General features: G+C 64.8%; 106 protein-coding genes and 1 pseudogene (1 of these 107 cut by a window edge). 63 read left to right on the plus strand and 44 right to left on the minus strand.

The features are described from left to right. Positions 1-78: 78 nt before the first annotated feature. The 4 genes from FDY95_RS21020 to FDY95_RS21035 all read right to left on the minus strand — a co-directional run bounded on the left by FDY95_RS21020 (position 79) and on the right by FDY95_RS21035 (position 4,284). Entirely contained in the window at positions 79-327 is a 249-nt protein-coding gene (locus FDY95_RS21020; protein WP_138080679.1) for a hypothetical protein, read from the minus strand. A gap of 150 nt (positions 328-477) precedes the next feature. After that, positions 478-750 (minus strand): hypothetical protein, encoded by a 273-nt coding sequence (locus FDY95_RS21025; RefSeq protein WP_171025777.1) that lies wholly within the window; start codon positions 748-750, stop codon positions 478-480. 286 nt (positions 751-1,036) lie between these two features. Further along, entirely contained in the window at positions 1,037-2,545 is a 1,509-nt protein-coding gene (locus FDY95_RS21030) for a hypothetical protein (RefSeq protein WP_138080683.1), read from the minus strand. 29 nt (positions 2,546-2,574) lie between these two features. Next, positions 2,575-4,284 carry a hypothetical protein gene (locus tag FDY95_RS21035; protein WP_138080685.1) on the minus strand — a complete coding sequence of 570 codons (1,710 nt, stop codon included), beginning with the start codon at positions 4,282-4,284 and terminating at the stop codon, positions 2,575-2,577. A gap of 244 nt (positions 4,285-4,528) precedes the next feature. Here FDY95_RS21035 and egtB point away from each other — a divergent pair, with 244 nt between their 5' ends. Both egtB and egtD read left to right on the plus strand, forming a co-directional pair. Beyond that, positions 4,529-5,842, plus strand: coding sequence for an ergothioneine biosynthesis protein EgtB (gene egtB / locus FDY95_RS21040; protein WP_138080687.1), 1,314 nt, complete (start codon positions 4,529-4,531; stop codon positions 5,840-5,842). A 76-nt stretch (positions 5,843-5,918) separates the two neighbouring features. Next, on the plus strand, positions 5,919-6,965 hold the full coding sequence (egtD, locus tag FDY95_RS21045; protein ID WP_138080689.1) for an L-histidine N(alpha)-methyltransferase: 1,047 nt from the start codon (positions 5,919-5,921) through the stop codon (positions 6,963-6,965). A gap of 81 nt (positions 6,966-7,046) precedes the next feature. Here the strand turns inward: egtD and FDY95_RS21050 are convergent, their stop codons facing one another. Continuing rightward, positions 7,047-7,646, minus strand: coding sequence for a hypothetical protein (locus FDY95_RS21050; RefSeq protein WP_138080690.1), 600 nt, complete (start codon positions 7,644-7,646; stop codon positions 7,047-7,049). A 454-nt stretch (positions 7,647-8,100) separates the two neighbouring features. Here FDY95_RS21050 and FDY95_RS21055 point away from each other — a divergent pair, with 454 nt between their 5' ends. From FDY95_RS21055 to FDY95_RS21065, 3 genes are read left to right on the plus strand one after another with little or no spacing between them, the layout of a single operon-like run. Further along, on the plus strand, positions 8,101-9,474 hold the full coding sequence (locus FDY95_RS21055) for an MATE family efflux transporter (RefSeq protein ID WP_138080692.1): 1,374 nt from the start codon (positions 8,101-8,103) through the stop codon (positions 9,472-9,474). 50 nt (positions 9,475-9,524) lie between these two features. Then, complete coding sequence (locus tag FDY95_RS21060) at positions 9,525-10,154, plus strand: DUF922 domain-containing protein (RefSeq protein WP_138080694.1); 630 nt, start codon at positions 9,525-9,527, stop codon at positions 10,152-10,154. 39 nt (positions 10,155-10,193) lie between these two features. Continuing rightward, positions 10,194-10,544 (plus strand): tRNA-binding protein, encoded by a 351-nt coding sequence (locus tag FDY95_RS21065; RefSeq protein WP_138080696.1) that lies wholly within the window; start codon positions 10,194-10,196, stop codon positions 10,542-10,544. A 64-nt stretch (positions 10,545-10,608) separates the two neighbouring features. Here FDY95_RS21065 and FDY95_RS21070 read toward each other — a convergent pair whose 3' ends face one another. Then, the gene (locus tag FDY95_RS21070; protein ID WP_138080698.1) at positions 10,609-10,977 is read right to left on the minus strand and encodes a DUF4296 domain-containing protein; all 369 of its coding nucleotides are present in this window, start codon (positions 10,975-10,977) and stop codon (positions 10,609-10,611) included. A gap of 50 nt (positions 10,978-11,027) precedes the next feature. Between FDY95_RS21070 and FDY95_RS21075 the strand changes: the two genes are divergently transcribed. The 5 genes from FDY95_RS21075 to FDY95_RS21095 all read left to right on the plus strand — a co-directional run bounded on the left by FDY95_RS21075 (position 11,028) and on the right by FDY95_RS21095 (position 15,930). Further along, positions 11,028-11,948 (plus strand): DUF58 domain-containing protein, encoded by a 921-nt coding sequence (locus FDY95_RS21075; protein WP_138080700.1) that lies wholly within the window; start codon positions 11,028-11,030, stop codon positions 11,946-11,948. Continuing rightward, a complete protein-coding gene (locus FDY95_RS21080) occupies positions 11,945-12,913 on the plus strand; it encodes a hypothetical protein (protein ID WP_138080702.1) in 969 nt (322 codons plus the stop codon). The genes FDY95_RS21075 and FDY95_RS21080 overlap by 4 nt, the downstream gene beginning before the upstream one ends. Before the next feature lie 518 nt (positions 12,914-13,431). Then, positions 13,432-14,481, plus strand: coding sequence for a VWA domain-containing protein (locus tag FDY95_RS21085; RefSeq protein WP_171025778.1), 1,050 nt, complete (start codon positions 13,432-13,434; stop codon positions 14,479-14,481). A gap of 251 nt (positions 14,482-14,732) precedes the next feature. Next, the gene (locus FDY95_RS21090) at positions 14,733-15,428 is read left to right on the plus strand and encodes a YggS family pyridoxal phosphate-dependent enzyme (protein WP_138080704.1); all 696 of its coding nucleotides are present in this window, start codon (positions 14,733-14,735) and stop codon (positions 15,426-15,428) included. Positions 15,429-15,528: 100 nt separating this feature from the next. Beyond that, on the plus strand, positions 15,529-15,930 hold the full coding sequence (locus FDY95_RS21095; RefSeq protein ID WP_138080706.1) for a DUF423 domain-containing protein: 402 nt from the start codon (positions 15,529-15,531) through the stop codon (positions 15,928-15,930). Between the two features lie 94 nt (positions 15,931-16,024). On the opposite strand, the gene FDY95_RS21100 is transcribed toward FDY95_RS21095, so the two are convergent. From FDY95_RS21100 to FDY95_RS21110, 3 genes are all read right to left on the minus strand, one after another. Further along, positions 16,025-16,537 (minus strand): DUF1573 domain-containing protein, encoded by a 513-nt coding sequence (locus FDY95_RS21100; protein WP_138080708.1) that lies wholly within the window; start codon positions 16,535-16,537, stop codon positions 16,025-16,027. Positions 16,538-16,634: 97 nt separating this feature from the next. After that, positions 16,635-16,907, minus strand: a complete 273-nt coding sequence (locus FDY95_RS21105) for a hypothetical protein (protein WP_138080710.1) — start codon at positions 16,905-16,907, stop codon at positions 16,635-16,637. A gap of 55 nt (positions 16,908-16,962) precedes the next feature. Then, complete coding sequence (locus tag FDY95_RS21110; protein WP_138080712.1) at positions 16,963-18,408, minus strand: ATP-dependent DNA helicase; 1,446 nt, start codon at positions 18,406-18,408, stop codon at positions 16,963-16,965. Between the two features lie 400 nt (positions 18,409-18,808). Here FDY95_RS21110 and galB point away from each other — a divergent pair, with 400 nt between their 5' ends. Next, positions 18,809-21,286: a beta-galactosidase GalB gene (gene galB / locus FDY95_RS21115; RefSeq protein ID WP_138080714.1), complete on the plus strand. Its 2,478-nt coding sequence runs from the start codon at positions 18,809-18,811 to the stop codon at positions 21,284-21,286. Positions 21,287-21,407: 121 nt separating this feature from the next. Here the strand turns inward: galB and FDY95_RS21120 are convergent, their stop codons facing one another. Beyond that, the gene (locus tag FDY95_RS21120; RefSeq protein WP_138080716.1) at positions 21,408-21,863 is read right to left on the minus strand and encodes a PaaI family thioesterase; all 456 of its coding nucleotides are present in this window, start codon (positions 21,861-21,863) and stop codon (positions 21,408-21,410) included. A gap of 280 nt (positions 21,864-22,143) precedes the next feature. On the opposite strand from FDY95_RS21120, the gene FDY95_RS21125 reads away from it, so the two are divergent. Both FDY95_RS21125 and FDY95_RS21130 read left to right on the plus strand, forming a co-directional pair. Further along, entirely contained in the window at positions 22,144-22,761 is a 618-nt protein-coding gene (locus FDY95_RS21125) for a DUF4126 domain-containing protein (protein ID WP_138080718.1), read from the plus strand. Between the two features lie 46 nt (positions 22,762-22,807). Next, positions 22,808-23,308: an NUDIX domain-containing protein gene (locus tag FDY95_RS21130; protein ID WP_138080720.1), complete on the plus strand. Its 501-nt coding sequence runs from the start codon at positions 22,808-22,810 to the stop codon at positions 23,306-23,308. Positions 23,309-23,393: 85 nt separating this feature from the next. Here FDY95_RS21130 and FDY95_RS21135 read toward each other — a convergent pair whose 3' ends face one another. The 4 genes and pseudogenes from FDY95_RS21135 to FDY95_RS21150 form a co-directional block, all read right to left on the minus strand. Beyond that, positions 23,394-24,098 (minus strand): TolB family protein, encoded by a 705-nt coding sequence (locus tag FDY95_RS21135; protein ID WP_171025779.1) that lies wholly within the window; start codon positions 24,096-24,098, stop codon positions 23,394-23,396. 309 nt (positions 24,099-24,407) lie between these two features. Further along, on the minus strand, positions 24,408-25,265 hold the full coding sequence (locus FDY95_RS21140; protein ID WP_262710209.1) for a T9SS type A sorting domain-containing protein: 858 nt from the start codon (positions 25,263-25,265) through the stop codon (positions 24,408-24,410). Continuing rightward, positions 25,251-26,615 (minus strand): annotated as a pseudogene (locus FDY95_RS26855) (S8 family peptidase); the annotation flags it as partial. The gene FDY95_RS21140 and the pseudogene FDY95_RS26855, both read right to left, overlap by 15 nt. Positions 26,616-26,757: 142 nt before the next feature. After that, positions 26,758-28,092 carry a hypothetical protein gene (locus FDY95_RS21150; RefSeq protein ID WP_138080728.1) on the minus strand — a complete coding sequence of 445 codons (1,335 nt, stop codon included), beginning with the start codon at positions 28,090-28,092 and terminating at the stop codon, positions 26,758-26,760. Between the two features lie 196 nt (positions 28,093-28,288). On the opposite strand from FDY95_RS21150, the gene FDY95_RS21155 reads away from it, so the two are divergent. Continuing rightward, on the plus strand, positions 28,289-29,176 hold the full coding sequence (locus FDY95_RS21155) for a DUF3822 family protein (RefSeq protein WP_171025780.1): 888 nt from the start codon (positions 28,289-28,291) through the stop codon (positions 29,174-29,176). A 112-nt stretch (positions 29,177-29,288) separates the two neighbouring features. Then, positions 29,289-29,753 (plus strand): pantetheine-phosphate adenylyltransferase, encoded by a 465-nt coding sequence (gene coaD, locus FDY95_RS21160; RefSeq protein WP_138080732.1) that lies wholly within the window; start codon positions 29,289-29,291, stop codon positions 29,751-29,753. A gap of 80 nt (positions 29,754-29,833) precedes the next feature. Here the strand turns inward: coaD and FDY95_RS21165 are convergent, their stop codons facing one another. Further along, on the minus strand, positions 29,834-30,307 hold the full coding sequence (locus FDY95_RS21165) for a hypothetical protein (protein WP_171025781.1): 474 nt from the start codon (positions 30,305-30,307) through the stop codon (positions 29,834-29,836). 52 nt (positions 30,308-30,359) lie between these two features. Further along, positions 30,360-31,058, minus strand: coding sequence for an NUDIX hydrolase (locus tag FDY95_RS21170; RefSeq protein WP_138080736.1), 699 nt, complete (start codon positions 31,056-31,058; stop codon positions 30,360-30,362). A gap of 246 nt (positions 31,059-31,304) precedes the next feature. On the opposite strand from FDY95_RS21170, the gene FDY95_RS21175 reads away from it, so the two are divergent. After that, positions 31,305-31,799: a metallophosphoesterase family protein gene (locus FDY95_RS21175; protein ID WP_138080738.1), complete on the plus strand. Its 495-nt coding sequence runs from the start codon at positions 31,305-31,307 to the stop codon at positions 31,797-31,799. 296 nt (positions 31,800-32,095) lie between these two features. Here FDY95_RS21175 and FDY95_RS26430 read toward each other — a convergent pair whose 3' ends face one another. Then, entirely contained in the window at positions 32,096-32,254 is a 159-nt protein-coding gene (locus FDY95_RS26430) for a hypothetical protein (protein WP_162910472.1), read from the minus strand. Between the two features lie 184 nt (positions 32,255-32,438). Between FDY95_RS26430 and FDY95_RS21180 the strand changes: the two genes are divergently transcribed. From FDY95_RS21180 to FDY95_RS21190, 3 genes are read left to right on the plus strand one after another with little or no spacing between them, the layout of a single operon-like run. Beyond that, entirely contained in the window at positions 32,439-33,458 is a 1,020-nt protein-coding gene (locus tag FDY95_RS21180; RefSeq protein WP_138080740.1) for a threonine aldolase family protein, read from the plus strand. A gap of 13 nt (positions 33,459-33,471) precedes the next feature. Next, positions 33,472-33,969: a GNAT family N-acetyltransferase gene (locus FDY95_RS21185; protein WP_138080742.1), complete on the plus strand. Its 498-nt coding sequence runs from the start codon at positions 33,472-33,474 to the stop codon at positions 33,967-33,969. A 9-nt stretch (positions 33,970-33,978) separates the two neighbouring features. Then, complete coding sequence (locus FDY95_RS21190) at positions 33,979-34,620, plus strand: DNA-3-methyladenine glycosylase family protein (protein ID WP_138080744.1); 642 nt, start codon at positions 33,979-33,981, stop codon at positions 34,618-34,620. A 204-nt stretch (positions 34,621-34,824) separates the two neighbouring features. On the opposite strand, the gene FDY95_RS21195 is transcribed toward FDY95_RS21190, so the two are convergent. Both FDY95_RS21195 and FDY95_RS21200 read right to left on the minus strand, forming a co-directional pair. Further along, on the minus strand, positions 34,825-35,022 hold the full coding sequence (locus FDY95_RS21195; RefSeq protein WP_138080746.1) for a hypothetical protein: 198 nt from the start codon (positions 35,020-35,022) through the stop codon (positions 34,825-34,827). Between the two features lie 24 nt (positions 35,023-35,046). Continuing rightward, complete coding sequence (locus FDY95_RS21200; protein ID WP_138080748.1) at positions 35,047-35,973, minus strand: DUF58 domain-containing protein; 927 nt, start codon at positions 35,971-35,973, stop codon at positions 35,047-35,049. Between the two features lie 263 nt (positions 35,974-36,236). Here FDY95_RS21200 and FDY95_RS21205 point away from each other — a divergent pair, with 263 nt between their 5' ends. The 5 genes from FDY95_RS21205 (at position 36,237) to FDY95_RS21225 (ending at position 40,436) form a co-directional block, all read left to right on the plus strand. Further along, positions 36,237-36,617: a DUF3276 family protein gene (locus FDY95_RS21205; protein ID WP_138080750.1), complete on the plus strand. Its 381-nt coding sequence runs from the start codon at positions 36,237-36,239 to the stop codon at positions 36,615-36,617. Between the two features lie 97 nt (positions 36,618-36,714). Further along, the gene (locus FDY95_RS21210) at positions 36,715-37,284 is read left to right on the plus strand and encodes a YdcF family protein (protein ID WP_138080752.1); all 570 of its coding nucleotides are present in this window, start codon (positions 36,715-36,717) and stop codon (positions 37,282-37,284) included. 194 nt (positions 37,285-37,478) lie between these two features. After that, entirely contained in the window at positions 37,479-38,579 is a 1,101-nt protein-coding gene (ychF, locus tag FDY95_RS21215) for a redox-regulated ATPase YchF (RefSeq protein WP_138080754.1), read from the plus strand. A gap of 85 nt (positions 38,580-38,664) precedes the next feature. Continuing rightward, the gene (locus FDY95_RS21220) at positions 38,665-38,874 is read left to right on the plus strand and encodes a zinc ribbon domain-containing protein YjdM (RefSeq protein WP_138080756.1); all 210 of its coding nucleotides are present in this window, start codon (positions 38,665-38,667) and stop codon (positions 38,872-38,874) included. A 362-nt stretch (positions 38,875-39,236) separates the two neighbouring features. Next, positions 39,237-40,436: a hypothetical protein gene (locus FDY95_RS21225; protein WP_138080758.1), complete on the plus strand. Its 1,200-nt coding sequence runs from the start codon at positions 39,237-39,239 to the stop codon at positions 40,434-40,436. An 82-nt stretch (positions 40,437-40,518) separates the two neighbouring features. On the opposite strand, the gene FDY95_RS21230 is transcribed toward FDY95_RS21225, so the two are convergent. Then, on the minus strand, positions 40,519-41,955 hold the full coding sequence (locus tag FDY95_RS21230; protein ID WP_138080760.1) for a M48 family metalloprotease: 1,437 nt from the start codon (positions 41,953-41,955) through the stop codon (positions 40,519-40,521). A gap of 64 nt (positions 41,956-42,019) precedes the next feature. Then, the gene (locus tag FDY95_RS21235; RefSeq protein WP_138080762.1) at positions 42,020-43,336 is read right to left on the minus strand and encodes a cation:proton antiporter; all 1,317 of its coding nucleotides are present in this window, start codon (positions 43,334-43,336) and stop codon (positions 42,020-42,022) included. Between the two features lie 612 nt (positions 43,337-43,948). Between FDY95_RS21235 and FDY95_RS21240 the strand changes: the two genes are divergently transcribed. From FDY95_RS21240 to FDY95_RS21255, 4 genes are all read left to right on the plus strand, one after another. Then, entirely contained in the window at positions 43,949-49,081 is a 5,133-nt protein-coding gene (locus tag FDY95_RS21240) for a carbohydrate-binding protein (RefSeq protein WP_138080764.1), read from the plus strand. A 68-nt stretch (positions 49,082-49,149) separates the two neighbouring features. Then, positions 49,150-49,371, plus strand: coding sequence for a hypothetical protein (locus FDY95_RS21245; RefSeq protein ID WP_138080766.1), 222 nt, complete (start codon positions 49,150-49,152; stop codon positions 49,369-49,371). A 75-nt stretch (positions 49,372-49,446) separates the two neighbouring features. Continuing rightward, on the plus strand, positions 49,447-49,992 hold the full coding sequence (locus FDY95_RS21250) for a hypothetical protein (RefSeq protein ID WP_138080768.1): 546 nt from the start codon (positions 49,447-49,449) through the stop codon (positions 49,990-49,992). A 131-nt stretch (positions 49,993-50,123) separates the two neighbouring features. Next, complete coding sequence (locus FDY95_RS21255) at positions 50,124-50,939, plus strand: hypothetical protein (protein WP_138080770.1); 816 nt, start codon at positions 50,124-50,126, stop codon at positions 50,937-50,939. Between the two features lie 74 nt (positions 50,940-51,013). On the opposite strand, the gene FDY95_RS21260 is transcribed toward FDY95_RS21255, so the two are convergent. Further along, entirely contained in the window at positions 51,014-52,387 is a 1,374-nt protein-coding gene (locus FDY95_RS21260; RefSeq protein WP_138080772.1) for a type IX secretion system plug protein, read from the minus strand. 220 nt (positions 52,388-52,607) lie between these two features. On the opposite strand from FDY95_RS21260, the gene FDY95_RS21265 reads away from it, so the two are divergent. Further along, positions 52,608-53,834 (plus strand): hypothetical protein, encoded by a 1,227-nt coding sequence (locus FDY95_RS21265; RefSeq protein ID WP_138080774.1) that lies wholly within the window; start codon positions 52,608-52,610, stop codon positions 53,832-53,834. 192 nt (positions 53,835-54,026) lie between these two features. Here the strand turns inward: FDY95_RS21265 and FDY95_RS21270 are convergent, their stop codons facing one another. Further along, entirely contained in the window at positions 54,027-55,964 is a 1,938-nt protein-coding gene (locus tag FDY95_RS21270; RefSeq protein ID WP_138080776.1) for an ABC-F family ATP-binding cassette domain-containing protein, read from the minus strand. A 109-nt stretch (positions 55,965-56,073) separates the two neighbouring features. Here FDY95_RS21270 and FDY95_RS21275 point away from each other — a divergent pair, with 109 nt between their 5' ends. The 5 genes from FDY95_RS21275 (at position 56,074) to FDY95_RS26435 (ending at position 58,306) form a co-directional block, all read left to right on the plus strand. After that, on the plus strand, positions 56,074-56,739 hold the full coding sequence (locus tag FDY95_RS21275) for a DUF4279 domain-containing protein (RefSeq protein WP_138080778.1): 666 nt from the start codon (positions 56,074-56,076) through the stop codon (positions 56,737-56,739). Between the two features lie 70 nt (positions 56,740-56,809). After that, positions 56,810-57,394, plus strand: coding sequence for an NIF family HAD-type phosphatase (locus tag FDY95_RS21280; protein ID WP_212744940.1), 585 nt, complete (start codon positions 56,810-56,812; stop codon positions 57,392-57,394). A gap of 58 nt (positions 57,395-57,452) precedes the next feature. Continuing rightward, positions 57,453-57,899, plus strand: a complete 447-nt coding sequence (locus FDY95_RS21285) for a hypothetical protein (RefSeq protein ID WP_138080782.1) — start codon at positions 57,453-57,455, stop codon at positions 57,897-57,899. Between the two features lie 26 nt (positions 57,900-57,925). Further along, positions 57,926-58,111, plus strand: coding sequence for a hypothetical protein (locus FDY95_RS21290; RefSeq protein ID WP_138080784.1), 186 nt, complete (start codon positions 57,926-57,928; stop codon positions 58,109-58,111). A gap of 36 nt (positions 58,112-58,147) precedes the next feature. Then, the gene (locus tag FDY95_RS26435; RefSeq protein ID WP_171025782.1) at positions 58,148-58,306 is read left to right on the plus strand and encodes a hypothetical protein; all 159 of its coding nucleotides are present in this window, start codon (positions 58,148-58,150) and stop codon (positions 58,304-58,306) included. Positions 58,307-58,634: 328 nt separating this feature from the next. On the opposite strand, the gene FDY95_RS21295 is transcribed toward FDY95_RS26435, so the two are convergent. Continuing rightward, on the minus strand, positions 58,635-59,660 hold the full coding sequence (locus FDY95_RS21295; protein ID WP_138080786.1) for an aldo/keto reductase: 1,026 nt from the start codon (positions 59,658-59,660) through the stop codon (positions 58,635-58,637). A 410-nt stretch (positions 59,661-60,070) separates the two neighbouring features. Here FDY95_RS21295 and FDY95_RS21300 point away from each other — a divergent pair, with 410 nt between their 5' ends. After that, positions 60,071-60,490, plus strand: a complete 420-nt coding sequence (locus FDY95_RS21300) for a hypothetical protein (RefSeq protein ID WP_138080788.1) — start codon at positions 60,071-60,073, stop codon at positions 60,488-60,490. A gap of 14 nt (positions 60,491-60,504) precedes the next feature. Here the strand turns inward: FDY95_RS21300 and FDY95_RS21305 are convergent, their stop codons facing one another. The 6 genes from FDY95_RS21305 to FDY95_RS21330 all read right to left on the minus strand — a co-directional run bounded on the left by FDY95_RS21305 (position 60,505) and on the right by FDY95_RS21330 (position 68,133). Further along, the gene (locus FDY95_RS21305; RefSeq protein WP_138080790.1) at positions 60,505-61,599 is read right to left on the minus strand and encodes a LacI family DNA-binding transcriptional regulator; all 1,095 of its coding nucleotides are present in this window, start codon (positions 61,597-61,599) and stop codon (positions 60,505-60,507) included. A gap of 233 nt (positions 61,600-61,832) precedes the next feature. Next, a complete protein-coding gene (gene araA, locus FDY95_RS21310; RefSeq protein WP_138080792.1) occupies positions 61,833-63,323 on the minus strand; it encodes an L-arabinose isomerase in 1,491 nt (496 codons plus the stop codon). A gap of 242 nt (positions 63,324-63,565) precedes the next feature. After that, positions 63,566-64,258 carry an L-ribulose-5-phosphate 4-epimerase gene (locus FDY95_RS21315; RefSeq protein WP_138080794.1) on the minus strand — a complete coding sequence of 231 codons (693 nt, stop codon included), beginning with the start codon at positions 64,256-64,258 and terminating at the stop codon, positions 63,566-63,568. An 80-nt stretch (positions 64,259-64,338) separates the two neighbouring features. Beyond that, the gene (locus FDY95_RS21320) at positions 64,339-66,009 is read right to left on the minus strand and encodes a ribulokinase (protein WP_138080796.1); all 1,671 of its coding nucleotides are present in this window, start codon (positions 66,007-66,009) and stop codon (positions 64,339-64,341) included. A gap of 111 nt (positions 66,010-66,120) precedes the next feature. Then, the gene (locus tag FDY95_RS21325) at positions 66,121-67,335 is read right to left on the minus strand and encodes an aldose epimerase family protein (protein ID WP_138080798.1); all 1,215 of its coding nucleotides are present in this window, start codon (positions 67,333-67,335) and stop codon (positions 66,121-66,123) included. A gap of 225 nt (positions 67,336-67,560) precedes the next feature. Further along, positions 67,561-68,133, minus strand: a complete 573-nt coding sequence (locus FDY95_RS21330; protein WP_138080800.1) for a hypothetical protein — start codon at positions 68,131-68,133, stop codon at positions 67,561-67,563. A gap of 129 nt (positions 68,134-68,262) precedes the next feature. Here FDY95_RS21330 and FDY95_RS21335 point away from each other — a divergent pair, with 129 nt between their 5' ends. Together FDY95_RS21335 and FDY95_RS21340 are read left to right on the plus strand one after the other, a co-directional pair. Continuing rightward, positions 68,263-69,375, plus strand: a complete 1,113-nt coding sequence (locus FDY95_RS21335; RefSeq protein WP_138080802.1) for a PAS domain-containing sensor histidine kinase — start codon at positions 68,263-68,265, stop codon at positions 69,373-69,375. A 99-nt stretch (positions 69,376-69,474) separates the two neighbouring features. Then, the gene (locus tag FDY95_RS21340) at positions 69,475-70,236 is read left to right on the plus strand and encodes a DUF6252 family protein (protein ID WP_138080804.1); all 762 of its coding nucleotides are present in this window, start codon (positions 69,475-69,477) and stop codon (positions 70,234-70,236) included. 67 nt (positions 70,237-70,303) lie between these two features. Here FDY95_RS21340 and FDY95_RS21345 read toward each other — a convergent pair whose 3' ends face one another. Then, complete coding sequence (locus FDY95_RS21345) at positions 70,304-72,496, minus strand: AsmA family protein (RefSeq protein ID WP_138080806.1); 2,193 nt, start codon at positions 72,494-72,496, stop codon at positions 70,304-70,306. Between the two features lie 112 nt (positions 72,497-72,608). On the opposite strand from FDY95_RS21345, the gene FDY95_RS21350 reads away from it, so the two are divergent. The 4 genes from FDY95_RS21350 (at position 72,609) to FDY95_RS21365 (ending at position 75,445) form a co-directional block, all read left to right on the plus strand. Continuing rightward, a complete protein-coding gene (locus FDY95_RS21350) occupies positions 72,609-73,205 on the plus strand; it encodes a DUF1572 family protein (RefSeq protein WP_138080808.1) in 597 nt (198 codons plus the stop codon). Between the two features lie 9 nt (positions 73,206-73,214). Further along, positions 73,215-73,760, plus strand: coding sequence for a 2'-5' RNA ligase family protein (locus FDY95_RS21355; RefSeq protein ID WP_138080810.1), 546 nt, complete (start codon positions 73,215-73,217; stop codon positions 73,758-73,760). Positions 73,761-73,932: 172 nt separating this feature from the next. Continuing rightward, a complete protein-coding gene (locus tag FDY95_RS21360) occupies positions 73,933-74,394 on the plus strand; it encodes a hypothetical protein (protein ID WP_138080812.1) in 462 nt (153 codons plus the stop codon). Between the two features lie 163 nt (positions 74,395-74,557). Beyond that, a complete protein-coding gene (locus tag FDY95_RS21365) occupies positions 74,558-75,445 on the plus strand; it encodes a DUF3667 domain-containing protein (protein ID WP_138080814.1) in 888 nt (295 codons plus the stop codon). Positions 75,446-75,524: 79 nt separating this feature from the next. Here the strand turns inward: FDY95_RS21365 and FDY95_RS21370 are convergent, their stop codons facing one another. Next, the gene (locus FDY95_RS21370; RefSeq protein WP_138080816.1) at positions 75,525-76,289 is read right to left on the minus strand and encodes an SDR family NAD(P)-dependent oxidoreductase; all 765 of its coding nucleotides are present in this window, start codon (positions 76,287-76,289) and stop codon (positions 75,525-75,527) included. A gap of 78 nt (positions 76,290-76,367) precedes the next feature. After that, positions 76,368-76,781 (minus strand): helix-turn-helix transcriptional regulator, encoded by a 414-nt coding sequence (locus FDY95_RS21375; RefSeq protein WP_138080818.1) that lies wholly within the window; start codon positions 76,779-76,781, stop codon positions 76,368-76,370. Positions 76,782-76,969: 188 nt separating this feature from the next. Here FDY95_RS21375 and FDY95_RS21380 point away from each other — a divergent pair, with 188 nt between their 5' ends. From FDY95_RS21380 to FDY95_RS21390, 3 genes are all read left to right on the plus strand, one after another. Then, on the plus strand, positions 76,970-77,872 hold the full coding sequence (locus FDY95_RS21380) for a helix-turn-helix domain-containing protein (protein ID WP_138080820.1): 903 nt from the start codon (positions 76,970-76,972) through the stop codon (positions 77,870-77,872). A gap of 82 nt (positions 77,873-77,954) precedes the next feature. Next, entirely contained in the window at positions 77,955-78,794 is an 840-nt protein-coding gene (locus tag FDY95_RS21385) for an SDR family NAD(P)-dependent oxidoreductase (protein ID WP_138080822.1), read from the plus strand. A gap of 122 nt (positions 78,795-78,916) precedes the next feature. Then, on the plus strand, positions 78,917-79,765 hold the full coding sequence (locus FDY95_RS21390; protein WP_138080824.1) for an SDR family oxidoreductase: 849 nt from the start codon (positions 78,917-78,919) through the stop codon (positions 79,763-79,765). Positions 79,766-79,839: 74 nt separating this feature from the next. On the opposite strand, the gene FDY95_RS21395 is transcribed toward FDY95_RS21390, so the two are convergent. Beyond that, positions 79,840-81,321 (minus strand): gliding motility-associated C-terminal domain-containing protein, encoded by a 1,482-nt coding sequence (locus FDY95_RS21395; protein ID WP_138080826.1) that lies wholly within the window; start codon positions 81,319-81,321, stop codon positions 79,840-79,842. Between the two features lie 820 nt (positions 81,322-82,141). On the opposite strand from FDY95_RS21395, the gene FDY95_RS21400 reads away from it, so the two are divergent. Then, a complete protein-coding gene (locus tag FDY95_RS21400; protein WP_138080828.1) occupies positions 82,142-82,522 on the plus strand; it encodes a PH domain-containing protein in 381 nt (126 codons plus the stop codon). A 426-nt stretch (positions 82,523-82,948) separates the two neighbouring features. After that, a complete protein-coding gene (locus FDY95_RS21405; RefSeq protein WP_138080830.1) occupies positions 82,949-83,863 on the plus strand; it encodes a hypothetical protein in 915 nt (304 codons plus the stop codon). 85 nt (positions 83,864-83,948) lie between these two features. Here the strand turns inward: FDY95_RS21405 and FDY95_RS21410 are convergent, their stop codons facing one another. Together FDY95_RS21410 and hslV are read right to left on the minus strand one after the other, a co-directional pair. Further along, positions 83,949-84,920 carry a deoxyhypusine synthase family protein gene (locus tag FDY95_RS21410; protein WP_138080832.1) on the minus strand — a complete coding sequence of 324 codons (972 nt, stop codon included), beginning with the start codon at positions 84,918-84,920 and terminating at the stop codon, positions 83,949-83,951. 146 nt (positions 84,921-85,066) lie between these two features. Continuing rightward, entirely contained in the window at positions 85,067-85,606 is a 540-nt protein-coding gene (hslV, locus tag FDY95_RS21415; RefSeq protein ID WP_138080834.1) for an ATP-dependent protease subunit HslV, read from the minus strand. 200 nt (positions 85,607-85,806) lie between these two features. On the opposite strand from hslV, the gene FDY95_RS21420 reads away from it, so the two are divergent. Next, positions 85,807-86,397: a hypothetical protein gene (locus tag FDY95_RS21420; protein WP_138080836.1), complete on the plus strand. Its 591-nt coding sequence runs from the start codon at positions 85,807-85,809 to the stop codon at positions 86,395-86,397. Positions 86,398-86,472: 75 nt separating this feature from the next. Here FDY95_RS21420 and FDY95_RS21425 read toward each other — a convergent pair whose 3' ends face one another. Beyond that, a complete protein-coding gene (locus FDY95_RS21425) occupies positions 86,473-88,227 on the minus strand; it encodes a pyruvate dehydrogenase complex dihydrolipoamide acetyltransferase (protein ID WP_138080838.1) in 1,755 nt (584 codons plus the stop codon). A 175-nt stretch (positions 88,228-88,402) separates the two neighbouring features. Next, the gene (locus FDY95_RS21430) at positions 88,403-89,017 is read right to left on the minus strand and encodes a histidine phosphatase family protein (RefSeq protein ID WP_138080840.1); all 615 of its coding nucleotides are present in this window, start codon (positions 89,015-89,017) and stop codon (positions 88,403-88,405) included. Positions 89,018-89,102: 85 nt separating this feature from the next. Between FDY95_RS21430 and FDY95_RS21435 the strand changes: the two genes are divergently transcribed. The 5 genes from FDY95_RS21435 (at position 89,103) to FDY95_RS21455 (ending at position 96,409) form a co-directional block, all read left to right on the plus strand. Continuing rightward, positions 89,103-89,558, plus strand: a complete 456-nt coding sequence (locus tag FDY95_RS21435) for a hotdog fold thioesterase (protein WP_138080842.1) — start codon at positions 89,103-89,105, stop codon at positions 89,556-89,558. After that, a complete protein-coding gene (locus FDY95_RS21440) occupies positions 89,559-90,764 on the plus strand; it encodes a chorismate-binding protein (RefSeq protein WP_138080844.1) in 1,206 nt (401 codons plus the stop codon). Positions 90,765-91,069: 305 nt separating this feature from the next. Then, positions 91,070-92,974: a 2-succinyl-5-enolpyruvyl-6-hydroxy-3-cyclohexene-1-carboxylic-acid synthase gene (menD, locus tag FDY95_RS21445; protein WP_246074096.1), complete on the plus strand. Its 1,905-nt coding sequence runs from the start codon at positions 91,070-91,072 to the stop codon at positions 92,972-92,974. Positions 92,975-93,131: 157 nt separating this feature from the next. Next, a complete protein-coding gene (gene menB, locus FDY95_RS21450) occupies positions 93,132-93,956 on the plus strand; it encodes a 1,4-dihydroxy-2-naphthoyl-CoA synthase (RefSeq protein WP_138080848.1) in 825 nt (274 codons plus the stop codon). Positions 93,957-94,159: 203 nt separating this feature from the next. Then, complete coding sequence (locus tag FDY95_RS21455) at positions 94,160-96,409, plus strand: N-acetylmuramoyl-L-alanine amidase (RefSeq protein WP_138080850.1); 2,250 nt, start codon at positions 94,160-94,162, stop codon at positions 96,407-96,409. A gap of 311 nt (positions 96,410-96,720) precedes the next feature. On the opposite strand, the gene FDY95_RS21460 is transcribed toward FDY95_RS21455, so the two are convergent. Continuing rightward, positions 96,721-97,317 (minus strand): hypothetical protein, encoded by a 597-nt coding sequence (locus FDY95_RS21460; protein WP_138080852.1) that lies wholly within the window; start codon positions 97,315-97,317, stop codon positions 96,721-96,723. 367 nt (positions 97,318-97,684) lie between these two features. Between FDY95_RS21460 and FDY95_RS21465 the strand changes: the two genes are divergently transcribed. After that, positions 97,685-98,140, plus strand: a complete 456-nt coding sequence (locus tag FDY95_RS21465; protein WP_138080854.1) for a hypothetical protein — start codon at positions 97,685-97,687, stop codon at positions 98,138-98,140. Here FDY95_RS21465 and FDY95_RS21470 read toward each other — a convergent pair. Then, complete coding sequence (locus FDY95_RS21470) at positions 98,137-98,355, minus strand: hypothetical protein (RefSeq protein WP_138080856.1); 219 nt, start codon at positions 98,353-98,355, stop codon at positions 98,137-98,139. The genes FDY95_RS21465 and FDY95_RS21470 overlap by 4 nt on opposite strands. A 204-nt stretch (positions 98,356-98,559) precedes the next feature. Between FDY95_RS21470 and FDY95_RS21475 the strand changes: the two genes are divergently transcribed. The 3 genes from FDY95_RS21475 (at position 98,560) to FDY95_RS21485 (ending at position 102,571) form a co-directional block, all read left to right on the plus strand. Further along, the gene (locus tag FDY95_RS21475; RefSeq protein WP_138080858.1) at positions 98,560-99,681 is read left to right on the plus strand and encodes an AMP-binding protein; all 1,122 of its coding nucleotides are present in this window, start codon (positions 98,560-98,562) and stop codon (positions 99,679-99,681) included. A 110-nt stretch (positions 99,682-99,791) separates the two neighbouring features. Then, on the plus strand, positions 99,792-101,972 hold the full coding sequence (locus tag FDY95_RS21480) for a dipeptidyl-peptidase 3 family protein (protein ID WP_246074097.1): 2,181 nt from the start codon (positions 99,792-99,794) through the stop codon (positions 101,970-101,972). 200 nt (positions 101,973-102,172) lie between these two features. Continuing rightward, a complete protein-coding gene (locus FDY95_RS21485) occupies positions 102,173-102,571 on the plus strand; it encodes a hypothetical protein (RefSeq protein ID WP_138080860.1) in 399 nt (132 codons plus the stop codon). Between the two features lie 128 nt (positions 102,572-102,699). On the opposite strand, the gene FDY95_RS21490 is transcribed toward FDY95_RS21485, so the two are convergent. Beyond that, entirely contained in the window at positions 102,700-103,404 is a 705-nt protein-coding gene (locus FDY95_RS21490; RefSeq protein ID WP_138080862.1) for a hypothetical protein, read from the minus strand. A 179-nt stretch (positions 103,405-103,583) separates the two neighbouring features. On the opposite strand from FDY95_RS21490, the gene FDY95_RS21495 reads away from it, so the two are divergent. From FDY95_RS21495 to FDY95_RS21520, 6 genes are all read left to right on the plus strand, one after another. Continuing rightward, a complete protein-coding gene (locus tag FDY95_RS21495) occupies positions 103,584-104,045 on the plus strand; it encodes an ABA4-like family protein (RefSeq protein WP_138080864.1) in 462 nt (153 codons plus the stop codon). A 42-nt stretch (positions 104,046-104,087) separates the two neighbouring features. After that, a complete protein-coding gene (locus FDY95_RS21500) occupies positions 104,088-104,933 on the plus strand; it encodes a hypothetical protein (protein ID WP_138080866.1) in 846 nt (281 codons plus the stop codon). Between the two features lie 143 nt (positions 104,934-105,076). Next, the gene (locus FDY95_RS21505; protein WP_138080868.1) at positions 105,077-105,499 is read left to right on the plus strand and encodes a hypothetical protein; all 423 of its coding nucleotides are present in this window, start codon (positions 105,077-105,079) and stop codon (positions 105,497-105,499) included. A gap of 37 nt (positions 105,500-105,536) precedes the next feature. Then, positions 105,537-106,559: a sensor histidine kinase gene (locus tag FDY95_RS21510; RefSeq protein WP_138080870.1), complete on the plus strand. Its 1,023-nt coding sequence runs from the start codon at positions 105,537-105,539 to the stop codon at positions 106,557-106,559. Positions 106,560-106,719: 160 nt separating this feature from the next. Further along, positions 106,720-107,499 (plus strand): LytR/AlgR family response regulator transcription factor, encoded by a 780-nt coding sequence (locus FDY95_RS21515; protein ID WP_138080872.1) that lies wholly within the window; start codon positions 106,720-106,722, stop codon positions 107,497-107,499. 74 nt (positions 107,500-107,573) lie between these two features. Then, entirely contained in the window at positions 107,574-108,989 is a 1,416-nt protein-coding gene (locus FDY95_RS21520) for a T9SS type A sorting domain-containing protein (RefSeq protein WP_138080874.1), read from the plus strand. A 76-nt stretch (positions 108,990-109,065) separates the two neighbouring features. Here the strand turns inward: FDY95_RS21520 and FDY95_RS21525 are convergent, their stop codons facing one another. After that, complete coding sequence (locus tag FDY95_RS21525) at positions 109,066-109,782, minus strand: HAD family hydrolase (RefSeq protein ID WP_138080876.1); 717 nt, start codon at positions 109,780-109,782, stop codon at positions 109,066-109,068. A 245-nt stretch (positions 109,783-110,027) separates the two neighbouring features. Here FDY95_RS21525 and FDY95_RS21530 point away from each other — a divergent pair, with 245 nt between their 5' ends. Beyond that, positions 110,028-110,684 (plus strand): chloramphenicol acetyltransferase, encoded by a 657-nt coding sequence (locus FDY95_RS21530; RefSeq protein WP_138080878.1) that lies wholly within the window; start codon positions 110,028-110,030, stop codon positions 110,682-110,684. Here the strand turns inward: FDY95_RS21530 and FDY95_RS21535 are convergent. Further along, positions 110,676-111,272: a hypothetical protein gene (locus tag FDY95_RS21535; RefSeq protein WP_138080880.1), complete on the minus strand. Its 597-nt coding sequence runs from the start codon at positions 111,270-111,272 to the stop codon at positions 110,676-110,678. The genes FDY95_RS21530 and FDY95_RS21535 overlap by 9 nt on opposite strands. A gap of 64 nt (positions 111,273-111,336) precedes the next feature. Continuing rightward, positions 111,337-111,556 carry the 3' portion of a LytR/AlgR family response regulator transcription factor gene (locus FDY95_RS21540; RefSeq protein WP_138080882.1) on the minus strand. Its footprint extends 569 nt past the window's final position, so the window shows 220 of its 789 coding nt (coding positions 570-789); the start codon falls outside the window, past its right edge; it ends in the stop codon at positions 111,337-111,339.

A 111,556-nucleotide genomic window follows, 5' to 3' on the forward strand; every position in this document is an offset into this window, starting at 1 on the left:
GCCGTGGAGTATTTGTCCCATAGGGCCGTGCGGTAAGTAGCGTCAAAAGGTACACCACGACACCCTGGGACTATACAGCTAGTCCTGCACCGGGCCGGTACTGGCTTCGGGGCTGCGGCCGATGGGCGAGCCCACGGAACTCTTCAGGGTTTCTTCGGTAATGTCGAGCGGCTCGCCGCGCTGCTTTTTGTCGCGCTCCAGCGCGTCCACCAGCGCATCGTCGATGCGGTTGCTCATGCCGCTGCTGCTCTGGCTGCCGGGCTCGTTGGCGCGGTTGATTTCGGCGTCGGGCCGGGGTTGGTCGGCGGAATTCGGGTGCTCAGTCATGGCGGCAAAAGGGTTTGGGTGAGAGGACATGGAACTTGCCCCGCATACGCCAAAGGCGGGGGCATCGGTTGCGACGCCGCCCCGGCTTGCGCGGCAAACCGGGGCGGTAAAACCAGGTTGCGGTCAGCGAATTAGCTGGTGGCCGCCGCCTTATTCGTCGCTGGCGTCGGATTGCACACGGCTCTTGCCGTGCTTGTCGGTGGGCGCCGTGCCGGGTCCTTGGGCTTGGTCGCGGTTCAGGGCGGCGGTGCTGCTGTCCTCGGCTTCGTGGCGCTGGCTCGGAATGCCCGACACCCCGCTGTGCACCGAGCGGTTGCCCTCGATGGAGCCGACGTGCTGGGCTTTGTCCGACGATTGATTGCTTTGCTGCTGGCCCTGGTTCTGCGACGCCTTTGGGTCGTTTTGGCTGCGCTGATTCGACATGAGTGAGAAGGTGTTTTGGGTGAGAAAAAGGCGCCACACGGGAAAACTTCACCAGGCGCCCATCGGCTGAGTGTACGCCCTGGCTGAAAGCGGGGTTGATGCAGGCTAGTAATTTTCCAGCCGCCGCTCTGGCTGTAGTGACCTGACAATCAACCAATGTCCCTGGCGGCTGCTCCCTTGCCGCAGCTCGGCTTCGCAGCCGATTTCACGCCCATTCGTAGACCTAAAAAAGCCCCATCCAGCGGCGGATGGGGCTTTGGGGGGTCAGGGTTCGGCGAGAGGCCAGCTACCCGCGGGGCACCCGGGCAGGACGCACCTGGGGCTGGCGAGTCTTGATTTTCGGCGGGGCAGACTTTGGCACGCTCATTTTTTGGGCCAACCCGAACACAAAGCTGTAGTCGGAGGCCAGGGTTTTGCCGGTGCTGGACTTGGCCAGGCTGTTGCCGTACTGGTGGCAAGACATGCACCCCTGCTGCAGCGCGTAGGTTTCGGACGCCAAGTTGCCCAGCACCGTCGGCTTGATGCCGCCCGTTGGCAGGGGCGTAGGGCGCGGGGCGGCCCCCGTAGGGTCGCTGGCCGGCGACGAGGGCCACTGGGTGCTCACCAGCCGGTAGTACTGAAACACCGACGCGGGATTGGCCGCCTTGATTTTTTGCTGGTAGCTCTGGTTGACGGCGGCCACTGCGTTGTCATCCGGAATGCCCGTCTTGCAGCGCAGGGCTTGCACGGGCGTCGTCAGCGAGTCCACGCCGGGCTGGGGACTCTGGTTGGCCAAGCAACCCTTGGGGTTGTTGACCCCGCACTGGTTGGGGCAGTTTTTATTGAAGAGCAGGTAATTGGTTTGCGGGTCTACGGGCTGGCCTTCCGTCGGGGCCAGGTCCACGTGCTCGAAGGTGGCCCAGGTAAACTGCGGGAAGTTAGGCGTCTTGCGAATGATGTGCAGCCCCACCAGCCCCAGGTAGGCCGGCTGGTAGTCGCCAAAAGTGGTTTTGCTGGCCGTCACCACCACTTGCTGCGGAATCAGGCCCTTGACGATTTTGTAACGCCCTTGGTACTGGGCCAGCTGCGCCGTCGGAATAACCCGCCAGGCGGCTTTCACTTCCACCGCGCCCGAAGGCCCGTACTGGTTGGTGCCGTCGGGCAGCCAGATGCCCTGCTTCTGCGCGAAGGCCACCTGCGCGTCGGCATCGTAGAGCTTGTTGGTGGTGATGTACTTGAACTCGTCCTCGTTCAGGCGCACCTCGTACCAGATCAGATTTCCGAGCTGGTCGGTCAGCCAGTTGCCCTGCGCCTGGATGATTTCTTCCTGGGCCTTGTCCGCGGCCGAAAGATTAGCCGACCGCAGCAAGCCGGCCCGGCTGCCCGGCTGCAGGCGTTTATCTACCTTGGAAATCATGCTGAAGCGCTTGGTCACGTTCTGGCTGGCCAGTTTTTGCAGGCCGGCTTGCCAGGGCCCGGGGGGCGTGCTGGCAAATACCTCGCTCACGTCCTTGTAAGTACCCCACACGCCCGGGCCGAAGTCGCCCGGCGTGCCGAACGAGCTGAACTGCTGCGTGGTATCGGGGCGCCCCGGATACGATGAGGCCGCCCAGTTCAGGGCAATAAACTCCTGCCAGGCAAAGGCATCGACGGAGCCCTGGTTGGCGACGAAATTATCCGATGGCAGCTGGTAAGGGGACGGTGCGGCACTGACTGGCGCGCTGGCTTGGGCGGGTGCGGCGGGCCGCATCTGGCTGGCAACCAGGGCGGCCACGCCCGCAAAAGCGCCCCCGATGAGATAAGGAGTAATTTTCATGGCGGTAAAGCGGTGGCTGAAGCCCGGGTTTAGAAGCGGCTAAGACGGTGTTGGGCTCGGGCGGCTACGGGCGCAGCGGCCGGGGCCGGCACAATCTGCAGGTAGCCGGGCGCGGGCACGCCCTGCTGCCCGGAGGCGCCGAGCAACAGCGCCCGTTCGCCCACCGCCGCATCGGGGGCCACGCTGATGGTGAGCGTGAACAGCTGCGCCGCGTCGTCGAAGGCGGTAACCGTAGCGGTGACCCCGTCGCCAAACGAGAGGGTGGTTTGCGCATCGACGTTGCTGGCCGCCAGGGACACGTTGGTGCGCGTCTGGCCCTGGGCCAGGGTCAGAATCTGGGGCGTGAGGTTGGCAAAGCGGTCCAGCTGATTGGCCAGGCTAGCCTGGTACACGCCCATGTCCATGAGGAACGAGGGCACCGGCAGCGTCGCGGCTGCCGGGGCGTCCTGCACGCACTGCAGGTTTTGAACCGGTGCGGTGGCGGGCAACCCGATGGCCGCCAGTTGCACCTGCAGAAACTCGACCAACTGCGCCCCGTATCGCACCGGCCCGGTGTAAGCCTCCCCGTAAGCGCTGGTGTACTGCATCGTCAGGTCACTGACGGTAAAGCCCCAATCCTCGGGAATGGCGAAGACCAAGTGCAGCGCCGCGTTGTTAGGGTAGCCGGCGTACTGCGCCGTGCCGCGCGTCACCGTCCAGCAGTCCATCAGGGTTTTGCCGGCGGGCAGCGCCTTTGGGGCGCTGAATGCGGCCGTAAAAGTCCCGGCGTCGGGCAACTGCAGGTACAGCCCGACCGGGTCGAGCAGCGTAACCTGGTTGGGCTGGCCGCCACCATTGAACACCACTTGGTTGACGCTCTGGCCGATGTGCGGGTCGCTGTTGCGGTTGGGCTGCCCGTACTGCGCGCAGCAGATCAGCTTATCGGCCACGGTAATGTGAGAAGCGCCGTTGTAGCGCTGAATGGTGGCGGCGCCGGCCAGGTAGATTTCGGCGCCCAGCGAGTTGGGCGGGCTCGTCAGGTGCATGGCCCCGCCCTGCGAGCCGGCGCCTTGGTCGTAGGCGGCCTTGGTGCCGCTGTTCCACTTGTTGATGGGGTTGTAGGCCGGGCGCTGGGTTTGCGGGTCGATAACCGGCTGCCCGGCGGCGTCGCGCAGGTACAGGTCGGCGGCCTGCACTTCTTTGGTGCCCAGCGTCTGCTGGTACAGCGTCACGACCAGGTCGGGGCTCACGTTCCAGAGCAGAAACCAGTATTCGGGGTTTTCGCAGGTGAACATCACCGAGGTAATGTTGCCGGCGGCATTGCGCGTGACGGCCCACTCGCAGTACTCGTCTTGCCACCCGCGCGGCCCGTAGGGCTTGAACGCCACGTAGGTCGGCGTGGCGGAGCAGGGGTTCTGCGGGCATTGCAGGCCCGCGACGCCCTCATCGGCAAACTTCCAGCGGTCCGTCAGCCCGTACTGCGCCTGCAGATAAGCATTCAGGCGGTTGGGGAAGGCGTTCCACTGCACTGGGGCCGGCGCCAGCGCCGCCTCGTCGATGTCCATGCCCAGGGGATTGAAGTACAAGGCGCGGGGCGAGTCGTTGACGGCCGTCCAGGGGTTGCCGAGCTGGGACGTTTCGACGGAACGGTTGACGAAAGCGCTCCAGCTTTGCTCAAACGCCGCGCGCAGCTCTGGTTGCTGCTGAAAGTCGCGGACGGCTTGGCCGGCTGGGGTAGAGAACTGCGTAAAAACGGGCATAAGTGGTAAAGGCTGGGGTGAACACCACAAAGCAACCCGAACCAGGCGCTTGCCCTGCGGGTAGATGTACCCGTTTTCGGGGCACCGCTGCGCCCGTAGAAATACTCACTTACCGTCGAGCTACCGCCGGACCAGAGGGGCATTTTGCCACCGGAAAGCCGTTTTTTTTGCTAGTTACCTGGCCGATCAAGGCCGCCGCCGGTTACTATTTCGTACACGCTGTTCAGCCGCTTTCCCGCACTGTATGCCCGAGCTTACCCTCTCCCCGCCCCTGGCCGCCCGCGCCACTTTCGCCGCCCGCTACACCGCCGTGCGGGCCCAGACCGCGGCCCTCTGCCGCCCCCTGCTGCCCGAGGATACCGTGGTGCAGCCCGTCATCGACGTGAGCCCGCCCAAGTGGCACCTGGCGCACACCACCTGGTTTTTCGAAACCTTCCTGCTGCAGGAGCACCTGCCCGGCTACGAGCGGTTTCACCCCCAGTACGCCTACCTGTTCAACTCCTACTACAACTCCCTCGGCTCGCGCGTGAACCGGGCCGACCGCGGCACCATCTCGCGCCCGGCCCTTGCCGACGTGTACCGCTACCGCGCCTACGTCGACGAGCACATGCAGCGCCTGCTGACGGACGGCGACGAAGCCCGCTTCGCCGAAGTGCTGGAGCTGGGGCTGCAGCACGAGCAGCAGCACCAGGAGCTGCTGGTCACCGACATCAAGTACATCCTGAGTACCAACCCGTTGGCGCCGTCTTATTTCGGACCGGAGCACGCGGCCCCGGCTCCGCAGCCTGCCCTGCCCGCCGCTAGCTGGCTGCCCGTGCCCGGCGGTGTGGGCCGCATCGGCTTTCAGCCCGAAGCCGGCGACGCACCGGGTTTCTGCTTCGACAACGAGCTGGACGCGCACCCGGTGTACGTGGCCCCGTTTGAGCTGCAGAACCGCCTGGTGACCAACGCCGAGTACCTGGCCTTCGTGGAGGCCGGCGGCTACCAGGATTTCCGCTACTGGCTGGGGGAAGGCTGGGACCGGGTGCAGACCGAGGGCTGGCAGGCCCCGCTGTACTGGGTGCGCCCCGAGGCGGCGGGCGGGGCGTGGCAGCGCTTCACCCACCACGGCCTGCAGCCCCTGGACCCGGCCGCGCCCGTCACCCACATCAGCTTCTACGAGGCCGACGCCTACGCCCACTGGGCCGGCGCCCGCCTGCCCACCGAGCCCGAATGGGAGCTGGCGGCCCGGCACTTCGGGGCCGATGCGGCCGGCGGCAACTTCGTGGAAAGCCAGCGCTACGACCCCAGGCCGCTGCCCGCCGACGCCGACCCGGCCCGCTGCCACCAGCTGCTCGGCGACTGTTGGGAGTGGACGTACTCGGCCTACCACCCCTACCCCGGCTACCGCAAGGCCGCCGGCGCCCTGGGCGAGTACAACGGCAAGTTCATGATCAACCAGCTGGTGCTGCGCGGCGGCTCCTGCGCCACGCCCGAAAGCCACATTCGCCTGAGCTACCGCAACTTCTTCCACGCCGACAAGCGCTGGCAGTACACCGGCATCCGCCTGGCGCGGTAAGCGCGTTTTTCGTTTTTTGTTGTTCGTTTTTCGGCGCTGGCCTCTCTCACTGGCGCCGGCATTCTTTTCCTGCCTTATGGCCCTTTCCCTCCCCGACCAAACCACTACCTCGCAGCCCGCATTTCCGTCCGAATCCAACGAATCGGAACCGAACAACGAACAACGAAAAACCAACAACGAAGAACTAGCGGCGCACGTTTTGGCGGGCCTCACGCGGCAGCCGCGCGCCCTCTCGTCGATGTACTTCTACGACGCGGTGGGCAGCGAGCTGTTTCAGCAGATCATGGCCCTGCCGGAGTACTACCCCACCCGCACCGAATTCGGCCTGCTCACCCGGCACCGCGCCGCCATGGCAGCGGCCCTGACCTCCGCCGACGGGCAGCCCCTGCACCTGCTGGAGCTGGGCGCCGGCGACGGGCTCAAAACCAAAATCCTGCTGCGCGAGCTGCTGGCCGCCGGCACCGATTTCACCTACGCCCCCGTCGATATTTCGCCCACGGCGGTGGAAGGCCTGGCCGAAAGCCTGCGCACCGAGCTGCCGACGCTGCGCGTGCAGCCGCTGGTGGCCGAGTACACCGCCGCGCTGGCTGGTCTGCGCGGGCAGCCGGGGCGCAAGGCCGTGCTCTTCCTTGGCTCCAACATCGGCAACTTCCCGCCCGAGGCCCGGCAGCAGTTCCTCGCCGCCCTGGCTGCCCAGCTCGGGCCCGACGACCGGCTGCTGTTCGGCTTCGACCTGCGCAAGGACCCGCGCCAGATCCGGGCGGCCTACGACGACGCGCAGGGCGTGACGGCAGCCTTCAACCTGAACCTGCTCACCCGCCTCAACCGCGAGCTGCAGGCCGATTTCGACCTCGCGGCCTGGGAGCATTTCGCCGATTACGACCCGCTGACCGGGGCCATGCGCTCCTTCCTGGTCAGCCGCCGGGCCCAGCAGGTGCGCATCGGCGCCCTCGGCCGCAGCTTCGACTTCGCGGCCTGGGAAGCCATTCACACCGAAAACTCCTACAAGTTCACCCTGCCGCAGATCGAGCAACTGGCCGCCGCCGCCGGGCTGCGGGTGCTCACCGCTTTCCAGGATGAGCAGCAGTGGTTTGCCGACGTGATGCTGGCGCCGGTGCCCTAAACGCACGGGCGCCGGCCGCGTAGCGGATACGCGGCCGGCGCCCGTAGCGGGCCGACCTGACTTGCGGCCAGCGGCTCGCCTCTAATACCGCCCGACGGTGGAGGAAATCGTGTTGTAATACTGGCACAGCAGAGCGTAACCGGCCGTGGTCAGGTCGCCCGAGCCGGGTACCACGTACTTCAGAGTCCCGTCCGTATTCTGCTCGGTCCACAGCTGGCTGATGCTCGTCAGATAGCCGCTTATCTGGTTGAATTTACGGGTATCGGCGTTTATCACGACCTCATAATAGTTGTCCAGTACCACCGCCTTGCCGCCGCCCCGGCCTACCAGCGAGGGATAGAAGGAAAAGGTGTCGGACGTGTGTTGCAGGGTCCGCACGTCGAAGGTGAACGAGGTGGCCTGCAGAAAAGCGACATCTGTCCGGCTCAGTCCGCCGCCTACTTGGTCGAGCACCGCGGTGGCCTTCAGGGTTCCATCGATAAAAAAGGTATTCACCCGCAGCGTGGCCGTAAACGGCTTGGCGTCATAGGTCCCGGTCACACGGGCTTCAATCCCGCGGTCCTTGCTCACGCCGTCCTGAACTGAGCTGATGCTCTGCTCCGGCAGCACTGTTGCCTTGTCACACCCGGTGGCAAAAAACAAACTCCCAATGACCAGCATGATGTACGGTATTTTTTTCATGACTGCGAGGGATTTAGTGGTTGAATCGCCAGTTCAAATTCCACTTTTTTATTAATAAAATTAAATAAAATGAACATGTATTTTATCAGATCTGCAATCAAAATTGATTATTTATATATTTGATAATCAATAATTTAACCTCAAAAATAACCTTGAGCACAAATTAATCGAAGGCAATATTCTCTGCATTATCCAACTCCTTATTCCGACAATAATTATCTCATCCTGAAATCCTTACAGTAATCTGCTCAACTCGTTCAACAACTTCGATTGTTCTAGTAACTGATGGCATCCTGCTCCGCTGCTATCAACCAGCCCGGGTACAATGATTATACTTTGAATTTCAGCTGTTTATCTCAATAGCAGACCTGCGAGAACAGCCGTGCCGGCTTGGCGCCGCTTCGGGGCACCCGGGGTAGTTCCGCTACCTTTGCGCCCCTTTACTGCTCCGCTTATGGCCCTGGCCGACCTCCGCCCGCATTTCCGTCCTACCATCCTGCTGGCTTACCCGGTGGTGCTCAGCCAGCTTGGCCACGTGATGGTCAACGTGGTGGACAGCGTGGTGGTGGGCCACACCGGCACCGTGCCGCTGGCGGCCGTGTCGCTGGGCGTGAGCGTGGTGACGGTGCTGATGGTGCTGGGCCTGGGCCTCTCGATGGGCATCACCCCGCTGGTGGCCGCCGCCGATGGGCAGCGCGACGTGCCGCGCATCGGGCAGTTGCTGGTGGGCGGGGTGCTGCAGTGCGCCGCCGCTGGCCTGCTGCTGACGGCCGCGGGCTGGGCGCTGGTGCCCCTACTGCGCTACCTGAATCAGCCGCCGGCCGTGGTGGCCCTGGCCGCGCCCTGGATTCGGGTGATGCTGCTCTCGCTGATTCCGCTGATGGTGTTTCAGGGCTTCCGGCAGTTTGCCGAGGGGCTGGGCCTCACCCGGCAGGCCATGCAGCTCTCCATTCTGGCCAACGTGGTCAACGCCGTGCTCTGCTACGCCCTGGTCTACGGCAAGCTGGGCGCCCCGCACCTGGGCATGATGGGCGCCGCCTGGGCCACGCTCACGGCCCGCGCGCTGATGGCCCTGCTGATGGCCACCTACGTGCTGCGCGCCCCGCGCCTGCAGCCCTACCGCGACGCCATCGGCCGCTGGCGCCTCGATGCGCCCACCCAGCGCCGCCTGCTCGACCTGGGCCTGCCCATCGGCGCGCAGATGGTGTTCGAGGTCGGGGCCTTCAGCGTGTCGGCCATCATGGCCGGCTGGCTGGGGGCCACCGTGCAGGCCGCCCACCAGATTGCCATCAACGTGGCCTCCGTCACCTACATGGCGGCCAGCGGCATCAGCACGGCCGCCACCATCCGGGTGGGTCGGCAGCGCGGCCTCGGCGACGCGGCGGGTGCCCGGCGGGCGGGCTTCGCAGCCTACGTGCTCACCTTCGGCTTCATGGCCAGCATGGGCCTGCTGCTGGTGCTCGGCCGGCATTTCATCCCGCAGCTCTACAACACCGACCCGGCCGTAGTGGCCCAGGCGGCCACGCTGCTGCTCATCGCGGCCCTTTTCCAGGTATCCGACGGCTTGCAGGTGGTGGGGCTCGGCGCTTTGCGCGGGCTCGAAGACGTAAAAATTCCGTCCTTGGTGGCGCTGCTGGCCTATTGGGTGCTGGCGCTGCCGCTGAGCTACGCGCTGGGTTTCGGCCTGGGCTGGGGCGCGGGCGGCGTCTGGCTGGGGCTGCTGGCGGGCCTGTCGGCCGTGGCGCTAGTGCTGCTGCGGCGGTTTGAGCGCGAAACCCACGGCCCGGGGCTGCCGGGGCCCGAGCAATTGAACGAAACCGCCGGGTAGCGGCGTTGAAGCGAGAGGCTACGTAGTTTTGCTTTTTCTGGTTGCGCTTTATGCTCGATTTTCTGCTCCTGCCCTTGTTTCTGCGCGTGTTGCCCGCGTCCGCTCCGGCGGCGCCCACCCCGCGCCCGGTCGCTGCCGTCGTTCGACAAACTCCCGCCCCCGCCAAGGAGCTGCTGACGTGGTCGGCCAGCCGGCCGCTGACCTGGGCCGACTTCAAGGGCCGCCCCAACACCGGCGACCCGCTGCACGCGCTGACCACGGCCAACATCGGGGCGCAGATCGGCTGCCAGGATTACGTGTTTTCGGCCACCGTGCAGGCCACCTTCACCCCCACTGAGTCGTGGGTGAAGTCGCCGCACACCGAGTCGGTGGCCCTGCTGCACCACGAGCAGGTGCACTTCGACCTGACCGAGGTGCACGCCCGGCAGCTGCGCCAGAAGCTCAAGACGCTCAAGTTCGACTGCGAGCATCTGCAGCCGGCCTTCAACAACGTGATGAAAGTGGCCATTGCCAACTGGCAGCGCGAGCAGCAGCGCTACGACGTGGACACCAACCACGGCCTGAACCTGATCAAGCAAAAAACCTGGGACGACCAGGTGCTGCAGCGCCTCGCCGCCCTGCAGGCCTACGCCGCCCCGGCACCCACCGCGGCCGGCACGGCTTCGTCGTCGGGGCAGTAAATTCGCCGGCAGCCGGAGAACCGCGCGTACCTTGCGCGCATGTCTGAATCTGCTGCCCTTATCACCTGGGCCGACTTTGAGCGCGTGGATATGCGCGTGGGCACCATCGTCGATGCCCAGCCCTTTCCCGAAGCCCGCAAGCCGGCCATCCGCCTCGTCATCGACCTGGGCCCCGAGCTGGGCCTGAAGAAATCCAGCGCCCAGGTTACGGCCCTCTACACCCCCGAAACCCTGCTGGGCCGCCAGGTTCTGTGCGTGGTCAATTTTCCGCCCCGCCAGATCGGGCCTATGCGCTCCGAAGTGCTGGTGACCGGCGCTGCCGACGCCGAAGGGCGCATCGTGCTGGCCACGTTTGCCAGCCCGCTGCCCAACGGCAGTCGGCTGATGTAAAGCCGGGCGCGCCCGCAGGCAGCGGAGCGCTACGACCCGGTTTTTCCGCTTCCTGCGGGAGGCGTCACCACTGTTTCACGGGCGTGCCGCCGTTTTGCCGGGCCTGAATGCTGTCGACCACGGTGGCGTAGATTTCCTCCAAGTCTTTGCCGTGCGTGGCGTAGTAGCGCATGTTTTCCCGGAAAGTAGCCTCATCGGTTTCGTGGCGCCAGTATACGGCTTTGGCCTGCTCCCGAAACAGCACCCGTGCCGAATCATGGGGCAGGCGCGACGCCTCCACGCGGGCTTCCGTTATGTGCATGTCCACCAGCAAGCTCACCATCTGCTCGCGGGGCAGCAGCTTGACGGGCGGCACTTGTTCTTCGGGCCGGTCGCATTGACTCAGCAGCACGGGCGCCAAGGCCAGCAGGGCGGTACGCAGCAGGTTCTTCACCCCGCAAAAATAGCACTTGCCGGCCGTACCGTTATTTTAGCCGCCCCGCCATGTCCACTCCCGCTCCCGACACCTCGCTGCAGGCCATTCTGCGCCGCCTGCGCCAGCTCGAAATCCGCATCCGCAAGGTGGTCGACGCCCAGCTGCAGGGCGACTTCCACTCCGTGTTCAAGGGCACCGGGCTGGAGTTCGACGACGTGCGCCAGTACCAGTACGGCGACGAAGTGCGGGCCATCGACTGGGCCGTGTCGGCCAAGGGCCACGGCACCTTCGTCAAGACCTATAAGGAGGAGCGGGAGCAGTCGGTGGTGCTGCTGCTCGACGTGAGCCGCTCCCAGCAGGTGGGCGCCGAAGGCCGCCGCAAGCTCGACGTGGCCCGCGAAATCTGCGGCATCCTGGCGTTGTCGGCCGCCCGGCAGGACGCCCAGCTCGGCGTGCTGGCGTTTTCTGATCAAAAGGAGCTGTTTCTGCCCGCCGGCAAGGGCATCCGCCACGCCTACGCCCTCATCAAGGCCATTTTCGGGCTGCAGCCCCAGAGCCCGGGCACCAACGTGGCCGCCGGCATCCGGCAGGCGCTGGGCTTGCTCAAGCGCCGCAGCCTGGTGCTGCTGCTCTCCGACTTCATCGATACCGATTACGAGCGGGAGCTGACCATGCTGGCCCGCAAGCACGACCTGATCGTGGTGCAGCTCTTGGACCGCCGCGAGCAGGAGTTTCCGCCCCTGGGCATCGTGCCGCTGCGCGACCAGGAAACCGGCCGCACCGTGTGGGTAAATACCTCCTCCAAGGCCTGGCGCGACCGGTACCGCGCCACCTACGAGCAGAACCGGGAGCAGATCGGCCAGATCTGCCGCCGCCACCGCACCTCCTTCCTCAGCATCGCCACCGACGTGGACTACCTGCCCCAGCTGGTGAGCTTGTTCCGCCTGCGCCAGCGCCGCGGCCCCACCCCCCAAGCCCCCGCCGCGTGAGCCAGTTGCCGCTTCGTTTGCGCTGGCTGGGGCTGCTGGCCGCGCTCTGGCTGAGCTGCCCGGCCCAGGCGGGCACCGAACAAGCCCCCGCGCCCGCCGTGCGGCCGAGCCCGGCCACGCCCGACTCGGTGCCGGTGGGCCGCTTCGTGACGCCCGCCGTGCGCGTGGGCGAGCTGGTGGAGTACGAGCTGACCTTCCGCCACGCGCCGGGCCTGAACGTCATCTTCCCCGATTCCACTGCCCCGTTCAAGCCCTTCGAGTACGTGCGCCGCCGCTACTGGCCCACCCGCACCCGCCAGGGCCTCAGCCTCGACCGCTGCCGCTACGTGCTGCGCACCTTCGCCCTCGATTCGGTGCAGCAGTTGCGCCTGCCCGTCACGGTGCTGCGCGGCCGCGACTCGGTGGTGGTCTACGGCACCACGGCCGCCGTGCGGCTGGTGCGCACCGCTCCCGCGCTTCCGGCCGAGGCCGAGCTGCCCCCGCTGCGCCAGGATACCGCCCTGCTGCCGCTGGAAGCCCGCTTCAACTACCCCTACTGGCTGGCCGCCGCCGCCGCCGTGCTCGTGCTGGCCGCGGTGGTCTGGTGGACGTTCGGGCGCAACCTGCGCCAGCGCTACCGCCGCTACCGCACCGCCCGCAACCACGTCTACTTCCTCGCCCAGTACGCCCGCCACCTCGAGCGTTTCCAGCTCAGCCGCTCCCTGGCCAACATGGAGCGCGCCATCACGCTCTGGAAAAATTACCTGGCCCGCCTCGAAGACAACTCCCTGAACACGCTTACCACCAAGGAAATCGTGGCCCTCTACGGCGGCGACGCCGACGTGGCCACCGCCCTGCGCCTGGCCGACCGCGTCATCTACGGCAACCAGCTGCCCGACGAAGCCGCCGAGCAAACCGACCACGCCCTCGACGCCCTGCGCCGCTTCGCCGACCGCCGCTACGCCCTGATGCGCACGGCCCGGTAACCCCAGTCGTTTTCCGGCATGTAGAGACGCGACCCATCGCGTCTCGTCGTTGCTGACGTTGTGCAAGGCCATTCAATAGGATCATTCAACGCAAACCACCTAACGCCAAGACGCGACGGGTCGCGTCTCTACATCCCCTTCCTTAATTAATCCAAAAACAACCATCTATTCCCCACCTCAAAACTGGCTTTATCCTACCCAAGCCTGGCCCGGCCAGTCTACAGCCCAGTCCTGCCCACCCAAAAAGCGCCCTGCCTCCTATAAAGCCATTCCCGCCTGCTTAAAAGCCTTTACCGGCGCAATCTAAAGGCTTTTTGCCCCTTTCGAAGCCCTTTCCGCCGCGCCCGAAATCATTCCTAGCGCGCCCGAAACGGCTCCTAAACCGCCCGAAATCGTTCCTATCTCGCCCGAAACGGTTCCTAAACGCTACCCGATTCGTTCATTTCCGCCGCTTGTAACCAGCAGCGGCGGCGCGGCCCATCCAAGCTGCCATGATGTTGCCGTACCTTTCAGGCCGCATGAATCAATTCTGGCAGCAGTTCCTGGCTCCGCTCGTCGATGGGCTCCGCTACAGCACCCTGGCGGGCTACACCTGGGCCCACCCGCGGCTGCTGTTGCTGCTGCCGGCCGTGGTGCTGCTGTTTCTGCTGCGCGAGGGCCTGGCCCAGCGCCGCCGCGCCAAGCTGGGCGTGGCCTTCGTGCGCGGGCAGGCCCGCACCCACTGGAGCGCCCTGCTGCGCTTCGTGCCCGACGTGGTGCTGGCCCTGAGCCTGATGATGGGCGTGCTGGCCCTGGCCCGCCCCCAGCGCACCGACGAGCGGGTGGAGCAATCGGGCCGCGGCATCGACATCGTGCTGGCCGTCGACGTGTCGGCCTCCATGGAGCTGCAGGATTTGCAGCCCAACCGCCTCGAAGCCGCCAAGCGCGTGGCCCAGGCCTTCGTACAGGGCCGCCGCGGCGACCGAATCGGCCTCGTGGCCTTCGCTGGCGACGCCTATTCCGTGCTGCCCCTCACCACCGACTACGAGCTGCTGCAGGAGGAGCTGAAGAACCTTCGCCTGGGCCTGATTCCGACCGACGGCACGGCCATCGGCACGGCGCTGGGCGTGGCCACTAACCGCCTGCGCACCGCCCCCGGCCGCTCCCGCGTGTGCATCCTGCTCTCCGACGGCGAAAACACCGCCGGCGCCCTCGACCCGCTCACCGCCGCCCAGCTGGCCCACAGCTTTGGCCTGAAGCTCTACACCATCGGCCTGGGCCGCGACGGGCGCGTGCCCTACGGCAAAGACGAGCTGGGCCGCCCCCGCTACGTGGAAACCCGCCTCGACGAGACGACCATGCGCCAGATTGCCAGCGCCGGCGAAGGCCAGTTCTTCCGCGCCACCGACAACTCGGCCCTGCGCGGCATATTCGCCCGCATCAACCGCCTGGAGCAGTCCGAAATCAAGCTGACGCGCTACCGCAACACCCACGACTACTACCGCTACTACCTCTACTGGTGCCTCGGCCTCTGGCTGCTCTGGCTGGCCCTGAAAAACACCTTCCTGACGAATGCCCTGGAAGACTGACCACGGATTCGACGGATTGTTCGGATTGCACGGATTTCGGGGACGATTCGGCGCCCGGCAGTGCCGCAACTCCGGGTTGAAGCGTGGATGATATTATCGGGGAACCGTCGTTGCGCCTCCGGCAGTACCGCAACTTCGGGTTGAAGTCCCAGTAATTTCAGGCCTCTTTTGAGCCCGCGCCGTAGTTTTGCCGATGCGCTGTCCCGGGCAACCCGAGCCGTCGGCGTTTTCCTTAATCGTCCCCGAAATCCGTGCAATCCGAACAATCCGTCGAATCCGTGGTCCGCAACTTCCAGCAGGAGCTGAGCGGCACCAACTGCCGGCTGGTGGCCGTATCGAAAACCCACCCCGTGGAGCTGATTCAGCAGGCCTACGACGCGGGGCAACGCCTGTTCGGCGAAAACCGCGTGCAGGAGCTGACCGCCAAGCAGCCCGCGCTGCCGGCCGACATCGAGTGGCACCTCATCGGGCACCTGCAAACCAACAAGGTGAAGTTCGTGGCGCCCTTCGTGCACACCATTCAGAGCATCGACAGCCTGAAGCTGCTGCTGGAAATCGAGCGGCAGGCGGCCCGGGCCGGGCGCGTCATCCAGGGCCTGCTGCAGTTCCACATTGCCGACGAGGAAACCAAGTTCGGCCTTTCCCTGCCCGAAGCCGAGGCTCTGCTGCAAGAAGCCCTGCCGCAGCTGCAGCACGTGCGCCTGGCCGGCGTGATGGGCATTGCCACCAACACCGACGACGAGTCGCAGCTGCGGCAGGAGTTTCGGACGCTGCGCGGCTACTTCGAGCAACTGAAAGCTAGCTACTTCGCCGACGACACCGGCTTCCGCGAAATTTCCATGGGCATGAGCAGCGACTACCGCCTGGCCATCGAGGAAGGCAGCACGCTCATCCGCGTGGGCAGCGCCATCTTCGGGCACCGCGCCTACCCCACTCCGACGGCCTGACGCGAGTTTTAGCCCGCAGAGGACGCTGAGGGTTGCGCAGAAGGCGCTGAGCCGTTCACCGGTCAATTCACCATTTCACCATCTCACCAGTTCACCGCACATGACCGCCCGACTCATTTTGCTGGCCGCCAGCCTGTTTGGCACCCTGGGCGTAGCCCTCGGCGCTTTCGGCGCCCACGGCTACAAGCGCTACCTCGAAGCCGCCATGAGCGCGGCCGACGCCGCCACCCGCCTGGGTACCTACGAAACGGCCGTGCGCTACCAGTTTTACCACGCCCTGGCCCTGCTGGCCGTGGCGGTATTGCGGCTGCTACGCCCCGAGCTGCCTTGGCTGGGCACGGTGGCCTGGCTGTTCGTGGGCGGCATCGTGCTCTTCAGCGGCTCGCTCTACCTGCTCAGCTTCACCGGTATCCGCTGGTTCGGGCCCATCACGCCCATCGGCGGGGTGCTTTTCCTGGCCGGCTGGGTGCTGCTATTCGTGGCCGCCCTGCGCCTGCCGTAACGGGCGTCCTGCCCTGCTTAGACCACAAAAAAACCGGCCCGGTCAGCAAGTGCTGGCCGGGCCGGTTTGCGTTTATCAGCGCCGAAGCGGCCGCTTAGGACTTCTTGCCTTTGGCCTTCACTTTCACGTCGCTGTCCTTGGCTTTCACCTTAACGTCGGCAGCGGCTTCGGAGGCAGCGGGGGCCGCGGCCGGATCGAGCACTTCGCCCACCAGCGACACCATGGCGTTGCCGCCGGTAGCGTTCGATTCGATGGTCAGCACTTTGTTCTGCATGCCCATTTTACCGGCCGAGTTGAATTTGGCGGTAATGGTACCCGATTTGCCGGGGGCAATGGGCTCCTTGCTCCAGTCCGGGGTGGTGCAGCCGCAGCTCACGCCGATGTTGGAAATAATCAGCGGGGCGGTGCCGGTATTCTTGAACTTGAACACGTGCTCGACGATGTCGCCCTGCTTGATTTTGCCGAAGTCAAACTTCGATTCGGCGAAGCTGAAGGCGGGGCCCTCTACCTTTTGTTTGGCGTTGGCGGGCTGCACCGACGAGGTTTGGGCCTGAGCGGCGAAACCGGCCAGCGTGAGCGACAGCGCCAGTACAAGTGCTTTTTTCATGATTGCGGATGAAGTGTGAGAGGTGGTTAGCAAATTTAAGCGTTTCGCGCCGCCGGCCAAGAATCGGGCCAAGTGCATGAAGACTAAGTGAACCAAGCTACCAAATTCGCACGAGTTTTTTGGTGCGGGCCTTGGGGCCGTAGCGGCGCGGGTCAGGGCAGTTCTCGTAGGCCTGCCGGTCCTGCCGGGAAAGCGGCAGGGGCGTAACCGCCGCGGGCGCGGGCTGGTTTCGCAGCACCGAGGGCTGCGTGGCCCGCGACGGCGCCATGGGCACACCCAGGCGGTGCGGGCGCATGGGCAGCGTCTGGGCCCATGAGGCCGCCGGAAGTGCCAGCAGCAGGCTCAGCAGCAAAAGGCGCGGCAGGGGCATCAAGCGAGTGAGGATGTCGGGTAGTTTCAGTGCCTCAACAGCGCGGTCAGCAGAATCATTCCGCCTCGCCGTCGACCAATTTGGCGTTGAAATTCAGCAGAAAGAGCTTTTCGGAGGCGCGGGTGACGGCCGTGTAGAGCCAGCGGGTGAATTCGGCGTTGATCATGTCTTCCTTCAGGAAGCCGTGGTCGACGAATACCGCCGGCCACTGGCCGCCCTGGGCTTTGTGGCAGGTCAGGGCGTAGGCGAATTTCACCTGGAGGGCGTTCAGGTAGGGGTCGGCGCGCAGGGCGGCCATCTTCTCGCGCTTGGTGGTCAGGTGCTCGTAATCGGCCGCCACGGCGTTGTAGAGGGCTTTGTTGCGGTCGGCGGGGAAGGCGGGACTTTCGGTGTGCAGGGTGTCGAGCAGCAGGCGGGCCTCCAGCTCCGGCTCGTCGGGGTAGTCGACGAGGCGCAGGCGGGCGTCGGCGAAGCGGCAGCCGAACTCCTCGATGCGGCGCACGATTTTGGTGACTTCCACGAAGTCTCCGTTGGCCAGAAAGCCCGCTTCCGACTCGGCGGGCAGCCAGGTGTAGTTGTTGCGCACCACCATCAGGTAGTCGCCGGCCTCGATTTCGTCCTCAGCGTCGAACAGGGTGCGCCGGATCATCTGGTTGTACTGGTTGGCGTTCTTGTTGGAGCGGCAGATGATGGTGGTGTTTTCGTGGCCGAAGTGCTTGTAGGCCCAGCGCAGGCCGTCTTCGAGCTTGTCGCCGCCCATCTTATAGAGGTCGGGGTAGCCCTTGGTCACGAAGTTGATGTGCGGGGTGGCGTCGGGCGAGCCGGGCGTGGCGTCCTGGGCATGGCGCAGCTCTTCGCGCAGCTGGGTGGCGTTCATCAGGATGCCCGAGGCCTCGGCCTGGCGCATCACCTGGCGCAGCTCGGCGTCCTGCACATAGCAGCGGTATGAGGAGGCCAGCACGCCGGCATCCAGCGCCGGGCTCAGGCTCTGGCCCACCGGCGGCAGCTGGGCCGTGTCGCCGATGAGCAGCAGACGGTTGGTGGTTTTCTCGAACACGTAGCCGAGCAAATCATCGAGCAGAGCGCTTTCGCCGAAGGACTTCTCGTTGGAAATCATCGAAGCCTCGTCGACGATGAAGAGGGTTTCGCCCGAGCGGTTGGGCTGGCGGGTGAAGGCCATGCTGTCGGAGCCGCCCGACTTGCGGTAGATGCGCTTGTGGATGGTGCTGGCGGGCACGCCCGCGTACTGGGCCATGACTTTGGCGGCGCGGCCGGTGGGGGCCATCAGCACGTACTTGCGGCCCATCTTGTCGAGCCACTTCACCAGGGCGCTGACCACGGTGGTTTTGCCGGTGCCGGCGTAGCCGCGCAGCAGAAACACCTTGCGCCCGGGCAGCTGGTCTTTCAGAAAGCCGTCGAGCTGCCCGAAGAGGCTGGACTGGTCTTCGGTGGGGTCGAAGGGGAAGTAGTGGCGGACGGAGGGTATGCGGGTGGTTATCATTCGGGGCGCTGAGCTCAGCTCTTGAAACAGCAAATTAGGCAGTCGGATTCGGTGCGGGGTAAACATATTTCGCCCAGAGCCGGAAACCCTGCCGCAGCACGCGGCGCAGGGTGGTGCGCCCTTTCTCCAAGGTTGGCCTGCCGGGTCTGCGCAGGTGAGACATGCCGGAAGGCAAGCTTGCCGGCGGTGCGCGGCACTGCCGGCAACAATACCGGTGGGGCTGAGGCCGGCTGTCAGCGGCAAAGGTACCCCGGTCAGCCGGCAAGTTGAGTGGCAGCGGCCCGGGCAGCGTTCTGAATCTGCTAAGCGAAGCCGCTGCATCTTTGCAGCCCCGCCGCCGGGTTCCGGGAACCCTTGTCCTACCCGCAGTCAGCGGACTTTTCTTGCTTTGCTATCAATCATGAACGACTTCATCACGCGAACGACCTTGCGGGGCACGTTGGCGAGCCTGCTGCTGCTGCCCGCCGGGGCCGCCTGGGCCCAGCAGACGCGCCAGGAAGTGCTGCTGACCACCGACTGGAAATTCACCAAGGGCGACGTGCCCGCCGCGGCGCAGCCCGCCTTCAAGGACGCCAAGTGGCAGACGGTGCAGGTGCCCCACGACTGGGCCATCTACGGCCCGTTCAGCCCGCAAAACGACCTGCAGACGGTCAAAATCGAGCAGAACAACGAGAAGGAGGCCAAAACCAAGGCCGGGCGCACCGGCGGGCTGCCCTTCATCGGCACGGGCTGGTACCGGCGCAAATTGGCGGTGCCCGGTTTCGCTACCGGCAAGCGGGCGGTGCTGCTCTTCGACGGGGCCATGAGCGACGCGCACGTGTTCGTGAACGGCCGGGAAATGGGCGCTTGGCCCTACGGCTACAACTCCTTCGCCGTCGACATCACCGACGCGGTGCGGCCCGGCGGCCAGGATAACGTGCTGGCCGTGCGCCTGCAGAATTTGCCGGAACAGTCGCGCTGGTACCCCGGCGCCGGGCTGTACCGCAACGTGCACCTGCTCATCACCAACGACGTGCACATCCCGGTGTGGGGCACGTACCTGACCACGCCCACCGTCACCGCCGACTACGCTAAGGTGAAGCTGCGCACCAAGGTCGAGACGCCGGGCAACGCGTTCCAGGCCCTGCGCCTCGACACCGACATCCGCGACGCGGCGGGCAAGGTGGTGGCCACCGTCAGCACCCCGCTCACGGCCACCGACGGGCTGGAGTTCGAGCAGAACCTGGTGGTGCCCCGGCCGCAGCTTTGGTCGCCCGAAACGCCCACGCTCTACTCGGCCACCTCGAAATTGTATGCTGGGGACGTGCTCAAGGACGAGTATCAGACCAGCTTCGGCATCCGCAGCATCGGTGTGGAGGCGGGCCGGGGCTTCGTGCTGAACGGGCAGCCGCGCAAGTTCCGGGGCGTGTGCAACCACCACGACCTGGGCCCGCTGGGCGCGGCCGTGAATACCGCCGCCCTGCGCCGACAGCTGGTGCTGCTCAAGGATCTGGGCTGCGACGCCATCCGGACCACCCACAACATGCCCGCCCCCGAGCTGGTGCAGCTATGCGACGAAATGGGCTTTATGCTCATGGTGGAGCCCTTCGACGAGTGGAAAACGCCCAAGGTCAAGAACGGCTACAGCCGGCTGTTTGATGAATGGGCCGAGAAGGACATCGTCAGCATGGTGCGCCACTACCGCAACAACCCCTCGGTGGTGATGTGGAGCATCGGCAATGAGGTGCCCGACCAGTGGGCGCCGGGCGGCTCGAAGCTGGCCAAGCGCCTGCAGGATATCGTGCACCGCGAAGACCCGACCCGCCCCGTGACGGCCGGCATGGACCAGTTCGACGCGGCGGTGAACAACGGCTTCGCGGCCCTGCTCGACGTGCCGGGCTTCAACTACAAGCCCCACCGCTACCCCGAAGCCTACACCAAGCTGCCGCAGGGAATGATCCTGGGCACCGAAACGGCCTCGACGGTGAGTAGCCGCGGGGTGTATAAATTCCCGGTGGAAAAGGCCAAGGACAAGCGCTACCCCGACAACCAGTCCTCATCGTACGATCTGGAGGCCAGCAACTGGTCGCAGACGCCGGACGAGGAATTCGCTGCCCAGGACGACCTGCCCTATACCCTCGGCGAGTTCGTGTGGACCGGCTTCGACTACCTCGGGGAGCCGTGGCCCTACGACGAAAGCTGGCCCTCGCACAGCTCCTACTTCGGCATTCTGGACTTGGCCGGGCTGCCCAAAGACCGCTTTTACCTCTACCGTGCCCGCTGGAACCCCGCCCAGCCCACCCTGCACCTGCTGCCGCACTGGACCTGGCCCGGCCGCGAAGGCCAGACCACGCCCGTGTTTGCCTACACGAATTACCCATCGGCCGAGCTGTTCGTCAACGGCGTGAGCCAGGGCCGGCAGACCAAGGGGACATCCGACCAGCCCCAGACGCGCTACCGCCTGATGTGGAACGACGTGAAGTACCAGCCCGGCAGCCTCAAGGTGGTGGCGTATGACGCGGCCGGCAAGGCCGTGGCCGAGGAGGAAGTACGCACCGCCGGTCAGCCCCACCACCTCAAGCTGGTGGCCGACCGCACCAAACTCGCGGCCGACGGGCAGGACCTGGCTTTCGTGACCGTGCGGGTGGAAGACGCGCAGGGCAACCTCTGCCCCGATGCCACCCCCGAGTTGCAGTTCCAGGTGAAGGGGGCGGGCCGCTTCCGGGCCGCGGCCAACGGCGACCCGACCAACCTGGAGCCGTTTCACCAACCGCGCATGCACGCCTTCCACGGGCAGCTGGTGGCCGTGGTGCAGGCCCACGACAAGGCCGGCAATGTGCAGCTGCAGGTAAGCAGCAAGGGCCTGCCGGGGGCCACGCTCCAGCTGCAAACGCAATAAAAACGAACCCTAACCCACTAGCCGAACCGGCACCGTTCCGCTTGCGCGGGGCGGTGCCGGTTTGTTTAGGCTACAGCTGATTGCCGCAGGCACCCATTCCCCGCGGCATCGGTGGCGGCGGTTATTTGGCGCTGGGCTCCACCACGGCCATCGTGGCCGAGGCTTTGGCAATCAGCAGGCCCTCGGCCGGGTTCGGGCCGCCGAAGGCCCGCACCTCCGCCTCGCAGAAGTGCAGGCGGCGGCCGGCTTTCAGCACCCAGCCGGTAGCCACGAGCTTGTCGCCCAGGCCGGGGTGCAGGTAGCTCACCCGCAGGTCGGCCGTGACCATGCCGTGGTCGTCGGGCAGCAGGGTGGTGCCGGCGAAACCGGCGGCCAGGTCGCAGAGGGTGGCTACGAGGCCGCCGTGGGCGAAGCCGCGCTGCTGCTGGTGCTGCTGGCCCAGGTCGAGGGTGGCCTCCACGCGGCCGGGCTCGATGCGCGTCAGGTCGGCGCCGATGAGGTGCATGAAGTGCTGGCGCTCCAGCTTGCGGCGGATGCGCGTGGTGAGGTCGGGGGCGGTTTCGAGAACTTCGGACATGGGCCGCAAAGGTAGCGTGCCGCCGGTGCTGCGCGGGGCAGGAGCCGCCGGAGGTTGGGCGTAGGTCAGGAAGTGTTTTGCTTTACTCGGGAGGTGTTTTGACGAAGTCGGGGGGTATTTCGGCTTGCTCGGGAGGTGTTTTCGGTTAGTCAGGAGGTGTTTTCGATTGGTCGGGGAGTGTTTCGACGTGCCCGGAAGGTGTTGCAGCGCGGCGGGGTGGCCGGGGTGCCGTTGTTGGTCGGATCGTGTAGCTTGGTAGCAGGTTCTACTACTCTTGCCGATGACTCCCACAGACTACCTCCTTTCCGGCGCCTTGGGGCTGGCGCTGGCCGCGTGCAGCGGCTTTCGGGTGTTTGTGCCGCTGCTGGCGGCCAGCATTGCCTACCGCACCGGCTACCTGGCCCCGTCGCCCGGCTTTGCGTGGCTGGGCAGCTGGGCAGCGCTGGGGGTGCTGGGCGTGGCTACGGTGGTCGAAATGCTCGGCTACTACTTCCCGGTGGTCGACAACTTTCTCGACACGCTCACCACGCCCGCGTCGTTTATTGCCGGCACCCTGCTGATGACCTCGGCCCTGCCCGAGCTGAACCCGGTGCTGCGCTGGGGCCTGGGCGTGCTGGTGGGCGGGGGCGCGGCGGGCGTGGTGCAGTCGGGCACGGCGCTGCTGCGGGCAGGCAGCACGGCGGCCACCGGCGGACTGGCCAACCCGCTCTTCGCCACCCTCGAAAACGTGCTGGCCGTGGTAGGTGCGGTGCTGGGCCTGCTGCTGCCGCTGCTGATGGCGGGGCTGGCCGTCGGGCTTATCGGGTTCGTGCTGAGCCGGCTGCGGCGCTGGCGGGCGCGGCGGCGCCAGACCGCGGCCGGACTTTCGGGCGGGCCGGCGCGGCCAAATCGGGCGTAGCGGCGTACACTTGCACCTTCGACCCTTCCCCTCCTACCCCACGCCTATGCCCACTTCTTCGGCCCCCGATTCCCTGCTGCACGCCTACGCCGAGCGCGCCCGGGTGCGCGTCTGCGGCCTGCTCGTGCACCAGGGCGCGCTGCTGCTCACCGCCCACCGCGGCCTGCTGCCCGACGAGCAGCCGTTCTGGTCGCCGCCCGGCGGGGGCTGGCACTTCGGCGAGACGCTGCGCGAGGGTGTGGCCCGGGAGTTTCGGGAAGAAACCGCGCTGGCAGTGAAAGTAGGGCGGTTTCTGCACCTGCACGAGTACCACGGCAACGCGCTTCAGGCCGTGGAGCTGTTCTTCGAAGTCACCGCCCTTGACGCCACGGCCCTGCCCCGCCTCGGCCACGACCCGGAGCACGCCCCCGACCGACAGCTGCTCACCGAGGTGGCCTGGCGCACGCCCCAGGAGCTGGTGCGCCTGCCGCCGCAGCAGGTACACCCCATCCTGCGCGACCTGATCAGCCCCGACGACGCCTATATTCCGCAGCTGCGCCTGCGCTGAGCGGGCGGGGCGGATGGCGGGCAAACAAAACCCCGCCGCCCCGACAGAAGCGGGGCGGCGGGGCGGCAGGCGTAGCGGGCCGGTCTCAGAACGGTACCTTCCGGACGTGCTGACCTTCGAGGTCGGTGGTTTCCCAGGTGGCGGTGCGAAAGACTTCGGTGGTGGTAGCGCTAGCCAGCGCATCAAAGCGGGTCATCAGCAGCCGCTGCCCATCGGGCGTGGGGCACACAAAATTGAAGAACCGACTGCCGCCTGGGCACAGGGCCCGCACAAGCCGGGTCTGCTGGGTAGCTTCATCGATGATGAGCACACCACGGCCATCAGACCACACGATTTCCCGCCCGTTGGGCAACCAGTGCATAGCAGCTTGATAACTATACTGGGACAGGGGCGTGAGTTGGGTCAGGATGCTACGGTCCAGGTCGTAGGTACTCAGCGCGGGCTGATCGACCGGTAGATTCAGTCTGCTCACCAGCGCCAGCCGCCGGCCGTCGAGCGACCAAGCCATGGGGCCGACGGCGCGTACCTGCGCGTCGGGAATAAGGCGTACCACCGTGCCGTCGGCCCGGCAGATGACGACTCCACTCAGCGCGGGGTTATCGGCCACTCGCTGGTAGGCAATCAATTGTCCGTCCGGGCTCCACGTCGGCGACGTATTGACGTAACGGCTGGTGAGTCGGCTCAGGCTGTCGCCGGTGCTTTTGATTTTGTACAGCTGCCCGTCTGGCCGGGTCGTCAGCACCCAGCCCGTCCGGCTCCAGTCGGGCGTGTTTGAGCTGGATCTAAGCACGTCCGTAAGCAAGCGCCGCTCCTGCCCGGTACCCAGGTCGCGCACTCATAGGTGCAATCGGGGCCGTCCATGATCTATCGTATCCATCACGAAAGCCACTTCCCGCACGTCGCGTGGATTGTAAACCGCAGCGTACCGATAAGGATAGGCGTAAACCGACACGTTTCCTTCCGGAGGCGGAGGCAGCAACGGGGGGGGGGCAAGGGTCGGCCTGCTCTTCCTGGGGCTGAGGATTGTCCTCGGTGTGGTGGCGGCAGCCGCCAAGCAGCACTACGGCCAGCAGCAGGATTTGTAGGGGTGTTTTCATGGCTAGTCGGCTTTGGTGAATTTGCCCTGTAACACGCCCGTAGGCGTCTGCACACGGTAGAAGTACAGGCCGGGCCGCAGCGAGGCTACGGGCACGCGCAGCAGCTGCTCGCCGCGCAGCGCTTTGGCCTCGTGGCGCAGACGCTGTCCGGCGAGGCTCAGCAGCTCCACGGTGGCCGCGCCGGTTTCGGCCTGGGGTAGTTGAATGATCAGCTCTTCCCGCGCCGGATTAGGATATGCGCTGAGCTGGGGGGTGCCGTTAACCGAGCGCTGACCGATGAGGCTCGTATAGCCGAGGTGGTTGGTGTACGCAATGCGCCCCTGCTCCCCCGTCACCCGTGGGTCGAACGGAAACCACGTATCGATTGCCTGCGTGGCACCACTTTCGATGTCCTGCTTCCCGATGATGTGGTACACATAGCCCTTGAACCGTACGCTGGCCTTGCCCGCCAGTCCGATGAATACGGCCCCGTTCTCATCCTTTATCGAGGCCTGGGAGGTGACGGTAGAGCCGTTGCTTTTGGTAATGGTGACGGGCGGCCCCAGCGGGCCACGCAGGTTGGTGGAACTGGTCCGTACCCAGCGGCCTTTCGTTACCACGTCGGGCGAATAGTCCGACGGCCCGGTGCCGGTTATTTCGTACACCTCCACGTCGTAAAGCGCGGTAGGCTGAAAGCGGATACCGCCACTGATGCACACGCCCGTCCGCGTGCTGACTAATACCGCGTCAGCCGGGCCGGTAAGAATATTCCGTCGCGAGATGATGTTGCTGTTCTTGTCCAGATTGGCGAGGGTCTTGCTGGCATTGATTAGGCCCCGCCCGGTGTAGTCGTCTTCCCCGGGGCTGGAATACTGGCCCACTTTATCGGTCGCGCTGTTCTGCATGATATTTTCCACGTCTTCCGGGGTCAGGTCGTTGTGCGGGGCGTTGGGGTCGTTCCAGTAGCTCAGCATCAGGGCCGCCAAGCCTGCCGCGTGCGGGGCCGCCGCCGAGGTGCCGCTAAAGCCGCCGTAGCCGCCCGTGCGCGTGGTGGTCCGAACCAGCGTAGTCGTGCCAGGGGCCGCCACATCCACGTTGTCGTTGGGCGTAGACCATTCGTCGCTGAAAAGGTTGCCGGTTGGATCCTGCTTCCATTCGCCATCTTCCCCGGTGCCGGCTACGGTCAGAATCCAGGGGTCGTAGGTGTGGGCGGGTAGATTAGTTTGGCCAAGCTTGTTGCCGGACGCGGCTACCGTCACAATTTTCGCCGCGTGTACCCGGCGCATCACGTTGTCGAAAAGAAAATAGTCGGCTGTCGCGGCCGTGCCTACGCTGGTTACCAGCCGGGGAATGCTTCAGCTATGGTTCATGATGTGCATGCCATCGGTGATGCCATCCTGAAGAGCGTTGGCAACTTCAGCCAACGTGGCGCCGCAGTTTTGGCAGCCGTCGCCGATGGTTTTGTAGCTGTATAGCCGTACTCCCGGCTTGCCGGCCGCCGCGTCGCCGCCCGCAATACCGGCTATGCCGATTCCGTTGTTGCGGACCGCCGCGATAATCCCGGCCACCGACGTGCCGTGTCCAAGTACATCATCGTCGTATGGGGTTGGCCGGGTCATATCGTAACGGTGTCCGCCAGCCACTACGCCCACCAGATCGGGGTGGGTGGCTTTGATGCCGCTGTCGTACACGCCTATCTTAATGCCAGGACGGCCCGTAGTCAGGTCCCAGGCCCCTTCCACGTTGATATGGCCATCGGGATAAGCGGCAGTGTAATGCAAGGACCTCTGGTTGCCGGCGTATTCGGTATCGTTGGGCACGCTGGCAGGCCGCGCCACTGGGTTCAAATGGGCATACACCACCGGCACCCCCATATGAGGCAATTGGTTGCACACCGCTACCTCGTCCGTCCCCAGCGGCAATTGCAGCAGCAGCACCGCCCAAAGCTTTTCATCGGGGATGGTTTCGCCCATGCGGTTGAGCTGCATGGAATCGGCAATGGTCAGATTAGGGAATATCTTGCCCACCGCTACCGAAGCCATATTAAAACCTGCCGCAGTCGACATGGCCGACAGGGCGCCGGGCGTCAGGAACTCGTATAAGTAACCTTGCTGCTTGCCCAAATTATTAATTGCGCTGCTTTTCAAAGCCTCAGGCTCGAAGCGCACGATGATTTCGCGGGCCGCCCGGACCGCTACGCCGTCCTGGTATACGAAGGTGCGCGGGTCCATCTACGCGTGGGCTGATGTACTGCCAAAGGCCAGCAGCCCAGCCGCGCATAGCCTGGTGATACGGGAATACAATTGCTTCATTTAAGGGGTAAAGTGAAGGGGTGGAAAGAAAACACGACTGCCAGATTAGGCAGCCAACGATTCATGGAATAATTAACCGCGCTACGGATGCCGGGCGACCGGGCATCAGCAGGCGGCAGAGGTACAGGCCGGCCGGCCAGCCGCGTATGTCCAGCTCAGTGCGAACGGACGCGGAGCGCCCCAAGGCGAAACGCTTCATGTGGCGGCCCAGGCAATCGGACACCTCTATTATGGCATCGTTTGTAGCACCCGCAGCCGTCAGCAGCACGAGCGGCCCGGTGGCCGGGTTGGGGTAAGCATAGAGTGTAGCCTCAACCGCCACCGGCCGGGCCGTCCCGGCGGCCAGGGGCAGCCCGGTTACCTTCCGAATCCGGTGGTTGCTGGCATCGGCCACGTACAGGGACTGCTCGGCTTCGGCCCAGTACAAGCCTTGTGGCCGGTTAAACAAAGCCACATTGCCCGCGCCATTGGCGTAGCCAGCCGTGCCCGTGCCCGCCACGGTGCTGACCACGCCGGTTGCCAGGTCGAGGCGGCGCAGGCGGTGGCCTTCGCGCTCTGAAATATAGAGGCCCGTGCGGCCGTCGTAAGCCAGTCCCACGGGGCCGTTGAACTGCGCGGTAGTCGCCGTACCGTCGGCGTAGCCGGAAGTGCCGGTACCGGCCACGGTGCTGACGATACCAGTCGGGGTAAGCCGCCGAATGCGGTGGACCGAGCGGTCGGCGATGTAGAGGTTGCCGGCCGCGTCGCGGGCAATGCCGTGCGGCTCCCGAAAGCGGGCCGTCGCCGCCGGGCCATCCACCATGCCCGCCACGCCGCTGCCGGCCAGCGTGGTAGCCAGCCCCGTGGTGTCTACCTGCCGGATGCGGTAATCGTCCGTGTCGCAGAGGTAGAGCGTGCGCTGCCCGTCATAGGTCAACCCCAATGGACTAGTGAAGCGGGCCACCGGCCCGGGGCCGTCCTGGTACCCGCCCGTGCCATTGCCCGCCAGCGTAGCCGTGGCGGCCGAGGGCAGCAGCTGGCGGATGCTGCCGTTGCCGGTATCGGCGATGTAGAGCACGCCCCGCGCGTCCAGCGCCAAGCCATTGGGACCGGTGAAGGCGGCCTGCACGCCCGTCCAGGCGTCGTAGTAGCCGGGGCCGCCGTTGCCGACGATGGTGCTGACCACGCCCGTAGGGCTGATTTTGCGCACGCCGTGATTCTGGGTGTCGGCCACGTACACCGTGCCCTGCGCGTCGACGAGGACGGCACCCGGGAAATTGAACTGGGCGGTGGCAGCCGGCCCATCGGCGCGGCCGGCCGTGCCGCTGCCAGCGACGGTGCTGACCAATACCTGAGCCCGCAAAGATGCGGGCAGCCACGCGGCGGCCAGCAGCAAAAAGTAGCGTAAACCGTTCATAGTCACAAGAAAACCAATCGGATAACGGGCCAATAAGCAGGCCGTGACAATATTAAGTGTTTTGCGCCATGTTCTACCTCCGCCGGCTGTATTTTCGGGCTTGTCTGCCCACCACCGCCCGGCTGCCGCACTTGCGCCCGGGCCTGCGTACCTTTAAGCTCCGAATCTGCCTCCTCCCCCGACCGACGTACCGCCCGTGCCCCTCCCCGCCGAATCTGCCCTGGCTGCCCCGCCCACGGCGCTGCAGCGCCTGCGCGACGACACTTTTGACCTGGCCGAGCTGGCCGGCTACAACCTCTACCTCAGCGCCGGCCCCCACGGCCTGCGCGTGGGCGTGGCCGACGTGCGCCGCAACCGCTTCATTGCCCTCGAAGACTACGCCGCCCAGCCCGCCACCTCCCTGGCCGGGCAGCTGCAGGCCCTGGCCGCCCAGCACGACCTGGTGGGCCAGACCGGCTGGAACCGCGTGCGCCTGGCCGTGCAGAACCGCCACTTCACCCTGCTGCCCGCGCCCCTGTTCCGCGCCGGCGACGAGGCCCAGTACCTGCAGCTCCACCACCAGCTCGACGCCCAGCACGAAGTGGTGCGCCACTACCGCCACCCCAACCAGGAGGTGGTCAGCATTTTCGCCGCCGAAAAGGCCCTGGCCGAGTGGTTTGAGCGCCTCTATCCCCAGCAGAAGCTGCTGCACCAGACCAGCGCCCTGCTCGAAGGCGTGGTGCACCAGAGCGAGCGGCAGGGCCCACCCCGGCTGTTTCTGAGCGTGGGCCCGATGGAGCTGACCATCGTGGTGGTGCGCGACAAGCGGCCGGAGTTCTGCAACGTTTTCACGTTCAGCACCGCCGAAGACTTCATCTACTACGTCATCCTGGTGATGCAGGAGCTGACGCTCAACCCCGACGAGGACCCGGTGGTCGTCTACGGCGACCTGACCCACGACTCGGAGCTGTTCAGCATCCTGCGCAAGTACATCCGCCACGTCCGCTTCGGCAACCGCCCCTACGACCTGGGCTACAGCTACCGCCTCAACGACGTGTTCGAGTACCGCTACTTCGAGCTTTACAGTCTGCACCTCTGCGAATAGGCGAGCTAGTGAGATGGTGAACTGGTGAGTGTCGTTCTGCCTGCGCGAAAGGCGCAGCACTGCGACTCCCGAACATCAACTCACCAGTTCACCACCTCACCATTTCACCTCTATGAGAGTTGCCCTCTTCCCCGGCTCCTTCGACCCGTTTACCAACGGCCACCTCGACGTGGTACGGCGCGGCACGGCGCTGTTCGACCACATCATCATTGCCCTCGGCAACAACAGCTCGAAGCAGCGCTACCTGCCGGTAGAGCAAATGATAGGCATGATTGAGGAGGTGTTTCGCGACGAGCCGCGGGTATCGGTGGAGGCCTACAAGGGCCTGACGGCGGACTTCGCCCGGGAACGGAACGCGCGCTTTCTGCTGCGCGGCCTGCGCAACACCACTGATTTCGAATACGAAAACACCATTGCCCAAGCCAACCGCCACGTCAACCCCGCGCTGGAAACGGTGTTCCTGATTACCTCCCCGCCCCTGGCGGCCATCAGCAGCACCATCATCCGCGAAATCCACCGCTTCGGCGGCAACGTGGACGACTTTGTGCCTTTTAAGCTGGCCGCCCCGCAGGGCTAGAGGCTGCCTAAACGCAAGTAACCGGGGCTCCTACCGGGTCGAATGACCTGTTGGAAGCCCCGGTTGCTTGCGTTGCTGGTTCACCGCGCTACTACTCGCACGCCCATGATTCGGGACGGCGCGGCGGGGTCGGTGACGGGCAGCACCAGGTAGTTGTCGGCGACGAAGTCCAGGTTGCCGCGGCGCAGCAGCTCGTCTTCGTTGCTGCCCACCAGCACCAGGTCCTGCACTTCGCGGGTGCGGGCGTTGAAGGTCACCACGATGGTGGTGCCGTCCTTCTCGAAGGTGTTGATCCAGCCTTCGCCCCTAGTGGCGCGCAGCTGCTCGGCCGTGGGCTCCAGGCCTACGGGCTGCTGCCGGGTTTCGCGCGGCGGCCCCAGGCGCTGCCGCACCTGATCGATGTTGCGGCCTACCAACGCGGCCACGTTCAGCGGACGGGAATTGCTGTGGCCGGGGCGACCCGGCGCGGGGCTTTCTACCACGGGGGCGCTGCGGGTACAGGCTGCCCCGCCGCACAGCAGCACCAACATCAGCAGCAAGCAGGCTCGACTCACGCGCATACGCAGAGGAACGGCGGCGCCCGAACGGCGCTCCGGCGGGCGAGGTTTAGGAACGGACGGACTCGGGGGCCGACTGCCCGGCCACTTCGCTCAGGTAGTGGCGCACCACCAGCGCGATGGAGGCGTAGGACTCGTCCAGGGCCTTGAGGGCCTCCTGGGGCTGCATCCAGCGCACTTCCTCGATGTACTCCTCGGCCTGGGGCTTCATCAGCGTGTCGTCGAGGCACTGCATGATGTACCAGTTGGTCTTCTTAAGGATTTTGTTGCCGTTGTAGGCGTAGGAGTGCCAGGTGCTGGGCAGCTTGTCGCCAAGGGCCAGCTTCACGTTGGTTTCCTCCTCCACTTCGCGCAGGGCACCCTCCATCGGGTCCTCGTCCTTTTTCAGCTTGCCCTTGGGCAGGTCCCATTTACCGAGGCGGTAAATCATCAGGATCATGCCGTCCTTCACCACCAGGCCGCCGGCGGCCTTGGCAATGCGGAACTGGTCCTTGAGGTGGAGGATGAGGGCCTTTTTCTTTTTGGCCATCAGGGTCAGCGAAGTCAGCTTTTTCAGCTTTTTCACTTCCATCAGGCGCAACATGCGGTCGATGAAGGCGGGCGTCACGTCGCGCACCAGCACGTCGCCGATCAGGTCCTTGGAGATGAATTCATCTTCCGGGCCCAGAATCAGGTCGTAGCGGTGCTTGTAGACCTTGTCAGAGGTCTTTTTGATGATAATCGGGATGTCGTTGATGAAAACGTTCATCGCGGCAAGTCAGATGGGGAGAGGATGCAGGAAATCGTCCGGCAAGCTGCAAAACACAGCATTAATTTCGGCATACGAAAGACATGGGCCCCAGTGGTACCGACCGGGTGGCCCGGGTGTGGTGGGCCATCTGAGCCGCATACGGCTGCGGGCAGGAAAGGTAACATGCCGCCGGAAATTAGCCCAACAATCGGCGCCACCCCACCCCGGCGCCGTACCTTGCGGCCCCACCAGCCCCGCTCACCCATGCGCATCGGCCTGCTTTCCGATACCCACAGCTACTACGATGACCGCATCGGCCACCACCTGCAGGACTGCGACGAAATCTGGCACGCCGGCGACGTGGGCGACGAAAAAGTGCTGGATGAGCTGCTGGCCCTGGCGCCGCTGCGGGCCGTATCGGGCAACATCGACGACCGCACCGTGCGCCTGCGCTGCCCCGAAACGCTGGTGTTTGAGGTCGAAGGGCTGAAAGTGCTCATTCACCACATCGGCGGCTACCCCGGGCGCTACGCCCCCGGCGCGCGGCTTCTGCTGCAGCGCGAGCGGCCAGGGCTCTTCATCTGCGGCCACTCCCACATTCTGCGCGTGATGCCCGACCGGCAGCTGGGCCTGCTGCACCTGAACCCCGGCGCCGCCGGCCGCCACGGCTTCCACAAAGTGCGCACCCTGCTCAAGTTTCGCATCGAAGCCGGCCGGGTGCAGGATTTGCAGGCCGTGGAGCTGGGGCCGCGGGTGTGAGGTGGATGAGCGGATGAGCGGATGAGCGGATGAGCGGATAAAAAAGAACGTCATGTCGAGCTTGTCGAGACATCTCGCGTGCTGACGTCCCCAGGTATTTTTTTCGCTAAACGATGATTTTACTATCGAACGTCAGCACGCGAGATGTCTCGACAAGCTCGACATGACGGGCTGATTCGCACTTGAAACACATAAAAAAAGCGTCTTGCGTGGCCACGCAAGACGCTTTTCGGTATCTACCAGCCGACCGGCCGGGAAGTCACGCGGGCTTCCGGCAGGAAGCCGCGGCGAAAAAACTAGGCAGCCGCCTCGTTCTTTTTGAAGCTGGCTTTCAGCTCTTCGATGTCCACGTTCTTCAGAACGGGGGTGCGGAGCAGGTCCTTAATTTCTTGCACCTTGTTGTTGGCGCGGGCAATGTTCTTGCGGTGCTTACGCTTGAGACGAGTAGCGGTCATGACGCGGTCGGTTTGAGTCTATTCTGCAGAATGAGGGGGCAAAGGTAAGTAAAATTCCGACAGATTGGATAATGCCGGGTGAATCCCTTGGTCAGTCCCGGCACGGCTCTGCTATTTTTGCCCACCACCGGTCTGCTGGCGCCGCTGCGGCTGACCAACCTGCTTACTTGATTTTGCCCTCCCGATGATTGATCTGCGCTCCGATACCGTAACCCGGCCCACCGCGGCCATGCTCGACGCCATGTTCCGCGCCCCCGTCGGCGACGACGTGTACGAGGAAGACCCGACCGTGCGGGGGCTGGAGCACGAGGCCGCCCGCCGCTTCGGGCTGGAAGCCGGCCTGTTCTGCCCCTCCGGCACCATGACCAACCAGATTGCCATCAAGGGCCACACCGAACCGCTGTCGGAGGTAGTGTGCGAGCAGACGTCGCACATCTACCTCTGGGAAGTCGGCGGCATTGCCTTTCACTCGGGCGCTTCGGTGGCCCTGCTGCCCGGCGAGCGGGGCCGGCTGACGGCCGCGCAGGTGGCCGGGGCCATCCGGGCCGAAAACGTGCACTACCCCACTACCAGCCTCATCAGCCTGGAGAATACCCACAACCGCGGCGGCGGCAGCTGCTACGAGTGGTCGGCGCTGACGGACATTGCCGAGCTGGCCAAGCGCCAGGGCATTCCGCTGCACCTTGACGGGGCCCGCATCTTCAACGCCTTGGTGGCCACCGGCCAGCAAAGCCAAGAGTACGGCCGCCTGTTCGACACGATTTCGGTGTGCCTGAGCAAGGGCCTGGGCACGCCGGTGGGCTCGGTGCTGCTGGGATCGGCCGCGTTTATCAGGAAGTGCAAGCGCATCCGCAAGGTGATGGGCGGGGGCTGGCGGCAGGCCGGCTACCTGGCCGCCGCCGGCCTCTACGCGCTGGAGCACCACGTGGAGCGCCTCGTCGACGACCACCGCCGCGCCCGGCAGCTGGCCGAAGCCCTGCAGGCCGCGCCCTACGTCGACTTCGTGCTGCCGGCCGAGACCAACCTGGTCATTTTCCGCCTGCGCGACGGGCTGACCGAGGACGCCTTCCTGGCCCACCTGGCCGCCAACGGTATCAAAGCCTCGGCTTTCGGCCCGCAGATGGTGCGCTTCGTGACCCACCTCGACGTAGACGACGCGGCCATCGGCCAAGTGCTGGCGGCGCTGCAGACGGTACTGCAGTAAGCACTCCGACCCCATGAATCCGACCGAGCTGCGCATCCGCCCGTACACCGCCGCCGACGAAAACGCGGTCATCGAGCTGTTTCGCGGCAACCTCGCGCCCTACTTCGTGGCTGCTGAGGAGACCGACCTGCGGGCTTTTCTGCACGGGGAAATCAGCACCGAGGGCCTCCCCTACTTCGTGGCCGAGCGGCCCGGCTGGCCGGGGCTGGTGGCGGCGGGCGGCTTCGCGCTGAATGATCCGCACGCGGTGCTGACCTGGGGCATGGTGGAGCGGCGGCTGCACGGCCAGGGCCTGGGACGGACGTTTACCGTGTTTCGCATTCGGGAATGCCAGCGGGCTTATCCCGGCCGCGGCATCGAAATCAAGACCTCGCAGCACACGGAAGGATTCTACGCCCGCCTGGGCTTCCGCACCCTGGCCACCGAACCGGATAAGTGGGCGCCCGGCCTGCACGAGGTGTACATGCTGCTGCCGGCCGCAGGCGCGCCGGAATCGGCGGCGGCCGGGTAAGTTTGCGCCATGACTGCTCCCGCCGACTACACCTACGACCACGACGAAGCCCGCCGCCACCTCAGCCAGGCCGACCCGGTGCTGGCCCGCATCATTGCCCAGGGCCGGCCGGTGCGCGCCTCCGCCCACGAGGACCTGTACCTGGCGCTGCTGAAGGCCGTAGTCAGTCAGCAGATTTCGACCAAGGCCGCCGCGGCCATCTGGCGCAAGCTGGAAAGCCTCTTCAAGCCCGACGGCTACCCCGAGCCCAACGTGCTGGTGCTCCTCCCCGACGACGAGCTGCGGGCCGTGGGCATCAGCAAGCAGAAAGCCGGCTACCTGCGCGCCATTGCCGAGTTCAACCTCGCCGGGCAGCTCGACCACGCCCACCTCTCCCAGCTCCACGAAGACGACTTCACCCAGCACCTGACCCAGATCAAGGGCGTGGGCCGCTGGACGGCCCAGATGCTGCAGATGTTTGCCCTCGACCAGCCCGACGTATTTGCCGAGGGCGACTTGGGCGTGCAGAACGCCATGCGCCGCCACTACGGCCTGGAAGAGAAAGGCCGCGCCCTGCTCCGGCGCATGACCGAGCTGGCCGAGCCCTGGCGCCCCTACCGCTCCCTGGCCTGCAAGTACCTCTGGCAGTCGTTGGATAACACGCCGGAGTAGCAACGGCAACACTAGCCGTCATTGCGAGCAACGCGCGGCAATCTTTCCTCCAGTAGCACCGCCGACACAATCCATACTACCCGAAAACAGCCCCGCCCGAAACTGGAATTACCGGTTTCGGGCGGGGCTGTTTGTACCGTTTGTGCCACGAGAGGAAAGATTGCTTCGTCGTGCCTCCTCGCAATGACTACGGGGTGAACCGCTTCAGTGCCTGGCCTGATCCTCTTCCTTCTTCGTGTCGCGGTACACCACCACCATGGCCACGAAAATCGACACGAAGGGCAGCACCATGCCGATGAGGAACCAACGCCAGAACGAGCGTTCCTGGGCAATGTAGGTGGTGAGCAGGGCGCTCAGAACCGTCAGCACGAGGCAGACGATGAGCAGAACGAGGTTTTCCATAAGCAGCGAAGCGGCAAAGGTAGCTTAGCGCACCTTGCCGCGCTTCACCAAGTACGCGTGCAGCACCTTGTCGAAGGGCTCCTGGATGTCGACGGGCACGAAGTCAATCTTGTACTGCCCGCAGCGCAGGGCTAGGTCCTGGGTGTACTGCTGCATGGCGGCGCGGTACTGCTCGCGCACCTGCGAAGGGTTCAGCTTGATGCGCTGCCCGGTTTCCACGTCCTCGAACACGTAGGGCCGCTCGGCGAAGTCGAAGTCCGTTTCGGTGGCGCGGTCCATCACGTGGAACAGCAGCACCTCGTGGTGCTGGTGTTTCAGGTGTTGTAGGGCGGCCAGGGTGTCGTTCTGGTCCTGCTGGCTGCGGCCGAGCATGTCGGAGAAGATGATGACCAGGCTGCGTTTGGGAATCTGCTGGGCAATCTGGTGAATGACGCCGGCCACGTCGGTGCCGCCGTGCTCGGTGGTGGGCGCGGTGCGCTCCATCAGCTGCTGCATCTGCAGGAGCAGGGTGTGGCGGTGGGTGCTGGTGGAGCGCACCGGCGTCTGCACCTCGATCTTATCCGAAAACGTGACCAGGCCCACGGCGTCGCGCTGCTTCTGCAGCAGGGTGGTAATGGCGGCGGCGCAGAGAATGGAAAAGTGCAGCTTGTCGTGGCTGGGGCGCGGGTAGTACATGCTCGGACTCACGTCGAGCAGCAGGTGGCAGCGCAGGTTGGTTTCCTCCTCGTAGCGCTTCACGAAGAGCTTGTCGGTGCGGGCCAGCACTTTCCAGTCGAGGTGGCGGGTGCTTTCGCCGGGGTTGTAGAGGCGGTGTTCCGAGAATTCCACGGAGAAGCCGTGGTAGGGCGACTGGTGCAGGCCGGTGATGAAGCCGTCGACCAGCTGCCGGGCCAGAAATTCCAGGTTTTCAAAGGAGCGGACGGCGGCCAGATCGAGCGGTTGGGGAGGCATAGGCGACGAAGAGAAGACCCGGACGGGCAAGGACTACGAAGGTAACGCGCGGGTTGCGCCGCTGGTGCCCGCGTTGCGGCCCATGGCGCGTCGATGGCCCGGGTAACCGGTTGCAGGCCGCGCCTCTAAGTTGAACAAAGCCAATTTATTGCCGCCAATATTTTTATATCCATCAGCAAAAGACTAGTTTTAGCCGGGGATTTTTCAATCATCCCGAAATCTTTCAACCCCCCTCCCTTTTCTTCATCTTTTAGCTGGACCCCGTGGAAGACCGCTACGAACAGGACGAGATTTATTCCCAGCGCATCAAAGCCGGCAAACGCACGTACTTCTTCGACGTGAAGGCCACGCGCGGGCAGGACTATTACCTGACCATCACCGAGAGCAAGCGCCGCCTGCGCGACGACGACACCTTCTCCTACGAGAAGCACAAGATTTTCCTCTACAAAGAGGACTTCCTGAAGTTCGCCGACGCCCTGCAGGACGCCATCGACTACGTGCGCCAGGAGCTGCTCTCGCCCGAGGAAGTGGCCGATCTGGACCGTCCCCGCCCCGAGTTCAACGAAGTCGACCGCGCCCCGCGCCCCGATTTCAACGACCCCAACCGCTACGAAGGCCCCGACTATACGCCCGAATCTTACTAAGCCCGTTTCGCTTACTGGTTTCGCTCGACGCGCTACCGCGGCGGCCTTTCGGCCGTGGCAGTAGCGCGTTGTTGCATACCTACTGTCGAGCTTTTCCATGAAGCTGCTGTTTCGCGTCGCGCTGGCGGCGCTGCTGGCCGGGGCCGCGTGGCACTGCGTCTGGACGGCGCGCCGCGGTCTGCACGACACCGCCCGGCCCGCCGACGCCCTGCTGATCCTGGGCAACACCGTCAACCCCGACGGGCAGCCCTCCGACCGCCTGCGCGCCCGCCTCGACAAGGGCTTGGCCCTGTACCGCGCCGGCCTTGCGCCCAAAATCGTGGTGAGCGGGGGCCTGGGCCGCGAAGGTCACTACGAGGGTCTGGCCATGGGCCGCTACCTCGTGGCACAGGGCGTGCCCCGGCCCGCCGTCATCATCGATGATTTGGGGAAGACCACGCGGGCCTCGGCGCAGAATTTTGCCGTCATTGCCCGGCAGCGGCATTTCCGGTCGGTCATTGCCGTGTCGCAATTCTACCACCTGCCGCGCACGGCTTACCTGCTGCACCGCGCCGGCAACTTTCGCGTGTACACCGCCCACGCCGACTATTTCGAGCTGCGCGACGCCTACAGCCTGCTGCGGGAGTTTCCGGCGTACTACTGGGCCCGGCTGAGCAATGAGCAATGAGGCCACGCCTGCCTACCGGCCCGGTTACGCCAATTGCTCATTCTTCATTGTTCATTGCTCATTGAACTCCACCAATTGCTCATTCTTCATTGATAATTGGTCATTGCTCATTGACCCGTCCGGGCTTCGTACCTTTGCGCCCGAATTGGCCCGTCCGGCCAGCTCACCATTTCACTATATCACCATTTCACTGCATGGGTCTTCGCTGCGGTATCGTCGGGCTGCCTAACGTGGGCAAGTCCACTCTGTTCAACGCGTTGTCGAACGCCAAGGCCGAATCGGCCAACTACCCCTTCTGCACCATCGAGCCGAACGTGGGCGTGGTCACCGTGCCCGACCCGCGCCTGAAGGTGCTGGAGGAAATCGTGAAGCCCCAGCGCGTGGTGCCCACCATCGTGGAGTTCGTGGATATTGCCGGCTTGGTGAAGGGTGCCTCGAAGGGGGAAGGCCTGGGCAACAAGTTCCTGGCCAACATACGCGAGGTGGACGCCATCATTCACGTGGTGCGCTGCTTCGACGACCCCAACATCGTGCACGTGGCCGGCGGCGTCGATCCGGCGTTCGACAAGGACGTGATTGACACCGAATTGCAGCTCAAGGACCTGGAAAGCATCGACAAGAAGCTGGCCAAGTCGGAGCGCTCGGCCAAGAGCGGCGACGCGGCGGCCAAGAAGGAAGTGACGGCCCTGACGCGCTTTAAGGCCCACCTGGAGGCCGGCAACAACGCCCGCTCGCTCGATGCCAACGAGGAAGAGCTGGCGGCCGTGGAAGACCTGCAGCTGCTCACCATCAAGCCCGTCATCTACGCGGCCAACGTGGACGAGGCCAGCATTCCGCAGGGCGGCAACGCCTTCGTGGAGGCCTTGCGCCAGCACGTAGCCAACGAAAACGCCCAGATTGTGGTGATTTCGGCCGCCATCGAGTCGCAGATTGCCGAGATGGACGACCCCGAGGAAAAGGAAATGTTCCTGGGCGAGTACGGCCTCACCGAGTCGGGCCTGGACAAGCTCATCCGCGCCAGCTACGACATCCTGAACCTGATTACCTACTTCACCGCCGGCGTGCAGGAAGTACGCGCCTGGACGGTGCACCGCGGCGACAAAGCCCCGGCGGCGGCCGGCGTCATTCACAGCGACTTCGAGAAGGGCTTTATCCGCGCCGAGGTAATTAAGCTGCCCGACTACGAGCAGTACCGCTCGGAAGCCAAGATCAAGGAAGCCGGCAAAATGGCCGTGGAAGGCAAGGAATACGTGGTGCAGGACGGCGACATCATGCACTTCCGCTTCAACGTCTAGACCACGGATTCCTGCGGATTTTTCGGATTTCACGGATTTTGCAGACGATTCAGCTCCGCACTTTTCGTGCTGATTTCTGACTGATATGGACGTAAAAGACAGCAACGGCACCCTGCTCGCCGAGGGCGACTCGGTCACGCTTATCAAGGACCTGAAGGTGAAGGGCTCCTCGCAGGTGCTCAAGCGCGGCACGCTGGTGAAGAACATTCGCCTGACCAATAGCGCCGGTGAAATCGAAGGCCGGGCCGGGGGCACCACGATGGTACTCAAGACGGAATTTTTGAAGAAGGCGTAAGCCGGTATTTATTGCCCCCAGACGCCAAGCGCCCCGGCCGGATTCGGTTGGGGCGCTTTCATTTGTGCCAAGGCCGTTGCATTAGGCAAGTCACGCCCCGTCGTTTTACTTGACGGAGCTATCCGGCTAACTACCAAACCCATACAATCGCAACTTAACCAACTCTGGTATCGGAAGGCTCCTATTGTCCTGCTTCTGATAGCAGCATGGCCTAAATCATAATAGTTCCCGCCCAACCCATCGACACAATCCATTATATATTATAATAATTACAACATTTATTTTTATTTTATTTATATAAAATATATAATAATGGCTAACTATGCCCTGTCAATATTTTTCACATAACCCCAACCAGTATTATGAAGATTGGATACATGTTGTGTTTTGCCGGGAGCGGGCTGCTTCTGGCCTCACACGTCTACGGGCAGCAGAACACCAGCCAGGTGCTGCAAACCGGCAATACCAACGAGGCCGCAGTGACGCAGACCGGTACCGGCAACGCCTCAGAGGCAGCACAGACCGGCAACCGCAATGGGCAGAATGTCACGCAAGTTGGCTATTACAACCAGCAAGAAGGTACGCAGACCGGCAACCGAAACCTGGTGAGCGTGTTGCAGGGCAGCGCCAGCGAGGCCAAGGCCTGGGCCACCCAGACCGGCAACGATAACCGCATCCGACAACAGCAGACAGAAGTGGTAGCCGGGACAGAAGCCCGGGCCACGCAGACCGGCAACCGCAACGCTATCAGCCAGGAGCAAACGTCCCGCCTGGGCAGCCACGCGCTGCTGGCTACGCAGACCGGCAATGACAACCGGGTGACGCAGGTGCAGCTGGGCTACGGGCAAGTGGGGACGGCGCTGCAAACGGGCAACGCCAACCGCTCGACGCAAAACCAGTACGGTGGGCGCAGCATGACTACCTACGTGGAGCAGCTTGGGGACTACAACGTGAGCCGGCAGGAGCAGTCGGGCCGCAACCTGGACGGACGCATCAGCACTACCGGCGACGGTAACCGGGCCGAGCAAAATCAGTTCGGCACGGAGCAAAACGCCCTGATTACGCAACTTGGCGACGACAACCGCGCCCGGCAAGAACAAAGCGGCACCCGGGTCAACGCCACCATTACCCAACTCGGCGACGCCAACCGCTCCGTGCAGACCCAGGCCAACGAGGACATGCGGGCCACGGCTACGCAAACCGGCAACCGTAACCGGGCCGAGCAAACCCAGGCCAATTCCACGGGCACCAACGTGGGCGTGTCCGAAGCCACCATCGAACAGGACGGCGACCAGAACCGGGCCCGGCAACAGCAAAACGGCAGCCGCAATACCGCCACCATCGAGCAGGACGGCAACCAGAACACGGCCCGGCAGCGGCAAGACGGCTTTTACGATTCGGCCACTACTTACCAGACCGGCACGGAGCATTTCAGCTCCATCGTGCAAACCGGCGGCGGGGCCAACAATGCCTCGGTGTACCAGGGCGGCGTGGGGCAGTCCAGCGTCATCGAGCAAACCGGCGCCGTCAACCGGGCCACTGTGCACCAGGACCATCCGTAACCAGCCGGGCAGTTGCAGTTAGCCCACGAAAAAGCCGCGCCTCGGGTCCGAAGCGCGGCTTTTTCGTGGGCCGGCCGTCGGGCTACTTGCCCACCACCTTGAACAGCTGCCCGGCCGTGAGCTTGTCGGTGGTTTTCATGCCGTTGAGGATGGCCATTTCCTCGTAGCGCTTGCTCGGCACGCCGTTGGCGGCCAGGGCCGTGGCCAGGGTCTGGCCGCCTTTGGCCGTCTTGATGCGCACGCGCTCGGGCTGGCGGTTGAGCTTGTCGGCAGCGGTGAGGCGCTGGAAGCCCTGGGCCGTGCGCTGAAACTGCGGGGCGTAGGTATTGAAGGCGGCGGGCGAGGTCAGGCCGACGAGGGCGTAGATGGTCTGCCCGTCCTGGATGAGGTAGCTCAGGGTGCGGGCCGTGATGCCCTGCTGGCCGGTTTGCTGGTCCTGGCCCACCTGGTCGCCCTGGATGGCCACGGCGGGGAAGCTGTTGATGGTGGTCTTGCTGGCCTGAGCGTTCTGCAGGTTCAGCTGCTGGGCCAGGGCCTGGGCGGTTTCGTCGAGGCTTTTGTTGCCGGCGGGCAGCAGCACGATGATGGCTTTGCCGTTGGGCTCGGCCATCTGAAACTGCGAGGGCGAGTTCTGGCTCTGCCAGCCCGAGGGAATCGGGAACTGAAACTTCAGGTCAGGATGGTAAAACACGCTGTTTTCCACGAACCCTTCGCGCGGGTTGTCGCCGTAGGCCAGGCCTTCGAGCAGGCGCAGGTACTGGTCGCGGTTGACGGCCAGCTGCTTGCCGGCCTGCTGCTCGGCCTGCACGGCCAGCTTTTTCACGTTCTGGTAGCGGTCGGCGGAGTTGGGGTGGGTGCTCAGGAACGAGGGCACGCCGGCGGCGCCGCTCTGCTGCTCGGTGCGCTGCAGGGTGAGGAAGAAGTCGGCCATCGAGGCCGGGTCGTAGCCGATTTTGCTGGAGTACTTCACCCCCAGCTGATCCGACTCGTTTTCGGCGTCGCGGCCGTACTTGAGCAGGCCCAGGCCGGCTACCTGCGAGAGCGGCTCGGCAATGGAGGCTACGCGCTTGGAGAGAATGGAGCCGAGCAGAATGGCGCCGGTGGTGACGGCGGAGCGCGTCTGCTGCTTCTGGCTGTGGCGGGCGGTGATGTGGCCGATTTCGTGGCCGAGCACCCCGCTGAACTGGGCTTCGTTGTTGAAGTAGGCCAGAATGCCGCGGGTAAAGTACACGTGGCCGTCGGGCGTGGCAAAGGCGTTGATGATGGGCGAATCGACCACGGTAAAGCCTTTCACGTCGGCGGGGCGGTCGGAAATGCGGCCCATCTGCATGCCTTTCTGGTCGATGTAGCTCTGCAGCTTGGCGTTGTTGAGCAGGCCGAACTGGGCAATGACCTGCGGATCGGGCTCGGCGCCCTGCACGGGCAGGGCGGCGGCAGTAGCGGCGGGCTTGACGACTTCAGCGGCCGGCAACAACGCCAGCAGGGCGGCGGAAAGGGCGGAAGCAAGGGTTGGGAGCATGGGCGTGGGGAGGGAAAGGAGGCTGGACAGCTAACGCGCTTGCAACGAACGTACCAAGCCAAGGTTACGGCTGCCGTCCTTGCTCAGCAGCGGCGGCCTGATCGGCGGCTTCCCCTTCCCGCATGTGCTCCTCTTCGCGCTCGGCGGCGGTGGGCCGGCCGGAGCGGCGGTCGAGCCAGTCCATGACCGGGGTGGCCAGGGCGCCGTGCAGGATAATGGAGGTGAGGACGGTGAAGCCGGTAATGGCCCATAGCTGGCGGGCATCGGGGAAGAAATGCTCGTTGAGGGCGTAGGCCAGGTAGAAAAACGAGCCGATGCCGCGGATGCCGAAAAAGGAAATGACCAGCCGCTCGGGCCAGCTGAGGTGGCTGCGCCCCAGCGTGAGGATGCCCCCGACGGGCCGCAGCACCAGCAGCAGAAACAGCCCCAGCGCCGCCCCGCCGAGGGTGAGCGGGGCCAGCAGCCCGCGCACCAGCGCCCCACCGAACAAAATCAGGATGACGACGATAAGCAGGCGCTCCAGCTGATCGGTAAACTCGTGCATCTCGGTGTGGTACTCGTGGCTGCGCTCGTGGGCGCGCAGCGTGACGGCGGCCACGAACACGGCCAGAAAGCCGTAGCCGTGCAGCAGCTCGGTAGCGCCGTAGGCCGTGAGCGTGACGGCCAGGGCCACGAAGCCGTAGGCCTCGGGGTTGATGCGGATGCGGTGCGGCAGATCGAAGATCAGGAAGGACAGTACTTTGCCCGCCAGCCAGCCGGCCAGCACGCCCATAGCGGTGCGGTAGAGCACGTCCTGCAGGGCCCACTGCGTGAGCCGGGCCGTGAGGGAAGCGGCTAGGGGCAGCAGGGCCACGGCCAGGTGCACGAAGGGAAACGCGAGGCCGTCGTTGAGGCCGGCCTCGCCGGTGAGGGCAAAGCGCACGTTGTCTTCGCCGCCTTCGCCGGGCTTGCCCACCTGCACGTCGCCGGCCAGCACGGGGTCGGTGGGGGCCAGGGTGCCGGCCAGCAGCACGGCCGAGGCCAGGGTGAGGCCCGCCAGGTAGTGCGCCGCAGCCACGAAGCCGGCAATGGTGACGACCATCAGGATGAGCACCAGCCGCAGCGGGGCGCGCCAGCGGTGCAGGGAAAACTTCCGATCGATTTTCAGGCCGGTGCCGGTGAGGGCCACCGTGACGCAGAGCTCGGTGAGGTGGGTGGCAAAGGCGGAGTGGCGAACCGGGTCGGGGTCGGGCAGACCGAGGGGCAGCGAAAACACGGCCGCGCCCAGCCCCACGAACAGGATGGGGTACGAGAGCGGGTATTTGCGCAGCAACGACGGCAGCCAGGCCACAGCCAGAATGGCCACGCCCAGCACCACCAGGAGCAGATTGTAGAACGGCATGCGGCAACGGGGGCGGTGTGGCTTGGGCTTACGCAGCGTCCGGATGGTGGGATATCACGCGGCATTGATTCAGCCCCAGGCCAGGCCGGCTGACCTTCTTGCTTTCGTGCAATAATCAGGTGGCAGCGGACCGTCCTGTAGCCGGTGGTTTGGATATAGGCACCATATAGGCACTCCGAACTCAGGGCTAAGGCAGCGCAGCGGGAAAGTGCTATTGGGCCGTATCATTCGGCCGCTGACTGCCGGCTGGTAAAAGAGTACCGGCCTTGGGATATACCCGGAGCAAGTACCGGGTACGGCCGCAGGCGGTGGGGCCCGGCCCCGCAAACGTTTCCGTAGATAAACCGGCTGGCAGGCTGGCATATGCCGGGCCGGGCGGGCCATATTTGACTACCCGCTCCCTGTGGTCGGGCGGGCGCTGCGGCGCCGCGCCGGGCCGCTGCGGCACCGGTCGGTTTCGGCCGGGGTGCCCCTCTCCTTTTCTGCTGCTTTCGTGTCGCCGGTGCGCCCTGTGCCCGGGCGCATGGCCGTGCCTTGCCCGGCCGCTTGCCGCAGCTGCCGGCGCCGGCCGGTTTTGCCTCCGCTCCTACTCAACCTAACCCCTTCCCACCCATGAAGAGACTCCTACTGCTCTTCGCTCTGGGCTGGCTGGCCACCGCGGCCGGCTACGCGCAGCGCATCTCCCCTTACATCGCCGGGCAGAACGCCTGGCTGCCCAAGGGCTACGGCGGTGCCGTCTACAACGGGCAGCTCGACCAGCTCTGGCCGGTGGTCCGCAAGTCCAAGGTGCAGATGGTGCGCATCGGCGGCAACGGCGTGGAGTTCAACATGCCCACGCCGGCCGAGTACCTGGCGCTGATCGACTCCATCCGGGGCATCGGGGCCGAGCCCATGGTGCAGGTGAGCCAGGGCCGCGGCAAGTACACCGCCCAGCAGGCAGCGGCCGTGGTCGACTACGTGAACCGGCAGATGGGGCGCGGCGTGAAGTACTGGATTATCGGCAACGAGCCCAACCTGGCCGGCTCGCACACCACCGTGAGCGTGGCGGGCGTGGAGGCCTACATCAAAAGCTGGGCCTCGGCCATGAAGCAGGTGGACCCGGGCATCCTCATCGTGGGGCCGGAAACCTCGTTTTACGACACCAGCTACCTGAACCCACTCATCGGCGGGGCCAACGACATTACCGGGCAGGACGCCAACGGCAACTACTACGTCGACATCGTCACCTTCCACTCCTACCCCTTCAGCGGCACCCAGACGCGCAGCCAGGTGCTGAACGCGGCGGGCACGATTTCGGGCAACGTGGACCGGCTGCTGACCCTGATGAGCGCGGCCAACGCCCTGCACAACCGCACCGGCGCGCACGCCCTGCAGTGGGCCGTGACGGAGTTTAACCTCGACTACAAAAACCCCACGGACAACGGCGTGGCCGGGCTGGGCGTGCACGGCTTCCTAAACGGGCAGTACTGGGCCGAAGTATTCGGCGTGGGCATGCAGAAGGGCGCCGTGACGATGATGCCCTGGTCGATTCACGAGGGCAACGGCGCCCGCGGCGAGGGTGATTTGGGCTACCTCGACGGCTCGGGCGCCGGCATCAAACCCCGCTCGGCCTACTACCACGAAATGCTGGTGGCCGAGAACCTGCGCGGCACCTTCCTGCCGGCCACCGACAACCAGGCCGAGGTATCGGTGCTGGGCAGCCGGCACGGCGACACCACGGCGGTGCTGGTGCTCAACAAAAGCAACACGACCGACTTCGACTTCACCGTGCAGCTGTCGGGGGCCGCGGTGCCGGGCGCGGCGCCGCTGAAAATCAACGTACCGGCCGGTATCGGGGCCAGCTACTCGGATAAGATCTACGGGCAGTCGACGCTGGTGCTGCTCTTCGACGGGCAGGGCCAGCTGACGCGCAAAATCGTGTATTCGCTGCAGCACGCGGCCAATACCCTGCCGCCGACCTACCTGCGGCCGGGCCAGCAGGTGACGCTGGCGGCCTTCGCGGCCGACAAAACCTTTACCTGCGTGGCGCCCGAGCAGGTGACGTACTCGGCCTCCGTATTGGGCACCTACAGCGCGCTGAGCTGGAACTTCGGTGCCGACGCGACGCCGGCCACGGCTACCGGTATCGGCCCCTTCGCGGTGAGCTACGCCACGGCGGGCCCGAAATCGGTGACCATGACCCTGCAGAACGCCGATACGACCATCGTGGTGAGCAAGCCCGACTACGTGCAGGCCAGCGCCTGCGTGCGCACGCCCTTCGCGGGCACGGCGCCGGTGGTGCCGGGCGTGATTAAGGCGGTGGAATTCGACAACGGCGGGCAGAACGTGGCTTACTACGACTCGGACGCGGCCAACCGCGGCGCGGCGCTGAACCCCAACGTGCCCCGGCCCACTGAGTCGGTGGACACGGAACTGGGCGACGGCGGCATCGGCAACATCGGCTACTCGGCCTCGGGCGAGTGGCTGAAGTACACGGTGAACGTGCAGCGCACCGGCCTCTACAAGCTCACGGTGCGGGTGGCGGCCTCGGCGGCCGGCGGCTCGCTGCGCCTCTGGGCCGACGGCGTCGACAAAACCGGCGTCATCACCGTGCCGGTGACGGGCGGCTTCGGGGTGTACCAGGACCTGGTCATCAGCAACGTGTACCTGGAGGCCAACCCGGCGGCCACGCTGAAGTTTGACCTGGTGACCAGCTCGTTTAACTTCTCCAAGCTCAGCTTCGAGGAGCAGGCCCCGGCCGGCATCGTGGTGAACCGGATCTACAACGCCAGCTCCACGCCCGACGGGATGTCGGACGCGGTGGAGCTGCTGGTGACCAAGGACCACCAGGATTTGCGCGGGCTCATTGTGAAGGACTTCGAAACCAACCTGACCTCGGATGCGGGCGGCAAGTACCAATTCAAGGATCAGGCCCTGTGGAAGGACGTGCGCATCGGCACGACCATCGTGCTGCGGCGGCTGGCTGCGGGCATTACGGGCTACGCCGAGGACCTGGATGCGGCCGACTACAAGCTGGATCTGCTGCTGGAAAACGGCACCTACCTCACGAACCTGGCGCCCGGCAACAGCTTCAACCTGACCAACACCGACATGGTGCTGCTCAAGACCGGCGCGGCGGCCGGCACGGCGGGGGCGGTGCACGCCTTTGCCACGGGCAGCTCGAACACGGCCTTGTTCAACGCCGTGACCTCGCCCAAGCTGGTGTCGGCCTCGATTACCAACACCGGCGCGTTTCAGTACCCGCTCAGCGCCACGCAGACCGGGGCCGACTACGACGGGGTGAAGGCCCAGCCCTCGACCGACGCCAACCGCAACTGGGGCAACGGCTACGGCGCCGCTAACATTGCCTACATCCAGAGTTTGCGCAACGCGGCCTTCACGCCCCCGGGCATCGTGGTGAACCGCGTCTACAACGGCTCGAACGACGGCGTGGGCACCTCCGACGCGGTGGAGCTGCTCGTAACCCAGGACCACTACGACGCCCGCAACCTGGTGGTGAAGGACTTCGAAACGAACAACACGGCCGACAACGGCGGCAAGTACCGTCTGAACAACGTGGCTTTCTGGCAGGACCTGCGCCAAGGCACCACCATCGTGCTGCGCCGCCTCAGCTCCGGCATTGCGGGCTACCAGCAGGACACGGACGCGTCGGATTTCACGCTGGATATGCTGCTGGAAAACACCGGCTACCTGACCAACCTGGCCACGGGCAACTCCTTCAACATCACGCAGTACGACATGGTGCTGCTCAAGACCGGCACGGCCGCCGGGGTGAGCGGGGCCATCCACGCCTTTGCCACCAAGGGCGGCGGCTCCAACGGGGTGCCCTCGGCCCTGTTCAATTCGGTGGTGGCGCCCAAGCTGACCTCGCCCGACGGCACCGACGCGGGCGGCGGCACTTTCCACTACCCGCTCAACCCCGAGCAGCAGCTCACCGATTACGCCGGGGCCAAGGGCGCGCTGTCGAAGAGCACCGCCCTCAACTGGGGCTACGGCTTCGGCGCGGCTAACGTGGCCTACATCCAGAGCCTGCGCAACGCCGCGCTGCCCGCCCCCACGGCCCTGACGGCCACGACCAGCGGCAACCGCGTGACGCTGAGCTGGACCGACAACGCCACTGACGAAACCGGCTACGAAGTGCAGCGCAGCCTCGACGGCGTGAGCTACGCCGCCCTGACCACCGTGGGCACCGACGCCAGCCGCTTCGTGGACAGCTGCCGCAGCTACGCCACCCGCTACTACTACCGCGTGCGCACCACCGGCCAGGACCTAGCCTCGGCCTTCGCGCCGGCCGCGAGCGTGCTGACCGACGCCCGCCCGGCCATCGTGCTGCCGGCCCTGCGCGGGGAGTGCAGCGTGACAGCCTCGGCTCCGACTACCGCCGACCTCTGCGGCGGCACCGTGGCGGCCACCACCGCCGACCCGACCAGCTACGCCGCCCAGGGCAGCTACGGCATCACGTGGAGCTTTGCCTTCGCCGATGGCAGCACGGCCACGGCCACCCAGCAGGTGCTGGTGCAGGACCAGACCGCGCCCACCGTGCGCACCCGCAACCTCACCGTACAGCTCGACGCCAACGGCCAGGCCAGCATCACGGCGGCTGATATCGACAACGGTTCTGCTGACGCCTGCGGCCTTCAGGCCCTGGCGCTAAGCCAGACGACCTTCGACTGCAGTCACGTGGGGCCGAACCCGGTGACGCTGACCGTGACGGACGTGAACGGCAACGTAGCCACGGCCGACGCGGTGGTGCTGGTGGAAGACCACGTTGCCCCGACCGTAGCCACCCGCAACATCTCGGTGACGCTGGCCGGCGGCGCGGCTAGCATCACCGCCGCCGACGTGGACAACGGCTCGGCCGACGCCTGCGGTATTCAGGCGCTAGCGCTGAACCGCAGCCGCTTCGACTGCTCGAACCTGGGTCCGAACGTGGTGACGCTGACGGTTACCGACCGCCACGGCAACGCGGCCTCTGCCCCGGCCACGGTGACGGTTATCGGCGCGGTGCCGGCCCCGGCCATTGCCCTGAGCCGCACCGACAACACCTTCACCGGCCTGCCCGCCAATACCCTGGCCCTGGGCTACGGCGCGCAGCGCCTGACGCTGGCTGCTACCAACGGCACCTCTGCCGCCGGGGCCACCAGCTACGCCTGGACACCGGCCGCCGGGCTGAGCAGCGTCACGGCCGCCAGCCCCATCTTCACCCCGACGACGGCCGGCAGCTACACTTTCACCGTCACGGCCACCAACGAGTTCGGCTGCGTGGGCACGGCCTCGGTCACCATCGACGTCATCGACGCGCGCTGCGGCAACAGGAACGATAAGGTATTGGTGTGCCACCACGGCAACCTGCTTTGCATTTCGGCCAATGCCGTGGCCACGCACCTCGCCCAGCACGGCGACCAGCTCGGCGGCTGCGCCACGGCCGCCCGCGGCACGACGGGCAGCCAGCCGGCAGTAGTGGCAGCAGTGGCAGCAGCTGTGGGCAGCGAATTTGAGGCCTTCCCGAACCCGTTTGCCGGCCTCACCACGCTGCGCTTCCGCCCCGTCGCCTCGGGTGCCGCGCAGCTGCACATCTACAACGCCCTGGGCCAGCTGGTGACCACGCTGTACGACGCCCCGGCCGAAGCCGGCCGCGCTTACGAGGTGACGCTGGACGGCGGCCCGCTGCGTGCCGGGGTGTATACCTGCCGCCTGCTGAGCGGCGGCCAAGTGGAAACCCGGCGCGTGGTGCTGGTGAAATAAGTACCTTGGGTTTATGGTCAGATACATAACCACCACGGCGGAGAAGTAGGTACCAACCTACACTCCGCATGAAGCGACCCAAAAAACGCTGGGCCTGGAAAGCCCGGCACAAATGCCCAAACTTCAAGAACTACTGGCAACGAGGGGACGATGTGGGCTGGGTGCACCGCGAGGAAGAAAACCGCCACCGCACTCTGACGCGCAAAGCCCTGTACCGCATTGGGCAGGGTGCAGACGAAAGCCACGTAGTTTTTCCTTACTATCACCACCATTGCATCATCTGGTGGTAACTGCGAAAAAGCCCCGGCCCGCGCCGGGGCTTTTTTTGTGCGGGGCGCCGGCTTTTGCTGACCTTTGCCGTTCGCATGGACATTCAGCCCCTACTTGACCACTTCAACCAGCTCAGCGCCGAGGAGCAAACCAAGGAAGTGTACGCCCATTTCGGCCTGGCCGTGTACTTCGGGCAAGCCCTGGAGCAGCAGCTGGCCAACATGCTCATCTTCGACCAGCTCTTCCAGGTGAAGCCCGCGACGCCGGCCGAATACACCGCCATTTTCGAGGAGCACGCCGCGGCCGGCAAGCCCGCCGACATCCTGGCCGTGGCCGCCCAGCTGGCCTACCAGCTCAGCGACGAGGACCGCGACGAGCTGCGGCGCCTGCTGGTGTCGCGCCGTTTCCTGGCCGATTCCTACTTTAAGGTGCACGCCCAACGGCTATTGCAGCCCGAGCTGAAAAGCCAGATTGTGGCCGATTTCGTGGGCTTCCAAAACCGCTGCCGCCAGCTGCACGGCCAGCTGCAGCAATACCAGCAGCAGTACGTGCAGCGCACCAGCGTGGACCCCGAGCTGCTGCAGCAAACCTGGGCCACCGTGGTGCGCGACGCCCAGCGCACCCTCAGCGCCATGGCCTAAGGCTTGGCCGCCAGGTCGGACCAGCGGCGGCGCTTCTTCATGCGAAGTCCACCCGCGCCGGCGTAAGCTGCTCCCGCGCTGCCTTGGCAGCAGATTTTCAACCTCGCTTTACCGTTTTCCTTCCACCACGCATGGTGTTTTCTTCGCGTACCGGCCTGGCTTTGGCCGTATTGGCGCTGACGGCCTGCCACCAGCAACCGGCGCTGCAAAGCCGCTTCGCCCCTACCGCCCCCGTCACCGACGGGCAGGCTACGGAGTGGGACAACAGCCAGCTGCAGACCGACGAGCACAACCACCTGCAGTACCAGGTGACCAACGACGCGCGCACGGTGTACCTGCGCCTGAAAACCGGCGACCAAGCCACCCAGCGCCGCCTGATTTTCCAGGGCCTCACGGTGTGGCTCGATACCACCGGCCGCCACCAGCAGCAGTTCGGGGTGCACTTCCCGCTGGGCGGCAGCATGGGCGCGGCCATACGCCAACACGTCGAAACCGCCAACGCCGGGCCGGCTTCCCCCGCCGACTACCAGGCCCGGCTGGCGCAGGCCCTGGCCAACATGCATGAAATGCAGCTGCTCAAGTTCAAGGGCAATGCCGAGCCCACTCTGGCCGAAAACCACACCCAGCTGGGCCTGCACGCGGCGGCGGCCTTCGACGCCAGCGGCAACCTAATCTACGAGCTGGCCGTGCCCCTGCGCCTGCTCTACAAGCGCGGCTCGTCCTTCGCCCCCGACAAGAAGCCCGTGGTGGGCCTGACGCTGGTGGGCGGACAGCGCCCGGTTGGCTCCAGCAGCGGCGGCCCCGGCGGCATGAGCGGCGGCCAGCGCGGCGGCGGGCGGCGGGGCGGACCGGGCGGCCCCGGTGGCAGCGGCAAAAACCGTGGCGGCAGCGGCTCCTCGGGCCAGACGCTCAGCCTCAAAATCAGCGCCCAGTTGGCCGCGCAGTAACCCCTTCGATAACGCCGCGGCCCCGGCTACCGCACTGGTAACCGGGGCCGTTGCGTTTGGGCTGGGCGCAGCGCCTAGCGGAACAGGCCCGATTGGTTGGTGGAGCGCACCTGCTGGCCGTTGACCACGAGCGGGCGGTAGCCGATGATGAGGTCGGTGCGGGTGCCGGGCGGGCGGTAGTAGACGAGGATGTCGTACTGGTTTTCGGTGAGCTGGTAGCTGCCCTCGAAGTAGCCCGCGTCGGGTGCGGCGCCGCGCTGGCCTACCACGTAGTAGTAGTTGTAGTAGCCCTGCTTGAGCAGCGCGCGGCCGGTGTAGAGCTGCTGCTCGGCGTTGTAGGTCAGCTTGTAGTCGTCCTTGAGTTGCCAGTCGGTGAGGGCGCCGAACACGTAGACCGGGCCGGGCGCGGGGCTTTCGGCCCGCAGCTGGAAGGTGGTCCACACGTAGTCGGCGTTGGTGGCGCCGTTGCCGTACTCGCGGTTTTCGAACACGCGCTGGCCATCGGCGTCCTCGTACTGGGTGTAGCTGCGCCCGCCGCGGGTGACTTCGGGCAGCAGGCGCACCTCGCGGGGCGAGGCCTGCATGTCGAGGCGCTCCACGCCCACGCCGTTGGTGCGCAGCGAGCGGATGTCGGCGAAGCGAAACTCGTTGAGCGCCGGGAAGGCGTTTTCGAAGTTGAAGTACTGGTAGTCGAGCCGCTGCTCGGCGTCGCGTACGAAGGTGGGGCGCAGGTTGTAGTGGGCGTTGTCCCAGCGGAAGTTCTGGCGCAGCACCACCCGCGTTTCCACCGCCGGGTTCACCAGCGGATAGGCCCCGTAGCGGATGCCGAAATCAATCTGTTGCATGGTGTAGCGGGCCGAGCCGCCGGGCGCCAGCCCCAGCTGGGCCTGCACCTCCACCAGGTTCTGGTACACCAGCAGCCGGCGCGAGATGAGCGGCTGGCGGGTGTTAGCGTCCTGCACCACCAGCAGGAAGTTGCCCGAAATTTTCGGACCCGGCACCGGCAGGCGGTAGTGGTAATAGGGCACCTGCGTGCCCACCGAGGTGCGGTAGTTGGTGAGGTTGAACTCGTTGATTTCGTTGAGAAACTGCAGATCCGTGAGCACCGAGGGCGACCAGTCGGCGTTGCAATGCACGAGGCGGGCGGTGAGGCGGCGGCTCTGGTCGCCCAGAAAGTCAAACTCCAGCACGATGCCGCCCGCCTGCTCCAGCGGCACCACCGGCGCCGTAAACACCTCCGTGGGCTGTCCCGTGCTCACGTAGCACTGCACGCTCTGGATGTCGGGGTCGTAGGTGGCGTCTTCGAAGCGCAGCTGCTGGTTGGCCCGCGGCGCCTGTACCGGGCTGGCCTGGCCCACGCGGCCGGCGTTGGGGTCGGTGATGGGCGTGCCCAGCGGCACGCAGCCGGCAATTAGCAGCAGCAAGGAGGTGGAAGAAAGCAAACGCATGAATCGAAAGATACGGGGGATAGGTTCAAGAGGAGTGAACAACAAAAAAATATTGGAATAATATCAACAAAGACTATATTAGTATTCTCACATATTATTGAATAGCGGTATTAGACTCTCATGCTCTTAGGCCCGGACAAACGCTCAGTTGGTTTTTTGCCCCAGGAGAAATCCTCGAACCCCAAATAAACAGGCTGTTTCACCTTAAAAAATTAATCCCATGGAAAATAAGGCAATGGTTCTTTTACTGCTCACACTAGCAGTTTCCAGTTGTGAAAAAGAGTCAAGCGACCCAACCAACGCGACCGAAACTAATGTCAGCGGAGATTTTGGAGACAGTATCAGTGAAGAAGATAACGCATTTATTGAAAGCTTAAGTACTCCCAATCCCACTCTGCGAGAAATGTTCGGGTATGATGGCACTCCTCTGGGCCGTCCAACCGGAACCACAGGCGCGTCGGGGGTTATCGGAGATTTAATTGATAAGATGCTAAAGGATGCCCAAGCTTTAAGTGGACAAAAAACCCACCTTTATCCACAAGTTGGTAACGATCCTACTAAACCTGCACATATGGGGTTGGTTTATAGTTATGGACAACGAGACATTACTCAACGTTTACCCCCTCCTTCCCAAGACGCGAATCCCTTACACAGAACTTATTCCGTATATGGAACGGATTGCTCTGGATTTATCATTAATTTACTCAATTACTCCAATGTAAATATAAATACAGGAACTACGGTTAAAACATTCGAACAAAATTTATTCAACGCAATAAAAAACAACAATCTATTTAGAAATGTCATTGTAGCCAATTTAGGAAACCTACCCATTAGCAGTATCAAAAGCGGCGACTTTATCTTATGGATCAGGACCAACAACAACAACCATATGGGTATAATGTGCAAGGTTGCTACCGGCAAGACAGTATTCCAGAGTAATGGCACGGGCACGCCCGAATCTGAAGCCGACCAAACAAAAAATTTAGGTTCGCGAAGAGGTGTGCATCCCATTGCACTTACAGCGGCCATTTCAACAAACCCAGATCCAAAGCGCAGGTACTGGGGGACAGGGTACCAAATACTGCGGCTGCGTGACACAATCGATTATAACCTCACAAACGACAGTGTAAAGTACTGGAAAGTAAATCCTCAAGGAACAACTACTTACTGCGGTCAAAGCGCAGTAAATCCCCTTGTTGCAATGGATGATATCTATATTTTCAATTCAAATGGCACTTTTTCACATAGAGGTGGCTCTATTACAATAGACCCAAACTTACCTAACTGCGGAGATGGTGGAAATTACAACAATACATGGGCATTTAACAACAATAAAACCTCAATAATATTAGGCGGCGGCATCGAGCTCAGAATTACAAGCATTAGAAAATCGAGAATAACAATCACCACCCCTGATTCAAGACTAGACTTAATCCCCTATTAGCAACCACTTACCCAACATTCGTTTTAGCTTTTATTTAGTATATATAATTAATTCAAAAACATACAAATTCCATATCTACCATCACGCCTACTACTCAGAATGTTTCCGTTCGCCTTTCAGAAAACACTAACAGCAGAGACGCTTCGCTAGGATTCATTCCTTACAAAGAGTCCCTGCTGTTGCTACATCGCCCTACAGCTTGCCTTCCAGCGTTTCCACCTTCTCGGCCAGCTCCGACCACTGGTCGTTCACCTTGGCCAGCTCCTTTTTCACCTGCTCAAACTTCACTGTCACGTCTTTCAGCTGGGCGGCGTTGTTGTAGATGTTCGCGTCGCCGAGCTGCTTTTCGTAGGCGGCCAGCTCCTGTTCCAGCTTGGCCACGCGGGCTTCCACTTCCTGCAGCTGCTTGCTGGCCTGCTTCAATTCGCGCTGGGTGGTTTCGCGCTCCTGCTGGCTCAGCTCCTTTTTCACCTCCACTTTGGGCGCGGGCTTGGCGGCCGGGGCGGTCAGGCCGAGCTTCTTGGCTTCCTTGGCGCGGTCTTCCTGCCACTGCTCGTACTCGTGGTAGGTGCCGGGGTACTCCTTGAGCTGGAAGTCCTCGATGTACCAGATTTTGGTGGCCACGTTCTCCACGAAGTACCGGTCGTGGCTGATGACCAGGAAGGTGCCCTCGAACTGCTCCAGTGCCTGAATCAGGATGTTGACCGACTGCATGTCCAGGTGGTTGGTCGGTTCGTCGAGCAGCAGGAAGTTGGCCTCCGAAATCAGGGTTTTGGCCAGGGCCACCCGGCTTTTCTCGCCCCCGCTGAGCACCTTGATTTTCTTGAACACCGAGTCGCCGGTGAAGAGGAACGAGCCCAGCACCGTGCGCAGCTCCATTTCCGTCCGCTTCGAGCCGGCCTGCACCATCTCCTGCAGCACCTCGTTGTCTACGTTCAGCGACTCCAGCTGGTGCTGGGCGTAGAAGGCCATAATCACGTTGTGGCCCAGCTGGTGGGTGCCCGAGGTGGGCGCCTCCGAGCCCGATACCATCCGCATCAGGGTGGATTTACCCTTGCCGTTGGCCCCGATCAGCGCGATTTTGTCGCCCCGCTCGATGTGCACGTTGGTGTCGCGGAAGATGATTTTGTCGCCGTACTTCTTGGTGACGTGCTCCATGCGCAGGATGTGGCGGCCGGGCTGCACCGAGAAGCGGAACGAGAAGTTCACCTTGGCCGCCTCGGGCGCTACCGAGTCGATGCGGTCCATCTTGTCGAGCATCTTCTGCCGGCTCTGGGCCTGCTTGGCCTTGGAGGCCTTGGCCTTGAACCGCTCGATAAACCGCTCGGCCTGCCGGATGGCGGCCTGCTGGTTCTCGAAGGCGCCCTGGTGAATCTCGTCGCGCAGCACTTTTTCCTCCATGTAGAAGGAGTAGTTGCCGGCGTAGGGCACCAGCTTGCCGCCCGTCACCTCCACCGTCATGTTGGTGGTCTGGTCGAGGAACTCCCGGTCGTGGCTCACGATAATCACCGCGCCTTCGTAGCTGGAGAGGTAGTTCTCAATCCACTTGATCGAGGGCAGGTCCAGGTGGTTGGTCGGTTCGTCGAGCAGCAGCAGGGAGGGTTCCTGCAAGAGGATCTTGGCCAGCATCACGCGCATGCGCCAGCCGCCCGAAAACAGCTTCAGCGGCCGCTGCAGCTCCTCGGTGGTGAAGCCCAGGCCTTCGAGGATTTCCTCGGTGCGGGCCTGCATGGTGTAGCCGCCCAGGGCCTCAAACCGCTCCTGCAGGGTGGCCAGCTTGTCGACCAGGTCGTCGGTGTAGTTGTTTTCGAACTCCAGCAGCACCTCGTCGATTTTCTTCTGCAGGTCCAGCGCCTCGGCGAAGGCCTGCATGGCCACGATGAGGATGGGCTCGTGCGAGTCGTAGCTGAGCAAATCCTGGTTGAGGAAGCCCAGCGTGACGTCCTTGCTCATGGAGATGGAGCCGCCGTCGGGCTTGTATTCGCCCACCAGCAGGCGCAGCAGGGTGGATTTGCCCTGGCCGTTCAGCCCGATGAGGCCAATCTTATCCTTGGGCTTGATGTGCAGCGAGGCGCCGTCGTAAAGCGTACGGGCACCGAAGTGAAAGTCGAGGTCGGAGATGGAAATCATGCAGTATACCTTGCAGCGCAGGAAGGGCAAAGGTACGGCGTTTGGGCGGAGGGTCCTTGCGCCACGATGTAACGCTTTAACTGACCTCTAAAAAGCGGTTTCCCGAAGCATGATTGAAACCATCACCAAGCTCATCCACCAGGAGCTGCTGCAGCCTGAATGGGAGTCAACAAGGCAGCTATTAGCCATTATGGACGTGGCGCTCGATAACGGCCTGCCCAGAGTAGAAGCCATTGTTATCAACGAGGAAGCAGGTAGGGCCACCGGTTACGTGGCAGTCAAGGATGAAGCCTTTTATATCGGCGTCCACTTTGTCATTGCGCAGGACAAAGCAGAACTAACTGGTGTCGACACCGAACCGGCTGTTTATTTAAGCTTTTCTCCCTGGTCGGCCGACTTATCGTGCGAGGAACTGTTGCGTCTGACCACGCTCACGCCGCAGAAAGTCGAAAGAGTAGAGCAAGGAGGAGAAGACGCCGGCAGCTTCATTAGTCTTTTGGAATTCGAATCCTCTAAAAGCCCGGGCCGCATCGAGGAAAAGCTGGACGAGTTTCTTTCCTTTCTCGAACAGGATGCTGCCGGAATACGCCAACTCATCGCGCATACCGATACCGGCTCGAATACTCTACTGGTCGGCATCTGCTTTCACCTTTCCAACCGCAACTTCACCCGCCTGTTTTTACCCCAGGACCTGATAGCCCGGCTGCACCGTTTAGGGCTAGAGCTTACGTTCGACCTGTGGATTCAAGGCCGGGAGTTACCCAGCAATTACTGATTAGCTGCATGCACGCGCCCCACCGCGCGGCCTTACGGTGCTATACTTAAAATAGCTATGATTAATGACCATGTCCTCTGATTCACCCAACCAAATCCTCCTCATCCTCGACCTGGACGAAACCCTCGTTCACGCCCGCTCCACGCCCCTACCCGACCGCCCCGCCGACTTCGAGCTATTTGATTACCACATCTACCTGCGCCCGCACTTGGCGGCCTTTCTGCGCGAGGTCAACCGGCATTTTAAGTTGGCCGTCTGGTCGTCGGCCTCCGATGACTACGTGACCGAAATAACACGGCGCATCTTCCCGCCCGATGCCTCGCTGGAATTTGTGTGGGGCCGCAGCCGCTGCACGTATTGCTTCAATCACGCGGCCTTTGAGGAAACGGGCTACACCGATTACCACAGTCACTATGACTACGTGAAGGTGCTCAAGAAGCTAAAGCGGCACGGTTACCGGCTCGAACGAGTGCTGATTGTGGATGATACTCCGCATAAGGCCAAACGCAACTTCGGCAACGCCATTTACCCCACCGAATACACCGGTCAACTTCACGACAACGAGCTGCCGCAGCTGCTGGCGTATTTGCTCACCCTCAAAGACGCGGCGAACGTGCGGCAGCTGGAGAAACGTGGCTGGCGCGACCATTCATAGGCCGTACTCCACTCGTAAACTCCCCTCCATGCCTGGCTCACCCTGCGCTACAGCGACTATGATTCCGAATACGCGCCGCCCCCTCGCCCTACTCCTCACCGCCAGCCTCTGCCTGGCCGCCCGCCCCGCGCCGCGGCAAAGCCCCGACAGTTTGCCCCAATCCGAGCGGCAACAGGTGCTGCAACTTCTGCTGGACCTGCCCGACTTGCAACACTTCTACCACGCCGACTTGCCCGGACGGCTCCCGGTGAAGTTCCAAACGGATGCCTTCGTCACCCCCGGCCTGCCGCTGCGGAAATTCAATCAACCCGTCCTGCTGCTGTCGGCCCGGCAGCTCCGGCAGCGCGGCAGCCGCGACTACCTGCACCTCGGGCCGCTGCGGCGGCGGCACGACACCCTGGATTTCCGGTTGGGCTATGCCATCGAGGGGGTGCTGGCTGAGGGCACGCTCATCCGGCACACGAACGACTGGCGGGTCGGCAGGTATTCCGTGGTTGAACAATAAGACCCGACCCGCCCACATCCTGCCTGATGCACCCCTCCCTCACCTGCGCCTTCTACGAGCACCTCGAATGGCAGCTTTCCGCCGTCCTCAGCCGCTCCCCCAACCGCAGCCGGCGCCGCTACTGGTGCGACGGAATCCTGGACCCGGAATGGGCCGAGGACTACCAGCCGGAGTACGTGCGCCGGACGCGGCAAATCCGGCTGCGGGCGTGAATAGACCCGGGGCCGAATAAGGGCGGTGGTTCCAGCGTGCAGGAGCTTTGGCCGCTCACGGTGAAGCTGGATCCGCAATCCTATGAAGCGTATACGCAGGGGCAGGAAATGACACCCTTCGTACCCAGTTCCGGGCACGACGATTGGCTGCTGCTGGCGCTGGAGAATCAGGCGTTGGAAGTGCAGCTACGCTAACCCTGCTTTAAACAAATGCAGACGGCAGTCCAGCCGACCTGAACGGTCCTACTTCTCTTTATTTTATCCAACAAAAAAACTTCGGGTGGCCTCCGCAAGCTTTCGGAGGCCACCCGAAGTTTCTCGGTCGACCATTGCAAGCTTTCGGAGGTCGACCTAACTTTCTCGGATGCCCGTCGAAAGCTTTCGGAGGTCGACCTAACTTTCTCGGATGCCCGTCGAAAGCTTTCGGAGGTCGACCCAACTTTCTCGGTCGACCTTCGAAAGCTTTCGGAGGCAACCCGAAGTTTCTCGGATGGCCTCCGCAAGCTTTCGGGGCTAACCGCTTTTACATCCCCGCGTGCCCCAGCATCGGGAAGCGCTGCTGGTGCCAGTAGGGGTAAATCGGCGTGGTGGCGCTGACGGCATCCAGCCGGGCTACCTGCTCGGCCGAGAGGTTCCAGCCGGCGGCCCCGAGGTTCTGGCGCAGCTGCTCCTCGTTGCGCGCCCCGATGACCAGGTTGACCACCGTGGGGCGCTGCAACAGCCAGTTCAGGGCCACCTGGGGCACGGTTTTCTCCGTTTCCCGGGCTATTTCATCCAGCACGTCCACGATGGCGAACAGCCGCTCGTCGGGTACCTGCGGGCCCTGGCCGCCGCCCTGGGCCAGGCGGCTGCTTTCCGGAATGGGCTGGCCCCGGCGTATCTTGCCGCTCAGCAGCCCCGCCGACAACGGGCTCCACACGATGGTGCCCACGCCTTCTTCCAGACCCAGCGGCAGCAACTCCCACTCGAATTCGCGGTGGGCCAGCGAATAGTAGGCCTGGTGCCCCACGTAGCGGGCCCACCCGCGCCGCTCCGAGATGGAGAGGCTTTTCATCAGGTGCCAGCCCGAGAAGTTGGAGCAGGCGATGTAGCGCACCTTGCCGCTCTGCACCAGCGTGTCGAGGGTGCGCAGCGTTTCGTCGATGGGCGTGTGCGCGTCGAAGCCGTGCATGTGGTAGATGTCGATGTAGTCAGTGCCGAGGCGGCGCAGCGAATCCTCGCAGGCCCGCAGCAGGTGCTGGCGCGAGGAGCCGTAGTCGTTCGGGCCCGTGCCGGTGGGGAAGGTGGCCTTGGTCGAAATCAGCACCTCCGGGCGCCGGCCTTCCAGAGCCTTGCCCAGGATGGTTTCGGCCTGGCCGTCGGAGTAGCCGTTGGCGGTGTCGAACAGGTTCACGCCCGCTTCCAGGCAGATGTCGATGAGGTGGCGCGCTTCGTCGACCTGGGTGTCGCCCCAGGCCTTGAAAAACTCGTTGCTGCCCCCGAAGGTGGCGGTGCCGAAGCTCAAAACCGGAATGCGCAGGCCCGAAGCGCCTAGTTGGCGGTATTCCATGGCAGATGTCGAAAAAGTAGCGCGGAGCCCGGCTCCGCGGTGAACGTGGTGGTGCCCGCCCGGGCACCCCGGCTGCTACAACCGGGCACCGCCCCGGAAGTTCGGCCCGCACACGCCGCAGGCTACTCCCCTGCCCGGTGCCGGCTCATTACACCGAGCGTTATGCTTATGGGCGTGAACCGCCGACCTACTGTAGAGACGCAACCTTGTGTCTCGGCATCGAATGACCAGAACCAACCTGACATCAGCACCGATTGAGACGCAAGGTTGCGTCTCTACACCGTTCCGCCGCTTTCCTGCCAACGCGACCAGAACATCTAGCAGGCCACCGATTCATCACCTCGCAGCCCCGCGTCTTGCCAAAAAACTTAGCCAGCCGTACTTTAGCTAAAAATTTAGCTAAAGCTGTCATGGCAACACCCCGCAAGGCCCCGCGCTACACCGCCGCTGAGCAGCAAGTCGAAGCGCTGGCGGCCGTCCTTCCCGATGCTCCCGCCGAGGCCCCCGACGCCGCCGCCGAGGCCGCGCTCTGCCCCTGCTGCGGCGAGCTGCTGGCCTGGCACGAGCAGCCCTGCCCCCTGCCCGGCGCCCCCGCCGAGGCGGCGCCCGCGGCCGGCCGCGTGATTATGCGCGCCTCGGCCGCCACCTACGCCTACGACCTGGGCCAGCCGGTGCAGCCCGAAACCCAGAACCGGGCCTACGCCGTCATCTGGCGCGGGCAGCTCAAGGAGCGCCACCCCGATACCGGCTGGATTCACCGCGTGAACGTGTACCGCCTCAACGACGGCTACTGGGACTGCTACCGCGAGGAGGAATTGCAGGTGGCGTAACGGCGGGTTGTGGATTACTTGCGCCGCGGCTTGGTTTCTTTCGGCGCGGCCGAAACCTCCAGCCGCTGCGAGGAGGCGCGCACCAGCAATTCCGGGTGCAGCACCAGCTGCCGGGGCCCGAGCACCGAGCCGTCGGCCTCAATCAGCTCCAGCAGCAGGCGCACGGCGGCCTGGCCCATTTCCTCGCAGCGCTGCTCCACCGAGCTGATGGCGGGCTTGGAAATGACGGTGAAGGTTTCGTTGCTGAAGCCCACCACGGCCAGCTCGCCCGGCACGGCCAGGCCGCTGCTCAGGGCCGCTTCCATCACGCCCAGCGCCGCGTAGTCGCCGGCGGCAAAGACGGCGTCGGGCGGGGCGGGCAGCTTTAGCCACTGCCGCAGGGCGGCAGCGCCGGCTTCCTGGCTCATGTCGCCGTAGCTGATCAGCGCCTCGTCGGGCGGAATGCCGGCCTCCTGCAGGGCCTGCAGGTAGCCCAGGCGGCGGTTGCGGTAGATGTTCAGGTACTGGGGGCCGGCCACGTGGGCCACCCGGCGGCAGCCCTGCTGCAGCAGGTGGCGGGTGGCCAGGTAGCCGCCCTCCTGGTCGTCGAGCACCACGGCGTGCACCGGCCGCTCGTCGGGGCGGCGGTCGAAAAACACCAGCGGCACACCGCGCTCCGTCACCTGGTCGAAGTGCTGGTAGTCACGGGTGGTGCGGGCCACCGAGGTCAGGATGCCGGCCACCTGCAGGTTCAGCAGCGCCTCGATGTTGCGCCGCTCCTGCGCCTCTTCCTCGTTCGACTGGCAGATGATGACGTGGTAGCCGGCCTGCCGGGCGGCCGTTTCCATGCCGTGCACCACCCGGGCAAAAAACCGTCCCTCGATGTAGGGCACGATGATGCCCAGCAGCTTGCTGCGCCCCTTGCGCAGGGCCGAGGCCAGGCGGTTGGGCTGGTAGTTGTACTTCTTGGCCAGCTTCAGCACTTTCCGCTTCATCTCCGGCCCGATGCTGTGATGGTCGCTCAGCGCCCGCGAAATCGTGGTCATCGACACGCCCAGCTCCCGGGCCAGATCGGCCATGGATACGGGCGCGCCGGTGGCAGGCGCAGCAGACTTCTTACGCGGAGGCATGGGTAAAAAAGCGGTTCAGAGCAACGACAAAGGTAACGGCGGACGGCTCGAAGGCCGCTGGAAAGCTGAAGTGGCTGGGGAAAACCGAAAAAATCAGAACGTCATGCTGAGCCTGTCGAACCGAAGGTCGGCGTAGCCAAGCATGACGTTTTAACTGAGTAGTTCAACGAAGCATGCGAGATGTCTCGACTTCGCTCGACATGACGTTCTGATTTTTCAGTCCTTAGCTGGCCTTACCGCCCGCTGAAGGCCACCTCGTTGTAGCGCAGCTCGTTTTTGAAGCGGCGCAGCTTGGTGTCCTCGTCGATGACCACGCACTCGATACCGGCCATGTCGGCGAAGTCTTCGAGGTACTCGGTGGTGAGGTTCTGGCTGTAGCCGGTGTGGTGGGCGCCGCCGGCGTAAATCCAGGCGGCCGCGCCGGTAGCCAGGTCGGGCTGCACTTTCCAGAGCACCCGGGCCACGGGCAGCTTGGGCAGGTCGTGCTCGGGCGCCACGGCCTCCACTTCGTTGACCACCAGGCGGAAGCGGTGGCCCAGGTCGACGATGGTAGCGTTCAGGGCCGGGCCGGCGGGGCAGTTGAACACCAGGCGGGCCGGGTCGGCCTTGCCGCCGATGCCCAGCGGGTGCACTTCCACCTTGGCCTTGCCCTCGGCAATGGAGGGGCAGATTTCCAGCATGTGCGAGCCGAGCACCTGCTCGTTGCCGGGCTGGAAGTGGTAGGTGTAGTCCTCCATAAAGGAGTTGCCGCCGGGCAGGCCGCTGCCCATCACCTTCATGGCGCGCACCAGGGCCGAGGTTTTCCAGTCGCCCTCGCCGCCGAAGCCGTAGCCTTCGGCCATCAAACGTTGCGTGGCAATGCCGGGCAGCTGGGCCATGCCGTGCAGATCCTCGAAAGTATCGGTGAAGCCGATGGCCTTGGTCTGCTGCAGAAACTTGCGCATTCCCACTTCAATGCGGGCAGCCTCGCGCAGCGAGTCGCGCTGGCTGCCGCCGGCCAGCAGCGTGTCGGCCAGCTGGTATTCCTGCTCGTAGGTGCTCAGCAGCGCGTCGATTTCCGCGTCGCTGCCCTCGTTGATAACGGCCACCAAATCACCGATGCCGTAGGTGTTGACGGAGTAGCCGAACTGGATTTCGGCCTCCACTTTGTCGCCCTCGGTCACGGCCACGTAGCGCATGTTGTCGCCGAAGCGGACGATACGGGCACCCTGCCAGTCGGCCCAGGCCGAAGCGGCGCGGGCCCAGATGCTCAGGCGCTCATGCACGTCGGCGCTCTGCCAGTGGCCCACCACCACCTTGCGCTTCACCCGCATGCGCGTGCCGATAAAACCGAACTCCCGGTCGCCGTGCGCCGACTGGTTCATGTTCATGAAGTCCATGTCGATGTCGCCCCAGGGAATGTCGCGGTTGAATTGGGTGTGCAGGTGGGCCAGCGGCTTCTGCAGAATCTTCAGGCCGTTGATCCACATTTTGGCCGGCGAGAAGGTGTGCATCCAGGTAATCAGGCCCACGCAGTTCGGCGTGACGTTGGCTTCCTGAATCAGCTTGTAGATTTCATCGGGGCCGGTCAGCACCGGCTTGTACACCACTTTGATGGGCAGGGCCGCGCCCAGGGCCTCGGCCACCTGCTGGGAGTGTTTGGCCACCTGCGCCAGGGTTTCGGGGCCGTAGAGGTGCTGGCTGCCGGTGATAAACCAGGCTTCGTACTGCGAAATGTCAATCATGGGAGGAAAGTTGAGCGCGCGGCTGGGTGAGGGCCGCACGGTATGCTGGGTGGTTTTGGATTATCGATTGTGTAGAACGACTATATCAGAACGTCATTCCGAGCGAAGTCGAGGAATCTCGCTCGATAGTAATCTGCTCGTTGAACGTGATTTTACTATCCGGATTCAGCATGCGAGATGTCTCGACAAGCTCGACATGACGTTCTTTTTCGTGCGGTTACCGTGCTGACGGCGACGTTCTGCTACTGCCCATAGTAAGAATTGGCGCCGTGCTTCCGCTCGTAGTGTTTGCGAATGAGGGCATCCTTGAGCCGGGGCACGCCGGGGCGCAGGGTGCAGCTGAGGTAGGCCATGCGGGCAATTTCCTCGAGCACGGCGCTGTTGTACACGGCTTTGTCCACCGTCTTGCCCCAGGTGAAGGGCGCGTGGTTGCCCACCAGCACCATTTCCACCTCCGCCGGCGAAAGGGCGCGCTGCTGAAACTCGTTGATGATCTGCCAGCCGGTCTGGTGCTCGTAGTCGCCCTGAATGAGCTGGTCCGACATGGGCGGGACGCAGGGCACGTCCACGGTGAGGTGGTCGGCGTGGGTGGTACCCAGGATGGGAATATCGAGCTGCGTCTGGGCCCAGGCGGTGGCGTAGGTGCTGTGCGTATGCACGATGCCGCCGATTTCCTCCCAGTGCGAGTAGAGCACCGCGTGGGTCTTCGTATCCGACGAGGGCCGCTTCGTGCCCTCCACGATGTGGTTGGCGAAGTCTACGATGACAATGTCCTCGGGCCGCAGCGTTTCGTAGGGCACGCCGCTGGGCTTGATGGCGAAGACGCGGTTCTGGCGGTCCACCACCGAGGCATTGCCGAAGGTGAAGAGCACCAGCCCGAGCTTGGGCAGCTGCATGTTGGCCTCGTAGCAGGCCTGTTTCAGGTCTTGGTACATGTTGGGAGTTGTCAGTTGCGAGTTGGTGGTTGCCAGGCGCTGGTTGCTTTGAGCAGCTAACGACCGGCAACCAACTCCGGCTAAGCCATGCTTGGCGTCTGCGCTTCCACGAACTCGCCGAAGGCCAGGTACTGCTGGTAGCGCGGCTCGTAGTCGGCCACGCGGGCGGGGTTGGGCTCGTAGGTGTCGGCGAAACCGTTGCCCATGGCCTTTTGCGCGGCGGGCACGTCGGGGTGGATGCCGGCAGCCACGGCCGCGTACATGGCCGCGCCCAACGCCGGAGCCTGATCTGACTCAGCCACGCGGATGGGGCGGTTGAGCACGTCGGCCAGGGTCTGCATCATAAAGGCCGATTTTTTGGCCACCCCGCCCAGGCCGATAACCTGCTTGATGGGCACACCCTGCTCCTCGAAGCGCTCCACGATGCGGCGCGAGCCGTAGCAAATCGACTCCACCAGCGCCCGGAAAATGTGCGGGGCGTCGGTGCCCATCGACAGGTTCATCAGCGCGCCTTTCAGGGCCTGGTTGGCGTCGGGCGTGCGGCGGCCGTTCACCCAGTCCAGGGCCAGCACCTGCGACTCGGCGGGGTCAACGGCGGCGGCGGCTTTGTTGAGCGCCACCATCATCTTACCGGCCAGCTCCTCGCGCAGCTGTTCCTGCTGCTCGGCTGTCAGCACGCCGCTTGCGGGCAGCAGGGCGCGCAGGGGCCACTCGATGAGCTGCCGGAACCAGGCCAGCAGGTCGCCCACGGCCGACTGGCCGGCTTCCAGGCCCAGCATACCGGGCAACACCGAGCCGTCGACCTGCCCGCAGATGCCGGGCACGAGCTTCGCCCCCACTTCCTGCATGGGCGCCACCACGATGTCGCAGGTGCTGGTGCCCATTACTTTCACCATCGAATAAGCCTCGATTTCGCCCGCCACGGCGCCGGCGTGGGCGTCGAAGGAGCCGACGGCTACCACCGTGTCGGTCGTCAGGCCTAGGCGCTCAGCCCATTCGGCGGAGAGCGTGCCGGCCACTTCGTCGGCGGTGTAGGTGTCAGTGTAGAGTCTGTCGCGCAGGCCGGCCAGCTTGGGTTCCAGGTGCGTCAGGAACTCCTCCGAGGGCAGGCCGCCCCAGCTCTCGTGCCACATGGCCTTGTGGCCGGCGGCGCAGCGGCTGCGCTTGAATGTGGCCAGCTCGCCGCCGGTGAGCTGCAGCGTGAGCCAGTCGCAGTGCTCCATCCAGCTGTGCGCGGCCTGGGCCACGGCCGCGTCTTCGCGCACCACGTGGGCAATCTTTGCCCAGAACCACTCCGAGGAGTAGATGCCGCCCTCGAAGCGGGTGAAGTCCTCACCACCCCAGGCTTTGGCTTTCTGGTTGATTTCGGCGGCTTCCGGCAGGGCGGTGTGGTCTTTCCAGAGCACGAACATGGCGTTCGGATTCTCCTCGAAGCCGGGCGTCAGGGCCAGGCTCTGCCCCTGCTCGTTCACCGCGCCGGGCGTCGAGCCGGTGGTGTCCACGGCCAGGCCCACGATCTGCGCGGCGGGCACCTTGGCGGCCACGGCGCGCACGGTGGCTTCGAGGCCTTCGAGGTGGTCGAGCGGGTGCTGGCGAAACTGGTTCTGGGCCGCGTTGCAGTAGCGCTGGTCTTTCCAGCGGGCGTAGGGGTGCACGGCCTGCGCCACTTCGGCGCCGCTGCGGGCATCCACGAGCACGGCCCGCACCGAGTCGGTGCCGTAGTCGATGCCGATGACGTATGTCTTTGACATGTTGGTGAACTGGTGAGGTGGTGAACTGGTGAGTTGATGTTGTCGTGGCGCGTATTGCGCAGGTGGCGCCGCCTGAACGGCACTCCCCAATTCACCACCTCACCATTTCACCTATTTGCGCACGCCGAAGCGGTACACGGTGGTGGATTGCAGAGTCTGACCGGGCTTCAGGATGGTGCTCGGGAATTTGGGCTGGTTGGGCGAGTCGGGGAAGTGCTGGGTTTCCAGGCAAAAGCCCGCGTGCTTGCCGTACACCACGTTGCCCTTGCCCGTGAGCGAGCCGTCGAGGAAGTTGCCGGTGTAGAACTGGATGCCGGGTTCGGTGGTCGTCACTTCCAGGGTGCGGCCGGTGTTCGGCTCGTACACCGTGGCGGCCGGGTGCATCCCCTCGGTCTGGTTCAGCACCCAGTTGTGGTCGTAGCCGCCGGGCACCTGCTGTATCCGCTCCCCGATGCCATGGGGCGTGGTGAAGTCGAAGGGCGTACCCTTCACCGGGCGCAGCTCGCCGGTCGGGATCAGCCCCGCGTCGACCACCGTGTAGCGGTCGGCGGGCAGGGTCACCTGGTGGCTGAGCACGTCCTGCGACTGGCCCAGGGCCAGGTTGAAGTAGGCGTGGTTGGTCAGGTTGACGGGCGTGGCCTTGTCGGTGGTGGCCGAATACTCGATTTTCAGCGCGTCGTCATTGGTCAGCGTGTACACCACCGTTACCTGCAGGTTGCCGGGGTAGCCCTCCTCGCCGTCTTTGCTCAGGTAGCGCAGCTTGAGCGTCTGGCCCTCGGCCGAGGTGCCGGGCTCGGCCTGCCAGAGCACCTTGTCGAAGCCCTTCAGGCCGCCGTGCAGGTGGTTGGCGCCGTTGTTTTTGGCCAGGGTGTAGGCTTTGCCGTCGAGCGTGAACCGGCCGCCGCGGATGCGGTTGCCGTAGCGCCCGATCAGCGCGCCGAAGTAGGGTCCGGCCTTGCGGTAAGCCGGGCTCTGGTAGCCCGCCACGCTGTCGAAGCCGAGCACGATGTCGCCGAACTTGCCGGCCTTGTCGGGCACGAACAGGCGGGTGATGGTGCCGCCGTAGCTGCTGATGCTCACTTTCAGGCCGTGGGCGTTGCTGAGCGTGTACAGCTCGGCCTGTTGGCCGTCGGCGGTTTTGCCAAAGCCCACGCCCTTGGGCGCTTCGGCGTCGGCAGCGGCCTGAGTAGAATCAGTGGCGGCGGGCTGGGCGGCGTCGGCGGTAGCCTGCTCGCTCGGGGCCGATTGGTTGCAGCTGGCCAGCAGCAGCAGGCTGCTGGCACCGAAAACCGTCAGCGCACCGGCGGCTTGGAATAGACGAGGCATAGGGGCGGGAAAAGTGGCGTGAGCTGGAAAACGCGCGGCGGCGGGTCGACCATTCGGCCCGACTGCCGCCACGGCTAAGCGGGGCGAAAAGTAAAAAAACCTGAGCGTTTACACAATCGTTTGTGTAAAATTATCCACGTAAAACCCCTGGCCTGACCGCGCTTAGCACGGCCAGATCAGGGGTTTGCGCAGTGAGGAAAGCACGCGAGTAGCCCGCCGAATGCACTATCGATTGTAGAGCACGTCGAAGCGGCCGCTGCTGATCTGCACGGCCGGCTCGCCCGCCCGCAGGCTGGGCAGTTGCCCCTCGAACGTGCCGGCCACCAAGTCGCGCACCGTGTCGATGGCCGTGATGGTGATGCTGGCCGTGCCGGGCTGGCTCTGGTACTGCCGGCCGCGGCGGCTGTCGGTGAAGTAGAGCTTGGTGCCCGATTCGCCGCCGGTGGCACCGGGGCCGCCGGCCGTGGCGCGGTACACGCCCGGCCCGGCCAGTGAGTCGATCTGCAGCACGAAGGACTCGTTGCGGCTGCCGTCGGTGCGGGCGGCGGTGAGCAGCAGGAAGCGGCGGCGCCCGCTCAGGTGCGAGGAGGCCTCCACGCGGTTGTCGGCGCAGCCGTAGATGCCGCAGCGCTGCCCGGCGGGCACCCAGGCCGCCCCGTCGACGCGGAAGCCCAGGGTTTCGGCCCCGGTGGCGGTGGCCGCCGGCAGGTCGGACTGGGGCCCGACGCTGGTTTTATCGCAGCCGGCCAGGGCGGTCAGCGCCGCCAACAGGCCGGTTATCATGGGCAGGTGGTTCATAGCAGGAATTAGGTAAGGGTGGAACGACAGGTAACGTACGTGGCCCTTGCCAACGCCGTGCCACCCCGCGGCGGCAACGAAACGGCGGCCAGCACGGTACATACGGGTTAAGTCCTTTGCCTCAGCCCCATGCCGCCCGACTACGCCGCCCTGTTTGGCCCGCTGACTGCCCACAGCCACACCGTGTATTTCGCCTACCACGTCGGCACGCGCCGCGTGCGCTACCTGAGCCCGGCCTACGAGCAGCTGCTGGGCGGCCCGGTAGAGCGCATAGCCCAGGACCTGCCCCGCTGGCTGGCCCGCCTGCACCCCGACGACCTGGAGTACCTGCGCGAACAGCTGCTGCCCGTCGTGCGCGGCCAGGCCGCCGTGGTCGAAGACGTGGAGCTGCGCCTGCGCCACTCCGACGGCCGCCGCCAGTGGCTGGCCCTCACGGCCGCGCGCGGCGCCGACGAACAGGGCCAGCCGCTGCTGGTGGGCACCCTGCGCGACATTACCCGCACGAAGGAGTACATGCTCAACTCCGACAAGTTCAACGCCAAGAAAAACGCCACCCTCGAAATCCTTTCCCACGACCTGTCGGGGCCGCTGATGGTGGTGCAGCAGCTGGCCGAGCACGTGGCCGCGCAAACGGAGGGCTACGCCAACCCGACCCTGCGCGAGCTGCTGCGGCTGATGCGCGCTACCTGCACCGACAGCGTGAACCTGATCCGCGACTTCGTCAACCAGGAATTCCTGGAGTCGGCCAGCGTGGAGCTGCACCTGGAGCGCATCGACCTGGTAGGCCGGCTGCGCTCCTTCCTGACGGATTATCAGCACGCCCAACATCTGCTGCACAAGCGCATCGGCTTCACGGCCGAGGCCGAGGTGGCTTACGTGAACATCGACGACAACAAGTTTCAGCAGATCATCAACAACCTGCTTTCCAACGCGCTGAAGTTCACGCCCGACGGCGGACGCATCGAGGTGCACCTCTCGCTGCCGCCGGGCCGCGTGCAGGTGCAGGTGCGCGATACGGGCATCGGCATTCCGGCCCGGCTGCAGCCCCTGCTCTTCGATAAGTTTACCAAAGCCCGCCGCCCCGGCCTGCGCGGGGAGCGGACCACCGGCCTGGGTATGTCGGTGATTCACACGCTGGTGACGCTGCACGAGGGCCGCATCTGGTTTGAGAGCGAGGAGGGCGTGGGCACTACGTTCTACATCGAGCTGCCGGCCGCCGTGGAGGCCCCGGCGGCGCTCTGAAGCGGATCTGGCGGGTTATCGGGCGGCAATTCGGCGAATAACCTGTGGGCGGAATGCCCGGCGACACGTAGCTTGCGGCAACTTTATCTTCTTTTGTTTATGCTAGTTCGTTTTGCTACCGCCGGCGCGCTGCTCGGCACCTTGCTGGAGGTCAGCGCCTGCCAGTCGTCGGGCCCGCCGGTGCAGCCGGCCGTGGGCACGCTGCTGGGCGTCATCAGCCCGGCCGAAGCCGCCACGCGCGTAAAAGCCACCGACGAGGCCCAGCGCACCTACGTGGTGACGCCCGCCGCCGACGGCTCCTTTATGCTGCGCAACGTACCCAACGGCAACTACCAGCTCAGCATCGAGCCGACGGCCGACTACACCGAGCCGGTGCTGGAGCGCAACGCCGTGCGCTCCGGCACCATCAACCTCGATACCGTGACCATGCTGCCCGCCGTGACGACGGGCCTGGGCAGCACCCTGGCCTACAGCGTGGGCGCCGAGGCCTACCGCTTCGGCAGCATCACGGCCACGCTCAACGGACGAAACCTGACCATCACCGCCGCGCGCACCGCCCCCGGCGCCCTGCCCGACGCCGAGCAGGTGTTCATGCAGCTCACCGATTTCGACGGGCCGGGCCTCTACGAGTGCGGGAGCACGGCCACCATCATCTACCAGAACCGCTACAGCGACCTGGCCCTGCCCTACCGCTGGTCGACGGCTACGCCCGAGGGCCGGGGCACGGTGCGCATCACCTACCACGACCCGGCGGCCCGGCGGCTGGCGGGCGTATTTGCCTTCGAGGCCGGCGCCGTCAACAGCGTCACCAACGGCAAGTACAACACCACCAACGGCTATTTCGCCGACGTGCCATATTAGGCCAGGCAATTAGCATATGCTAGCGCATCATCTCGGGCTTGCGTAGAGGCATGCTCAAGTAAGCCCGTTACAGCTCGCTGAGCTCCTCGGCCATTTTGCCGGGCACGCCGATGCTGTGCAGCAGCCCGCTCACGATGCCCTGCATCCAGATGGTAAACACGCTGTAGCGCCGGTCGCGGTCGGAGCGTACGGGGGCATCCTTGAGCGCGGCACCTTTGCGGCGGGGGTTGTCGTCGCGGATGACGAGCACGTTGGCGGCTTTGGAGAGGATTTTGGTGGTGAGTTTCTGCTTGTCGCGCCCCCCGCCGTGGGTGCTGAGCAGGTCCACTTTCAGGTCGGAGTAGCGGGCCCACATGCGGCCGGTTACCTCCTGCCGGTTCACCTGCAGCTGCACCCGGATGTCTTCCACCCGCCCATTCTCGAAGCGGGCCGAGCGCGTGGGCACGGTGATGGAGTTCAAGATGGCAAACGGCGCCGGCCCGAAGTGCCCCACGACCCGGTGCCGGCCTTCCGGATCGAGCAGCGGCACCCAGGCCGTGGCCGAAAAGCGGCACTGGTCCTGCAGGTAGGCCGTGGCCCGGATGATGGCCGGCCGGGCCGTGCTCATGCGCTGGGGGTCGTTGGTGAGGTTGGTGGCCGTGCCGGTGAGGCGGGTAATGGCGAAGTAGCCCGGCCGCCGGGCCAGCTCCCCGGTAAACTTGAAACGAATATCCAGGTTTCGTACCTGCAGCTCGCGCACGTCGATGCGGAAAGGCAGGCGGCGCACGTTTTCGGGCGTCACCTTGGCCAGCGCGTTGCCCAGCGGGTAGTGGGCGTTGCCGATGATGCGCAGGTCCATGTTGGGCGCGGCCACGGTTTGGGCCCGCACGGTTTTGTGCAGCAGGCCCCAGTAATCGAGCCCGCGCACGCGCACCTCGGGCAGCGTCAGCGTGAGGTGCGTGGCCTGGTGTCCCTTGCTGCGCGACAGCGCGTCGGGCGACATGGTGGGCTGAATCAGCCCGCGCACCACCTGCAGGGTGCGGGCGCGGGTGCCCAGGCGCAGCGCGGCCCAGCTGAAGTGGTAATAAGGCGCGTCGATGGAAATGCGGCCGGGGCCGCAGCTGCCGCGCCAGTCGCGGGCGTAGAGCACGCGCTGCCGGTCCCGGAAGCCGGCCGAATCGACGCGCAGGTCGTCGGCGGTCAGGTTGATATCGACGAAGCGCGGGGCCCGCTCCACCTGGGTCAGCTGCAGCTGGGCGCGGCTCACGCGCAGGTGGCGTAGCTGCACACGGCGCAGGTAAGGCGCCAGAGCCACGTGCAAGGGCGGCGGCGTCTTGGCCGGGATGCCGAAGACCAGGCGCAGGCTCGGCAGCCGCAATGAATCGGCTTGCAGCACCCGCCGGGCCAGCAGTTGGGAGTTCAGGCCGCTGAGGCGCAGCAGGGGCAGCCAGAGCGTGATGTGCGTAGCGCCGCGGGCCAGTTGCCCGTCGGCCACGGGCCACACCCGCAGCGAATCCAGGCGCAGCTGCCGGCCCCGGGAGCTGAAGCGGGCCGCGCCGAGGCTGAGGTGGTGGCCGGGTACCTGCGCTTCCAGGCCCTGCACGCCCAGCTCCACGGCCGCCGCGTAGCTGAGCCGGCTGGAATCCTGGGCGGCGCCGCGGCTGATGAGCACGTCGGTAGCGGCCAGCTGGCCGTGGCGCAGCTGCGTCCGCTCGTGCCCGTGCAGGCCCGACATCACGCGCACGTCGTTGATCAGCAGGTGGGCCAGCCGCACGCCCGGAATGCGCTCCGGCAGCTGCTCGTGCAGGGCTTTGCCGGAGCCGCCGCGCTCGGGCGTGCGCAGCACCCGAGCCCGCACGCTGCGAATCAGCAGGGTATCCACGTTCACCACTTCGCCCTTCAGCAAAGCGCCCAAGCCGATGCCGGCCAGCCGGATTTCATCGACCGTAAGCAGCAGCCAGGGCGCTTCCTTGCCGGCTGGCACGGCCGTCTGGCGGGGCCAGCCGGCGGGGCGCAGCCACACGCGGCGCAGCGTCAGGGTGCGTTGGCGCAGGCTGGTGCGCAGGCTGCCGATGCGCAGCTCGTAGCGCCCCTGCGACTTGTCGGCCACGGTCTGCTCCAGCTTGTGGCGCAGCCAGGGGTCGAACAGGCGGGCAGCTACAACGCTGAGGATGAGCAGGACGGCCAAGGTGCCCGCCAGCCACCACAGCCAGCGCAACCGACGACGGGAGGGCGGCGTAGCAGCGGGCGGCGAGGAGGCGGAAGCAAGGTTGGTGGACACGCGGCGGGGCAACAATCAGGGCTAGTACGCAAAACCCGGCCGGCGGTCTGGCCCGGCCGCGGCGGAGTTGGCGGCCAGCGGTTACCTTCGGGCCACCTTACCCGTCATTGCCATGCCCACGCCCGCTTCCCCCGACCTCGCCGCCGCGCTGCTGGCCACCGTGCGCCACGGCTTCCGCAGCTACCAGGCCCTGGCCGACAAAGCCCTGGCCCAGCTGGCCCCCGCCGAGTGGCTGTGGCGCCCCGAGCCGAACTCGAACAGCGCCGCCGTCATCGTGCAGCACCTGGTGGGCAACCTCCGCTCCCGCTTCACCGATTTCTGGACCACGGACGGCGAGAAGCCCGACCGCCACCGCGACCAGGAATTCGAGGAGCCTACCTCGGAAGCCGCCGTGGCCGCATTGCAGCAACAGTGGCAGGCCGCCTGGCCCATTCTGTGGCAGGTGCTCGACCACCTGGAGCAGCACCCCGAAGACTGGCTGCGCACCGTCACCATCCGGCAGGAGCCGCACACCGCGTTGGCCGCCCTGCAGCGGCAGGTGGCGCACTACGCCTACCACACCGGGCAGCTGGTGCTGCTGGCCAAAGCCCGGCGCGGCGCCGACTGGCAAACGCTCAGCATTGCGCGCGGCCAGAGCCAGCAGTTCAACGCTCAAATGCAGGCCCGAACCGCGTCTTCGGCCAACCTTAGCGCCGGTTCGGGAGTTTAAGCGCCGCGTATGCTTGCTATTACTTCCCTGCTCAACCCCCAAAACGCCCAGCGCATCAACGGCATCATCCAGAGCCTGGAGGATGAGTTTGGCCTCGATGACGTGCAGGCCACGCCTGATCCGCACATCACCTACCTGCTGGCCGGCGTCAACAAGCACGACCCGCTGAAGGAGGTGCTGGAGGACATTGCGGCCACCACCGTGCCCTTCGAGGCGCACACCACCGGCCTAGGCTTATTTCCGGGCCCCAACCCCGTCATCTACATCCCGGTGCTCCGCTCCGAGGCCCTGAACCGCCTGCACCACCGCCTCATCATGGCCACCGAGCCGCTGTGCCTGCGCACCGACAAGTTCAGCACGCCCGAGCTGTGGCTGCCCCACATTTCGCTGGCCCTGCACGACACCACGCCCGAGATGCTGGGCCCGGTGCTGCAGTACCTCAACGAGCAAACCTTCAACCTGAAGCTGCGCATCAGCAACCTCGCCATTCTGCGCCAGGAAGGCGAGCAGTTCATCCCCGAAGAGGTATACCCGCTGGAAGGCGAGGACGAGTGATGAATTATGAATTATGAATTATGAATTATGAATTATGAATTATGAATTATGAATTATGAATTATGAATTGGTACTGGCTCCTACTTTGGTGGGTTGCGCCAATTCAGCATTCAGCATTCAGAATTCATAATTACCGAAGCTCCTACCTTTGCCCCGCACCAACCCGCTGCTTATGTACTCCACTCTACTGCTGCTGCACTCCTGGACGCGCTGGCTCGTCCTCATTTTCGGCCTGATTGCCTTTCTGCGCGCCCTTTCGGGCTGGCTGGGCCGCCGGCCCTACTCCGGCGCCGACAACGGCATGGGCGCCGCCTTCGTGGGCTCCATGCACCTGCAGCTGCTGCTGGGCCTGATTCTGTACTTCGTCAGCCCCTTCGGCGCCAAGGCCTTCGAAACGGCCGGCGGCGCCGTGATGAAAGATGCCACCGGGCGCTTTTTCGCCGTCGAGCACTTGGCCATGATGCTGGTGGCCGTCATCTGCGCGCAGGTGGGCCGCAGCACCTCCAAGAAAGCCCTCGACGCGGTGCTCAAGCACAAGCGCGCCGCCATCTGGTTCGGCGTGGCCTTGCTCATCGTGCTGCTGATGATTCCCTGGGGCATCTGGAACCCGGCCCGCCCGCTGTTCCGTTTCTAGAGCGTTTCAGCCGCCTTTTACCAGCCCTGCCCAGCAAACCTTGGCAGGGCTTTTTTGTGCCCGACGCGCGCCGGCAGCAGCCAGCGTCGAAAATTTACCGCCGGGGTTGGGCCGGAATTGCCGGTTTGGGTATCTTTCAAGCAGTCCGTTTGCTACTCTGCCTATGCACAGCACACTTACTTCCCCCGTTGCCGCCCCCGCGCACACCGACCACAGTCACGCCTGCCTGAACTGCGGCGGCGCGCTCAGCAGCCGCTTCTGCCCCGACTGCGGGCAGCCGGCCGATACGCACCGCATCACCATGGCCCACTGGGTGCACGATATTCCGCATTCGTTCTGGCACGTTGATAAGGGCGTATGGTTCACCTTGCGCAGCATGTTTGCCCGGCCGGGCGCGGCCATTCAGGCCTATATCCAGGGCCAGCGCGTCAACTACTTTCGCCCGTTGGCCCTGGTGTTGCTGGTCACCGGATTCTACTCCTTTCTGGCGACGGTCTTGCATATCAGTCCGCTGCCGCCCCGCCCGGCCGATATGCCGCAGCAGGTATACGAGATGCAGATGCTCTACGCTGGCACCATCTCCAAGCACATCAGCTGGATTTACGTGGGCATGACGCCGTTGCTGGCGGCCTTTATGCGCTTGTGTATGCGCCGCAGCCGCTTCAACTACGCCGAGTGCCTGGTGGCCGTGGCCTTTGTCATCAGCGCCAGCAACTTCATTTCCGTGCTGTTTCTGCCGGTGTTGTACGCGTTCAACGGCACGCCCCAGATTCAATTAGTAACTACCGCACTGAGTCTGACCGCCTTCGGCTACCAGACCTGGGCGTATAGCACGCTGCTGCGCCATACTTCCCTGAGCGCCTTCGGGCGCATCTGGCGCGGGCTGGTGACGTCAGTGGGCGGGTTCTTCGCCAGCATCATGCTGGTCGTCTGCCTTATAATAGCCCTCAATTGGAGCACGTTTATGGCCGCCGCCAAAGCCCAGAACTCGGCCAAGGCGCGTATCACCATCGGCCAACCGGCTGCGCCCCGCCCGGCTTCCGCTCATTAACCTCCGCCACGCCCCGCTCACGAAAAGGCCCGCTGTTGCACAAGCAAGAGCGGGCCTTTCAGCTTCTGGAACGCGGACATTACAGCGAATAGCCGCCCGAGGCTTCGATGCGCTGGGCATTCACCCAGCGGGCGGCGTCGGAGCAGAGGAAGGCCACCACGCCGCCCACGTCGTCGGGCTCGCCGATGCGGCCCAGCGCCGTCTGGCCCGCCATGTACTTTTCCAACTCGGGGTGCGCCTCGCGGGCCGCCGCCGTGAAGTCGGTCTTGATGATGCCGGGCGCCACCACGTTGGCCCGAATGCCGCGCCCGCCCAGCTCCTTGGCCAGGTACTTGGTCAGGGTTTCCACGGCGCCCTTCATGGCCGCATAGGCCGAGTAGCCGGGCGTGGTGAAGCGGGCCAGGCCGGTGGAGAAATTAACGATGCCGCCGCCATCGGCCAGCAGCGGGAGCAGCCGCTGGGTGAGGAAGTACACGCCCTTGAAGTGCACGTTCAGCAGCGCATCGAAGGCTTCCTCGGTCATTTCCGCAAACAGCCCGCGCGAGTCAATGCCGGCATTGTTGATGAGGAAGTCGAAGGTGTCGCGCTGCCAGTGCTGCTGCAGTTCGGCGCCCAGGGCCTCGGCAAAAGCCGGAAACGAAGCCACCACGCCCGTATCCAGCGGCAGAGCCACGGCGCGGCGGCCCAGCGCTTCGATTTCGGCCACGGCGGCCCGGGCTTCGTCGGCGCGGGTGCGGTAGGTCAGCACGATGTCGTGGCCGCTTTGGGCGAGGTGGCGGGCGGCGTTGCGGCCCAGGCCGCGGCTACCGCCGGTTACGAGGGCTATTTTGGGAGTAGTGCTCATCTTGGTGCAGGTTGGGTGAAAAACCGATGGCACAAAGGTCCGGCCCCGCCGCGGCCCCGGCGTGGTGAGTGTTTCAGTTTAAATGGTGACTGTTTCCGAATCTTGCCGCTGCCGGGCCCACTCGGCTTCGCGGTACTGCTTGGGCGTAAGGCCGGCGAAGCGCTTGAAAAACTTGGTAAAGTTCGAGGGGTCGTAGGTGAGGCGGGCGGCGATGTCGGCCACCGGGGCCGTACTGTCGCGCAGCAGGCGCCGGGCCAGGTCCATGATGCGCGCCTCGAAGAAGTAGCACGGCGGGTGGCCGGTGGTGAGCTTGAGGGTGTTGCTCAGGTGCGTGGGGTGAATGTGCAGGCGGTCGGCCAGGTCGCGGATTTCCATCATTTCCGTCACCCGTCCGGCCTCCAGGTCGGCCAGGTGCCGGTCGATTTCGCGCAGGAAGTCGGCCACGATTTCGTGCTGGCGGGCCAGGATTTTCTTGGGAATGGGGGTGGGCATGGCGGATTGAATTACGGATGCAATAACTACGACGCGCGGCCGAGGTTGGGTCAGCCGGGCTTAAAGGTCGGTGGCCGGGCAGCTTCGCCCCCGGGCGGCCCCGGCCAATGAGCTGCTTCCGCCCCGTCATCGGCCGGTTTCTTCATCCATTTACTGAACGGGCTGGTTTGATTTGCGTAACTTTGGCTATGCTCAAGCCCGTCAGTCTCGCCGAGTTTTACCAGCAGAAAATCCACTGGTTGCCCGCCAATCTGCAGCAGGACATCGGCCACTTCAACGTGTTCCGCCTCGACGACTTCGTGGGGCCCAACGCCTGCCACCTGCCCTACAGCCGCAAGGATTTCTACAAAATCACCCTGGTGACTGGCCGCAGCAACTACCACTACGCCGACCGCACCGTGGAAATCCGCGGGCACGCGCTGCTGTTCGCCAACCCGCTGGTGCCCTACGACTGGGAGCCGCTCGACGACCAGCAAACGGGGTTCTTCTGCATTTTCACCGACGCCTTTCTGCAGCGCCACCACGCCGCGGGTTTGCTGGAGCTGCCGCTGTTTCGGCCGGGCGGGCAGCCGCTGTACTCGCTCACGGCGGAGCAGTACGCGGCCGCCGCGCAGCTGATAGAAAAGATGGCGGCCGAAATTCAGTCGGACTACGCCTACAAGTACGACTTGCTGCGCGGCTACGTGCTGGAGCTGGTCCACATGGCCCTGAAGCTGCAGCCGGCCACGACGCTCTACCACGACAGCACGGCCGCCACGCGCATTGCCTCGCTGTTTGCCGAGCTGCTGGAGCGGCAGTTTCCCATCGAGACGCCCGGGCAGCAGGTGAAGCTGCGCAGTGCCCAGGACTTTGCCGGGCAGCTGGCCGTGCACGTAAACCACCTGAACCGCGCCCTCAAAGACGTAACCGGCAAAACCACCACCCAGCTCATTGCCGAGCGCCTCGTGCGCGAGGCCCACGCCCTGCTCCGGCATACGGCCTGGAACGTGGCCGAAATCAGCTACTGCCTGGGCTTTGCCGAGCCGGCTCACTTCAGCAACTTCTTTCGCAAGCACACCGGCGCCGTGCCTTCGGCCGTGCGCCTTGTTTGATTTTCGCAAGCATTGGTTTGAACCGGGCTAGGCCGTGGGCCGTGGCCTTCTCTAGTTTTGCCGTCGTCAAATCGAGCAAGCTATGAGCACTACCAAAACTTGGTTTATCACCGGCGCCTCCCAGGGCCTGGGCCTGGCGCTGACCCAGCACCTGCGGCACCTCGGCCACCGCGTGGCCGCCACTTCCCGCCGCCTTAGCAGCCTTACGGCCGCCCTCGGCCCGGCCTCGGCCGACTTTCTGCCCCTGCAGCTGGACCTGACCGATGATGCCGCCGTGCGGGCGACCGTGACGCAGGCCCACGCCCATTTTGGCCGCCTCGACGTGGTCGTCAACAACGCCGGCTACGGCATCGGCGGCAGCATCGAGGAGCTGAGCGACGCCGAAACCCGGCAGGCCTTCGACGTGAATGTGTTCGGCACCTTCAACGTGATTCGCCACGCGCTGCCGCTGCTGCGCGCCGCCGGGGCCGGGCACATCATCAACGTGTCGTCCATTGCGGCGCGGGCCGGGGCCACCGGCTGGGCCGTGTACGGGGCCACCAAAGCCGCCGTGTCGGCCCTGACGGAGGTATTGGTCCAGGACGTAGCCGGCTTCGGCATCCGGGCCACGGTGGTGGAGCCCGGCGGCTTCCGCACCAACTTCCTCTCGGCCGATTCGCTGGTGCTGCCCCGGCAGCCCATCGAGGCCTACGCCGACGTGCGCGCCTCCCACGCCCGCTACCTGCAGCTGCACGGGCAGCAGGGCGGCGACCCGGCCAAAGCCGCCGCGGCCATTGTGCGGCTAACCCAGGAGCCCAACCCGCCGCTGCACTTGCTGCTGGGGCAGGACGCCTACAACCGCGCCCAGACCAAGCTCGACGCGCTGCAGCAGGAACTCACCGCCTGGCGCGGCCTGACCGAGTCGACCGGCTTCGCGCAGTAAGCGCGGGGCCGCCGCCCTCACCGGCTCGGTTTCGGCTTCTCCTCCCCTCCCCCCTATGCTGTATCTGTTTGCCCGCCTGGCGCTCCACAACGCGCCGGGCCTCACCTCCACATCTATTTCCCATGAAAACCAACAACGTCTGGTTTGTGACCGGCGCCTCGCAGGGCCTGGGTCTGATTCTCGTTCGGGAGCTGCTGGCCCGCGGCTACGCGGTAGCCGCCACCTCCCGCCACCTGCCGGAGCTCCAACAAGCCGTGCCGCCTGAGCCCGGCCGCTTCCTGCCGCTGCACATGGACCTGCGTGACGAAGCCAGCGTGCAGCAGGCGCTCGATACCACCGTGCGCCAGCTCGGCGGGCTCGATGTAGTCGTCAACAACGCGGGCTACGGGCAGCTCGGCGCCCTGGAGGAGCTGTCGGCGGCCGAGGTGCAGCGCAACTTCGAGGTGAACGTGTTCGGCCTGGTGCACGTGCTGCGCCACGCCACCCCCTACCTGCGCGCGCAGGGCCACGGGCAGGTGTTCAACGTATCCTCCGTCGGCGGCTTCACCGGCGACTTTCCCGGCTGGGGCGTGTACTGCGCCACCAAGTTTGCCGTCGACGGGCTGACCGAGTCGTACGCGGCCGAGGTGCGCGCCTTCGGCATCCGGGCCACCACCGTCAAGCCCGGCTACTTCCGCACCGGTTTCCTATCTGCGGAGTCGCTGGGCCGGCCCTCCGCGCCCCTGGGGGCCTACCAGGCCGTGCGCGAGTCGCAGGCCCAGCACGACGCGCTCAGCGGGCAGCAGCCCGGCGACCCGGCCAAGGCCGCCGCGGTCATCATCGAGGCCAGCGAAGCCGCCGAGCAGCCGCTGCACCTTTTCCTCGGCCCCGATGCCTACCGCATGGCCGCCCGGAAAATCGAGGCCGTGCAGCACGACCTGCAGCAGTGGGAACTGGCCGCCACGGCCACGAATTTCGCGCTGGCCGAATAGTGCAGCCCTGCTCCCAACGACAACGGGCCGCTCCAGCAGGTGGAGCGGCCCGTTGTCGTTACGGCCAGCGGCGGTTATTTCACCACTTCCAGCCAGTTTTTGTACGACTCGTGGCGGCCGGCGCAGCTGGTATACTCCAGCAGGTAGTAGTAGGTGCCGGCCGGACTGTCGGCGGCGCTCCAGCCTTCGGCGGCGTTGGTGCTGGCGTACACGCGCTTGCCCCAGCGGTTAAACACCTGCAGGCGGTAGCCGGTCACGTTGGGCAGGGTCACCTTCAGCGCGTCGTTTTTGCCGTCCTGGTTGGCGGTGATGATGTTGGGGTACATCAATTCCTTCTGCACCTCCAGCTGCGTCACGCGCGCGCAGCCGCTGGTGGGCGTGTAGGTAATGGTGGCGGTGCCCACGGGCGAGGCCTTCAGGTCCACTTCGCCGGTGGTGGGGTTTATCACCAGGCCGTTGGTGGCCGCGAAGGTACCCGCCACGGCGGCCAGGTCGGGCACGGCGTTGGGGCCATTCTTGTAGAAGGGGCCGCATCGGTAACCGAAGTTGTCGGGCGTCACCGTTACCGTCACTGGTGTCGAGAAGCCGGTCTGCTGGCTGCAGTTTACACGGGCGCGGTACTGCGTCGTGACGGTGGGTTGGGCCGTGTAGGTAGAGCCGGTGGCCCCGCCGATGGGCGTCCAGGTCACGCCGTTGTCCGTAGACGCCTGCCACTGGTAGCCGATGAGCACCGACACGGAGTTGCCGCTCAGCGAGAGCGTGGTAGAGGCGCCCGGGCAAATAGCCGTGGCGCTGGCGGCCGCCGTGCCCCCGGCCGGGGCTGTCAGGCAGGTGGCGCCCAGGCTCACGCCCATCACGTTGAGCACCGGGTCGGTGGAAGTTTTCGACACGGTGAGGTTGCGCACGGCCTTGCCATAGTTGGCCACCGCCAGCGGCAGGCGCACCTCGTAGATGGTCGGGTCGTTGGGCTGGTTGTCGATGGAGTTGTCGGGGCGGTTCACGCGGCTGCCCACGATGATGGCCGGCGTGGCCCCGTTGCCAAACCAGTCGGGCACCGCCACGCCGGTAAAGGTTTGCGTGGTGCCGTCGGTGAAGCCCACCACGAAGGTTTTGGATGCCGAACTGCCGTTGCCCTCGGTGGCCAGCACCAGCACTTCGCTGCAGGCCTGCGGGTTGGTGAGCGTGAGCGTGCCCGCCCCCGCCCCGTCGATGCGCAGGGAGTTGTTGCCATTGCTCGGGCCCATCTGGTAGGTGAGGCCGGGCGTGGTGCGGCTGCGGAAAAAGCCGCTGGGCGGCAGCGCCCGCGTGGGTCGCTGCCCCGAGGGGTTGACGAAGGTGGAGTCGGCGAAGCACCAGCGCACGGTGGCGTTGCCGCGGTCTACGGTATTGGTGGTAGAGTTGGCCACGGCCCCCGGCCCGTTGGCAATGACGTCGGCCGTGTAGCCCGTCACGGCGGCGGGCACATACACGGTTTGGGCGGTGGCCGGGGCGGCGGCCAGCATTCCGAGGCCCAGCGCCACAGGCAGCCAGGCGAAGCGAGTAAAGGTTTTCTTCATGCGGAACTGAGAAAAAAGGATAGCTGGGAATGCGGCCGTAAAAAACAACCCATCCGGATATATTACAACAGACTCATTTATATTTTTTTCATACTACAGTTACACGCTGGTAACTCAGTCCTGGCAGCCAGCTTGCTCAAAAACCCATAAAGTCAGCTACCTGCTGTTGCATTAATAAATTTTAACCGATATACCCACAGGGTTAATCAGCCAGATAAAATATTGTTAAAATAAGTTCAACGCCCACCTATGAGCCAACGCGCCCGCGGCCCGCAGCCGAAGCGCATCTGGCTGGGGTTGCAGCGCCGTGCCTCGGGCGCCGTTGCGGGAGCCGGCGGCCGAAAGCTGCCGTTCCAGCCTGTCGTACCGCACCTATCCCCTGTCGGCCACCCCGCGGCGCAGTTCGCGGCCGACGACCGCACTTCCCCCGGGTCGGAGCCGAAGTTTACAGGCGAAAAGTGCCGTTCCGGCAAGTCGGAACGGCACCTTTCGTTTTGCAGACCCGGGCTTTTGCCCGCTCCCAAAAGCCTCTATATTGCCGAGGTTTCTCTTTAATCCTATCGACCCGTTTCGTCCATTGCTGAGGAACTCATTCCTCTTTAAACCAGACGACAGTCAGCAGGAAATGAAGCTACGCAAAGCCGCCGCCAGCTGAAGCTGCCGGCCCGGTTCCACATCAACGAGCCCGACGCCGTGCCAGCCCTGTTCGACGCGAAGTGGTTCAGGAAGTTGATTGTCGAAGCTGATCTAACTCGCTTATTACCTGCATCAATCTACTATGTTGGGGTGATGCCTTTTTTCACTTTTTTTCAATTACCTAATGGGATTCTTTTCCGCCCTGATGGGCAACGCTGGCGTTGCCCATCCCGCCGAACTCAACACCGAATACAGCATTCTGCTGGCCGATGGCGAAGCCATTGAAATCGGCTTTAAGCTGATGCGAGACGTCTTTATTTTCACCAACAAGCGCCTAATTTTGGTTGACAAACAGGGCCTGACCGGCAAAAAGATTGACTACTTATCCATTGCCTACAAAAGCATTTCCCGCTTCGGTATCGAAACCGCCGGCCACCTGGATCTGGACGCCGAATTGAAAATCTGGGTATCGGGCGAGTCGCTGCCCAGCGTAACCCGTAAATTCAACAAGCAGGTCAATATTTACGATTTGCAGAAGGTATTAGCTCAGCACGTGCTCGGCTAATTGGCCTTTCCGTTGATACCAGAATACACCGCTCGCGACTGCGCGGCCAAGTAAACCGGCCCGCCGCTGACGCGTCAGCGGCGGGCCGGTTTACTTGGCCGCGCAGTCGTTTGGTGGTCTTAGCAAGATCCGCAGGCGGGCATAGCACTATATGATGGTGGAGGCGCCGCCATGCAGCGGCGCCAGGATGAGTTATTGTTAGGGTTACCGCCTAGGTGCGTCCGATTGCTATCTAATGATGGTATTACCCGGACGAATAGAAGCGGACAATTTCTTCCTGAAATTATTACGCCGGTATTTTTTTTATCCAATAGCCTTAGTACTATTGCCAGACTAGCCTTTAGCTAGGCAGCCGGAATTATGCCTGAAACAGCGGCTTTATTTTTCTGAAAGTAGGGCTATCCATCCTAGTTCTTTTCATCCCTGATGAAACACCTTTTACTCACGGCCACCCTGGCCGTAACGGCGCTGGGCACGGTGTGTGGCCAAGCCAAATCCCCCGCAGCGGCCAAGCCCAAGTACGCCGGGTTTTACATTAACGACAAGCTGGTAGAGGAAATCAGCTGCTACGGCATGGACGAGTACAAAATCGTGTACCCGTACTTCGCCTCGCTGGACAACGCTGACCGCTACTGGATCCGCGTGGTAGCGGGGTCGTATGACCAGGCCGGCAAGTTTGTGCAGGAGTATTCCGACAACAAAAGCATCTACCAAGACTCGGGGCTGGAGGCCATCCGCGAGAAATACGCGGAGCGCGGCTACGGCATCGTTGCCAAGTCGAACCTGATTGAGGACTACAACCAGCACCGCGCCACGCACCCGACCAGCAACTACGTGGTCGACCTCGACAATGCGTCCGTCAACGTGCTGAAGTACACCAACCTGCCGGAAAACCCCAAGGGCAGCGTCATTTTCTACGAAATCTACACGTCCAAAATCAAAGGCTACGAAACCAAGTACGACGCCACCTACAGCCGCGACGTAACGACGCCCATTTATCAGCCGGGGACGCTGGTGTACACTTCCCCCAAGACCAAGCTGACGAACCGGGTGCTGGCTTCCACCGTGTCGACTAAGCCCGATGCGCCGGCCACAGCGGCGCTGGCAGCGCCGGCCAAAAAAGTCGGCAAGCTGGGCGCCGCCCTAGCCTCTCGCGTAGGCGTCGGTGGCGCGGCCTCGGACCTGGTGGCCGGACAAGCCCAGAGCGACACCCAAACCGGCCCGGTGGTGGCGCTGCTGCCCGAAATGCAGATGGAGAACTGCGACAACAAGAGCAAAGCCGTGACCATCGACCAGATCATGGAAGTGGGCCGCAACCAGTTCGGCGAAACGCTGCAGTAAGCCTGGGCTTACCGCCTGGTTCTGGCAGCAAAAAGCCCGCCGCTGAAGCTCAGCGGCGGGCTTTTTTCTTGCGTGGGGAGGCCAACTACTGGCCCAGCACCATGGCGAAAATCAGCGGCGCGACAATCGTCGCGTCCGATTCGATGATGTACTTGGGCGTGTCCTGGCCCAGCTTGCCCCAGGTGATTTTCTCGTTGGGCACGGCGCCGGAGTACGAGCCGTACGAAGTCGTCGAGTCCGAAATCTGGCAGAAGTAGCCCCACAGCGGCACGCCGGTGCGCTGCAGATCCTGGTGCAGCATGGGCACCACGCAGATCGGGAAGTCGCCGGCAATGCCGCCGCCGATCTGGAAGAAGCCGACGGTGCTTTCGTCGGTGGCCTGCTGGGTGTACCACTCGGCCAGGAAAATCATGTACTCGATGCCGGTACGCACCGTGTGCACGTTCTTGATGTCGCCGGAAATGACGTGGCCGGCGAAGATGTTGCCCAGCGTGGAGTCTTCCCAGCCCGGGCAGATGATGGGCAGGTTTTTCTCGGCGGCGGCCAGCATCCAGCTGTCCTTGGGGTCGATCTGGTAGTACTGCTCCAGCTCGCCCGACTTCAGGATCTGGTAGAAGAACTCGTGGGGGAAGTACTGCTCGCCGGCCTTATCGGCCTTTTCCCAGAACTTCAGCACCGAGTCTTCCAGGCGGCGCATGGCCTCGTGCTCCGGAATGCAGGTGTCAGTCACGCGGTTCATGTGGCGCTCCAGCAGGGCCTGCTCGTCGGCGGGCGTCAGGTCGCGGTAGTGCGGCACGCGCTCGTAGAAGTCGTGGGCGACGAGGTTGAAGATGTCTTCCTCCAGGTTGGCGCCGGTGCAGCTGATAATCTGCACTTTGTCCTGCCGGATCAGCTCGGCCAGCTGAATGCCCATTTCGGCGGTGCTCATGGCGCCGGCCAGGGTAATCATCATCTTGCCGCCGTCGGCCAGGTGCTTGTTGTAACCCTCGGCCGCGTCGATCAGGGCGGCGGCGTTGAAGTGGCGGTAGTGGTGCTTGAGGAAGTTGGTGATTTGCATTTTCGTGCTTAGTGCTTGGTGCTTAGTGCCTGGTGGTGGATGCCACCCGTAGCTTCAGCGTGGGGAAAAGATTCTATCGAATGATATGCTTCGTACAAAGACCCGATGCGACTAAGCACCAGGCACTAAGCACCAAGCACTATCACCTATACCGGCTCCTCGATGATGAGGTTGTGGTTGGTGTAGATGCAGATGTCGGCCGCAATGTGCAGGGCTTCTTCCACCATTTCGCGGGCCGTCAGGTGCGGGGCGTGCTTTTTGAGGGCCCGGGCGGCGGCCTGGGCGTACATGGCGCCCGAGCCCACGGCGGCCACGTCGGAGTCGGGCTCCAGCACGTCGCCCGAGCCGGCAATGATGAGCAGCTCGTCGCGGTCGGCCACCACCATCATGGCTTCCAGCTTGCGCAGGTACTGGTCCTTGCGCCAGTCCTTGGCCAGCTCGATGGCGGCGCGCTTCAGGTTCTGGCCGAACTGCCCGAGCTTTTCCTCGAAGCGCTCCAGCAGCGAAAACGCGTCGGCGGTGGAGCCGGCAAAGCCCGTCACCACCTTGCCGCCGTGCAGCTGGCGGATTTTGCGCACGTTGCTCTTGGCTACGTGCTTGTCCATGGTGGCCTGGCCGTCGGCGCCCACGGCCGTCTGGCCGTTGTGCCGAATACCCAAAACGGTAGTGGAGCGGATTCTTGTCATAGTCAGCGGCGGCGCCCCCAAGGGCAACCGGGCCGCAAAGCTAGGACTCCGGGCCGAAAATGCAGGCCGGTCGGTTTCAAACTTCGCGGCAGCGCCCCAGGACGGGCCACCCGGCCGCGCCTCACATGATCGGGTGATACCGTACAACCTTTTCCGGCTGACTGCCACCTTTGTGGTGTTCCTGCCTTACTACTCGCACCGTGAAACTGCGTTTCCCCTCCCTGCTCCTGGTTCTGCTCACGCTGCTGCTGGCCAGCTGCGACCGGGACCAGCCCACGCCCAAACACACCAAAGCCTGGCTCAATCAGGCCGACGGCGACCAGATGACCTTTCGCAACCCGGCCACCGGCGCCACCGAGAGCGTACGCGCCACGGTAACCGATGTCACCGATTCCCGGGCGGGCAAGTTCGACTTGCGCAGCCGCGACTACCAGACCATCACCCTCAGCTACGCCCCTACGGCCGCCCCGGACACCGAGCTGTTTCAGCTGAAGTTCACCGGCGACGGGATGATTGAAATGGGCCTGACTTCTAATAATAATTTTGAGCGCTGCGCCTACGTCGATACGCACAAGCAGGCGGACAAGGAGCTGGTCTACGGCACGGACATGGTCAGCGCCGAGCGGCTGGACAACCTCCTGCTCGACGGCCGCAGCTACGCTCGCGTGGCGCACGTGCGCTACCTCAACCAGGGCGGCTGGAACCTGATAGCCGAGTATTGGTACTCCAAAACCGATGGGTTGGTGGCCTACACCAAAACCGACGGCCAGACCTGGTACCGCGTCCATTAGTCCGGCTCCGTCACCAAGCAAAACGGCCCGCTCTGCAGTGCAGGGCGGGCCGTTTCATTGGCGGGTGGCTCAGGTTCAGATGAGCATACGCATCGGGTCTTCCAGCAGGCTCTTGAGCGTCTGCAGGAAGGCGGCACCGGTAGCGCCGTCTACCACGCGGTGGTCACACGACAGCGTCACCTTCATGATGTTGCCGACCTCAATCTGGCCGTTGCGCACTACCGGCGTCTGCTTGATGCCGCCCACGGCCAGGATGCAGGCATCCGGGGGGTTGATGATGGCGGTGAATTCCTCGATGCCGAACATGCCCAGGTTGGAGATGGTGAAGGTGCTACCCTCCCACTCGCTCGGCTGCAGCTTCTTGCTCTTGGCCTTGCCGGCCAGCTCTTTCACCTCGGTGGCAATGGCCGACAGACCTTTCTGGTCAGCATTGCGCACCACCGGCACCAGCAGCCCTTCATCCACGGCCACGGCCACGCCGATGTTGTACACCTTGTTCGTGCGGATTTTGTCGCCCAGCCACGAGGAGTTGACGGCTGGGTGCTGCTTCAGGGCCACAGCGGCGGCCTTGATAACCATGTCGTTGAACGACAGCTTCACCGGCGACAGTTCGTTGAGGCGCACGCGGGCTTCGATGGCCTTGTCCATGGCAATTTCCATGGTCAGGTAGAAGTGCGGGGCCGTGAACAGGCTCTCGGACAGACGGCGGGCAATAACCTTGCGCATCTGCGACACAGGCGTTTCGGTGTAGGTGCCCTCGGCAGCGGCGGCCGCGGCCGGAGCGGCCTGCGGCGCGGCTTTCGGAGCTTCGACGGCCGGAGCAGCTTGCGGGGCCGCGGCCGGCTGAGCCGGGGCAGCCTGCGGAGCCGCGCCGGGCTGGGCGTTTTCCAGGTCGCGCGACACGATGCGGCCGTTTTCGCCCGAGCCCTTTACCGTAGCCAGGTCGATGCCCTTCTCCTGGGCAATGCGCTTGGCCAGCGGCGACACGAACGTGCGGCCGCTGCTGGTAGCCGGAGCCGCCTGCGGAGCGGCCGCAGCGGCATTGGCAACCGGAGCCGGAGCAGCCGAAGCCGCTTCAGGGGCCGGGGCGGCCTCCGCCGCGGGAGCGGCGGCCGGGGCCGGCGCAGCACCGCCCGACTGCCCGCCGATCAGGGCCTGCACGTCGGCGCCTTCTTCGCCGATAACAGCCAGCACGCCGTCGACGGGCACGGACTCACCGTCCTTGGGCCCGATGTAGAGCAGGGTGCCGTCTTCGTAGTTTTCCAGCTCCATGGTGGCCTTGTCGGTTTCCACCTCAGCCAGCACGTCGCCCGATTTCACTTTGTCGCCGACCTTCTTGAGCCAGGAGGCAATAACGCCCTCGGTCATCGTGTCGCTCATCTTGGGCATGCGGATGACGGTGGCTTTTTTGCCGTTGCCGGCCGGCGCAGCGGGCGCGGGCGCCGGGGCAGCGGCCGGAGCCGGTGCGGGGGCCGCTTGCTCAGCCTTGGGCTGCTCGGGCGCCGGGGCGGGAGCCGCAGCAGGCTCAGCGGCCGGGGCCGGCGCGGCACCGCCGCCCTGCACCTGGCTCAGCAGGCCGGAAATATCTTCGCCGTCTTTACCGACGATGGCCAGTACGCCATCCACCGGCACCGATTCTTTCTCTTTCGGACCGATGTAGAGCAAAGTGCCGTCCTCGTAGTTCTCCAGCTCCATGGTCGCCTTGTCGGTTTCCACTTCGGCCAGGATGTCGCCGGACTTTACTTTGTCGCCCACCTTTTTGAGCCACGCGGCGATGACACCTTCCGTCATCGTGTCGCTCATCTTGGGCATTTTTATGATTTCGGCCATTGCAAGTCGCTAATTGAGTTCAAGGGGTCAAAAATAGACCGGATTTTTTGGGGGTACAAACCCGAATTTCCGCAAACGTTTCCAGTCCCAAATGACTCCGGCACTGTCGAAAGTGAGGGCTCATTGCTAACTCCAAAAGCTACTGCGGAGTTGCACCCGGCGCAGTTCGTCCGGGCTACGACAGGTGCCCGGTATCCATGTAATTACGGATGCTGAACATGGAGCCGGTGTAATGCACCTTGTAGAGGCACAGGTTGCGGTGCTCGAAGTGGTCCATGCGGCTGAGCGGGTAGCCCAGCAGCTGGCAGAGCAGCACGCGCATGGCCCGGCCGTGCATGCACACCAGCACGTTTTCTTCCTCGGGCCGGCCGCGCAGCACTTCCTCGATGAAGGGGCGCTGCCGGGCCGCTACCTCCTCCGGACTCTCGCCGCCGGGCAGGCCCAGGTGGGTTTCGCCGCGCTGCCAGGCCCGCAGCAGGCCGTGGTACTCGATGTCCTCCTCGGGCGTGATGCGGGTGCCTTCGCGGTGGCCCCAGCTGATTTCGTCGAGGGCGCGGTGCCTTTCGTGAGGCAGGCCGGCGTCGAGAAACGGCTGAATGGACTGCTGGGTGCGCATCAGGGTGGAGATGTGCACGCGGTCGAAGGGCACGTGGCCGTAGGCGGCGTGAAACTGCCGGGCCTGCTGCTGGCCCACGTCGTTGAGGGGAGCATCGACGCCGCTGCCCTGCACGATGCCGCGCACGTTGAAGTACGTCTGGCCGTGGCGGATGAGGTAGATTTTCTTGACCACGCGGTTTTGGGCGTAGTTTTGCTGAATGGGGCCCTAAAAGTAGCACTTTAGCGGCCCGAACCACCCGAGAGCCGAAAAACGAGCTATGCTGCCACCTTCCGCCACCCTGCCCACCGTCGCCGAGCTGAACGCCTGGTCGCGCCACACCATGGGCGAACATCTGGGCATTGAAATTACCGCCGTCGAGGAGCGCGCCATCGAGGGCCGCATGCCCGTCGACCACCGCACGCACCAGCCCATGGGCCTGCTGCACGGCGGGGCGTCGGTGGTGCTGGCCGAAACGCTGGGCAGCATCGGCGCGGTGTTGCAGGTCGACCGCAGCAAATACGCCTGCGTGGGCCTGGAAATCAACGCCAACCACATCAAGAGCGTGCGCGCGGGCTACGTCATCGGCCGGGCCGAGGCCCTGCACCTGGGCCGCACCACCCAGATCTGGGAAATCCGCATCCGCCACGAGGAATCGGGCGCGCTGATCTGCATCAGCCGCATCACCATGGCCGTCATCGAAGTGCCGGCCAAGAAAGCCCAGCCCGCCGCCTAGATGCCCGCCCCGACTACCGAAGCCGCTCCTTCGGCCACGGTGCGCCGGCTGGTGGCCCTGGCCCTGCGGCACGCGGGCTCGGTGGCCCTGTGGCGCCTGCCCCACGCCGCCGCGCCGGTGCTGCTGCTGAGCCTTAGGCCGCTGCACCTCTCGGGCCTGCCGCCGAGCCTGGAGCCCCAGGCCCCGGCCGGCTTCGCCTTTTACCCCTTTCAGGACGGCGACACGGCCGAGGCCATGCTCTTGCCCGCCGACGTGGTGCTCGACTTTTCGGCCGGCCAGCAGCTGCGCCTCTCGCACGCGCTGCCGCCCGAGGCCGTGGCGGCCGTGCAGCGCGTCATCCACGAAACCGACGAGCCGGCCGAGCTACAGTGGCACGTGAGCCCGCAGCCCCTGCCCGCCACCGCCGACCGCGCCAGCTACGAGTCCTTCGTGGCCCAGGCCGTGGGGGCCATCCGGGCCGGGCAGATGACCAAGGTCGTATCGAGCCGGGCCGCGCGGCGCCCCCTGCCGCCGGGCTTCGACACCCTGCGCGCCTTCGATACCTTGTGCCGGCAGCACCCGCGGGCCTTCGTGAGCCTGGTGAGTGCGCCCCAGGCCGGCACCTGGCTGGGCGCCACGCCCGAGGTGCTGGTGGAAACCGACGGCGCGGAGTTTCGCACCATGGCCCTGGCCGGCACCCAGCCGCTCACCCCCGACATCACCGCCAACTCGGCCATGTGGCGGCAGAAGGACATCGAGGAGCAGGCCATGGTGGGGCGCTACGTGGTGGGCTGCTTCAAGCAGCTGCGCATCCGCGACTACGACGAAACCGGCCCCAAAACCGTGCAGGCGGGCAACCTGCTGCACCTGCGCACCGAGTTCCGGGTGGATCTGAAGCGCGTCACCTCCCCTACTTTCGCCACCGACATGCTGCGGCTGCTGCACCCCACCTCGGCCGTGGGCGGCATGCCCCGCGAGGCAGCGCTGGCGTTTCTGCAGCGCCACGAGGGCTACGACCGAACGTACTACAGCGGCTTCTTGGGCCCGGTGAACCTGCCCGCGCCCGGCACCTCGCGGGTGTTCGTGAACCTGCGCTGCATGCAGCTGCGGCCCACCGAGGCCATTTTGTACGCCGGCACCGGGCTGACCTCGGAATCGGAGCCGGCGAAGGAGTGGCTGGAAACGGAAATGAAGCTGCGCACGGTGGGCTCGGTGCTGGACGAGTAGCAACGGTAGTACTGGCAGTCATTGCGAGGACGAAGGACGAAGCAATCCTTCCTCCAGTAGCACCGCCGATGCAATACCCACCAACCGAAAATCCGTCTGAACGAAGCCGTGCCCGAAGCCAGCGCCACTGGGTTTCGGGCGCGGCTGGTTTTGGGTCGATGCCAGTTGGGCCGTGGTGCCTCGGGAGGAAGGATTGCTTCGTCGTTCCTCCTCGCAATGACGGCGGACTGAGCTGTCCGTAGCGGATGAATCCGCGTATTCATGGCCGGCGTGGGCTACCTTTGCCGCGCTTTACCTGCTCTGCTTTGTCGACGCTCCAGCCCATCCACAACATCCCCGAAATCTGCGCCCAGCACGGCATCACCGACGTGGTGTTGTCGCCGGGCTCCCGGTCGGCGCCGCTCACCATTGCCTTTGCCCGCCACCCCGAGCTGCGCGTGCGCGTAGTCCCCGACGAGCGGGCCGCCGCCTTTATCGGGCTGGGACTGGCGCAGGCGCAGCGGCGGCCAGTGGCGCTGGTGTGCACCTCCGGCACGGCCGGGCTGAACTACGCGCCGGCCGTGGCGGAGGCGTTTTTTCAGCAAATTCCGCTGGTCGTGTTCACCGCCGACCGCCCGCCGGAGTGGATTGACCAGCTCGACGGCCAGACTATCCGCCAGCCCAACCTCTACGGCCGCCACGCTAAGGCCGCCTTCGAGCTGCCCGTTGACTTCACGCACGCCGATGCCCGCTGGCAGGCTACGCGACTGGTCAACGAGGCCATCAACCTCAGCCAGGAATTTCCGGCCGGGCCGGTGCAGGTGAACGTGCCCCTGCGGGAGCCTTTTTACCCCAAGGCCGGCGAAGAAATCCAGTACGAGCCGGTCAAAATCAGCCACGAGGTAAGCGGGGCCGCCCAACTGCCCGCCGCCGAGCTGGACGTGCTGCGCCGGCAGCTGCGCCAGACGCCCCGGGTGCTGGTGGTAGCCGGCCAGTACCCCCACGACGAGGCGCTGCTACTGGCCCTGCGCCGCTTCGGTGCCGCCTACCAGGCCCCGGTGGTTGGCGACCTGATTGCCAACGTGCACCAGCCCGTCGGCCCCGATTTCGACGCGGCGCGCACTGCCCCGCTGGGCCGGCAGGACGTGTTCATGGTGGTGCCTGAACCGGGTCTGCGCGAGGCGTTGCGGCCCGAGCTGCTGATTACCTACGGTCAGTCCTTGATTTCCAAGGCGCTGAAAAACTACCTGCGCGAGTACCCGGCTACGCAGCACTGGCACATCCAGCCCGCCGGTCCGGTGGCCGACACCTTCCGCACGCTCACGCGCATCATCCGGATGGAGCCGGCCGCGTTTTTTGAGGCGATTCTGAATGGGAATAGCAGTCTGCCCGCTTCTGATTCCAGTTCGATTCCCGTCGCGGATGCAGCAGGTTCGACCCCGGTTCTGGGTACGGAAGCCGAACAACGAACAACGAATAACGAAAAACGAACCTCACGCCTGACCTGGCAAGGCCCCGGCAGCGCCCGCGACGAAGCCGCCGCGCCCAAGGATGCCTTCACCACGCCCTGGCAGCGGGCCAACGGCTGGGCCACGGACTTCGTGCGCGGATTTCTGACCCAGCCCGAGCAGCCGTTCAACGAGTTTACAGCCATCTACCGGGCCCTGCAGCTCGTGCCCAGCGACACGGCCCTGCACCTAGCGAACAGCATGGCCGTGCGCTACGCTAACATCCTGGGGTTGCCGGCCGGCTGCACCGCCGAAGTCTTCGCCAACCGCGGCACCAGCGGCATCGACGGCTGCAACTCCACGGCCGTGGGCGCGGCGCTGGCCCAGCCCGCGCGTCCCATCGTGCTGCTCACCGGCGACGTGGCCTTTTTCTACGACCGCAACGCCTTCTGGCACAATTACCCCACGCCCAACCTGCGCGTCATCCTGATCAACAACCACGCGGGCGGCATCTTCCGGCTGATTGACGGGCCGCGGCAGCAGCCCGAGCTGGAGGAGTTCTTCGAGACGCGGCAGTCGCTGACGGCTGAGAATACGGCCAAGGATTTCGGCCTGCGCTACTTCACCGCCGCTACCTTCGCGGAGCTGGATAAGGTGTTACCCGCTTTCTTTGCACCCTCGTCCAAAGGCAACGCGGCCTTGCTGGAAATCACCACCGACTCGGCCACCAACGCCGCCTTTTTCGAGCAGTACCGCGCCGCCGTGCGCACGTCTTTTTCTTAATTGTCCACTTGTCAGGCCGTCATGCTCATCTAGCGTCCGCTTGTCGAAGCATCTCTACCGCTTCGTCAGATAGCAAAGTAGCCAGCAGGAATCAGCACGCGAGATTCCTCGACTTCGCTCGGAATGACGTTCTACTTTCCTTCCCACTTCCCACTCCATGTCCCAGCAAGTAACCTGGACGCCCATCAAGGAATTCAAGGAAATTCTGTTTTCCTTCCACCAGGGCATTGCCAAAATCAGCATCAACCGCCCGCAGGTCCACAACGCCTTCACCCCGCTCACGGTGCAGGAAATGATTGAGGCCATGCACATCTGCCGCGACCGGACCGACATCGGCGTGGTCATCCTCACCGGCGAGGGCGGCAAGGCCTTCTGCTCGGGCGGCGACCAGAGCGTACGCGGCCACGGCGGCTACGTGGGCGACGACACCGTGCCCCGCCTGAACGTGCTCGACCTGCAGAAGCTCATCCGCTCCATCCCCAAGCCCGTCATTGCCATGGTGGCCGGCTGGGCCATCGGCGGCGGCCACGTGCTGCACGTCGTCTGCGACCTGTCCATTGCCGCCGACAATGCCCGCTTTGGCCAGACCGGCCCCAAAGTTGGCTCCTTCGACGGCGGTTTCGGCGCCAGCTACCTCGCCCGCGTGGTGGGCCAGAAGAAGGCCCGCGAAATCTGGTACCTCTGCGACCAGTACGACGCCCAGGAAGCCCTCGACATGGGCCTGGTAAACAAAGTGGTGCCGCTGGAAAAGCTGGAGGAAACCACCCTGGAGTGGTGCCGGAAGATTCTGGAGAAAAGCCCGCTGGCCCTGCGTATGCTCAAGTCCTCGTTCAACGCCGAGCTGGACGGGCAGGCCGGCATTCAGGAGCTGGCCGGCAACGCCACGCTGCTCTACTACCTCTCGGAGGAAGCCAAAGAGGGCAAAAACGCCTTCCTGGAGAAGCGCCAGCCCGATTTCGACAAGTACCCGAAGTTCCCGTAACGGTCCAGCAGCCCGCGTGTAGTTCAAGCCCCGCCCTCCCGGCGGGGCTTTTTTTGTACCCCGTGAGCTTCAGTAGCGGGCGTAGCTGTTTTCCCAAAATGCTATTAGCATTTTCTCAAAACAGGAGGAAATTATTTATGAATTATTCCAACATACCAGTACTTTACCTCTACAATCCCCAACAACCAAACCACCGTTTACTGATGATCAAACCCCTACTCCTGTGGGTAGGCCTGCTGGGCCTATCCCCCACCCTGAGCGCCCAGACCGAGCCCGCCGCCCGGCAGGCCATCGGCGCCGCAACACCCTACGCGGCTGAATTTGCAGCGGCGTATCAGCAGTATCCCACCGTGCCGCGGGGCGTGCTGGAGGCGGTGGCCTACACCCAGACGCACATGCGTCACATCAGCCCCAACGAGCCGACCAGTTGTACCGGCATGCCGTTGCCCTCGGGCGTGATGGGGCTGTTTGCCGATGGCAAAGGGTATTTCCGCGAAAACCTGCGGCTGGTAGCCAAGCTCTCGGGTATTGCGGAAGAGCGGATTGTGGAAGAGCCGGGCAGCAACATCCGCGCGTACGCCGCCGCCTACGCCCAGCTGCTGGAGCAGCTGCAGCTGCCCGCCGACGACGTGGCCCGGCACCAGCCGGTGCTCATCGCGCTCAGCGAGCTGCCCCTGGCCCCCGACGAGGTCAACGGATTTGCCCGCGGCTCGCACCTCTATAGCGTCCTGAGCTTTCTGGCCTCGCCGGAAAATCAGCAGCGCTACCGCTTTCCCGATTACCAGCTCGATCTGCCGGCCATTTTCGGCGCCAACTACCGCGTGCTTAGCGCCGGCAGCACCGAAGTATCGGCGCGGGGCGTGCAGGGCGGCGGGCAGCAGTTCGACCCCAGCGGCTCGACGTATTCGGTGGTCGCGTCCACCGATTACGGCCCGGCCATTACCGATCTGACGACCTGCAACTACAGCTCGCGCAGCGGTACGGCCGTCACGCACTACGCCATCCACACGGTGCAGGGCACCTACGCGGGCTGCATTTCGTGGTTTAAGAACTGCTCGGCCCAGGTGTCGGCGCACTACGTGGTGCGCAGCAGCGACGGGCAGGTGACGCAGATGGTAACGGAGGCCAATAAGGCCTGGCATATCGGCTCGGAAAACCCCTACACCATCGGCACCGAGCACGAGGGCTACGTCGACGACGCCTCGTGGTATACCACGGCCATGTACAGCAGCTCGGCGGCGCTGGCGCGCGACATCGTGGGCAGCGGCTACGGCATCAGCGGGCTGCGCACGTTCTACGGAGCGGCCACCACGGGCACGTTCAGCACCGGCGGCTGCGTGAAGATCAAGGGTCACCAGCACTACCCCAACCAGACCCACACTGACCCGGGCGTGAACTGGAACTGGGAGAAATTCTACACCCTGGTGAACAACGCACCAACCGTAAGCACCCTCACGGCCGCCTCGGGCACGGTGTACGACGCGGGCGGCGCGGCCGGCAACTACGGCGACGACGTGCGGCAGTGCCAGCTTATTGCGCCCACCGGCGCCACCAGCGTCTCGCTCACGTTCAGCGCCTTCGACCTGGAAAGCGGCTACGACCACCTGCTCGTCTTCAACGGCTCGAACAACCAGGCCCCGCTGATCGGCAAGTACTCGGGCACCACCAACCCGGGCACGCTCACGGCCTCGTCGGGCAAGATGTTCCTGGAGTTCCGCAGCGACTGCGCCACCACCCGCCCAGGCTTCGCGGCTGCGTGGTCGTCGACGGGCGGCTCCACGGGCTGCCCCACCGACAGCTACGAGAGCAACGGCACGCTGGCCACGGCCCCGGCCATCGGGGTGAACGTGAACAACGTGGCCTACATCTGCCCAGCCGGCGACGTGGACTGGTACAAGTTCACGAGCAGCTCGACCAACAACAACCTGAACATCACGCTCACCAACGTGCCCGTCGACTACGACATGGAGCTGTACAACGCCGCCGGCACGCTGCTGTACTCCTCCACCCAGCCCGGCACCACGGCCGAGTCCATCGTCTACAACGGGGCGCCCGCGGCCACCTACTACGTGAAGGTGTACGGTTACAACAACAATACCAGCACGTCGGCTTACACCCTGCGCGTGGCCACGCAATCGGTGGCGTGGCGGGCGGCAGGCAGCGCGCTGGTGGCGGCCAGCAGCACCGCCGAGCTGGAGCGCCCGGCGGTGAAAATGACCAATCCCGTGGCGGTAGGTGAGCAAACCTGGCTGACGGTAACCGGCTACGAAGGTCCAGCTGAGCTGGGCCTGCGCGACACCCAGGGCCGACCCGTAGGGGAAAGCACCCACGCCGAGTTCCGTGCCGGCCAACCGCTGGGCTACACCTTGCCCACGGGCCTGCGCCCGGGTATCTACCTGGTGCGCGTGCAGCTGGACACCCACGTGCAGACGCTGAAACTGCTGGTGCAATAGCCCGGCGGCACCGGCTCTCGAACCCCAAAGAAGCCCGAACCACGGCCGTGGTTCGGGCTTCTTTGATTGCATCGGTTTGTGGCATCCCACTGGCGGTTCAACTTCCGCTATTTACATCAGGTCCGCTAGGGCCGGTTTCGACCACTGGGAGGCTTCGGGCAGGCCATCGACCACGGCCGGCTGCATGGGCGGCGGGCCTTCGAGTACCCGGGGCCGTAACGCCACCAAGGCGCCCCCGCCCCGCCCGGCGGCCAGCAAACTGCTAACCGGTGGGCGGCGCGGGGGCGCCTTAGTGGCAGACCGAATGAGGCTTAGTGGTTGGCGGCCGTCTGCTCGATGACGCCGCTCACGTCCTGCTGCCGCTTAATGGTCAGCGGCAGGGAGGTCAGGGTGATGACGGCGTTGTTGTTGGTGGAGCTTTCCTCGTAGCGCAGCAGGGCTTTTTCGCCGCGCCAGGTGAAGCGCAGCTGGCCGTTGCCTTTCTGCTCGCCGGGGCCGTAGAGGGCCTGCAGGCGGGCCAGCACGGCGTGGCTGTTGGCGGCTCCTTTCGTAGAAAAAGAGAGGGTCAGCAGCTTGCCGCGGTAGAAGGCGTACTTCGGCGCATCGACGGCGGCCCCGGCCCAGCTCAGGCTGTCGGTGTCGCGGTGGCAGTAAGTGAGGCCGTTGTCGTGCCGGTCGTAGCTAAGGCCCTGCACGGCAGCGCTATCGGCTTCGAGGCCCACGCCCCGGAAGCCGTAGTGCAGGTCCAGCTTCTGGGGCGAAGGCGGCAGCGGCGCGGGAGCCGGGGTGACAACCTTGGCGTTAGCCGATGCCGGGGCGGCAGCTGCCTTGGTTTTTGTACTTGGCGAATGTTGGGCGGCAACTGGCAGGGCCAGTATGGTCGGAAAGAGTAGGCAGATCAGACGCATATGCAGACGAAGGGAAGCACGCGTAAAGGGAACGAAAGCTGCCGAAAAAATCCAATAAAGCAAAGGCATCAAATGCATTTGAGCCGAAAAGACGCTAAATAACAGCACATTGTTATTAAAGTATAATACCTTCATTGCACTGTCCATTTATTCCCATATTGAAGGAATAGTCCCATTATTGGAACAGACAGCCCTGCCTCATGCAATTATTGTATTTTATTATCACGCCCTTATTAAATATTGCCTTTTGGCGCCGTTGCCCCGATTTCTACCGACCCTGCCCCTAGCCTGCCCGGATCTGACTTGATTAGGCGGCCGCTACCCATTAGCTTGGCCGTATTTCGCAGTACTTGCTTGTCTTTTTTGCATGCCGCCCATCCGCCTCACCCAGTGTCTGCATCTGGCTCAGTACCTGCTGCAAAGCCTGCTTATGGCCGGGATGGTGCTGTGGGCCCGACCGGCCCTACAGCGCGTGCCGGGCCCGGCCGGTGGTACGCCCGCGCTCGGCCCGTACGCGCTGCTGGCATTTTTACTTATTCTAATGGTGGGCAGCAGTCTGTATACCCTGTCGCGCTACCTGCGGCCGGAGCTGCGCCGGCCCATCCGCGAAAACCGCCGGGTATACCGCAGCCGGCAGCTGCTGCACAACAGTCTGCTGGATTTGCTGGCGCTGCCGCCGCTGCTGCTCTACGCCGCCAGCGCCGATCCGCTGCACCTGTTATACTTCGGGGTGCTCAGCGCCGGGCTAGCAGCCCTCAGCTGGCCCACGCAGCGCCGCTACCAGCGCTGGCTGCTTTCGGCCGAGCGACGACGCTTACGCTAGAAAATGGAGCCGTAACCTTCGCAGCCGGCGCACCAGGCGTAAAAGTCGCGCTTGGTCTGGTCGTCGGCTTCGCTTTCGGTTGCCAGCTGCGCGTGGGTACGCTGCGGGACCGGTGCAGTGGCCGCCGACGCCGGGCGTTCGGGGGTAAGTGCGGGGGCGGGTACCAGCTGGGCAGTCGAAACCGAGTTGTTCACGGGGCGGACGAACGTGTTCATGACGGTAAGGGAGGATGGTACAGCTGTTATAAGATACGAGAAAAATAAGTAAGCGGGCACTCACTCACCACCAAAAGACGCTTTTCACCCTTGCCTGGCACCTTGCATTTGGTTACGGCGCGCCTTCCCGGCTTTGCCGGCCGCATCCTTTCTTTGCCGGGGCCGGTATCAGCGTAAGTTTCCTTTTCCGGCCTTTCTTCGCCCATGCCCGCTACCACTGTCCCCGACACGCTGCTGCTCAACGGCCACCGCTACCGCTACGCCGACATCCAGGAATACCCCGGCCACGCTGGCCACGAGCTCAACGGCTACGAAGCCCGGGTGCTCGACTTCTGCCGGCAGTGGCTCAACGGTGTGCAGGAGTTCGGGCTGACCACTTCGGGCTCGACGGGCCCCGCCCAGCCCATCACGCTGCGTCGCAGTCAGCTGGTGGCTAGCGCCCAGCGCACCATGAATCACCTGGGTTTGGGTGTGGGCCAGCGCATGCTGGTGTGCCTGAACTGCGAGTACATCGGCGGGATGATGATGCTGGTGCGCGCCTTCGAGTACGGGCTGCACCTCACCATTACCGAGCCGGTAAGTGACCCGTTTGCCCTGCTCCCGCCCGACGCGGCGTTTGACTTCGGCTCCTTCGTGCCCTTGCAGCTGCGGGCGGTACTGGCGGCCGGCCACGCCCCGCGGCTGGAACAGATGCGGGCCATTCTCATCGGTGGGGCGGCCGTGGACGCGGGCCTGCTGCAGCTGGCCGCGCCGCTGCAAGTGCCGCTTTATCACACCTACGGCATGACGGAAACCTGCTCCCACATTGCCCTGCGCCGCCTCAACGGCCCCGACGCCTCGGCCTATTACCGCGTGCTGCCCGGCCTGCACGTGGAGCAGGACGCGCGCGGCTGCCTGGCCATTCGCGGCGACGTGACCAACCAGGAGCTGGTGCAAACCAACGACCTGGTGCGCTTCGCGGAGCACGACCACCACCTGTTCGAGTGGCTGGGCCGGGCCGATTTCGTCATCAACTCGGGCGGGGTGAAAGTACCGGCCGAAAAGGTGGAGCAAGTGCTGGAAGTGACGCTGGCCGAGTTGGGCCACCTGGGCCGCCGGGCCCTGGTCACCGGCCGCCCCGACGAGCGACTGGGCCAGCAGGTGACGGCCGTGGTGGAGGGCGAGCCGCTGCCCGAAGCGGCCTGGGAGGCGGTGCTGGCGCGGCTGCGCGAGCGGCTGGGCCGCTACGAAGTGCCGCGGGCCGTGTACTACGCGCCGCAGTTTGCCCAGACGGCCAACGGCAAGCTGGACCGCCGTGCCACGCTGGCCGGCTTGGATGTGACTTAGTGAAGTATCGTTCCAGGCTCCGCTAAGTCACTAAATCACCAGTTCATTCCCAATAATCGGGCGCGAATGCGTTGCTTTGCAGCCGATAATCCACCCCCGCCTTTTCCTTAATGAAACATACCCATTTGCGGCCCGCCGCGTGGCTGCTGGGCCTGGGCCTGGCCGGCTGCGCCGGGGCCACCGCTACCACGGCCCCCGCCACCACCGACGCCGTAGCCCTGGCCACCGTCAGCGCCGTCAGCAATGTGCCGCTTGATATGGCCCGCCCGGCCGCGCCGGAGCCGGTGGCCGAAGCCGCCAAGGATCAGCCGTTCCAGACGGTGAGCGAGCAGTTTGCCGACCTGCGCGTGCTGCGCTACCAGGTGCCCGGCTTCGAAACGCTGGAAGCCAAGCAGAAGGAGTTGCTCTACTACCTCTACGAAGCCGCCCTGGCCGGCCGCGACATCACCTACGACCAGAACTACCGCCACAACCTGCGCGTGCGCCGCACCCTGGAGGCCCTGTGGCCGCTGAACCAGCAGCGCATGGCCGCCACCAGCAACACCCAGCAGGTGGAGCAGGCCCAGAAGTTCAACGTGTACGCCAAGCGCGTGTGGTTCTCCAACGGCGTGCACCACCACTACAGCACCCGCAAGTTCGTGCCCGACTGCTCGCGCGAGTACTTCGCCGAGCTGGTGAAGGCCGCCGACCCGAAAACGCTGCCCCTGGTGGGCGGCGAAACGGTGCAGGAGTTCGTGATGAATATGACGCCCATCATCTTCGACCCGACCCTGGACGCCAAGCGCGTCAACCAGGAAAAGGACGCGGACTTGGTGCAGACCTCGGCCACCAACTTCTACCAGGGCCTGACCCAGAAGGAAGTGGAGGCCTATTACGCCCGCAAAATCGACAAGAAAGACCAGCGGCCGGTTTCCTACGGGCTGAACTCGCGCCTGGTGAAGGACAAGAACGGCGCCGTGGTGGAGCAGCCCTGGAAAGTGGGCGGCCTGTACGGCGAGGCCATTACGCAGATTGTGTACTGGCTGGGCAAGGCCGCCGATGTGGCCGAAAACCCCGAGCAGAAAAAGGCCCTGCAGAAGCTGGTGCAGTACTACACCACCGGCGACCTGAAGGTGTGGGACGAGTACAACATTGCCTGGGTGCACGACACCAAGTCGCGCACCGACGTGGTGAATGGCTTCATCGAGGTGTACGGCGACCCGCTGGGCTACCGCGCCACTTACGAGGCGGTGGTGTCGTTCAAGGACCTGGAGGCCAGCAAGCGCATCAAGGCCATCGGCGACCAGGCGCAGTGGTTTGAGGACCACTCCCCCATCAAGCCCGAGCACAAGAAAAAGAACGTGGTGGGCATCACGGCCAAGGTGATTACGACGGTGGTTGAGTCGGGCGACGCGGCCCCGGCCACGCCCATCGGCATCAACCTGCCCAATGCCACCTGGATTCGCAAGGAGCACGGCTCGAAGTCGGTGCAGCTGGGCAACATCGTGGAGGCCTACGACCAGGCCAACGCCGGCGGCATGCTCGACGAGTTTGCCCTGACCGACGCCGAGAAGCAGCGCGCCCGGCAGTACGGCTCGCTCGCGGGCAAGCTGCACACCGACATGCACGAGGTCATCGGGCACGCTTCGGGGCAGATCAACCCGGGTGTGGGCACTACCAAGGAAACGCTCAAAAACTACGCCTCCGCCATCGAGGAAGGCCGTGCCGACCTCGTAGCGCTGTACTACCTGATGGACCCCAAGCTGGTGGAGCTGAAAGTGGTGCCGAGCCTGGAAGTGGGCAAGGCCGAGTACGACAGCTACATTCGCGGCGGCCTGATGACGCAGCTCTCGCGCCTGACGCTGGGCGAGACGGTGGAGGAAGCCCACATGCGCAACCGTCAGATGGTGGCCAAGTGGGTGTACGAGAAGGGCCAGAAGGAGAAGGTCATCGAGAAGGTGACCAAGGACGGCAAGGTGTACTTCCGCATCAACGACTACCAGAAGCTGCGCGGGCTGTTCGGGCAGCTGCTGCGCGAAACCCAGCGCATCACCAGCGAAGGGGACTTCAACGGGGCCAAAAACCTCATCGAGAACTACGGGGTGAAGGTGGACCCGGCGCTGCACAAGGAAGTGCTGGCCCGCTACCAGAAGCTCAACATCGCGCCCTACGCCGGCTTCATTCAGCCGCGCTTGGTGCCGGTGGAGCGCGAGGGTAAGATCGTGGACGTCAAGCTGGAATACCCCTCGGACTTCGCCCAGCAGATGCTGGACTACGGCCGCAAGTACTCCTTCCTGCCGCACGTGAACTAATTGGTAGTTGTCAGTTGCGAGTTGTCAGTTCGTTCTGACGTCTGTCCTGACAACTCGCAACTAACAACTGACAACCAACAACTCGCAACTGACAGCAACCGACCCTGTTTGCACTTTTTCCGGTAGAAAGGCCGGCAGCACGCACCGTTGCTGCCGGCCTTTTTGCTTTCTTCGTGTTCCGACTCCTGAACCTAGCCGTTATGAAACACCTCTTCTCCACCTTCTCCCTGCTGCTGGCCCTGGGCCTGAGCAGCAGCGCCACCCAGGCCCAGACCCGCAACCTGGCCACACCCGCCCCCGACGCGGTGCGCTACGAGTACTGCGAGGTGCGCGTAGTGGGCAAAGACGTGTACGCCGACTTCGGCTACGGCTCCGAGAAGCTGGGCGGCCCCGAGCTGTCGAAGCTGGAGGTGGGCAAGCTGCAGGTATTTGCCACGCCCATCAGCGCCCTGAACTACATGGGCAACCTGGGCTGGGAGGTTATCCAGGTGGTGGCCGGCGGTTCCGCCGGCAACATCGACCGCAACGGCCCCAGCGGCAACCGTTACTACGTGCTGCGCCGCCCCCGCACCAGCACGGGCGTGAACGTGACGAAATAGCCCCTCCCCGCTTTCCCGAAGCAACGCCCGCCGCAGCCCTGAAGCCGTGGCGGGCGTTGCGGCATTTAGTGGGGTGCGACAGTGAACCTGGCCCGCGCCGTCAGGCGGCAAGCCGCGGATTGGCGCCGCTACGGACGCGGCTGGTAGTCGCTGCGGTGCAGGCCGCGCTGCGAGAACAGCGGCTCCCGGCCCCGTACCACCTTGTACAGGTCGCCGAGAAAGAGCTTGACGCGGCCGTAGAAAATGACGCCGCTGATGTCGTCTTCGAGCTTATCGGCGGTGAGCAGGGCCTGGCGGTAGCCCACGCCCGCGCCCAGCCCCACCCAGCGAAACACCCGCATGTGCCCGCCCACGGTGGGCTCGATCAGCCAGATGGTGCGGCGCGGCGAGTGGTACACGGTGCCGTCGGGGTAGCGGTAGCGCACGTAGTAGTAGCCCAGGCCGGCCTGCACGGGCGTGCTCAGCTCCCAGCGCGGGGTGCCCACCAGCACGTACTCGCCGTAGAGCACGCCGTAGCGGAAGCGGATTTTATCGGTGCTGCCCGGGGGCACGAAGCTGGGCGGCACGGCGCGGGTGTTGATGGCGCTGCTCAGGAAGTACAGCCCCACGCCGGTGCGCAGGCGGCCGCGCCACTCCACGCCCAGCTTCAGGCCGTTGATGCCCACCATTTCGCGCTGCAGCAGGGAATAGCGCTGGTCGAACTGAAACACCAGGCGGCGGTGGGGCTGGCGCACCCGGCTCGTGTCGACTGGCTCCGACGCGGGCGCGGCTGGCGCCGCCTGGGCCAGCAACCACGACAAACTCAGCAGGGCAGTACGCAGCAAGGTCTTCACGCAGCAAAGCTACGCGGCGGGCAGGGGGAAGTTGTGGCCGAAGCTGAACGGCCGGCCGACGCCCTACCCCGTCTTCGGCTCCGCTTCACCCGGCCGGCCGTACGGTTCGCCCGGTTCGGGCTTCGGGCGGGCGGGGCGGGCGCGTAGTTTTGGGCATCATCCACTTTCGCGCTGCCCCTATGCCCGCTCTCACGCCCGACCTCGTTTTTTCCCTGGCCAACGCGGCCGTGCTGCCCGCCTGGCTGCTGCTGGTCGTGGCCCCGCGCTGGGGGCTCACGCGCCGGCTGGTGCGCAGCGGGCTGTGGCCGCTGCTGCTGGCCGCCACCTACGCCGCCCTCATCCTCACCCACTACCTCGGCCCCCACGCCACGGCGGGCGGCTTCGGCTCCCTGGCTGAAGTGCGCGCCCTGTTCGAAGACCCGTGGGCGCTGACGGCCGGCTGGGCCCACTACCTGTGCTTCGATTTGTGCGTGGGCCTCTGGGAAGTGCGCGACGCCGAGCGGCGCGGCCTGCCCCACCTGATCCTGGTGCCGGCGCTGCTGCTCACCTTCCTGGTGGGGCCGGTGGGGCTGCTGCTCTACGCCGCGCTGCGCCTGCTGCGCCCCGCGCCGCACCCGGCAGCCGCCCAGTCGGTGGCATAGCTGCGCCTGCTTTTTCTACCAACCAAACCGCCTTTCTGACCTATGAAAACCGCCCTGGCACCCACTTTTTCGCTGTCCGAGCAAGCAACTACCCCTACCCGCCCGGCGGCCTGGCTGCGGGTGCTGCACGGCTGCCAGCCCGCGCTGGCCTGGGCCGGCTGGCTGCACCTGGGCTTGCTGCTGGCCTGCCTCGTGCTCTGGACGCTGGACGGCCGCACGGTCACCGGCCTGAACGTGTGGATCAAGCCGGCCAAGTTCAGCCTCTCGGGCCTGATCTACCTCTGGACGCTGGCCTGGCTGCTGGCCGACGTGCCGGCCGCCGGGCAGCGCGCGGCGCGGCGCATCGGGCGGCTGGTGGCCTTGAGCATGGTGGTGGAAATGGCGTGCATCGTGCTGCAGGCGGCCCGCGGCACTACCTCGCACTTCAACATCGGCTCGGCCTTCGACGGGGCGGTGTTTCAGCTCATGGGCATCTTCATTGGCATCAACACCGTGGCCATCGTCTGGGCGCTGGGGCTGGTGTTTCGGCAGCGGCCCTTCGGCTCGGCGGCCTGGGTGTGGGGCATCCGGCTGGGGCTGCTGGTGTTTCTGGTGGGCAGCGTGGTGGGCGGCGTGATGGCCGGGCGGCTGGCCCACACCGTGGGCGCCGCCGACGGAGGCGCGGGCCTGCCCATCCTGGGCTGGAGCACCCGCCACGGCGACTTGCGCGCCGCTCACTTCCTGGGCTTGCACGCCCTGCAGGCGCTGCCGCTGGCGGGCTGGCTGCTGGGCCGGCGGGTAGCGGGCCGGGCCGCCCAAACGCTGGGCGTGGCCGCCGTTGCTTTGCTCTACGCCGGCGCCGTGGGCTGGCTGTTCTGGCACGCCATGCAGGGCCTGCCGCTGTGGTAGGCGGTCAGTTGTCAGTTGTCAGTTGTCAGTTGGCTACGCCGTCTTACCTGCGCCCGTTCGTTCGGAGTACGTCTGCCGTTGTAGAGCGTCCCGGCTGGGCTGGTTGCTAAACCTAAGTACCTGCTTCTTCAACCCTTTCCCGCATGGACCTTTCTCAACCGGCCCGCCTGCTCAGCGGCATTGCCTTGATCCTGGTGCCGACCATTGCCTTCGGCGGCCATTTCCTGCTGCAGCTGCTGAGCGGCCGCCACGCGCAGCTGGGGCTGAACCCGCTGCAAAAATCCCTGATGCGGGCCGGCCACGCCCACGCCGGGGTGCTGGTACTGCTCTGCCTGCTGGCCCAGCTCTTCCTCGATTCGCTGGCCTTCGGCGCGGGCCTGGGCTGGGCCGTGCGGCTGGGCTTCGTGCTGGCGCCGATGCTGGTGAGCGGCGGCTTTTTCGCGGCGGCGGCGGGCCGGAATATCGTGCGGCCCGGCCGGGCCGGATTGGCGCTAATTTACGCCGGGGCCCTGCTGCTGACGTTGAGCACCGTGACGCTGGGCGTGGCCCTGGTGCGCAGCGCCTGATGCGCGGATTATGGGCGGCCCGCGTCATCTTTAGGCCATGAACGATTTGCGTCTGCGCCTCGTGGGCATGCCCGCGCTGAGCTTGCTCATTGCCGTGCTGAACGCCAAGCACTGGTATTCCTGGGGGCAAGCGGCCATGAGCTGGGGCATCTCGCTGCTGTTTACGGCCGTGCTCTGGCAGGGCACGCGCACCATCTGGGCGCTGCTGGTCGAGCGGTTTCCGCGGGTGGAGCAAACCGCGCGGCGGCTGTGGCTGCTGCTGCTCACCTGCCTGCTCTACACCAGTGCGGCCACCGTGGCGCTGGTGGCGCTCCTGCACCTGGCCATGCCCCAGTACTTCTCGCTCAGTCCCGCGGCGTTGCTCGGCCAGATCGGCTTCAACCTGATTCCGACCACCATAGTGATGCTGGGCTACGAGAGCCGGCACTTCTTTCTGCAGTGGGCCGAAAACGTGCGCCGCGCCGAGCAGCTGCTGGGCGCCAGCCAGCGCGCCCAGCTCGAAGCCCTGCAGCAGCAGCTCGACCCGCACTTCCTCTTCAACACCCTCAACACCCTGGCCGCCCTGGTGGAGCCCGACAACGCCCCGGCCCAGCAGTTCGTGGAGCAGCTAGCCGATGTGTACCGCTACGTGCTGCTCAGCCGCGAGCGGCGCACCGTACCGCTGCGCGAGGAGCTGGCCTTCGTGGAAGCCTACGTGGCCCTGCAGAAAGCCCGCCTGCGCGACAACCTGCAGGTGCACCTGACCGTGCCACCGGCCCTGCTCGACGCGCACGTGGCCCCGCTGAGCGTGCAGCTGCTGATCGAAAATGCGCTGAAGCACAACGAAGCCTCGCGCCAGCACCCGCTGCACGTGCGCGTGGCGGCCGCGGGCGAGTGGCTGGCGGTGAGCAACCCGCGCCGCGCCCGCAGCACCAGCCTCGCCCCGCCCGGCACCGGCACGGGCCTGCGCAACATCCGCGAGCGGTACACCCTGCTGCTCCCCGCCCGCCCCGTCCATATCGACGCGGCCCCCGACACCTTCACGGTGCGGCTCCCGCTACTGGGGAATTCTGAAGTATGAATGCTGAATTATGAATTCTCATGTCTTGCCCCGCCTGCTTTTGCCCTTCAGATGGCAGTTCATCGGCCCTGGCTCAGCGGTGCAGATTCCCGGCATCACCACCTCGGCCCGCCTATCTTCCAATTCATAATTCAGCATTCATCATTCAGAATTCAATCCCATGACCGTTCTGCTGCTTGAAGACGAATACCCGGCGGCTGAGCGCCTGCAGCGCCTGCTGGCCCAGGCCGCGCCCGAGGCCCGCGTGGTGGCCCACCACGACACGGTGGCCGGGGCCGTGGACTGGCTGCGCACCCACCCCGCGCCCGACCTCATCCTGGCCGACATTCACCTGGCCGACGGCATCAGCCTCGACGTGTTCGACCAGCTGGTGGTGACCACGCCCGTCATTTTCACCACCGCCTACGACCAGTACGCCCTGCAGGCCTTCCGCACCCACAGCGTCGATTACCTGCTCAAGCCCATCAAGCTGGCCGAGCTGCAGACGGCCCTGCAGAAGCTGCGCCAGTGGCACAGCCCCGCGCTGGCCGCCTCGGTGGTGGCCGAGCGCCTGCAGGACCTGCTGCACCAGGCACCGGCCGACCCGAGCGCCGCGCCCGCGCCCAAAACGCGCTTTCTGGTCCGCCAGGGCGAGCAGCTGCTGCCGGTAGCCGCCGCCGACATTGCCTGGTTTCAGAGCCGCCACGAGACGGTGACCCTGGTTACGCTGGCCGGGCAGCGCTACCTCGTCGACTACACCCTGGAGCAGCTGGAGCAGCGCCTCGACCCCGGGCAGTTTTTCCGGCTCAACCGGCAGTTCATTGCCCAGCTGGCGGCCGTGCAGCGCCTGCACCCGTGGTTCAACGGCAAGCTCAAGCTGGATTTGCAGCCCGCCCCGGCCGACGAGGTCATCGTGAGCCGGGAGAAGGCGGCGGCGGTGAAAAGCTGGCTGGAAGACTAGCCGCAACGCGCAGATTCGGCGTTACATACAATTCAACCTATTTTGAGCCAATTCCTTTCTTTAATCCTTACCGCATGAAAGCACCCCTACTCCTCGCGCTGGGCCTGCTGGGCCTGAGCACCACCGCCCGGGCGCAGGCTCATTCCTTTCCAACGGCTCCCTGCTATACCACCGGCCCGCTGTGGTTTCAGCAAAACCTGGCAAGTGCGGTGCAGACCCCGCCCTGGGCCGTGTCGCAGGAAATGCGCACCGTGGACGGGCAGACGGCCTGGCAGCTGCTGAGCACCGACCACCCCGTTAGCCTGCCGCAAAACCGCGGCTACGGCATTTCGCGCACCGACGACTGGGGCCAGACCTGGCAGTACCGCGCCCTGAGCGGCGGCAACAACCTGCGGGTGGAGCAGCTGACGCCCACCAGCGCCACCATGGCCTTCCTGCTGAAGTACGACGCCACCTGGCAGCACATGACGCTGGAACGCACCACCGACGGCGGTACCACCTGGAATACCGTGCTGCCCACCGCGCAGCTGCCCCGGTTTCCCCTGATGCAGTTCAGCAGCGCCACCGAAGGCCTGATTCTGGGCCAGCGCCGCGGTCCGGGCGGGGGCCTGCTGGCCCTGCGCACCACCGATGGCGGCAGCACCTGGGCGCCTCTGCCCGCCGCCGACCTGCCCACCGCCGCTTCGCCCAAGGAAATCGTGCTGTCCGAGAGCTTTACGTCCCTGGGCAACACGATGTGGGTTATGGCCTCCGACTCTGACTTTGTGGCGCCGCCCCGCCTGCTGCGCTCCACCGACCGGGGCCTGCACTGGACGGCCAGCGCCCCCATTCAGGGTATGGGCGCGGTGGCCGTGTACTACCGTTATTCATTGGCCTTCAAAGATGTTAACAACGGCTTGCTGGCCAGCCAGGGCGGCCTGCTGACCACCACCAACGGGGGCAACTCCTGGCAGGCCATAGCGAATACCGGCACGCTGCACACCACCAAAGTCAAGGCCATTCCGGGCACGCAGTTCTACATGAGCGTGGGCCCCGATGACACCGGCACCAATAACTACGGCGTGTCGTACAGCTACGACCAGGGCCTGACCTGGCACGAGCTGGCCTCCAATACCTACTTTTCCAGCTTCGACTACGCCAACTCCACCACCGGCTACTTCGGCGCCTACACCGACGCCAACGGCCAGGGCGGCGTGTACCGCACTTCGCAGGCCACCCTGGCGACCCAACCCGCAGCGGCCGGACCGGCGGCTTTCAGCCTCGCCCCCAACCCCAGCCCCGACGGTACCGTGCAGCTGCATACGGCCGCGCCCACCGGCGCCCGGCTGCGCATCTGCGACGTGCTGGGCCGGGAGGTGTACGCCCGCACCCTGCCCGCCGCCACCGGCCAGTCCCTGGTGCTGGATCTGGCGGGCCAGGCCAAGGGCGTGTACATCGTCAGCCTGACGGCGGGGCCGCACACGCAGCAGCAGCGCCTGGTGCTCCGGTAAGTTCTCCTGCCAATCAATACCGGCCCGGGGCCGGCAGCTTTGTCTGCCGACCCCGGGCCGGTGGCGTTAGGGCGGGTCAGGCGTCGTCGTCGGCCAGGGCTTCCAGGTAGGTCACTACTTCGGCCAGGGCCTCCACGCGGTGAAAGGGCACGCCTACCAGCTGCTCGGCGGGCACTTCCTCCATCACCCAGGTGGTGTGGTAGGGCACGTGCACGGCGCGGGCGCCGAGGCGGGCCACCGGCAGCACGTCGGATTTCAGCGAGTTGCCGATCATCACAAACTGCTCGGGGCGCAGGCCGTAGCGCTGCAGCAGGCGCCGGTAGGTGGCCTCGTTTTTCTCGCTCACGATTTCGACGTGGGCGAAATAGTCGCCCAGGCCGGAGCGGGCCAGCTTGCTTTCCTGGTCGAACAGGTCGCCCTTGGTGAGCAGCATCAGCCGGTGGCCCTGCTCCTGCAGCACGTCGAGCACCGCGCGCACGTCGGGCAGCGGCTCAATGGGATAATCGAGCAGGCGCTTGCCGTGGTCGAGGATCTGCTGGATTTCGCGGCCCGTCACCCGGCCGTCGGTCAGGCTGATGATGGTTTCGACCATGCAGATGATAAACGACTTGGCCCCGTAGCCGAGCAGGGGCAGGTCGCGGCGCTGCACCTCGTTGAAGCGCCGGCTGAGCGTGTCGGCGTCGGCGTAGTGGGTGAGCAGCTCGTAGAGCTGGGCTTCGGCCTGGTCGTAGTGCGGCTGGTTGGGCCACAGCGTATCGTCGGCGTCGAAGGCAATGAGCGTGGGAGCGGGCATGGCGGGGTGCGGCATTAGAATGGGCCGGACGGCTGGCAAAGCTACGGCTGGCGCCGGTTTAGCCGCCTGCGGCGGCGTAACCGGTGCCCAAAATAAAGCAGGCTTTCAGCCTGCGTGGAATGTTGCCGCGTAGTCCAGCAGGATTCATATGGGCGCCAGACGCAGGCTGAAAGCCTGCCCGAAAGTAGGGACCGGTTACACTGTCTTCGACAGCTAAACCGGCGCCAGCCGTAGTTTTGCCCATTATGAAGCACCAGATTGACCTCACGACCTGGAACCGCCGGGAGCATTTCGCGTTTTTCTCGGCCTTCGAAGAGCCGTTTTTCGGAGTGGTGGCCGAGGTGGACGCGGCCCGTGCCTACGCCCGCGCCAAGGCGCTGGGCGTGTCGTTTTTTCAGCTCTACCTGCACGCCGTGCTGCGGGCCGTCAACGTCGTGGAGGCCCTGCGCTACCGCATCGAGGACGGGCAGGTGTGGTGCTACGACGTCGTCCACGCCTCGGCCACGCTCACCCGCCCCGACAATACCTTCGGCTTTAGCTTCGTGCCTTACGCGCCCGCCCTGGCCGATTTTGGCCCCGGCCTGCAGGCCGAAATGGCGGCCGTGCGCCAGAGCAGCGGCCTGCGCCTCAACGACGTGACGGCCCGCCCCGACGTCATCCATTTCTCCGCTATTCCCTGGCTCAGCTTCACCGGCCTCACCCACGCCCGCTCATTCAGCTACCCCGACTCGGTGCCGAAAATATCGGTGGGCCGCACCCGCGCCGAGGGCCAGCAGCTGCTGATGCCCGTAGCCGTCAACGCCCACCACGGCCTGGCCGACGGCTACCACGTCGGGCTGTTCTTCGAGCAGCTGCAGCAGGCGCTGGATTCGGATGAGTCGGCGCCCGGCAGGTCAGCCTAGCAGCCACCCTAGCACGCCGGCCGCCCCAATACCTACGCTGGCGCCAACCAGCACCTCCGGCCCGGTGTGTCGGCGCAGCACCAGCCGCGATGCGGCCACCAGCCCGGCCAGGAGTGCCGCCCCGAGGCCCCACCCGGCGCCGGCCAGCAGCCCCACGCCCCCGGCCAGAAAAAACGACAGCGCCGCGTGCAGGGAAACTTTCAGGCGAAAATTCAGCAGGTAGCAGAGCAGAATCAGCCCCAGGGCTACCGCCAGCCCCGCCCGCCACGCTATCGGGGTGCCCACCAGCCACGTGCTGCCGGTAGCCAGTGCCAGCAGCGTCAGCAGCACGGGGTAGAACGAGTGGCGTTGTTCCCGCGCCGAAACGTCGAAGTTGGTGTACTGGCCGCGTCGCACCCGCCAGTAGTTCCAGGCCGCTACCGGCAGCACTACGCCGCCTACCACCGCCCCCGCCACCCAGGTGCCTGACTGCCGAGACGCTACCGCGCCCACGAACAGCGCCGCCGTCAGCAGCGGATGCCCGAGCCCCGATACCACGGTGGCCAGCAGCTTCAGCCGGGGCCCGGCCTCGGGAGCGGTGTTGTGCATACTGGGTTTGCCGGTGGCCGCGAAGCTTTTTACCTGTTACGTGTTACTTGTCACCCACACAACCCTACCGATCCAGCCACTGGCGGAAGGCGTTTACCCGTTCGCGGCTGACGAGCACGTCGCCTTCGGGGGCGGCGGGCTGCAGCACGGTTTTCAGACGGGAGTTGGTGTAGTGAATGATGTCCTGAATGGCGTCATGGTGAACGAGGTAGGCGCGGTTGAGGCGGAAGAACTGCTGCGGGTCGAGTAGCTTTTCCAGCTGTTCCAGCGTCTGGTCGAGCACG

It is taken from the genome of Hymenobacter jeollabukensis, assembly GCF_005771675.1.
GTDB lineage: Bacteria > Bacteroidota > Bacteroidia > Cytophagales > Hymenobacteraceae > Solirubrum > Solirubrum jeollabukense.

Bases quoted from the DNA above. Each gene is read 5' to 3' on its own strand.
- FDY95_RS21020 (WP_138080679.1), bottom strand. From the start codon at position 327: ATGACTGAGCACCCGAATTCCGCCGACCAACCCCGGCCCGACGCCGAA.
- FDY95_RS21025 (WP_171025777.1), bottom strand. From the start codon at position 750: ATGTCGAATCAGCGCAGCCAAAACGACCCAAAGGCGTCGCAGAACCAG.
- FDY95_RS21030 (WP_138080683.1), bottom strand. From the start codon at position 2,545: ATGAAAATTACTCCTTATCTCATCGGGGGCGCTTTTGCGGGCGTGGCC.
- FDY95_RS21035 (WP_138080685.1), bottom strand. From the start codon at position 4,284: ATGCCCGTTTTTACGCAGTTCTCTACCCCAGCCGGCCAAGCCGTCCGC.
- egtB (WP_138080687.1), top strand. From the start codon at position 4,529: ATGCCCGAGCTTACCCTCTCCCCGCCCCTGGCCGCCCGCGCCACTTTC.
- egtD (WP_138080689.1), top strand. From the start codon at position 5,919: ATGGCCCTTTCCCTCCCCGACCAAACCACTACCTCGCAGCCCGCATTT.
- FDY95_RS21050 (WP_138080690.1), bottom strand. From the start codon at position 7,646: ATGAAAAAAATACCGTACATCATGCTGGTCATTGGGAGTTTGTTTTTT.
- FDY95_RS21055 (WP_138080692.1), top strand. From the start codon at position 8,101: ATGGCCCTGGCCGACCTCCGCCCGCATTTCCGTCCTACCATCCTGCTG.
- FDY95_RS21060 (WP_138080694.1), top strand. From the start codon at position 9,525: ATGCTCGATTTTCTGCTCCTGCCCTTGTTTCTGCGCGTGTTGCCCGCG.
- FDY95_RS21065 (WP_138080696.1), top strand. From the start codon at position 10,194: ATGTCTGAATCTGCTGCCCTTATCACCTGGGCCGACTTTGAGCGCGTG.
- FDY95_RS21075 (WP_138080700.1), top strand. From the start codon at position 11,028: ATGTCCACTCCCGCTCCCGACACCTCGCTGCAGGCCATTCTGCGCCGC.
- FDY95_RS21085 (WP_171025778.1), top strand. From the start codon at position 13,432: ATGAATCAATTCTGGCAGCAGTTCCTGGCTCCGCTCGTCGATGGGCTC.
- FDY95_RS21095 (WP_138080706.1), top strand. From the start codon at position 15,529: ATGACCGCCCGACTCATTTTGCTGGCCGCCAGCCTGTTTGGCACCCTG.
- FDY95_RS21100 (WP_138080708.1), bottom strand. From the start codon at position 16,537: ATGAAAAAAGCACTTGTACTGGCGCTGTCGCTCACGCTGGCCGGTTTC.
- FDY95_RS21105 (WP_138080710.1), bottom strand. From the start codon at position 16,907: ATGCCCCTGCCGCGCCTTTTGCTGCTGAGCCTGCTGCTGGCACTTCCG.
- FDY95_RS21110 (WP_138080712.1), bottom strand. From the start codon at position 18,408: ATGATAACCACCCGCATACCCTCCGTCCGCCACTACTTCCCCTTCGAC.
- galB (WP_138080714.1), top strand. From the start codon at position 18,809: ATGAACGACTTCATCACGCGAACGACCTTGCGGGGCACGTTGGCGAGC.
- FDY95_RS21120 (WP_138080716.1), bottom strand. From the start codon at position 21,863: ATGTCCGAAGTTCTCGAAACCGCCCCCGACCTCACCACGCGCATCCGC.
- FDY95_RS21125 (WP_138080718.1), top strand. From the start codon at position 22,144: ATGACTCCCACAGACTACCTCCTTTCCGGCGCCTTGGGGCTGGCGCTG.
- FDY95_RS21130 (WP_138080720.1), top strand. From the start codon at position 22,808: ATGCCCACTTCTTCGGCCCCCGATTCCCTGCTGCACGCCTACGCCGAG.
- FDY95_RS21150 (WP_138080728.1), bottom strand. From the start codon at position 28,092: ATGAACGGTTTACGCTACTTTTTGCTGCTGGCCGCCGCGTGGCTGCCC.
- coaD (WP_138080732.1), top strand. From the start codon at position 29,289: ATGAGAGTTGCCCTCTTCCCCGGCTCCTTCGACCCGTTTACCAACGGC.
- FDY95_RS21170 (WP_138080736.1), bottom strand. From the start codon at position 31,058: ATGAACGTTTTCATCAACGACATCCCGATTATCATCAAAAAGACCTCT.
- FDY95_RS21175 (WP_138080738.1), top strand. From the start codon at position 31,305: ATGCGCATCGGCCTGCTTTCCGATACCCACAGCTACTACGATGACCGC.
- FDY95_RS26430 (WP_162910472.1), bottom strand. From the start codon at position 32,254: ATGACCGCTACTCGTCTCAAGCGTAAGCACCGCAAGAACATTGCCCGC.
- FDY95_RS21180 (WP_138080740.1), top strand. From the start codon at position 32,439: ATGATTGATCTGCGCTCCGATACCGTAACCCGGCCCACCGCGGCCATG.
- FDY95_RS21185 (WP_138080742.1), top strand. From the start codon at position 33,472: ATGAATCCGACCGAGCTGCGCATCCGCCCGTACACCGCCGCCGACGAA.
- FDY95_RS21190 (WP_138080744.1), top strand. From the start codon at position 33,979: ATGACTGCTCCCGCCGACTACACCTACGACCACGACGAAGCCCGCCGC.
- FDY95_RS21195 (WP_138080746.1), bottom strand. From the start codon at position 35,022: ATGGAAAACCTCGTTCTGCTCATCGTCTGCCTCGTGCTGACGGTTCTG.
- FDY95_RS21200 (WP_138080748.1), bottom strand. From the start codon at position 35,973: ATGCCTCCCCAACCGCTCGATCTGGCCGCCGTCCGCTCCTTTGAAAAC.
- FDY95_RS21210 (WP_138080752.1), top strand. From the start codon at position 36,715: ATGAAGCTGCTGTTTCGCGTCGCGCTGGCGGCGCTGCTGGCCGGGGCC.
- ychF (WP_138080754.1), top strand. From the start codon at position 37,479: ATGGGTCTTCGCTGCGGTATCGTCGGGCTGCCTAACGTGGGCAAGTCC.
- FDY95_RS21220 (WP_138080756.1), top strand. From the start codon at position 38,665: ATGGACGTAAAAGACAGCAACGGCACCCTGCTCGCCGAGGGCGACTCG.
- FDY95_RS21225 (WP_138080758.1), top strand. From the start codon at position 39,237: ATGAAGATTGGATACATGTTGTGTTTTGCCGGGAGCGGGCTGCTTCTG.
- FDY95_RS21230 (WP_138080760.1), bottom strand. From the start codon at position 41,955: ATGCTCCCAACCCTTGCTTCCGCCCTTTCCGCCGCCCTGCTGGCGTTG.
- FDY95_RS21235 (WP_138080762.1), bottom strand. From the start codon at position 43,336: ATGCCGTTCTACAATCTGCTCCTGGTGGTGCTGGGCGTGGCCATTCTG.
- FDY95_RS21240 (WP_138080764.1), top strand. From the start codon at position 43,949: ATGAAGAGACTCCTACTGCTCTTCGCTCTGGGCTGGCTGGCCACCGCG.
- FDY95_RS21245 (WP_138080766.1), top strand. From the start codon at position 49,150: ATGAAGCGACCCAAAAAACGCTGGGCCTGGAAAGCCCGGCACAAATGC.
- FDY95_RS21250 (WP_138080768.1), top strand. From the start codon at position 49,447: ATGGACATTCAGCCCCTACTTGACCACTTCAACCAGCTCAGCGCCGAG.
- FDY95_RS21255 (WP_138080770.1), top strand. From the start codon at position 50,124: ATGGTGTTTTCTTCGCGTACCGGCCTGGCTTTGGCCGTATTGGCGCTG.
- FDY95_RS21260 (WP_138080772.1), bottom strand. From the start codon at position 52,387: ATGCGTTTGCTTTCTTCCACCTCCTTGCTGCTGCTAATTGCCGGCTGC.
- FDY95_RS21265 (WP_138080774.1), top strand. From the start codon at position 52,608: ATGGAAAATAAGGCAATGGTTCTTTTACTGCTCACACTAGCAGTTTCC.
- FDY95_RS21270 (WP_138080776.1), bottom strand. From the start codon at position 55,964: ATGATTTCCATCTCCGACCTCGACTTTCACTTCGGTGCCCGTACGCTT.
- FDY95_RS21275 (WP_138080778.1), top strand. From the start codon at position 56,074: ATGATTGAAACCATCACCAAGCTCATCCACCAGGAGCTGCTGCAGCCT.
- FDY95_RS21280 (WP_212744940.1), top strand. From the start codon at position 56,810: ATGTCCTCTGATTCACCCAACCAAATCCTCCTCATCCTCGACCTGGAC.
- FDY95_RS21285 (WP_138080782.1), top strand. From the start codon at position 57,453: ATGATTCCGAATACGCGCCGCCCCCTCGCCCTACTCCTCACCGCCAGC.
- FDY95_RS21290 (WP_138080784.1), top strand. From the start codon at position 57,926: ATGCACCCCTCCCTCACCTGCGCCTTCTACGAGCACCTCGAATGGCAG.
- FDY95_RS21295 (WP_138080786.1), bottom strand. From the start codon at position 59,660: ATGGAATACCGCCAACTAGGCGCTTCGGGCCTGCGCATTCCGGTTTTG.
- FDY95_RS21300 (WP_138080788.1), top strand. From the start codon at position 60,071: ATGGCAACACCCCGCAAGGCCCCGCGCTACACCGCCGCTGAGCAGCAA.
- FDY95_RS21305 (WP_138080790.1), bottom strand. From the start codon at position 61,599: ATGCCTCCGCGTAAGAAGTCTGCTGCGCCTGCCACCGGCGCGCCCGTA.
- araA (WP_138080792.1), bottom strand. From the start codon at position 63,323: ATGATTGACATTTCGCAGTACGAAGCCTGGTTTATCACCGGCAGCCAG.
- FDY95_RS21315 (WP_138080794.1), bottom strand. From the start codon at position 64,258: ATGTACCAAGACCTGAAACAGGCCTGCTACGAGGCCAACATGCAGCTG.
- FDY95_RS21320 (WP_138080796.1), bottom strand. From the start codon at position 66,009: ATGTCAAAGACATACGTCATCGGCATCGACTACGGCACCGACTCGGTG.
- FDY95_RS21325 (WP_138080798.1), bottom strand. From the start codon at position 67,335: ATGCCTCGTCTATTCCAAGCCGCCGGTGCGCTGACGGTTTTCGGTGCC.
- FDY95_RS21330 (WP_138080800.1), bottom strand. From the start codon at position 68,133: ATGAACCACCTGCCCATGATAACCGGCCTGTTGGCGGCGCTGACCGCC.
- FDY95_RS21335 (WP_138080802.1), top strand. From the start codon at position 68,263: ATGCCGCCCGACTACGCCGCCCTGTTTGGCCCGCTGACTGCCCACAGC.
- FDY95_RS21340 (WP_138080804.1), top strand. From the start codon at position 69,475: ATGCTAGTTCGTTTTGCTACCGCCGGCGCGCTGCTCGGCACCTTGCTG.
- FDY95_RS21350 (WP_138080808.1), top strand. From the start codon at position 72,609: ATGCCCACGCCCGCTTCCCCCGACCTCGCCGCCGCGCTGCTGGCCACC.
- FDY95_RS21355 (WP_138080810.1), top strand. From the start codon at position 73,215: ATGCTTGCTATTACTTCCCTGCTCAACCCCCAAAACGCCCAGCGCATC.
- FDY95_RS21360 (WP_138080812.1), top strand. From the start codon at position 73,933: ATGTACTCCACTCTACTGCTGCTGCACTCCTGGACGCGCTGGCTCGTC.
- FDY95_RS21365 (WP_138080814.1), top strand. From the start codon at position 74,558: ATGCACAGCACACTTACTTCCCCCGTTGCCGCCCCCGCGCACACCGAC.
- FDY95_RS21370 (WP_138080816.1), bottom strand. From the start codon at position 76,289: ATGAGCACTACTCCCAAAATAGCCCTCGTAACCGGCGGTAGCCGCGGC.
- FDY95_RS21375 (WP_138080818.1), bottom strand. From the start codon at position 76,781: ATGCCCACCCCCATTCCCAAGAAAATCCTGGCCCGCCAGCACGAAATC.
- FDY95_RS21380 (WP_138080820.1), top strand. From the start codon at position 76,970: ATGCTCAAGCCCGTCAGTCTCGCCGAGTTTTACCAGCAGAAAATCCAC.
- FDY95_RS21385 (WP_138080822.1), top strand. From the start codon at position 77,955: ATGAGCACTACCAAAACTTGGTTTATCACCGGCGCCTCCCAGGGCCTG.
- FDY95_RS21390 (WP_138080824.1), top strand. From the start codon at position 78,917: ATGAAAACCAACAACGTCTGGTTTGTGACCGGCGCCTCGCAGGGCCTG.
- FDY95_RS21395 (WP_138080826.1), bottom strand. From the start codon at position 81,321: ATGAAGAAAACCTTTACTCGCTTCGCCTGGCTGCCTGTGGCGCTGGGC.
- FDY95_RS21400 (WP_138080828.1), top strand. From the start codon at position 82,142: ATGGGATTCTTTTCCGCCCTGATGGGCAACGCTGGCGTTGCCCATCCC.
- FDY95_RS21405 (WP_138080830.1), top strand. From the start codon at position 82,949: ATGAAACACCTTTTACTCACGGCCACCCTGGCCGTAACGGCGCTGGGC.
- FDY95_RS21410 (WP_138080832.1), bottom strand. From the start codon at position 84,920: ATGCAAATCACCAACTTCCTCAAGCACCACTACCGCCACTTCAACGCC.
- hslV (WP_138080834.1), bottom strand. From the start codon at position 85,606: ATGACAAGAATCCGCTCCACTACCGTTTTGGGTATTCGGCACAACGGC.
- FDY95_RS21425 (WP_138080838.1), bottom strand. From the start codon at position 88,227: ATGGCCGAAATCATAAAAATGCCCAAGATGAGCGACACGATGACGGAA.
- FDY95_RS21435 (WP_138080842.1), top strand. From the start codon at position 89,103: ATGCTGCCACCTTCCGCCACCCTGCCCACCGTCGCCGAGCTGAACGCC.
- FDY95_RS21440 (WP_138080844.1), top strand. From the start codon at position 89,559: ATGCCCGCCCCGACTACCGAAGCCGCTCCTTCGGCCACGGTGCGCCGG.
- menB (WP_138080848.1), top strand. From the start codon at position 93,132: ATGTCCCAGCAAGTAACCTGGACGCCCATCAAGGAATTCAAGGAAATT.
- FDY95_RS21455 (WP_138080850.1), top strand. From the start codon at position 94,160: ATGATCAAACCCCTACTCCTGTGGGTAGGCCTGCTGGGCCTATCCCCC.
- FDY95_RS21460 (WP_138080852.1), bottom strand. From the start codon at position 97,317: ATGCGTCTGATCTGCCTACTCTTTCCGACCATACTGGCCCTGCCAGTT.
- FDY95_RS21465 (WP_138080854.1), top strand. From the start codon at position 97,685: ATGCCGCCCATCCGCCTCACCCAGTGTCTGCATCTGGCTCAGTACCTG.
- FDY95_RS21470 (WP_138080856.1), bottom strand. From the start codon at position 98,355: ATGAACACGTTCGTCCGCCCCGTGAACAACTCGGTTTCGACTGCCCAG.
- FDY95_RS21475 (WP_138080858.1), top strand. From the start codon at position 98,560: ATGCCCGCTACCACTGTCCCCGACACGCTGCTGCTCAACGGCCACCGC.
- FDY95_RS21480 (WP_246074097.1), top strand. From the start codon at position 99,792: ATGAAACATACCCATTTGCGGCCCGCCGCGTGGCTGCTGGGCCTGGGC.
- FDY95_RS21485 (WP_138080860.1), top strand. From the start codon at position 102,173: ATGAAACACCTCTTCTCCACCTTCTCCCTGCTGCTGGCCCTGGGCCTG.
- FDY95_RS21495 (WP_138080864.1), top strand. From the start codon at position 103,584: ATGCCCGCTCTCACGCCCGACCTCGTTTTTTCCCTGGCCAACGCGGCC.
- FDY95_RS21500 (WP_138080866.1), top strand. From the start codon at position 104,088: ATGAAAACCGCCCTGGCACCCACTTTTTCGCTGTCCGAGCAAGCAACT.
- FDY95_RS21505 (WP_138080868.1), top strand. From the start codon at position 105,077: ATGGACCTTTCTCAACCGGCCCGCCTGCTCAGCGGCATTGCCTTGATC.
- FDY95_RS21510 (WP_138080870.1), top strand. From the start codon at position 105,537: ATGAACGATTTGCGTCTGCGCCTCGTGGGCATGCCCGCGCTGAGCTTG.
- FDY95_RS21515 (WP_138080872.1), top strand. From the start codon at position 106,720: ATGACCGTTCTGCTGCTTGAAGACGAATACCCGGCGGCTGAGCGCCTG.
- FDY95_RS21520 (WP_138080874.1), top strand. From the start codon at position 107,574: ATGAAAGCACCCCTACTCCTCGCGCTGGGCCTGCTGGGCCTGAGCACC.
- FDY95_RS21525 (WP_138080876.1), bottom strand. From the start codon at position 109,782: ATGCCCGCTCCCACGCTCATTGCCTTCGACGCCGACGATACGCTGTGG.
- FDY95_RS21530 (WP_138080878.1), top strand. From the start codon at position 110,028: ATGAAGCACCAGATTGACCTCACGACCTGGAACCGCCGGGAGCATTTC.
- FDY95_RS21535 (WP_138080880.1), bottom strand. From the start codon at position 111,272: ATGCACAACACCGCTCCCGAGGCCGGGCCCCGGCTGAAGCTGCTGGCC.